The following is a 115,343-nucleotide window of genomic DNA, read 5'->3' as shown; positions in this document are numbered from 1 at the left end:
ATTTAAACTTACCAGCAATTACTGCTGCAATTGCAACTAATACTAACGCTGTACCAACTTCAAAAATTAACGTATCCATCTAGTCAGTCCCCCTATTCGAAAGTAACTCATTAATAATTTTTTTAATTTCTTCTCTCTCACCTGAAACTACAAGCATATCGCCTTCCTCAATTACTGTTTCTGGTCCTGGATTAAATAGCTTTTTCATATTCTTTTTCATAACTGCAATAATCGTTACGCTATATGTTTTTCTTATTTCCAGATCGCCGATTGTTTTTCCGATTGCTGGCGCAGCATTCTCCACTTTAAACCACTCAATCGCCAAACCTTCAAAAACCATTTCAACATTTTCTAATGCTCTCGGCTTATATACCATTCCACCTAATATGGCTGCAATTTGTCTTGCCTCTGAGTCACGTAATGAAATACTTGAGATACTTTCTTCATGGTCTGAATCAAAATGATACATTTCTCTACGCCCGTCATCATGAATAACAATCACCATCTTCTCGTTACCTTTCGTAACGATTTGAAACTTATAACCAATACCCGGAAGTTCACTTTCTCTAATATTCATATTTAGCTCCTCCACAACAATTTTTATTTGAATTTTCTGTTTTTCTGCCTTTTATTCATCCAATCAACTTTAGAAACTCTAACCATTCAGGATACCTGTGATTTGGAAATCTTTTATTGTAATAATAAGTGGCTCCTAAAAAGATACTTAAAGATGTAATGATAAAAAATATATTACTTCTCATTTTCAAACTCTTAAGGCTTACTTTCAATAAAGTTTCTTCTTTCAAATTATCCCCTCTTTCTCGCTTTACATTTAGTTTTTTAAAATGGAAACAATTCTAAAAATATTACGATGTAACATAATCATAACATAAAATAACTTTAAGTAACATAATTTTTAGAAAAATTGATTCTCGTATATTTTTTGCATATAATTTTCTTATTACGGAAAAAAGGAAGTGTATTATATGGTTGATATCTTTAGCAGATTCCTTGAGGTAACGAATAATATTTTATGGTCATATATTCTTATTGCAATGCTAATCGGCTTCGGTCTTTATTTTTCTTTTAAATTAAAATTTGTCCAAATTACTCATTTCGGTGAGATGGTCGGTTTAATTAGTAAAGGATTTAATCGAAAAGAAAAAAAGAAAGATAGCATCTCTCCGTTCCAAGCATTTTGCTTAAGTGCAGCAGCACGTATCGGTATCGGAAATTTAGCTGGTGTAGCATTAGCTATTTCAATGGGTGGACCTGGTGCAGTGTTTTGGATGTGGTTTATCGCCATCCTTGGAGCAGCTACTAGTTTCGTAGAATGTACGCTCGCGCAAATTTATAAAGTAAAAGATGGAAGCAGATTCCGTGGTGGACCCGCATATTACATGGAAAAAGGATTAAACAAACGCTGGATGGGTGTTTGGTTCTCACTTCTTATTACAGTTGCATACGGATTAATTTTCAATTCTGTACAAGCAAATACAGTAACAATTGCATTTGAAAATGCTTTTGGACTAGAGCGAACGATCGTAGGAGCTCTATTAGCTTTATTAGTTGCAGTTATTATTTTCGGTGGCATTAAGAGCATTTCACGTATTACGGAAATGATTGTTCCTCCAATGGCAATCATTTATATTGGTGTGGCTATTTTTGTCGTGATTAACAACTTTACTATGTTACCAAGCATTTTTATGGAAATATTTAATGGTGCATTCGGTTTAGACCAAGCCATCGCTGGTGGTATTGGAGCAGCAATCAAGTACGGAATTCAGCGCGGTCTATTCGCAACAGAAGCAGGTATGGGTAGCTCCCCTAACGCAGCCGCAACATCAGATGTATCTCACCCTGTAAAACAAGGACTTGTTCAAGCATTAGGTGTTTTCGTAGACACATTCTTAGTATGTACATCAACAGCATTTATCGTATTATGTTCTGGACTTTACAAAGGTTCAAATTTAAAAGGTATCGAATTAACACAAAATGCATTAAGTTCACAAATCGGACCGTGGGCAAGCACTTTCTTAGCGATTATTATTTTCCTATTCGCTTTCAGTTCGCTTCTAGGAAACTACTATTATGGTGAAACAAATATCGCATTCATTAAAGAAAGCAAAACATGGTTAATGATTTATCGCGTGGCAGTTGTCGGAATGGTATTCTTCGGATCAATCGCTGCCCTTCAAACAGTTTGGAGCTTAGCTGATTTATTCATGGGACTAATGGTATTCACAAACTTAATTGCCATCTCATTCCTAAGCAAATTCGCCTACGCAGCATTAGTAGACTATATTAAGCAAAAGAAACAAGGAAAAGATCCTGTTTTCGTTGCAAGTTCTATCCCTGGCTTACAAAATACAGAGTGCTGGGATGGACAGGATATAGAAGAAAAACAGAAGGCTGTGTAATAATTAAAAGCGGAGGCGGCTCGTCCAGAATCGCAGGCTATTTGGAGCTCTCGACCTTGAAGCGCTTTTTGCTTCGAGCGAGAGAGCGAAATGCCCGGAGATTCTAGCCGCTGGAGCTGGATATCACTAAAAGTGAAAGCAGCTCGTTTAGAACAACAGCTATATATCAAACAAAATCCCTATTACTTCAACGTAATAGGGATTTTTATTTACAACAGTTCATAATTTGTTCAAATTAATTCCAGCAAAAGGGTTGATTTATACGAATTACTAGATTATAATAATTATAAATTAGTAATTGATATCACATAACAACTCAAAAGGAGATTGATCATAATGAACAAACAAGTAATCGAAGTATTAAACAAACAAGTAGCAGACTGGAGCGTTTTATTCACAAAATTACACAACTTCCATTGGTACGTAAAAGGACCTCAATTCTTCACATTACATGAGAAATTCGAAGAACTTTACACAGAATCAGCTACTCACATCGATGAAATTGCAGAACGTATTTTAGCAATTGGCGGCAAACCAGTAGCAACAATGAAAGAATACTTAGAAATATCTTCTATTCAAGAAGCAGCATACGGAGAAACTGCAGAAGGGATGGTCGAAGCAATCATGAAAGACTACGAAATGATGCTAGTCGAACTGAAAAAAGGCATGGAAATCGCTCAAGACTCTGATGACGAAATGACATCTGACCTACTACTAGGCATCTACACAGAACTAGAAAAACACGCTTGGATGCTACGTGCGTTCTTGAATCAGTAATACTTAAAAGCGGAAGCGGCTCGTTCAGAGTCGCTTTTTTCTATGGAATGGTCGCGCGTATCAGTACATGAAATTTATATCAACGATTTTCCCTATATATCGACGATTCGACATAGGATATCGACTTACCGACAAATCACGACAAGATCTGCGTCCCTCTCCCCTACTTTCATCAATATATTACAATCTCTTTTATGTTAAAATATAGTAACATAGATTCAAAAAAAGCTTTTCCATATTCATCATTTACTACTTAAATGGCGGGAGTGGTTCAGTTGAAAGACTACTTAATTAGAGCATTTTTTGCGTTAATAACAGTTGGGATTGTCTTACTTATAGCTAATATTTTCAACATACGTATCGAGGTGAAAGACTACGCTTTCCTCGTTGTAGTAGCAATTGGTGGCGGCTGGGGTGGCTGGTACTTGTATAAAAAACAAAGTAATCAAAATGATAAAGGCATTCCAAAGTAATACGGAATGCCTTTTTTTATTTCCGCCTATAATAAATAATGAAGTTCAAACCGCTAATACAAACTATCCCAATAAACATATCAAACGACAACGAATCTCCACCTAAATTATACTCATCAACAATAAACCCAGACATAAACAACGTGATCGCCGAAACACCGATACACAATATCGAAATAAACCAAAGAGAAAATTCATTAATTCGCTCTTTCTTCTGTATTGAAACAATTAACATAACAAGAATAGATGCTGCTAAAATACATTTAAAAACCGGCCTTAAAAACACGAATTCTTCCATCTATTTCTCCTTTTTCAAAAACATTACATCTCAACGTTAACATATTTAACCAAATTAAAAACACATGCCTTTTGAAGATAAAGTGACATGTGTTTCCAAAACTCTCTATAAAATTGTATTATGATAACTGCTTCCACTTCGTTCCTAAAACAGGACGCTCGTAATTTTGTATTTCATGAATTAATTTATCGGCTGTCTCAGCTGAAACGATTAACTCTTTATTTGACGGATTCATAAACCCTTCTTCCGCTGCGCGTTCAACCATTTGCAAAATTGGTCCATAAAAATCTTTTATGTTCAATAAACCAACTGGCTTATTATGTATACCAATTTGTGACCAACATACTACTTCAAATAGCTCTTCAAACGTTCCGTATCCCCCCGGCAGTGCGATGAAAGCATCCGAAAGCTCTGCCATTTTCGCTTTACGTTCATGCATCGTTTCTACTTCAATTAATTCTGTTAACCCTGTATGAACGATTTCTCCTCGGAATAGACCGCGCGGCATAACACCTGTTACACGCCCGCCTAAACGAAGTACTTCATTTGCTACTTCTCCCATTAATCCAACGCAAGAACCACCGTATACAAGCTCATAATCGTTCTCAACAAACATTTTCCCTAACGCTATTGCCTGCTCTTTAAATTCTGGTCTCTCCCCTAAGTTGGAACCTGCAAACACACAAATCTTTCTCATCCTTACACCCCGAAACTATATATTGTTATGATACAATGAACATTGTACAACATATTGAGGGGATGAGAAAGAAATGGATATCGTTGCATTTCAAAGATGGGTTGAGGAATTTTACGAAAAACGAAGCTGGTCACAGTATAATGCCTTTATTCGCTTAAATTTCTTAACAGAGGAAGTTGGGGAAGTTTCACGCGTTGTTCGCGCAATCGAAATCGGTCGCGATCGTCCTGATGAAGACGCTAAGACAGAAGAAGAGCTAAAACAAGAACTAAAAGAAGAACTTGGTGATGTACTATCTAATCTTATTATTCTTTCACAAAAATATGATTTAGATTTGCAAGACATTATGGACGCACACGTCACAAAGCTTTCGAAAAGGTTTGAAACATCCAAATGAGAATATTATCAATTGTGATATAATATTCTTGTCACAATACTAAGGGGGATTTTATGTTATCAAAAAAATTGCACGATGCATTAAATGATCAAATGAATTTTGAATTTTACTCTGCCCACGCTTATATGGCAATGGCTGCTTACTGTACAGCCGAAAGCTATGATGGATTCGCTAACTTTTTCCTTGTACAAGCTGAAGAAGAACGTTTCCATGCGATGAAGCTTTACAACTATATTAATGACCGCGGTGAGCGCGCTATTATTACTGGATTTGATAATCCGAATAACGAATATGAATCTGTACTGAACGCTTTTGAAGTAGCACTTGAGCACGAGCGTGAAGTAACGAAACGTATTTACAACCTATCTGATATCGCCTGGGATGAGCGTGAACACGCAACAATTACATTCTTAAAATGGTTCGTCGATGAGCAAGTAGAAGAAGAAGCTTCATTCGATAGCATCATCCAAAAATTAAAACGTATTACAAGCGATTCAAACGCATTATTTATGTTAGATGCTGAATTAGAGAAACGTACATTTACGCCTCCAGCTGAGTAGTATTTCAATCACCTTAATGAATGGATTAAGGTGATTTTTTTATTTCTTCTCTCAGCTGAATAACCCTCGCCACATCTTTCTTATAAAACCTAGAAACCTTTTCAACAAAGTCACTATGAGTAAAAGTCCCATCGCCTTCTTCTACTATGCTCAAATATCCATGTATCAATTTCAAAAACGCTCTAGCATCTTCTCCAGTTAATTGATCAATGTTATCTATAATCTCATCAAACTCCTTTAAAATATCCTGTTCTTCCAACCTAATTCCCCTTCTCTGTATTATTTATCATACCAAAACAAAAAAAGTCGTTTATCCTCTAAGTGAGAGATAAACAACTTTTTTACTATTTATTAAAGCATAACCCCAACGATAACCGCTGATAATATACTTACTAACGTTGCACCGTATACAAGTTTTAATCCGAATGATGATACAACGTTTGCTTGTTTGCCATCGATACTCTTCGTTGCACCTGCGATAATTCCAATTGATGAAAAGTTCGCAAATGATACAAGGAAGATAGATAAAATACCTACTGTACGAGCTGATAAATCACCAGCTACTTTACCAAGGTCAAGCATTGCAACGAATTCGTTCGTTACTAATTTCGTTGCCATAATTTGTCCTGCTGTTAACATCTCTGATGTTGGGATACCCATTACGAATGCTAATGGTGAGAAAATGTATCCTAAAATGCTTTGGAATGTGATTCCGAAAATTGAATCGAACACACCATTAATTGCTGTAATTAATGCTACGAAACCGATTAACATCGCCGCTACTGTTACAGCGATAGAGAAACCAAGCATAATATATTCGCCTAACATTTCAAAGAATGTTTGCTTTTTATCTTCTTGTAATTCTAAAATGTCGTCTTCTTCTTTCACGTCATATGGATTAATAATATGAACGATAATGAATCCACTAAATAAGTTTAATACAAGTGCCGTTACTACATATTTTGGATCAATCATTTTCATATAAGAACCGACAATTGACATCGATACTGTAGACATGGAAGATGCACAAAGTGTGTATAAACGATTTTTCGGTAATTTGCTTAATTGATCTTTTACTGTAATGAATACTTCCCCTTGACCAACAATCGCAGCTGCTACTGCATTATATGATTCTAGTTTTCCTAAACCGTTCACTTTACTTAATAGGAAACCGACTGCACGAATGATAATCGGTAAAATTTTAATATGTTGTAAGATCCCAATTAATACTGCTAAGAAAATAATTGGTAATAATACTGTTAAGAAGAATGGTGCTTGTCCATCATTTGCTAGACCACCAAATACGAAATTAACCCCTGCCTCCGCAAATTTTAAAATAGCGCCAAATCCATCTGCAATCCCTTTTACTAATACAAATCCGACCTTTGTATTTAGTAAGAAATATGCAAGTACCAATTGAATGACAAGCATAAGTGCAATTGGTTTATATTTAATTTTCTTACGATCTGAACTGATAAGGAAACCTAGTACAAATACTACAAGTAAACCGACTAGAAACATTACTATTTTCATATGTGAATCCTCCACTTCTCCCACGAGTTATCGGTCGTATAACGAATGACGTCTGACCATTGATGTTAAAAAAATTTAAAACCCCTAAATACTATTCAACTATTATCTAAAATCAGTAAGCGTTTACATAAATTGCAATTTATAAAAGGTAGCTTCTTCTCTCCTACCATACTTGAAAGTCTGAAATTGATACCACCTACAAATCAAATTGTAAGCGTTATCTAACTGAAATGCAATATAAATTTTAAAAGATTTTTATATGTTAATATATTCCTAATTAATTGGTTTTTCTATGCAAATTTACCATAAAAAAATGGCCCTAGCTATGAGCTAGGACCATCTTTTTTATAACATAACACCAACGATAATCGCTGATAGAATACTTACTAATGTTGCACCGTACACAAGGCGTAAACCGAATGATGATACAACATTTGATTGATTTTCATCGATACCTTTCGTTGCACCTGCGATAATTCCGATTGATGAGAAGTTCGCAAATGATACAAGGAATACAGAAAGAATTCCAACTGTACGAGCTGATAAGTCACCCGCTACTTTTCCAAGATCAAGCATCGCAACAAACTCGTTTGATACTAATTTCGTTGCCATAATTTGTCCCGCTGTTACCATCTCTGCTTGCGGGATACCCATTACGAATGCTAATGGCGAGAAAATGTATCCTAAAATAGCTTGGAATGTAATACCGAAAACTGAATCAAACAAGCTATTGATTGCTGTAATTAATGCTACGAAACCAAGTAACATCGCTGCTACTGTAATCGCGATTGTGAAACCAAGCATAATATATTCACTTAACATTTCAAAGAATGACTGTTTTTTCTTATTTTCTAATTTCAGTGTATCTTCTTCTTCTGTAATATCGTACGGGTTAATAATATGAATAATAATGAAACCACTAAATAAATTTAATACAAGTGCTGTCACTACATATTTTGGTTCGATCATTTTCATGTAAGAACCGACGATTGACATCGATACTGTTGACATAGAAGATGCACATAATGTATATAAACGGTGTTTTGGGATTTTACTTAATTGATCTTTTACTGTAATAAATACTTCTGCTTGCCCAACAATAGCAGCTGCTACTGCGTTATATGATTCTAGTTTTCCTAAACCATTTACTTTACTTAACAAAGTACCAATAGCACGAATAAATATCGGTAAAATTTTAAAGTGCTGCAGAATTCCAATTAAAACGGCAAAGAATACGATTGGCAATAACGCTGTTAAGAAGAATGAAACCTCTCCTTTATTAACAAGACCACCAAATACGAAAACGATTCCAGCTTCCGCATATCCAAGAAGTGCGCCAAATCCATCTGAAATTCCTTTTACTAAAATATAACCAATTTGCGTATTTAATAAGAAATAAGATAATGCTAGCTGAATAATAAGCATAATTGCGATTGGTTTATACTTAATCTTCTTTCGATCGGAGCTTATAAGAAAACCGAGTACAAATACAACGAGTAATCCTACAAGAAACATAACAAACTTCATTAATAAAATCCTCCATTTAACTCTTCATTAACGTTGAACGTCTGACCACTAAAAACAAGAAATAATCCGAACTTTCCATTTCTCCTCCAAAATCTTCAATCGGATAAGAAAAATCATAAAACCTCTTGTTTCAAAGGCATTTTCCATTCTAACATAAATCACAACTCATATCCGCACTTTTCTTTAAAAAATTACATTTTATTAAGAAACATTCATTAATGTTCGTCTTTTACTTCTTACAAAGATTTAGATAAAATAAAAAAATGGGCATCAAGTTTCACTTGATACCCATTTCCTTATACCGCTTTTTCTTTATCTGCTACTTGCTCTTCCCAGCACTCTGTATTTTTCAGGCCTGGAATTGAATTCGCATAGAAGACTGGATCTTTTCCTTGTTTCTTTTGCTTTACATAATCTGATAATGCTGCAAAAGCATACTTAGAAAGGAATACGATTGCAACTAAGTTAATAACAGCCATAATACCCATGAATAGATCAGCTACATCCCAAACGATTTGAATTGTTGCTACAGACCCTAACATAACCATACCAAGTACAGCAATGCGGTACGCTGTTAATAACACTTTACTTCCATTTAAGAATTCAATATTCGTTTCACCATAGTAGTAGTTACCTACTAATGAACTAAATGCAAACAAGAAGATTGCAACTGCTACAAATATAGATGCCCACGGTCCGATATGTTGACTTAATGCTTGTTGCGTTAATTGAATACCATTTAAATCAGCTGCATTATGCACATCTGATAAAAGAATGATAAATGCTGTACAACTACAAATTAATAATGTATCTGTAAATACCCCTAAAGTTTGAATGAAACCTTGTTTAACTGGGTGCGTTACGTTTGCAGTCGCTGCTGCGTTCGGCGCACTACCCATACCTGCTTCATTTGAGAATAATCCGCGTTTTACCCCTAATAAAATCGCAGCACCTAATCCTCCACCTACTACTTCTTTAATTCCGAAAGCATGTAAGAAAATTTCTTTAAATACATACGGAATTGCCGTAATGTTTGTTACAACAACGAATAATGCTACTGCTACATAAATAATCGCCATTACTGGAACAATCATTTCAACCGCGCGTGCAATTCGCTTTACTCCGCCAAAAATAATAACTGCAAGTAAACCAGCCATTACAAGACCTACTAATCTACTATCTGTTTTGAATGCCCCATCAAAAGCAGCTGCTACAGTATTAGATTGTACAGCGTTAAAAATTAATCCGAAACTTACTGTTATTAATACAGAAAAGATAGCTCCAAGCCAGCGCTTATTTAAACCCTTTTCCATATAATACGCTGGACCACCACGGAACGTATTCCCATCTTTCACTTTATAAATTTGCGCTAATGTGCTCTCTACAAATGCAGAAGCACCCCCAATTACCGCGATTAACCACATCCAAAATACTGCTCCTGGTCCACCTGCTGAAATTGCAATAGCTACTCCGGCTAAGTTACCAGTACCTACACGAGAAGCTGTACTCATACAAAAAGCCTGGAATGATGATACACCACTCTTCTCTTTTTGTGCTTTCCTCGTTTTCGAACTCGCCCCATCCCCAAGCAATCGAATCATTTCACCGAAGTAACGAACTTGGACAAATTTCACACGGAATGAAAAGTAAAGTCCTAACCCAATTAACATCGCAATAATGATATATGACCAAAGGACATTATTTATATCCCCAATTACCTTAGCTAAAAAATCCATAATTGCATTGCCCCCTCTTCCTAACAATAAGAAAATTATATTCTAAAAACTCTTAGTAATCAAGAACTTTATGTTAGGTTTTCTGACATCTGTACGTTAACGCAATTAACATTCATGATTTTTTTACGTAAAACTATAACCAATACGCGCATTTATCCAATACTAAATCACTCGCCCTATGCGACCAGTCATACCTTTAAGACAGTACGTTCCCTACAAATAACATGAAAAATGAACAACCAAAAATTATATTAATCATTACCTCTTACTCTTTTCATCATTTACTACAATAAAAAACGAGCACCGAATTCATCTCGATGCTCGCCTTTTCATTATACTGCTTTTTCTTTATCCGTTACCGCTGACTTATCCCAACACTCTGTGTTCGTTAAACCAGGAATAGAATCTGCACGGAAGACTGGATCTTTTCCTTGTTTCTTTTGCCTTACATAGTCTGCCAATGCAGCATACGCAAATCGTCCAAGAAGTGTAATCGCAATTAAGTTCGTGATTACCATTAGTCCCATAAATAAGTCCGCCATATTCCATACAACTTGAAGCGTCGCAACAGAACCGAATAATACCATTCCCACTACCGCAATACGGTAAATTGTTAACCAAGTTTTACTTTGTTTAATGAATTCAATATTCGTTTCACCATAATAGTAGTTTCCTAAAAGTGAACTAAACGCAAATAAGAAAATAATAATCGCTAAGAAGCTACTTGCCCATGGGCCAATTTGTGAACTTAATGCATTTTGTGTTAGTTCAATACCTTCTAAATTCGTTGCTTTATATGCACCAGAACATAGTACGATAAATGCTGTTGATGTACATACTAAAAATGTATCTACTAATACTCCAATCGTTTGAATAAAACCTTGTTTCGCTGGATGCGTTACATCAGCTGTTGCTGCCGCATTCGGCGCACTACCCATACCTGCTTCGTTCGCAAATAATCCGCGCTGAATACCATATTTCATCGCAGCACCAATACCGCCACCTACAGCTGAATCTAAACCGAATGCACCTTTAAAGATTTCCGTAAACACATCTGGTATTAAATAGAAGTTTTTAATGACAACGAAAATCGCTACTGCAATATAAATAAGCGCCATTGGCGGAACAATCATTTCCGACATACGTGCAATACTTTTTACACCACCAAAAATAATAACCGCAACTAATGCAGCTAATACAACCCCAACAATATAACGCTCAATACCAAAAGCATTTTTAAATGCTAATGTTACTGTATTTGCTTGTACTGAGTTAAAAATTAAACCGTAACTAATTGTAATAAGGATAGAGAACCAAATTCCCATCCAACGTTTATTTAAACCTTTTTCCATATAATAAGCAGGGCCACCACGGAAGCCACTGCCATCTTTTGTTTTATAAATTTGGGCAAGCGTACTTTCTACGAAACTTGAAGACGCCCCAATAATCGCAATCACCCACATCCAAAATACTGCTCCAGGTCCTCCCATAGAAATCGCTAACGCTACACCAGCTAAGTTACCAATACCAATACGGGCTGCTGAACTCATACAAAATGCTTGGAAAGAAGATACACTACCTTTTTTACGCGTCTTTCCAGTTAACCCATCACTCATTAAACGAATCATTTCCCCTAAATGAGTAATTTGTACGAATTTCAATTTAATAGAAAAATAAATCCCTAAACCAATTAACATTGCTATAAGAATATATGACCAAAGAATTGTATTTGTTGATGAAACGAATTGTTCCAAAATATTCATACAATTAACCCCTCCTTTTCTCCATAAAACGAATTATATTTAAAAAACATTCAAAAATCAACATTTTTCGACAATTTGCAATTTCCAAATATTAGACAGTCTTGCAGTAAAAATATCTCTATGACTGTTCTCCCTCTAACTGTGCATACTAAAACAAAAAATAATTCACAAACAACCCTATTGACAAAAATAACACCCTGTAACTATAATGATTACATCAGGTTGTAACAAACCTAATTACAACAAATTCATTTACTTTCAGATATACACTTTAACAAAACACTTTGGAGGGATTTATTATGAAAATCGGAATTATCGGAGCAACTGGTAAAGCAGGAAGTCGCATTTTAAAAGAAGCATTAGATCGCGGACATGAAGTAACTGCAATCGTAAGAAACGCTGCAAAAATTACAGAAGAAAATGTAAAAGTTTTAGAGAAAGATGTATTCTCTCTTACATCTAACGACCTACAAGCATTCGATGTAGTTGTAAATGCATTCGGTGCTCCAGCAGGCGAAGAACACCTTCACGTAGATGCAGGAAATGTACTAATTGAAGCTATGAAAGGTACACCTAACACAAAATTACTTGTAGTTGGCGGCGCTGGAAGCTTATTTGTAGACGAAGAGAAAACAACACGTGTATTTGATACACCAGGTTTCCCGAAAGAATACCTTGCAACTGCTCAAAACCAAGGTAAAAACTTAGAAATTTTACAACAAACAAATGACATCACTTGGACATTCATCAGCCCTTCTGCACTATTTGCATTAGGAAAACGCACAGGCTCTTATACAGCTGGTAAAGACAACCTTCTTGTTAACGCAAAAGGTGATAGCTACGTAAGTTACGAAGACTTCGCAGTCGCAGCACTTGATGAAATCGAAAATCCAAAACACGTAAACGAACGCTTCACAGTTGTTTCTGAGGCTGAATAATAAAGAAAAGCTCGTAAAACATAATGTTTTACGAGCTTTTTTATTATCTCACTTGTTCTAAACCATTTGGAGTAATCTTAAAGGAAATCTCTTTAAATTTCTTCGCGTCCCCTTTTCCAAGTAACTCACCAGTTTTATACCAACTTAAACGATCAGATTCTGCATGATACACTTTTATCGTATCTCCATACTGGAATGGTGTACCGTTTACTTGTTCTGCAAAATTCTTTGAAGTTTCTTGCCCTTCTGCTGTTACATGTTTTTTCTCGTTTCCATTTCCATCGTAAATCGTAAGACCTATATATTGTTCATTTACAAAACGATAATGAATCGTATCATTTGTAAATGTTGCATGTAATTTCTTTTCATCATGATTTAGTGTAACAATCGAACGCGTTACATTGGACACACCTTGATATACTATACTATCTCCATATGTAACTTCTACAGGAACTTCTGTCACTTGCCTATTTCCAAAACGATCCTTTGTCTCTACTTTTACTTTTTGTGCACCGATTTTTGTTGTATTTGGTTTCTCTACAAAGCCAATTACTTCTCCATCTTTCACTTCAACAAAGTTTTTTGCATCTAATATTTCACTGTTTGTTCCAATTACTACTTTTTGCGGCAATGCTTTTACTTCTTGCAACATGTCCATTCTCTCAAAACCTTTTTCTGTTACTTTGAAGAATAGTTCTTTTGTTCCTTTTTTCTCACCTTGACCAGTAAGATTATTATTTTGATACCATTTCAAGCGATTTGGTTCTGCATGAAATACTTTCACTACATCTCCATACTCGAACTGCATACCATTTACTTGCTCTGCAAAGTTCTTTGAAGTTTCTTGTCCTTCTGCTGTTACATGTTTTTTCTCTTTTCCTTCTCTATCATATAAAGTAATTCCCATGTAGCGCTCTTTATTAAAATACTGATGAATTTGTCTATTCATATCAGTCGCATGGAATTGTTTCTTTTCATGCTTTAACGTTACAACTGAAGCAATTTTATTGTCGAATCCTACATATGCGATACTATCTCCATATGTTACTTCTAACGGTACTTCTGTCACTTGCTTATTCCCGAAACGATCTTTCGTTTCTACTTTTACTTTTTGTTCTCCGACTTTTGATGTAGTTGGTTTCTCTACAAAGTCAATTACTTCACCGTCTTTTACTTCAACAAAATTTTTGGCATTTAATTTTTCAGTATCTGCCCCGACTACTACCGTTTGTGGTAATGCTGTTACTTCGTGCAAACTACTTTTTAATTCAAACCCTTGTGGAGTGATTTTGAAGAACTTTTCTTTTTTATTCCTATTTTCTGCTAGATTTACTAACTTGTCATTTTGATACCAACTAAAACGCTCTGGTTCCGCATGAAATACTTTCACAATGTCTCCATATTGAAATTCAATCTCTTTCAATTGCTCAGCAATTTTTTTTGAACTTTCTTGCCCCTCTACAGAAATATTTTTCTTTTCATTACCTTCTTTATCGTATACTGTAATCTCTACATATTTTTCGTTTTTAAATCGATGATGGAGTGCATTAACACTGAAATCAACATCAATTTTCTTTTCATTATGAAGAAGTGTTATAACAGAACTCACTTCATCACCAAAACCTTTAACTACCATAGCATCCCCATAACGAGAATTGACTGGAACAGTTATTAAATTCTTATTCCCTTTATTATCTACAATTTCTACTAATACTTTCTGTTTTCCATTCTCTAATTTAGGCCATATAATCTTACCTGTTACTTTTACATCCTCACCTAAATTTTGAACGAGTTTACTTGCTTCTTTCTCATCAAACTCTGTACCCACTACAAGGTTTTGCACCTCACTTGACGGTTCACCGTATGGAATTGCGTACGCTTCAACTTGCTTTTCACGAATATCATTACTATCGGTAGCTTTCCATATTTCTTTTTCTAACTTAGGTAAATTTAATTTTTCTATTTTCTCTCTAGTATCATCATTTGCACTTAATCCCCATTTTTCAAAGAAAGGAACTAAATTTTGTCCTGCCACTTTTGACGTCATGTAAATAAACATCTGCTTTTTCTCTTCATCAGATTTAGGCAGTTCTGTATTATGTAACAAACGATACATTTGGTGCAATTTCGGATAGAATTGATCTCCATAAGCTAAATGCAATTGCCAAAACATAACTAATTTCTCAAATTCATTCATTTTCTCTTGCGCGTCTGTTTGACCTAAATAAGCAAAAGCTGCCTTGTAGCGCTCTTCTTCTTCCAGCCTTGTTTGATGACCAAACTTAGTTTGAACTGCTAAAGAGTAAATATTAACGGTTACCTCTCCCAGGTCTTCCCACTCCCAAGGTGCCTGCTGATGTAAATGCCCAACTTCATGCCAAGGCCCCCATCCATCAGTTTTTAACTCTTTACTGTCTAATACATACTTCATCGCATTCTTAACATAAGAAGTGCGGTAATAGTATGCATTCATCCAATCGCCCTCTTCTGGATATCTATTTTCAACAAATTGAACATAGTGTTTTGGCGCTTTCGCCACTCCTACACTCTCTTCAGATAATCCCGAAATCTTATTTTCTATGCGAATGATTTGATCATGCAGCTTCAATAATTCTGTTGGATCTGTATTTTTCATATAATCTTGTACAGCGTCATAGCTTGATGTGATTAGGCTTCTTTCTCCTCTTAATTCCACTGCATATGGATTCTCATACTTTTTCAGCATTTCATCCCAATCTTTTTTCGTATGCTTTCCTAATATGAATAATGGAAAATGACTTCCACCCTTAGTAACTTCAGCTGTGATATCACCTTGATTGTTCGGGTTATAGAAATACAGTATCCCGCCCACTGGAGATGATATTACATTTTCACCAGGTGTTAAATCAAATTCCTTAGGGTCTTCTTCATCATACGCATGTGTTCCTATAAAAGCTTTAATAGACTTATCACCTTTTATTTTAATTTTCATTTCTTCATTTGGCTTTGCATAAATCCCAGTTGGTTCATTTGCCGCTAGTTCCCAGTCCACCTTTAAACGATCTCGTTCCTCAGTGACATCACCTTTTCCAGGCACATAAAACGTCCTCTGCTCCAAACGACTCTCTTTGCTCTCTTCCAACTTTCCACCTTTAACCTCTTCCAAAGGCGCCGCATATCCTTTTGATGCTTCAAAAGCTACTGGTGATAATAATGTAGATATGCATATACCAGCTACTAATACCCTACTCTTTTTCTTCTTCGACATAATCTGTGTCCCCTGTTCCTTTATTTAGAAAAACCATCCTATATATTTATTTAATGAAAAATCCTATTATTTTTATAAAAATATGTAATAAATAAACGAACACCTCGCGCACCTGTATCTATTACTACCGCATTTCCCTCCATGTATTCGCTTTCTTACATTGTAAAATTTTTATGTAATATGTCCTCCTCACTTCTCTCTATTTGTGATGAGTTCTCTTCGTACATAAAAAGAGAATAGTAAAAGATATCATTTAGTATTGTCATCTATACATGTAAAGTTATAAATAGCAATAAAGTCTTACATTTTCTTCATATATGACCATCTATAGGTAGTTTTTCCAACTGAATTTTACACGCTTTACACTTTGTTTGATAGCCTTTTCAATTAGAATAATGTTACAATTTTGTGAATTTAATCTATTAATCTTAACGTTTGGATTTTATTATATTTCGTTATTTTTAAATAGCTTTTATAACATAAAAAAAGTGCTTTGTTTAGTTAATAATTATTTTAATATAATTTTATATTTCATATATAAAAAGCATTGGTTCATACCAATGCTTTCATCCTTACCTTTTATATTGATTCGGTTTATGCGGTTCGTTTGGAGTATGTGGTTTATTATTATCATGACCATTTCCTTTTTTCCAGCTCACCGATAACTCAGGACTTGTTTTTTCCTCACTACGCTCAAGTAATACGACTGCATTTTGAATTGTCGGTGTACCTTTATGCGCAATGCCTTGTAGTTTCGTTAAATTTCCTATTACTTTAAAGCTGAATCCACCAGCTGGTGTTTGTTTTGGAATTAAAATGCGGAACTTTTCTCCTACATTAAATTCCGTTTTTGCTTCGCCCTTTTCATTTACAAATCTGGCTCCCGCTGGTGCACCTGTTGCTTGCACTTTATACGTTCCACTTTTGGCATTTGTTTCTACTGTATATAAGCCTGTTTCAAAGAAATCATTTTTCAATACTGCTTCTTGTTCTTCTGTAGGAGTTACACTCATCGTAATTTCTTGTAATTCTTCACTAGCATTTGCCTTGGCAACGATATCTTTCGTTACCTTTTCTACATTTTTATTACGGAAGTCTAAATCATTAATATCGATTTGTTTTAATGCATTCCACACTGCAAGCTGCGTTGCATAATGTGCTTCTCTCCAATCTGAAACACCTAATTCTTGCGGGCTCTTTTGTGGATATCCATTCAATAGTACACGGTACACATTAATATCCACTTTCCCCATTTCCGGTAAATCTTGACCGCTTGGAGATTTCAAATCTACATTTAAGCAAAAAGCAATTTTGCCATCTGCCGTTTTAATAAGCTCTGTGCGGATTGGTTTCTTCTTGGACTTACTATAGCTCCAATCCATTTGATACTTTGTATGGTCCATAACTTCTGCGAATGCTTTTTGAAGTGGGAATAACACAAATAAAACACTTAAAAACATAGCTAAAATTTTGAACGATTGCTTTATATTCATGTTTACAGCCCCTTAATAACAAACTTAATACTAAGTAGTATTTATTTAGAAACTATTTTTATGCACAAAAAAAGAGTGCTTTTACACACTCTTTTTTCTCACCTTCATCTTAGAAATCAAAGTTATCAGGATCTGGACCAACACGGTGATTTTGGTTTAACGCATCGATTTTTTCCATGTCCTCTTTCGTTAATTCAAAGTTAAACACATCAGCGTTTGCAATAATACGGTATTCTTTCGTTGATTTTGGAATTGTAATTACTCCATTTTGAAGATCCCAACGTAAAATCACTTGAGCTGTCGTTTTACCGTGTTTCTCTGCAATTGCTTGTAATGTTTCATTATCTAATAATTGACCTTGCATTAATGGTGACCATGCTTCCATTTGAATACCTTGTTCTTTACAGAAAGCTTGTAATTCTTTTTGTGTTAAACGAGGGTGGTATTCTACTTGGTTAATCATTGGTTTAATTTCTGCATCTTTCATTACATCTTGTAAGTGATGGATTTGGAAGTTACTTACGCCAATTGCACGTACGCGCTCTTCTTTATAAAGTGTTTCTAACGCTCTCCACGTATCTTTATATTTCCCTTCTACAGGCCAATGAACAAGATATAAATCTAAATAATCTAGCTCTAATTTTTTTAAGCTTTCTTCATATGCAGCAAGTGTCGTTTCATATCCTTGATCCGAATTCCACACTTTTGAAGTAATGAATAAATCTTCACGAGAAATGCCTGCTTCTTTTATACCTGCACGAATTCCTTCACCTACAGCTTTTTCATTTCCGTAAATTGCAGCTGTATCGATGCTGCGGTATCCTGCTTTAATCGCTGATTTTACAGCTTCTACAAGTTCTGGCCCATCTTCTACTTTAAATACGCCTAAACCGAACCAAGGCATTTCTACACCGTTATGCAATGTTGTTGTACTTTGTAAATTTTTCATTATATTTTCTCTCCTTCTATTTCACTTGATCTCTTTTTTCTAAAGTCATACTCCACGCCGTTAAAATAACAGCACCTACTACCATCACACCGCCTACCCAAGCTGTATGAATTAATCCTAACGAGTTCGTTACAATACCACCTAAATAAGCACCGAGAGCGATTCCAGCGTTAAATGCCGCAATGTTAATCGCGGATGCCACATCAACAGCGCTAGGTACAAATCGTTCAGCCAATATAACGACATACACTTGTAGTCCTGGAACATTCATAAATGCGAATAGTCCCATAAAAATAATTGTGATGAATCCAGCGACTTGAAACGGCGCTGTAAATGTTAAAACAAATAATACAATTGCTTGAATAAAGAACATGTAAAATAACGCTCGAATCGGATTATGATTTGATAATTTCCCGCCAACCATATTCCCAATCGCAATTGCAATTCCGTACACTAACAAAATAATTGTAACGGTACTTGCTTTAAATCCTGTCACTTCTTGTAATAGCGGCGATAAATACGTAAATGTTACGAATGTTCCCCCGTACCCTAATGCAGTAATGATAAATACAAGTAATAGTCTTCCATTCGTAATCAGGTTAAACTGATCGCGAAATGATACAGACGTACCTTTTTTTAAATTAGAAGGAATGAGCATACTGTTAGCGATTAAGGCAACGATTCCAATTGCCACAATTACCATAAACGATGCTCTCCATCCAAATTGCTGACCGATAAATGTTCCAATTGGCACACCTGTAATGGTCGCAACCGTTAAACCAGTAAACATAAATGCAATTGCACTTGCACGTTTATTCTCAGGTACAAGCGCAGCCGCAATTGTCGATCCTATCGACATAAAAACGCCGTGTGCAAACGCAGATACAACCCTTGCGATAAGTAACACAGTAAAGCTTGTTGCCACTGCCGCAATTCCATTACCAATAATGAAAATAATCATAATCCACATTAATAATGTCTTTCGCGACATACTAGCTGTTACTGACGTTAATACCGGGGCACCGAACGCTACTCCTAACGCATATAAAGAAACGGTTAAACCCGCTGTTGTAACAGAAACATGTAAATCCTCTGAAATAGATGGTAATAAACCGACACTAATAAATTCGGTTGTACCAATTCCAAACGCACTAATGGCTAGTGCTAATAAAGCAAACATACTTCTTCGATTCGTCTGCATAGCCGAAGAAGATACTGTATATGAATTCAATTGAACCCCTCCTTAATACGAGAAATCCAATCATAATAGTGTGAAAAAAGGCCTTTTTTCTTCTACAAAAATAACTTTATTGCTCATATATGCTATTATGAATGGCTTCGCTCTTTTTTTGAAGAACGCACTTAAAAGTACGATAGGTACCAAAAAGTAACATAGGCACTTTTTAGTACCGTACTACTCATTTCCCTCTTACGTATGCTATTATGGAACATATTCAACATGATAAAAAGTACGTACTTTAAAGTGCTATAGGTACTTTTTAGTAACATTTAAATGATTTAGCTTCTTTTGTTGGAGAAATGCAATCTAGATTCATCAAAGGAGATTTTTATATGAAGAAATATAACATTCCCGTTGAAGCGACTTTAGAAGTTATCGGCGGAAAATGGAAAGTCGTTATTCTTTGCCACTTAACGAAAGGTACAAAGAGAACGAGTGAATTAAAACGTCTCATGCCTGGTATTACACAAAAAATGTTAACGCAGCAATTACGCGAACTAGAAGACGACGGCGTTATTCAAAGAAAGGTATACAATCAAGTACCACCGAAAGTAGAATATTCCCTTACAGACTACGGTTGGTCTTTAGAATCCATTCTTGATTCCCTTTGTACTTGGGGCGAATGCCATCTTGAAAAAGAAGGTAAGACATCGATGCTAATTGCAGAAAGTGAATAAAAGGAAAAAGGAAAAAACGAACGTGAATTTGTTCGTTTTTTCCTTTTTTTGTTTATATATATGTACATTTCTAACTGGAACAAAATATTTTATACGCTTCCATACCTTGTCAGTACTACGTTATACGCTCAATATCAAATAATTAGGAATCATTTTTATGTTAACATAGGTGTATATAGTATATAATATAGGATATATATTATATACACTTTCCGGTAACGGAGCTTTTCCATTATGCGGACAAGCCATATATCGGACAGTTCATAAATAATAAGTAAGACGTTATGGTTTTAGATTTATGTTTACAGCTTACTTGCTGTCATAAATTTAAAGGCATTTTATTGTGTTTTGTGAAACTTTGTATAAAGTTTCGTAACCGTTTACTATCTTACTTATCAAAAATAAGAGTATTGCTATCGTAAAGGAGAATTGGAGATGCCAGAAACTATGACTCAAACAAAGCCAGAACAAGAAACTGTACAAATTTCTGCTAGCCAAGGACAACTTGATGTACTTGATCAGTTGTTAAAACCTGAGGTACAAGAATCATTAACAACACTAGTAGAACAGCTTCCAAAATTAACTGAGCTTGTTAACATTTTAACTAAGTCTTATGACTTCGCTCAAACTGTTGCTACTGATGAAGTATTAAAAAGCGACACTGTTGGTGCAATCACAGAGCTTGTAGAACCTGTAAAAGATACAGTAAAAAGCATGGCTGCTACTGCAATCGAAGCGAAAGATCGTGCTGACGAAAGCAACGAAGTTATCGGCCTGTTCGGTCTATTGAAATTATTAAAAGACCCACAAGCACAAAAAATGTTCCGATTTGTGAACGCATATCTTCAAATTAGTGCAGAACGTAACAATAAATAAGTTAACTTATAACAACAATTAGTAAAGACGGGGGATATCATACTATGTCAAAACAAATTGTCATCTTAGGCGCTGGTTATGGCGGTCTTCTTGCCGCTTTAAACGTACGTAAATATTACAGCAAATCAGAAGCACAAGTTACAGTGATTAACCAATATCCAACACACCAAATCATCACTGAACTACACCGCCTTGCAGCTGGTAACGTGTCTGAGCAAGCAGTTGCAATGCCACTTACAAAGCTTTTCAAAGGTAAAGATATCGATCTTAAAATCGCAACAGTTGAGTCATTCTCAGTTGATAGCAAAGAAATCAAATTAGCTGGCGGCACTACTTTATCTTACGATGCACTTGTAGTTGCTTTAGGAAGTAAAACTGCTTACTTCGGTATTCCAGGACTAGAAGAAAACAGCATGGTATTAAAATCTGCTGCTGATGCAAACAAAATCTACAAACACGTTGAAGACCGTATTCGTGAATACGCGAAAACGAAAAACGAAGCTGATGCTACAATCGTAATCGGTGGTGGCGGATTAACTGGCGTTGAGCTAGTTGGTGAGCTTGCTGACATTATGCCTAAACTTGCAAAAAGCCACGGCGTAAATCCAAAAGAAGTTAAACTTCTTCTTGTTGAAGCAGGTCCAAAAATCCTTCCAGTATTACCAGACCACTTAATCGAACGTGCAACTACTAGCCTAGAAGCACGCGGCGTTACATTCTTAACTGGTCTTCCTGTAACAAACGTTGCTGGCAATGAAATCGACTTAAAAGACGGTCAAAAACTTGTTGCTAACACATTCGTTTGGACAGGTGGCGTTCAAGGTAACCCACTAATCGGTGAATCAGGTCTTGAAGTAAACCGTGGTCGTGCAACAGTTGATGCATACCTACAATCTACTTCTCACAAAAACGTATTCGTTGCTGGAGACAGCGCTGTTGTCTTCGCTCCAGACGGACGTCCATACCCACCAACTGCACAAATCGCTTGGCAAATGGGTGAGTTAATTGGATACAACTTATACGCAGCACTAGAAGGCAAAGCATTCGAAGAGTTCGCACCTGTAAACTCTGGAACACTTGCTAGTCTAGGACGTAAAGATGCTGTTGCTACAATCGGAGCAAGCAATACTCCACTTAAAGGCTTACCAGCATCATTAATGAAAGAAGCAAGTAACGTTCGTTACTTATCACACATTAAAGGTCTATTCAGCTTAGCTTACTAATCTGAATATAAGCCCGAATCATGCCCTGCATGGTTCGGGCTATTTTTATCCGTAATTTTCTCTAACTTATTTATTCGTCAAAAAAATGATATACCCTTTAAATTTATCTAAATATACTGACTTTTTCGCAATAAAAGCTATCCCGTTTTGGAACAGCTTTTATTGTCACCTTTTGTCGGTAAATCGATATATCGAGAAAATCGCCGATATAATTCGAGTTACGGTCGATATATTCGAAAAATCGCCGATATAATTTTTCCGTCTTGTTTACTATCCTAACTTCACAAGGCTGTAGTTCTTCTTCCCTTTACGAATAATAATAAATCGTCCATCAAATGAATTTTCTACCGTAACATCCGTACCTACATCCGTTACTTTTTCGCCATTCATAGAAATAGCTCCATTATTAATATCTTCGCGTGCTTGTCGTCTAGATGGTTCGATTCCTAAATCAACGAGCCATTCTACGATATTTTTCGTCTCTTTTGAAGACTGAAATGTTGGCATTTCTTTAAAGCCTTGTTCAATTTCATCGGCTGTTAACGATTTAATATCTCCGCTAAATAACGCTTCTGTAATTTTCACAGCTTGTAGCAACGCTTCTTCTCCATGAACAAATTTCGTCATTTCTTCCGCTAATACTTTTTGCGCTTCACGTTTATGAGGCTCTGTTTCTACCTTCACTGCCAACTCATCGATGCGCTCTTTCGTTAAGAACGTAAAGTATTTCAAGTATTTAACGACATCACGGTCATCTGTATTCACCCAGAACTGGTAAAATTCAAACGGTGTTGTTTTTTCAGGATCAAGCCAAACTGCACCACCTGCTGATTTACCAAACTTCGTACCATCTGATTTCAATAATAGTGGAATCGTCAATCCGAATACCTTCGCTTCGTGCCCTTCTAACTTACGAATTAAATCTAAACCACTCGTAATATTTCCCCATTGGTCACTACCGCCAATTTGTAGTTGAACATCTTCTTTCGTGTATAAATGATGGAAGTCCATCGCTTGTAAGATTTGGTACGTAAATTCTGTGAAAGAAATTCCTGTATCTAAACGACTTGCTACGATATCTTTTGCTAACATACTATTAATGCTAAAGTTTTTCCCGTAATCACGTAAAAACTCAATAATATTTATTTCATGTGTCCAATCGTAGTTATTTACCATCTTTACTTCACTATTTCCGCCAAAATCAAATAGCTTTTTCATTTGCGCTGTTAACGCATCCACATTATGTTGAACTACTTCTAACGTTTGAAGTTGGCGTTCTGATTGACGTCCACTCGGATCACCAATGGTTCCTGTTGCTCCGCCAATTAAAATAACCGGATGATGGCCAGCTAACTGAAATCTTTTCATCATCATAAACGGAATCAAATGTCCGATATGCATACTATCACCAGTCGGATCAACTCCGCAGTATAGCGAAATCTTTTTCTCTTCTACTAGCTTACGTAAACCTTCTTCGTCAGTCTGTTGATTAATGGCGCCGCGCCATTCTAATTCATCAATAATGTTCATCTTTTGTCATCCCCTTTATTTTTTAAAAACAAAAAATCCCTATGTCTATGACATAGGGACGATGATTCACCGTGTTACCACCCAGTTTGTATAAATAGCATAGCTACTCATACCACTCTCAGCAATAATATCGATTGCCAATCCGCTTAGCATTACCTAAGATACTCCAGAGTGTAATTCACAAGTTTGTTTGTGCTAGGTTCCAGCATCCCCTAGCTCTCTCGTTAACAGTGACAAACTGCTACTGGGCTCTTTCAACGTATGTTATTTGTTAAATTATTAGCCATTATATTGAATTGCAAACAAATTGTCAACAATACCCAAATGTTATTTTAAAATAATTCGCAGTTTCATACGTATATGTTATTCTTTATCTTCTCCAATAATCCTTACTTCACGCTCTAACTTCACGCCAAATTTCTCTTCAACTGTTTTTTGTACGAAGTGAATTAAATCGATATAATCTTGTGCTGTTCCGTTATCAACATTCACCATAAATCCAGCGTGTTTTAGAGAAACTTCCACTCCACCAATTCGCTTACCTTGTAGTCCTGATTCTTGAATCAATTTACCAGCAAAGTTATTAGGTGGGCGTTTAAATACACTACCACATGAAGGATATTCTAGAGGCTGTTTTGACTCACGTTTAAACGTTAAATCATCCATTTTTGCTTTAATTTCTTCATATACACCTTCTTCAAGTTCAAATCTCGCTTCAAGAATAATGTAATGATTGTTCGCAAATACACTCTTACGATATCCAAATTCAAATGCTTCTTTCGTCAAAGTACGTAGCTCTCCATCACCTGTCATTACGACAGCTTCTGTTAATACATACGAAATTTCACCGCCGTATGCACCCGCATTCATATATAATGCTCCGCCGACTGAACCTGGAATACCACAAGCAAACTCAAGCCCCGTTAAGTTATGTTCTAGTGCAATACGTGATACGTCAATAATTGCTGCACCGCACTGTGCTACAATCGTCGTTCCTGTTACAGTAACACCTGTAATATGAATTAAACTTACTGTAATCCCGCGAATTCCACCATCTTTAATAATAACATTCGATCCATTTCCTAAAAACGTAACTGGAATATTATATTTGTTCGCATATTTAATAACTTCTTGAATTTCGTCATAATTTGTCGGTGCAACAAAAACATCTGCTTTTCCGCCAACTTTAATATGCGTATGATTCTTTAACATTTCATCTTGTTTCACATGACCTTCAGGCAATACCGTACTTAAATATTCATAAACCTCTTGCATATTCATTTTACGATTCCTCTATTTCTATATTCTTTTTATCCCGTTATACGGGCCCATAATATCCCCACATACATGAAATGAACCTAAAGTGGTGGATACAGTGTACCCAAAATCAATTCGAGACACCTATTAACCTCTTAATTTATAAGAGGTGCCACTCATATTAAAATATATATTGCATAATAAAGCAACCCAAATGAGCTACTAAACTTGACATGTCATCAGAAAGACAACAATTTGTAAAATATATTACTTTTTCAAAACACTACCCTTCAGTATCTTACTATACCACACGAAAATAAAGTGGTATTTTTTTGTAATTTTTACTTTATTTTCATCAATAAAAAAGATGCTTTTACCTATGTAAAAACATCCTTTTCATTACTTATTTTAAATTACTTTTCGTTCTCTTCTTTTTCTTTATCAAACCATAACAGTTCATCGTTATCCACTTCACCATTATAATTGATTAAGATTTCTTCTCCTGCTTTTATATCTTTATAAGCATAGAAGTTAAATGTATGATTCTCAAAGACAATATCATACGTCGCATTCGGTGTATATGAATGATTGAATAACATGCCGTATCCTAAAAGGATTGCCGTATGATTAATCCCATACTCAAATGCGTAATCAGCAAGTAATGTTTTCTCAATGTGTTCATGCTGTTCATTCGGATAAGAGATAACTGGCGCTGCGTGTATCAACTCACCTTTTTTAATATCACGAGTTGCAAATACACCTCTATTAAATTCTCCATCACTAAGTTCAGAAGTCTTAACTTCGATCATATACGTCACCTATTTAATTCTTTCTTTGAAGTATTTTAATTCCGCTATTAGCTGAATTTCATCTTCTTAAGCTTGGCAGAAAACGAGCAGAAAAGCAATTAAAATCCGAGCAAGTCTTCGTTTAAATGAAAAAAGGGCACAAACGTTGCGCCCTTTTTAAGTGATATTACTTTTCTAAAATATCTTCTAACAATTTCACTTGCTCGCTAACAGTATGTAATGTCTTCACAGATGTATCATTTCGATGTTTTTCTTCTTCCACACTTGCTAACACTTCTTCTGTAGCCGCAGAAGTTTGCTGGATTACATTGGAAGCATGTGTAACATCCTTTACGATATTCGTCGTTTTAACTTGGAAACTTTCTTGATGACCAACGATTTCTCTCATTACATCATTAATTTCATCAATAAATTTCCCTAAATCCGTTACATTTGTTAAAACACTTACTAGCATTTCATTACATTCTTCTTGTACTCTTTCTGATTTCTCTACTTGCACTTCTACCTTACTTGCTTGATTACTAAAATCCTTCAAAATCCCTTGAATTCTTCCCGCAGAACGATTCGATTCCTCAGCAAGCTTTAATACTTCATTCGCTACAATAGCAAATCCTTTTCCATGCTCACCCGCTCTTGCAGCTTCAATATTTGCATTTAAAGCTAGCAAACTCGTCTGACTTGAAATATTCGTTATTACATCTACAATTTCATTAATTTGTTTCGATTGCATCATTAAATCTCTAAATATAATTCCTGATTGTGAAACAACATCATTTAAACTTCTCATATTGGCTTCAAAATTTCGTAAAGTATGTACACTACCTTTTGAAATTTCTAAGCTTTCATCAACACGAATCGATGCATTTCTTACTTGTGAAATGATTTGTTCAATATTTCCCTCCATATCGTTCAATACTTCTACCGAACGATGCATCATCTCTGATTGTGATTGCGTGCCAACTGCTACCTCTTCAAAAGCAAAATTGATTTCACTCATTGACTCCATCGATGTATTCATATTTTGTCTTAAATAATTGAAATTACGATCTAGTTTCACAACCGTTTCCTCAATAAGCCTTTGCGTTTCTTCTAACTCCTGAGCTTTTCTCATTACTTCTTGCTTCTCATCACTTAAACGAGCCAGTAAGTTAGAACCAATTTTCGTGACGCCCCACATAGCGATTGTCACGATCGCTAACAAGCTTGCGAAGTTTGCAGCTTCAGATGCTGCTGTATAAGCAAAAAATTGCTCGGACCAATAACTACAAAGAATAAATGTGATTACAACTGCCACTCCGCCGAGAATTACAACGAGACGTTCACTTAAATAAATAAGTGAAACGGCTAGTGTAAAATAGACCATTTGAAATACAGCTGGGCTTTCATTAAAAGCTTGTACCATAATGAAAGACATCGTAAGTAACATAAACGTCATGATATATTTATACATCGCTTCCATGCTTTCTATAAAAGTAAGAAGCGTTCCAAATACAACGACAGAAATACCACAAACCCAAAACGCGATTGCTCTCTCTGTAAAAATATATCCGTAATACCCAATCGCGATGATTCCAAGGAAGAAACTACAAATTGTAATAAACAGCAATAAATGATTTTTCTGTGATTCTTTCTCAAGGTTAGAAAAACAAGTTTTCTTTAACCATTCCATATATAGTCCCACCTTCTGCACTTAATTACTTCAGCTTAAATACCGCACTCACTGGGTTATGATCACTATTTTCAAACTTTAAATCTTTTCCTTGCACATTTACAATCTCAACATTCGGTGAAACGATAAAGCCATCAATAATCGTGACGAAGTTTTCACCTTCTACATACTTCTTCACATCGTCTCTCACCGTCATAACAGATGAGTCTACAGCCCACTTAAAGCCACCATCAGTAAAGTCCTTCGGTAACTCTACCAACCATTCAGGACGCTCTTTCACAAACTTCGGATCACTTAATTGAACGTTAGAAAGTAATTGATTCCAATCTCCGCCCATTATTACGTAATCACCATTTTTATAATGCTTGTTCATATATTCTTTTAAAAACTCTACTTGCTGTTTTCTAATTTTCCCGCCTTCATCATACGCAGACAAATGTAAATTTACGAGTCTAACAAACTTCCCATTACTAACAGGAATTTTATGCTCAACAATCGCTCGATCTAAATCAAACAAACGCTTCGGCCAAGGCTCCATTCCAGGAAGTTGGAACCTCTCCGCTGTTTGAACTTTATATTTAGAAAATGTACTTAATCCAGCCTCCGCATATCCCATTGGACTTGTAATTGGGACAGGGACCCATTTTGTATCATAGTTCTTTCCGAACGATGAAGCATAATCAGGTAATCCATTTTTCAAAAATTCATGCCCATTTACATCAAAAGATCGCATTGATTTTATATCGACTTCTTGTAATAACGCAAAATCACTATTCTCATTTTGTAAAAACGAAAGCATATTCTTTAAGTTAACTTCCGTTTGCTCTTTACTACTTGAACCAGACCCCTTTCCTCCATCCATAAAGAAGTCTTGGTCCTTATCTAATCCGGCATATCCAATATTAAATGTTGTAACTTTAAATTCATTTCCTGTCGCTAATACGCGCTCTTTATTATTTTCCACCTTCAAACTTACAACATCAGCAGGCTGTTCTTTAGTAAGTGTCATATACCCTAAAAAACCACCTACAACTCCTACCCCTACTAAAATACATATAAGTACTATTTTTAATAACTTCTTCAAATAAACGCCCCTTTTCTAAAACACATAACTTAATTATCTTTATTTTCAGTTAACTAAAACTGAATGACAGACATAACAAATATTTTATCATATCAAAAACCTTATATCACTATATTTAGTTTATAAACAATAACTCTTGCTCTTACATTATCAAAAATACAAAATCCCCTAACTCCTTCACTGGAAATCAAGCGCAATGTTTAGTACACTATATGTAATAATTATAGGCGATGGAGTTCGCCATAAACGCTGCTTAGCTAATGACTCCTACCAGTATCACTACTGGTAGGAGTCTATTTTTTTGAGCAAGCTATTTAAAGAGGTGAGAAAATTGATTTATATTATCGTTGGCATTGCTGGCATATTAGGGGCCCTTTCTCGTTATTATTTAGGTCTTACGATTCATGAATTTTGGCATCATACATTTCCACTAGCTACATTACTCATTAACTTAGTTGGCTGCTTCTTATTAGCATGGCTGACTACGTATATCGCTCAGCGAAACATCTTGCCTGCAGAAATTATCACAGGCATCGGGACTGGATTCATCGGTTCCTTTACGACATTTTCAACATTTAGTGTAGAGACTATTCAATTGATCAATCATTCTGAATGGAGCATAGCCTTCTTATATGTATCATGCAGCATACTTGGTGGTCTCATTATGTCTGGTCTTGGCTATACATTAGGCGATTTCTTAATTAAGAAACATCTTACGGAAGGTGATCATTTATGATGGAAGCTTTATTAGTAGCAACAGGAGGATTTTTCGGTGCGATTACACGATTTGCAATTAGCAATTGGTTTAAAAAAAGAACTAAAACTTCCTTTCCAATCGCTACATTTCTCATTAATATAACAGGAGCGTTTTTACTCGGATATATAATTGGCAACGGAGTCACTACAGGTTGGCAATTATTGTTAGGCACTGGATTTATGGGGGCCTTCACGACGTTTTCAACATTTAAGCTAGAGTCCATTCAGCTCTTCAATCGTAAAAACCTTAGCATACTATTTCTATATTTAAGTGCTACTTATATCATTGGTATCCTCTTTGCATTCCTTGGAATGCAGCTAGGCGGAATATAAAAAAAGCGACTCTTATCAGTCGCTTTCTTTTTATAAGAAGTAAGTCCCGCCATATGGAATGGAAAGTAACCCCGCTGGATGCACATCATAATGCACACTTTGCATTGGAAGTTGTGAGTATGGCATATACTGTCCTTGCATCATTTGTGCCAAATATGCTTGTTGCTGCATTTGAATCACTTGATTCACAGCATGAATGGTTCCCTGTGCCCCAGCCAAAGTAATAGCTGCTCCTACTTGTCTTCCATTATAAAAATGATGGTTCATCATGATTCATCTCACTTATTCTTTTTCTTCCATATGGTATGTTTCTATCTCATAGTGAGTGTTTTGTCCCTATCTATTGCCCTTTTTCAGCTTTGAAGTAATAAATCCAAATAATAATACACCAATACCACTAAAGAACAATACATAACTTATTGGTACTAGGAAAAAGAAAGGTTCTTCAAGGAATCCATTCGCTCCTACTTTACTGTTTGAAGCATGTATAGCTAAAGTAATAATCGCTAAAATCATGAAAGAAATAGCTACTACATATTTGTTTTTCATCTTGTACTCTCCTTTAATTTTCATTGATCTTATTACCATCATAATAAGCCCGGAGGTATCACAAGTCAATAATTATTTATTGTTTTTCGATAAATGATTTCTGTTTATATTACAAAAAAGCTATAGACACAATATTATCTATAGCTTTTTCAATCGGTTATTTCGTTCCAAAGTATGCCTTTTGGAACATACACATCCTTATTGCATTATGATAGTTACCATCCACGAAAAACTCATCTAACAGTTCACCTTCCACCATAAATCCAACCTTTTTATAAACATGTACAGCTTTTTCATTCTCTTTATCAACAACTAAATAGAGTTTATGCATATTTAATACAGAAAAAGCGTAATCCATCGCTAAACGCGTCGCTTCCGCTGCATAACCATATCCTTGATAGTTCGGATCAATAATAATTTGGAATTCCGTTCTACGGTGAATATAATCGATTTCCACTAACTCAACTAATCCAACCATTTCATTGTCCTTTTCAACGATAAATCGGCGTTCGCTTTGATCATGTATATGTTTATCGTATAAGTCTTGCAGCTCTACAAATGCCTCATACGGCTCTTCAAACCAATACGACATAATATGTGCATTATTATTCAATTCGTGTACAAACTTTAAATCTTCTCGCTCTAATGGACGCAATTTCAATTCCTGACTCATTTCTATAACCTCCAAATAAAAGAAACCTCTTCACTTAATTTCTCAATTTTTTTCAATTTCAAACGCCCTATTTACATTGTAAACTTTCAAGTAACTTGAAGGTCAAGATTTAATCAGCCCGATCCCCACCTAACTTCTTTGCTTTCGCTGCATTTTGAGGTGGGGGTCTTACTGCCCATTAAAGCGGGATAAAAAAGTAGTGCAAACCTTTGTCTGCACTACTACTCTTTTCTCAAATCCCTCATATTAGATATGTATAAAGCGATAACTAAAATAAGAATTGCTCCTGCGTATAATAACGTCTCCATCGGTTCCTCATGAGACACAATAATTAATCGAATTAACGCCGTGATTCCAATATAAATAAAATAACGTAACGGAAAATGGTAGTTCGACTTAAAATACTTAATAATCAATGCGATGAACTCGAAGTATAAGAAATAGACGATAATACTTTCAACCAATTTATACGACGTATATTCCTTTGTTGAAAATATGTATTGAATAAATGTGATAGTCTCGTTAATTAAAAAGATAGATAAGACAATGGATAATATAATTAACGCTATATTCAATATCCACTGTAAAACGCTAGCTATGTAATGATCGATATTAAACTTCATTTCACACTCTCCTTCACGTAAATACTTATTTATTATAGCAAAATTATAATTGGAGGTGGGTTAAATCATATTTTCGCCCTTTGTTGGTGCCGGTGTGTGGGATGTTCATTGTTTTGAGGAGTCTTTTAACCGCAGAACTAGATTGCATATTAAGAAAGTCCCTCAATTTGCTATTGGTAGTTATTGTTCCAAACAGAAGTGTGTAGTCTTGTAAAGCACGTAAATGAGCATTTTTAGACGTACTATTACAGTTTGAGCAACGCCAGCCCTGTTTTTCTTTTAACATTGCCATTGTAAAACATTCCTCACACTGCACGCCCTTTAGTAATTCCTCTTTTTTTAATTTATATTGTACAAAAATATTTTGTCGTTGCGGAATGTGCTCATTCATAATCTGATTTATAAGTCCATCTACATTACCAATTATATCTTCTTTATATTGATTTTCCATTTGTTTGATTCTATTAGGTAAATTTGCACCGTGGATAATTTTATTAGGAAGCATTTCATCTGAAGTTTTAATAATTGTACGAGGAGAACTAATTACAATGAGAGATTCAATCGGAATATTATATAAACCATGCAAACTCAGCCATTTTCTCAGCTGCACCTCTTGCCGTTTCACTTGTAAAAGCGGATCTGGAAAACCCTCTTCTGAAGCACCATCTACGATTCGAATGAGTTGATTAAACTTTGCATCAAAAATTAACGTACCAATGATATTTTTTATTTCAAGAAAAAGAAGAAAACATGAAGAAATTATGAGGGCATCAATTTGGAAATAATGTTTCTGATCAAACAATCTAATGTCATGTAAAATGCTATATTTTGTTTCAGATAGAAAACTAAGCGGATATTCAATTGCCTGCTCTCCTTTATAGCCAGCCATAAATTTCGCTAAATTTTCAGCCACCACGTTCCTTTTTGGATGATGAGCAGGCAATCTTCTAAGTAAAGCTTCTAATTGGAGCAAATGTACGGGCATTTTCCGTTCTTTCACAATCATCTTTATCCCCTCCAAAATATATCAGCGATTTTTCAAATATATCAGCGCAACTCCAATTATATCGGCGATTTTCGAAATATATCAGCGCAACTCAATTTATATCAGCGATTTTCATAATATATCGACTTACCGACAAAAAACGACACAACAAACACTCATAAACAGTATATCACCACATCTAAAATCGCACTGTAAGCATAATGTTACTCCTCCCTTTTGATTACGACATTTTAAAAACGAGAGAATCACATTCACCTTATGTAAAATAACTTTTTTATAAATGCAATCGCAAAAAAGCTGCTGCCTACAAAATATAGACAGCAGCTACAGTATACATTTTATAACTAATAAACAGCGATCGGCCCATAAGGACCATCAATAATCTCTATTTTTGTTTCAAAAATATCTGTCAAAAGTGTTGGGTCCATAACCTCTTCTACTGTTCCAAAAGCAGCAATTTGTCCATCTTTCATAGCACAAATTTTGTCAGAGTATTTTGCTGCAAAATTTATGTCATGCATAACAGTCAAAATTGTTCTTCCAAATTCATTAGCTGCACGTCTCAAATGCTCCATCATTTGAACAGAACGAGCAACATCAAGGTTGTTCAAAGGTTCGTCCAAAAGTACATATTCCGTCTCTTGGCACAATACCATCGCTACATATGCCCTTTGTCTTTGACCACCAGAAAGCTCATCTAAATATCTATTCTCTAAATTCGTTAAATCTAGGAAGTCGATATATTTAGAAATAATAACTTCATCCTCTTTAGTTAATCTTCCCTTTGAATAAGGAAAGCGTCCAAATCCAACTAATTGTCTAACAGTAAGCCTCGTTACAAAATGATTTTCTTGTCGCAATATAGTCAAAACTTTTGCTAAGTCTTTTGATTTGGATTCAGAAACATCCATATTTGCTACTTGGATTTGACCTTCATCCATATCTAAAAGTCTTCCTATCATCAAAAGTGTCGTAGACTTTCCAGCACCATTTGGTCCAATTAAAGAAGTAAAGCCCGCTTTTGGTATTTCAATATCCAAAGGTCCTATTTTTACCTTATCAGTATAGAACTTTTTAACATTATCGATTTTTATCATAAAGCCCTCTTCCTTAAAACTATAGTTAAGAATATAATTCCACCAAATAATTCAATAATAACTGAAACTACACCTTGAGCATTGAATACATGATACATTAAAAAGTATGCGCTCGTCATTATTAAAAATCCGATTGCAAAAGCCATTGGGAAAATATATCTATGATCATAAGTTGCCGCCGCCTGATAACTCAAAGTTGCTACTAAAAACCCATAGAAAGTAAGTGGCCCAATTAAAGCTGTTGAAATAGACATTAAAATAGCTACTAATACAAGCGTATAAATTACACTAGGTTGATATTTAACTCCAAAGGAAGTAGCAACATCCTTTCCTAGTGATAACACATTTAAATTCTTAGAATGAGCAAAAATTAATACTGCTACAATTATAATCATCGGAATGACAATAGGAAAATATGCAGGATCTGCATGATTAACAGAGCCAAATAATTTTGCTTGTAAAAGATCAAACTCTGAAGGCGCAAGTAACTTTCTCATGAAAGTTGACATAGAATTTAGTCCAGCACCAATAATAATCCCGACTAAAAGCATAAGTTGTAAATTCCCGTATTTACCAGAAAGTAGCCATCCATAAAGTATCAAACTCATGAGGACCATAACAAAAATTTGAAATAAAAATGGACCAATCCCAGTAAAATTGATCAATGCACTAGCACCAAAGAAGAATATTGTACTCGTGTGAATTGCTGAATAAAGTGATTCGAAACCTAAAAGCGAAGGCGTAATAATTTTATTATTCGTAATGGATTGGAAAGCAACTGTCGACAAGCTATGGCAAACAGCTGCAATAATCATTGCAACAATAGCTACAATCCTTCTCTTAACAACTGGGATAAAAGAAGGTGAATCTATCGGAACTGGATTGTTATACACTAACAGTCCATATGAAGAAAGGAGGCCTAAAGCAATCAATGTTATCAGTACAATCCAATAACGTCTTGCTTCCTTCTTAGAACGAAAAGCGCTAGCTGATCTACTTTCATTATGAAGGCTAGAATCGACTTCGACATTTTCTTTATTTCTATAATCTAATGTGATCATCGTGGCCTCCTTGGTTTTCTTTTTCTCAATAAAATAGTAATAAACACGACTGCTCCCACTGATGCAAGTATTAAAGAAACAGGTAATTCAAAAGGCTTTATAATTGTTCGAGAAATGATATCACAGGCAGTTATTGTACCCATTCCGATCAGACACACCCAAGGTAAATTACTTCTAAGATCATCACCTCTAAACATGGAAACAATATTTGGAACAATTAACCCTAAGAAAGGTAAATTTCCAATAACAGCTGCAACAATCCCAACGGCAAAAGAAATAAGAGCTGTTCCAAAAAGAACAATTCGGTTGTAATTAACGCCAAGGCTTGTTGCGACATCTTCTCCTAGTCCAGCTAAAGTCAATCTATTCGCATACATAAAAATAAGCAAAGTAACGATAACAATCAGCCATAAATATTCGTATCTTCCGACCTGAATGTTAGCAAATGAACCTACAAACCAAGTTTCAATACTTTGCGTCATTTGAAAAAGGAGTCCCAAAAAAGTAGACACTGCAGAAATAACTGCTCCAAGCATCAATCCAATAATCGGGACAATTAAAGACGAACGAAGCTTAACTCTTCTTAAAAATAGAAAGAAAATCATAGTTCCTATAAAAGAAAAAATGATTGCACCAGTCATTCTTTGAACTAAAGTCGGGGCAGGGAATAGTAAATACACAAAAAGCAGGCCTAAGCCTGACCATTCAATAGTTCCCGTTGTAGTAGGTTCAACAAAACGATTTTGTGTAATAAGTTGCATGACAAGCCCTGCCATCGCCATTGCAGCTCCAGTAAGCATTAATGCAACTGTTCTCGGAACACGAGTGATGAAAAACATCTCCATTCCATCCTCTTGTCCACGTATATCATAAACGCCAGTAAACAGTGATATAATCCCTAAAATTAGAACAACTATAATCGCTATTATAAAAGATTTTGTCCATAATTTATTGTGATTATAAAACTGGGGTTGAGAAATATTCTCAACCCTAGAAATTATATTTTTTGACACTGCTTCGTACCCCTTTACACTACTTAGCTAAAGTTTTTGCGATATTTCCAAATAACTCTATATAAGTCTGAATTGATTCATTTGTGTAAGTATCTGCTGGTGCATAAATAACTTGTTTTTTAGAAACAGCAGTTGTGTTTTGAAGAGCTGGTGATTTAGAAATAACATCCTGAGCAGGAGCTGACTTAGCTGCATCAGATGTTGCAGCATCACGATCTAATACGAACAGCCAATCAGGATTTGTTTGTGCAATAGCTTCAACAGAAACGTCGTCACCTTTATGACCTGCAGTAGAATTAGAAACTTCTAATGCTGGAGTCCAACCGAAAATTTCATACATTGGTCCCCAAACACGACCAGAATGTGGAGCAGCAAAACCAATATTACCACCAGTAACGATAACACTCATAACTTTATCTTTTCCGTTATAAGCAGATTTTGCATTTTCAATAGATTTATCAAAATCAGCTACTAATTTTTTAGCTTCTTTCTCTTTATCAAAGATTTTTCCTAAAGTAACTGTAGAATCTTTAAGTCCTTTTACTAAGTTTTCTCCAGGCTTAGTAGCCTTCTCAGAAACATCAACATTAAGATCAATAACTGCTGCATTTGGTACTAATTTTTTGATTTCTTCGTAATGGCTAGCAAATCTTTGACCAACGATTACAAGGTCAGGGTTTGCAGCTGCGATAATTTCAAGATTTGGTTCGCGGTGATTCCCGATATTTTGAACTTTTTCATCCTTTTTATATGCTGAATCAGCAGGCATGACATCCTTTGGAGCAGCCGCTAATTTAATTCCCCAATCAGCTAAAGTTTCAAACGTTCTATTATCTAAAGCAACTACATTCTTTGGATTTACAGGAACTGTAACTTTTCCATGCGCATCAGTGATTTCTACTGTTTTTGGCTTATCACTACCATTATCTTTAGTAGCCTTCGAAGTTTCTTTACCTGGATTTGAGCAAGCTACTAACATTAAAGTGAAAATTGCTAGAATACTTACTAATTTTAAAAGCATAGTTTTTTTCATACGTATACTCCTTATTATGTAATTTATTTCGAAAATGATGACTTCCAAAGATTGAATTAGATAATAACTGCTATTCACCTAAATCAATATTGATAATCATTTTCATTTGAATATCCTGTAAATAAGTATAGTCATTAATTATGTGAAAATCTTGTGAATGGTGTGAGTTAATAAAATTAAACATAACTTAGATATAATCTCAACTAATGCGCAACAAATTCATCCCCCACACGTACTAACCAGTAGATTAGCACCTTATAAACTGTGATTTCTACTGTAAAAAAAATGACCATTAATAGCTAATTTTTCATATTTCACATAAACTATTTTATCATTCAATCATTGAATAGCCTCTGCCATGTATCGTTTGAATATATCTGTCTTTCTTCTCACACTTTAACTTTTTTCTTACATATCCAATATATAAGTCTACTACATTTGGATTTACTACTACGTTATATCCCCAAACCTGATTCAAAAGCATTTCACGGCTCAATATTGTGTTTTTATTCTTGATTAAAAATACAAGTAAGTCGTACTCGCGTTTCGTAAGCGAGAGATTTTTACCGCCTTTTTTCACAATATTGCTAGATACATCAACAAGGAGATCTTTAAACTGAACAAAATTCGGCTCATTTTGCTGAGTATAATCACTTCGCCTTAAAATAGCTTGAACTCTTGCTACTAATTCTTCTTTCGCAAATGGTTTTCTTATATAATCATCCGCTCCTGCTTGTAACCCTGCTACGCAATCCTTGCTAGAAATATTGTCGGTCACAATAATGATCGGTGTCATTTTAACAAGTCGTATTTGCCTGCAAATTTCTGGTCCAGATATGCTTAATGAATCCCAATCTAATATGATAATATCCCAATCTTGTTCATATACTATATTTAAACCTTCGTTTTCATTGTGAAGTTTTAAAATGAAATGGCCTTCTTCCGTTAAACCGCTTACGATTTTCTTTGATAAAGACCTTTCATTTTTAATTACTAACACCTGCCTCACCGATGGTTCACCTCTACTTCAATATAACTTGGTTAGATAAAAAATTATCTCCAAAAATAATTTAAGATTTATAAGTATTAAACTCCTAAAAAAAGTCATTATAACAGCTTATTAGGAGAACTCTATATAATCTTACAATAGGTATAGATAGAAACACAAAACATATTAAGATTTGAATAAAATGATTTTATTAATAGAAACTCACCAATTGGGCTTTTACGATCAGCTATAGTATATATCTGCTTATCATCCATAACCATTTCTTTATTTTCTGTTTCAGGGGTACTGCCCATCGCTATCAAGCTAAGCCCATACAACGCTAATTATAGTAGAGGTTGTTTCTTTTTTTAAAAGCTACGTGTAGGAAATAGTTGTAATACGTTAGACACAGAAACAGACATAAAAAACGCCATCCTTTCCTTTGATTCTTACCGTAAACTAAATAGGTGATATCTGTAACGAGTGTTTTCCCTAGGGTGTTTTGTTTAAATTCCCTATTTAATCAATTCGGTACTATTTGATGTTCTTTTGTAGATTTTAGCATCCTTTATAAGGATTCGCTTTGCGAACCGGACAGACAATCTCGTATTTCTTCATAAAATTTGAATTTCTCTTTCTGTAAATAGCTTTTTTGTCACTTTCAACATTCTCCGATCCAAATTTTCCTTTTATTATACAAAAAACACCCTATAGAATAGACTTTTTTCAATTGTCTATTCTATAGGGTACATTTTAAAATGGATGTCTTCTTTTTTTGTAATAGGAAAGTATTTCTTTACGTTACCAAATAAATCTAATAAAAATTACTTTATTATTATATAATGAATTAATAGTTATATTCAATCAATAAGACTTATTTATAACTTGCTGATCCATCAGTCATAGATACCCAGATACCTAATCTATCTTTCAAACTATCACCAGTATGCATTCTTAAGTAAATTGTTTTAGCTGACATATTTTTATAGTTTGTATATTTAAAGTATAAGCTTGATTTTGCTGTAATCTTCTGTGAACGATTTTCAGTCTTACGACTAATTGCAAGTTTATCATCACTGAATGTACCAGCTATAGTATGTATATTTTTACCATATACTTTATCGATGTAATTGTTTCCATTATGAGTGTTTAAATATACTCTAGCACTATACGACGCATTACTAAGCGCATTTTTACCTGTAACTTTAATTGTTTTGAAACTTCCAGAACTATAAGGAGTAGCAGCTTCTTCATCATTTTCAATATCTAATTCAACAATGTTATATGAACCGTCAGGGTAACGATTAACTTTTTTCGGGTTTTCCGCAGTAGCTGCAAATGGATTATTAACCATTTCTAATTCAGTATAATTAAATAATACTGCTTCACCTGATGTTTTCTCTGAATCCAGAGGCTCATCATTTTGTAATTTCGTAATTACGCTTGAAATATCAGATTCCGAAGCACCATCTTGTCTCATTTTTTCTGCAATTTCATTATAATCTCCAAACGTTTTTTCATCGGCTGAGGCTGCCTTTCCTCCAATAAATAGTGTGAAAACAAAAAGAATACTAAATAATGATTTTTTCATTTTGTAAATTCTCCTCTATTGATTTCTTTTCTAAAATAATTTAGAATGTTGTAAATATTGAATGATATCTTAAAAAAGGGAGTTTTTGTAAATGTTTGAGTTTACGCTATATGGAACACCAATTCTTATTTCTTTTTTAGCAGGATTTTTAACATATAAATTGTTTAACAAATTATATGTTGGTCTAACAATTTCTATCGTAATAGCATACGGTATGTCTTTTATGTTTTCAGAGCAAAAAGTATTTTTTACTGGAATCATAGGAACCTTACTTTACTTTGCGACAGCGACCTTACTGGAAAAAAAGAAATAAAATTAATGACTCGTTTTTGCCAAAGATAGTTTCATTGTCTTTGGCAATATTTTTTTGTATAGCAAACTCACAAAAATCTTTCATCAATCCTCCTTTTCCCTATACCACATTAATTTGTTGCTCTTCAAAATTAGATTCAATGTATGAAATCTGATCTTATGTAAGTACTTCAAATTTGTAAGCTATGTTACATAGCATGCTCATTTAGGTGGAGATTGTAGATACAGTCGTTTAGACGCATGTTACATATCCAGTTTTTGTACCTAATTCTCTCATGACATTTCTTAAGTTTAAAAAATAAAATATAAAATACCAATCAATATCTAATTTTGTTTTTATTTCCCAAAATAGGGGCTCTATGTATAAGTCTAAAGATAGATTGATTAAAAAACAAGGCTAGTTATCTATACAACTGTTTGTTATAATTCTAATAAGAAATATATTATATTACACCTAGTGTACATTTCAGAAAAAACATAAATTATTAAAATTATTCCATGTAGACTAAATGTTTTAGTCTGTGCTTATTGCTGGATTTTTAGGTCTAGCATCCCAAAAATGAAAAAAACAAGCGGAATTTTCATAAATAACTGTAAAAAAGTAAAATTCTCGTTATGGGGGTGTCTTAAAATCTTAGGAGGCAATTACAATGAATAATGGACGTTATCAGTGTGGCTGGCAAAAAATAATGGAATTATATGGATAAGGCGGGCAGCGTGTTATAGATTCACTAAAAGATATTGCTCCTGATCTCGGTAAATATGTTGTTGAATTCGCTTTTGATGATATCTATCCTCGAGAAGGATTAGACCTCAAACAACGTCAATTGGTTACAATCGCATTATTAACTACACAGGGTGGCTGTGAACCACAACTTAATGTCCATATTAATGCGGCACTTAATGATATTGTTTTCTCCATCTCTTTTTCGTTTTAGGAGAGATTTTGTTTTGATAGCTTGATAGGGATGGGGTACTGCCTCATCCCTATCAACTTAAGTATTTTATAAAAGCACAAAACAAAAAGAACCATCCCCCCGCCAACCTGGCAAAGTTATGGTTCATATCATACATGTAAATTAAAGAACAATTTGGCCATGTAATTAATCAATTAATGACCAAATCAAGATCAATTCCCATAAATATCTCTAAATCTTATATACTTATTTAATTATAAATTGTCTTAAAGCAATATATTTAACCATAATTTGGCCAAAAATTAAAAGTCATATCCAAGTTCTTTCCTTACTTCTGTTCTATATCTCCTAAAAAAATGTTCCTTAAACACAACACTTTTCGGATAATAATTTACTACTGTGGTATCCGTAGGAATAATACCTTCATTATGTAAATGTATCATAAAATCCTTTATATTTCTTTTTTCACGCTCTATCCTTTCCTTGCTTTTTTGTTTCACATATTCTAAATGATTATTTATAATCTTTTGACATAGATCCGGGAAATGTCTGCGGGCTACTTTATAACTAATTCCAAATTTCTTTAAAGCCGTTTTTATTCCCCATTTGTACATACTTTCATCTTCGATAATATCCCCTATTCTCTTCTCTAAATTCCTTATTTCTTGTAGTTTCTTTTTCTTAAGAAATTCTCTATATTTCTCATCTATCAATTTTTTTAAATCTGGAAACTGCTTCGATAATATCGAATGATGAAAACCATATAAATCCGCAACTTGACTAAACGACATTATATTCCTAGTTTTATCAAAATTATCCAAATACAGAACTAAAATATGTTCCATCTTATCTTTATCCTGTTTTTCAAATTTTTTATAAGTTTTACTTCTTTTCTTTTTCTGCAAGTATGGAGAAATTGCTTTTAAATCAATATCATTCAAAAACAAGGTATCTATAGACACTTCTAAAATGGTACACATTTTGGTCCAAAATTCAATTGGTGGAATATGAATTCCATAAAACCACGTTGTCATTCTTTTCCTATCATAATTTAATTGCTTCGAAAAATTCGTAAAAGATACATCCTTATTTTCATTCAATAATCTTGTGAAAAAATAATTTATTTTTTCTTTCAAGGGTACTATCGTTAAAAAAGAACCACTTTTTATTAAATCAAGATATGTTCCAACAATATTTTTATCAGATTCATGTATGTGTTTGAAATTATAGTATTGATAATATTCCATATTTCCTAGATTACTATTACAATACGGACAATACCCTAAACGAATGTAAGTAGTAAAGTAAGGTATTCGCTTTTTACAACACGGACATTCTTCTTGCAAATATAAGTTATGAATATTGCAAATTTTAACATCCTTTAAATTCCAGATTAGTGGTTCATAAACTATAGAGCCCTTTAATTCCCACCCACTAAAACAAATTGGGCACCATCTTTTATATCCATTTATCAAAGTTGATTTATTTAAAATTGCTGACCAATTCATTAGGGTTAACTGGTTTAAATCACTTTTATTTGTCAGTTCTTCTAATATATTTACATACCTTTGAGCTACCTTACCAATTCCATTAATATATTTTCCTTCCTCGGTCTTGAAAGAATTCCGTTTACTAGTCTCCATAATACAAGGATAGATTGTTCCAAGCATCAAATTAGTTAGTGATATATTATGAGCATGGGCTAAACGACTAATATAACTAGTTAAACATTCTACATAAGCTGTACCTTTTTCCATAGGTTCCAATCCATAAAGTTGACTTCTTTTTGAATACAAGTCCAAATCATGTCTATCTTCAACTATAATAATATCAAAACTATTCTTCATCCTTATTTCCACCTACTTGATCCCTATTCGGTTTTCTAATCCCTACACCTTTTTTCTTTGAATGTTTGTTTTTCCTTATATCTGTGTTATCAATACCTAATTTCTTCCTTACGTCTAGTATCTTTTCTGATGTTTCTATAAAACAGATTTCTCCTTGTGCCACTTCATCTACAAGCTTAGAAATTTTATTTATTGATAATGCTGTATTTCTCAAATGATTCATTTCTAACACATCATCATTATTCTCCAAAGCTAATTTTAATGCTCTACTTAACCAATCTTTTAATATTCCTACACATCCTATAGTTCTCTCATATATGAAATCCCAATACTCTAATAAATTAGGTGATTTTTCTATAGGCAAACATTCTAGAAGTCCTCGAATAATACCCAAATAATTAATAAAGTCTTCTTTATTAGATAGATCATATCTAGGAAAGTGGATATCTAAAGTCCTTCGTGCCAATTGACCATTTAGGTTAACAAAGTTTTTTAATTCATATGTACCCACTAATAACTGAGGAACCTTAGTCAAATTTGATAATGATTTAAGCGAATCTAATTGGTCTAAATACTTCCTTGCTGATGGGACCTTAATAAAATGTTGTGCCTCATCAATTATAAATACTTTAGGTTTACGATAATAAAAAGCATTTTCTAATGATCTACGTAATTCTGGAGAAGTTAAATAATGAGCTTCCCTTGCTCTAGGTTTCCTCTTTGATTCAATTTTATCTTCATAAATAATTTTCTTATCAATTAATGGTTCCTCCATAGAGCTTAGTACTCGTACGTAAAAGTCCTTCCAATTAAAAACACCACTATCAGGAGAGATAAGTTCTACAGACACAAATGGAAGAATAGATTTATCTTTTTCTAATTCAACCATCATTTCATTTAGAATTTCTTTCTTTAATTCATATATAAGTGTTGATTTTCCAACACCGGATGGTCCTAACACCATAATAATCTCATTTCCAGAAGGCTGTTCTATCAATGATTTAAGCTCGGACATTATTTGCTTCATTTTTGGATGAATAATTTTTACACGTTCGAATTTTTTCATCTTCCCTTCCATAGTAGTTTCTTCTTTTATTATAGAAGTCTCTTTAATCAATACCCTTACCTCTCTTTCACAGATTGATTAGCTTTCTATAATCTTGAAACTTGGAATATCCTCTATGTCTATCTCCCTAAATTTGGATAAAGATTTTTGAACCTCCATGTCATCTGCCGATAAAACTTCCCCAAACGTACCACGGGATTTTTGATTTTCTTGTTCAATAATAGCTTGTTTTATTACCTTTTCATGACTTTCAATTGTTGGTATAAACGTTGCTATTTGTTTAAGAGATATTCTTCCTTTAATACCTAATTTATATCTAATCTCTTCGGTAATTATTTGTAATTGTTTATGTGTTTTTCCCTCTAGAAGATAATAATATTCTGATATGCATTTAACCCATTTCTTATTAACATATGCATATAAAATTCCAACATTAAAAGGATCGTATTTTAAATCCACATTAGTTTTTTCAATTTTCGGATTTTTAAACCCCTCATTCCAGTACCAAACATTATTAAATACAACACCCTTACCAGGCTGCACTAAGCCTTTTCCTCTAGGTGTAGATGGCAAAGTTGATAAAATGAAGTTTTGATCATATGAAATCAAATTCATCTCCCTCTTTCCTCCTATTGCAATTCCTATATCAAATTGATTTTTAGGTGTCGTCCCTAGACCAGCATGTATTGTATTTTCATAATAGTCAATCCATTCATAGAATAAAGCATTTAACTTTTCTAATGTCCAAATTGCAGAGTTTTTTGGATTTGTACTCTTTGTAACAACTCTTACCTCTTTTGTTAATTGGGTATTCCCTTGTAAATTATGTATAAATAAGGAATTGGTTACTCCAAATAAACGCTCTATAACACTTCCAAATCTAGCCTTAGCTGGAGGTCTTTCCTTCTTATTAATGTTGTATTGCGCACATAATACATCAAAATATAAACTATGAAATTCTTTACCCCCATCAACTACCAAATTGTTTGGAAGCCTTCCGTTCCTTCTTACACACTCTCGTAAAACCATCATAATTGACCGATAACTAGGGGAATCAAAAGTTATGTAATGAGCTAGAATTTTTCTACAATACGCATCTATTAGTAAAGTAAGATATGGTCTACGAGTCACTTTTTCTTTCCCATGCATTAAAACTAATTCTATATCTAATTCTGTATGATCAATATGTGCGATTTCAAACGGTCTATCACCATGTTTAGGGGTATATCCTTCTAGATACCAAAACTCTTTTGAATATGCAGCTCTTTTACCTTTTCTGCTTTTTACTACTTCATAACTTGAATAGCCATTAACATACTTTGTAAAAGTTACATAACTAGGAATACTAAGCCCTTTCTTTCTACATTCCTCTATCAATAAACCATAGACAGCTTTTACACTCAATTGCTTAATATTGTGATAATACTTTTCTATAACTTCTTTCATTAAATCTTGAACAACCGTATCAATTTTCGGCATCCTATTTCCTCTTTGTTGTTTCTTTGGTAGCAAACCTAAAAAACCATTTCCATATAATCTTTCAGACTCTTCAAATGCCTTTTTCCATCTTCGTATAGTTCTATTACTATATTGGTTATTCCCACCTTCTTCACTATGCTCTTTCAGTAATTTATATCGACCATAGGCCTCCTCAAGTGCCTTTGGTGAAACGCCTTCTAACAGGGTTTGTCTATATTCTTGTTGTTCATCTATGTTATTATTCTGATTTAGAAACCGAATAGCCCCTTCCTCATCAAGAGTTTTAAAATTTTTTTGAGAAATATTTACTAAATTATCTTTTTCATCTACCAATGATATAATGTTATTCCCTACATGTATAACATTATAGATTTTTCCATCCCATACTAATTTAGTACCCTGTTGAAGGAGATTAGGAGCTACTGTATATGCTTCTTCTCTATCTGTATTTTCAGCAAAATTCATTTCATATATTTGGGACAATTTTTGATTTAAGAATAATGGAGCTTGATGATGCTCAGTTAAAACATACTTATTTAAATCAAAATAGACATATTTTCGAGCAATTATGGAGTAAATATCATCTATAGTTAAAGTATAGTAAGATTCTAAAACTTCCTCGATTGTAATACCATACTTAGAGCTGACAATATCTCGCATTAACCTTATTTTCTGTTCATCTAATTCTATCCATTCTGATGCAGTTATATAATCCTCAAGCACTTGAATATTTCTAGAAAAATTCCAATTAATCTCTTTAGAACTCCTTAAATAAAACTTCAAACCAAAACGTTCCGCAAATTTTTCCCCTGGTGGGCACCTCCAATTTCCCTCCAAATCTCGCATATACCGATTTGGAGATTGTTGACTTAATTTTAAAAGTTCTTCTTCCGTTTTCCATTCTTCCCATCCAGCTTCATTTTCCCTTATAACAAAAAAATCTGGAGTAGAATTAACAGTCACCTTACGATTATTCTTAGACATGTATTCTAAAAAAATTGGATTAGGTTGATCATAGTATTCTAAAACTGACAGATCATATTCCATCTTATATATTGCATTCAATTCAATTCGATGACTTTCATATTGAATAGTCACCCCCATCTTCCTACTAGGATAACGTCCTGGTACATTCCCACGACCACTTTTTACTTTTCTACTTGGAGGAGACATCCTGATCTGATTAATTAAATCTTGTGCTAAATCAGACATTCCATTATCCTTACACCATTTAATAAACTCAGTCTCTTGTAACATAAATTCACTCCTTTCAAATATTAAATTGTTTTTCTAATTCTAAACGAACTTGATAGAAGTACTCTTTCAACTGGCGATTTTTAAAAAGAAACGGTAATTTTAACTCCTGCTCTAATAATTTTCTAGTAGGAAAAACATCTTGTAAAAAGTAGTTATAACAGACTTCTTGTATCTGCTCTTTTAAATTGGACATATAAAGAGATCTTTTTTCAGCTTGTATTTGATGATTACGTTCTGAGATTTTCTTACACTCCTCCGGAAAATTAGTATAAAGAAACTTTGTGCTACATTTTAAATCTATAGCAATATCAATTATTGTCTTCACATCATCTTGTTCCTTACTTATTTCATTCAAATAAGTAATAATTTTTTCATTACTTAATGTGCATCTATCTCTTTTTTCTGTTTTTTCATTGATATCATTAACTAATACATCAGGTGTTATCTTGATTTTTTCACACTCTTTATACAATGTTTGTATTGGAATATTGAAAATATAAGCAATATCTAGAATCTTATTTAGCGGTGGGATAGTGCTTTTATTTAGCCATCCCCATGCTGTTGTTTTAGGCACACCTATATAAGTCGCAAATTGCTTCACATTTCCATTAAAGCCGCTTTGAAGAATTAAAAACAAATTTTTATATAATGTATGAATACTAAAGCTATTTTCTCTAAATAAAATTTCTACATTTCGGGAAGTATAATAATCTTTGTGGTCTGTAAATTGAAGAGTATTAAGTGAATTAAAAAGGTGCGATTGGCAATACGGACATATACCAATTCTGCTCTTTCTATGCAAGAATGGAATTACCTTATTACAAGTAGGACATGTTTCTTCTAAATAAATTTTATGATTTATACATACATTATAAGTCGTAAGAGACCAAATTAATGGGTAATACAACAATCCCTTCTCCATTAGTTCATTCAAACATTTAGGACACCAAGCTAAACTTTTTCTTATTAAATTTCTAACAATGAACACTTCTTTAAATTTTGAAAGAGTCAACTTCTCTAATTTTTTTATACTTGTAAGATATTCCAAAGTAGTTATCATATCTTCGGCATTCTTTCCAATACCATTAATTGTCCTAGCCCCATCATAAAAACGATTTCCCCCTCTCTCGATACTATTTAACAAATACTGTTTCTCCAATATTGGTGCTATTTCGTAAGCTAATAAATCTCCTAAATGAACAGCATGCACTTCCGCTAATCTAATAAGATAGCTCAATAAAGATTCTACAAATGGAGTATTTATTCCTTTAGGACATAGACCGTATAACCGACTTCTTGTTAAGTCTTGAAACAATCAATCACTCCTCTATCAAAAAATACTAATTTTAAGAATATTTTATCATAAGCTACTAAAAATCATAATCCCACGATTAAAAAAGAAAAAGCACTCGTCAGAGTGCTTCTCTTTAATTCAACTTCTTATCCTTAATATTTTATATGTTACTCTTTAAATTACATCTCTAACTGGTAATTTACTAATTTTCCATTATGACATTGTATACTCTCAATTAATCCATAGTCTCGATCTTTGCTACCATCAAAATTAGCTAATAGTTTTTTATCCATTTCAAAGTGAAAATTAAATTCCGTTTCTACTCGTTTCTTCAGTGTATATTTAGCTACCACATTTTTTTCTTTATCATATATCTTTAATATTCCATAACAATCTTTTTCATTTATTGTATGATATATCTCCTCTTTTAATTTATTAGTGACTATACATGTGTAGGATTCTCCAACCTCTGTTTTATCCATTTGATTTGCTAAATTCCCAAAACAAGTTAGAATTCCCTTTCTATCTTCACTTTGATATAACTTTATCACAAATCGAAAATTAGAAACTGTTATAGGTAAAGTAAATGTTACCTCATGTTCAACAATGCTGGAAGCAGGGTTTTTATAAACCTCCAAAATTGGAAAATTTAAAGAGAAAAATTCCATAATATCAGCTTTATTCCCAACTAAATAATCTACGTCACAAATTTTATCTATTTGAGGTAAATATCCTTTTCCTAAAGGATCCTTATTCATCCTAATTAACTTTAATGCAATGGAAATTAACATTAATGATAGACACACTATAACAAAGAAAGCCCCACTACCAATCTTCAAAAAGTTACCTATAGATAATTTAAATCCCTCTGAATAATTAAAGCCTCTATAAAACTTTAGTGTTGTTCCCCAAACCAATATAGAAAAAAAGGTAATAATTAAATATACGTAATACAGCACACTTAAAAAATGATCTTTTGACAAATTATTCTCATAGTTAATTAATGTATTTCTTAAATCTCCTTTATTTAAGGAGTATGGCTTTAAAATTCTTTTTAAACTTTTAGAAGCTGTCACTAGTTTATTTTCAAAAGTAAACGCAATAAATAAAGCTGAGAAGGATACTAATGACATTATGCCTGTAAATAACCAACTCAATAAATTTGTAAGATCTTTATAATCATTATAACTCTTATCATTATAAGCATTACCTAAATCTAAGAAAAATACTAAAACAAATGGGATTAAGAAAAAAATCCACATCTTCCATTCCTTAAACAATATCACTAAGGCTTTCAATAACATTATAAACAACCTCTTCTTTTACTACATCAGGAAATGATACTACAGATTCACTATCCAAATAAAAATATGTTTTCCATTCATTAAAATAATAAGTAAAACTAGTTACTTCTCCATTTATAAGATGCTCTCTCAACTCTTCAGAACCTATATCATTGATTTTTATTTTCTTCACTTGTGTATTTTCATAATCATCGAAAGAAATTGGTTTTTTTTGTAACAAATAAATGTTTACTAAATCAAATCCCCAACTATCTTCATTAATAAATTTATCCCTACATATATCAAACAAATTTATTTTTTCCAAATGCATCGATATTTTTTTTTCTAATTTACTTATGACAAACCCTATTTGACTCTCTGAACTTCCGAAGCAACAAAGAATTTTTCTTTGTACAAAATATAACAGAAAAACACTTTTAGGTTCCCGCGAGATTATTTTATCTTGAACCTTAATAGGGTCTAACCATTTGTATGAAATTTTTATAATTTGATCATTCATGTAAGAAATATCATATTTATCGTAAGTAATTCTTTTTGGAGTAATAGAATGTAATTTATCTATTTGAAAGTCACTATTTACCCTATATAATATACAATCTTTTTCCATTAAAAACATTCTATCACTCCTCTATTTTTTATTATTCAACTATCGCTATTTCTTCATCTTCAGAAAGCTCTTGTTCCTTTTCTTCTTCATCATAACCAATATACTTTTTAATTTTTAATATATCTTCATTAGAATCATCATAACCCACTGAATCTAAAATAATTTTGTTTTCTTCATAAAAACTATAAAGCATCTCTAGATTATTTTCATCATCTAAATCCCATTTTTCTAGATTTCCAGCAATAGATTTAATGATTTTTAATGAGCTATTTTGAATTACTTCATTAATTAGTTTATCCCCGTTTATAAACTTTTCATAAATTTGTTTCAATAAATCTGAAGTTCCTTGAACATTTTTTAGACCAGTACTACATAATTCTATATACTCTGACTGAATAATGTCTATAACTTGTTGTTTAAATATATCATCATCACTATCAATTACAACAATTTTTAATATATCTTCTTCTTTTCCTTTTAAAGAAAATAGAGTTGTAAAATCTACATCATTATATGTCATGTCAACTTTAAATGATAAAATATCGCTCCCTAAAGTGATATACTGACATGCTAGCTGAGAAGATAATAAATTCCGACCGTTTATAGTGATATTACGTATACCATCTGTTGTGTGTTTTTTATTTTTTGTATTAAATTTTATTTCTTTGAAGCGTGAAAAAATTCCTTTTTCATGTAAACGAGTGAAAATGAAATCTAATAGAACTGCTGTTTTAAAGCTTGCGCTTCCAATTTGGTTTATTTGATTTATACTTTCTCTAATTCTATAACTTTGAATAGGCCATTTTAGTACAAATCCCAAATAATCTTTAATTACATTTTGTACCTCGTTATTTCCAGAGAAAATTGTTAATACCTTTGCAGTTTTATCTAGGCTAATTTTTATTCTATAAACTGCAGATAGGGTATCTAAACATCGCTCTCCTCTCCTCCAATAATCAGAATACTCTTTCAACCTAACAGTTAATTTCAACATTGAATCCCCATTTTCAATGTCCTCAATCGATATTAAATACTTATCTTGAAAAGGCATATTATGTACACCTGCAATTGAAATCCCTGACTCGGCTTCAGTTAAAAAATTTAAGTGATTAACTTTATATGTATAAGCTGGTAACCCAATTGATTTAGTCATTACTGCCATCTCAACAAAGTCTTCTACTTCATCAGGTTCAATTAGAGTTGTTAGGGATAAAAATTCCTCTCTAATTTCATTTTTTTTATAATTCTTTTTTTCAGGCTCCCAACCTGGACGCTTTAAGGTGATTATATTAGCAACATGTTCCTTTGGTATCTTATTAAACACTCTTTCTAAAATCCCACTAATATTCATACCAACTTTTCCTCCCAATGTATTGTAATTTAATAATCTAAAATCATTACAATACTTTAAATAATTTTATAAGCCTCACTATCCATTGTACCAAAAACACCCAATTATTTCCCCGATGAAATTCGTCTGGTATACAATTTCACAATAAATTCTTTTGGAGCACTCTATATTCCTTATAGTTAGATAGGTATTCAAAAAGCTACTTCCTCTTACCTTATGATATAAAACCACCCATGCGTTCAAATTAAATAAATTTCATTTATTAATAATTCGCACTAAATATCTAATACTTTAGTTTTGCTAAGAAAATATATATTTTAAATTCAGTTATTTTCTTTTATCATCATGGGCCAATAATAATAAAATAAAGACAAACCCTAACGTTTGAACTGGAACGACAACCTTAGTGTGTATCAAAATCCAAACACTCCCTAATACCATTAAAAGAGCTACTAAAAGCACTAAAATTCTTGTATATAAAATATAATTCAATATACTATTCCGAAACAATAAAGACATAAGCATAAAAAGAAGTAAAAACAATGCGAAGACATTGGTTAAGTGGCCTTCTTTAATTAAAAATAAAATATAAGTAAAAAATGAAGAAATAACCAGTTTTATATTATAGGAAAATGCTTCAAAAATTTCATTTCCCATTTCTTCAGAATTAGTGTCGAAAAATGGTTTCAACATATCTTTGAATTCACCATCAAAATTTATGCTCGCCTTAATTTCTGGAAAAGAACCTACTATTATTGGAATAAAAATTAAATATATTACTAGTATTAAATGCGTGCAAACTAAAAGTGGTTTTCTTACAAATTCACGATTAACAACCAAGTATCTATACACATGAACATAATGTATTAGCATACAGATAAAGAATATAATTAATAGATTCATCTTTAGTTTACTAAAAAGCGGGAGTGAAAGAGCTAAACAGGTTGAAATGATTAATAATACTATCCAAAAGTTATTTTTTTGATCCCTTTTAATCACTTCAGCTTGATTCGTAAAGTATTGTTTAACACTCATTCGGTTATCATTATAACTTCCAATATATATATTTTGATTCTCAGAAGATTTCCTTAAAGAAAATATTAACAGTACCATATCAATCGTGAATCCTATTATTGTCAATACACTTGCTGTATCTCCTAACATAATTTTTATAATCCCCTTTTTTATTTTTTAGTTTAAACAAACCCAATAGCTAGTATCTACACATACAATAAATTAATCCATTATCATCACCATTTCCCACTCTTTATTAATATATCTTCACCCTAAATTTAGGAAATGGAAGGTGTTAGTATCATCAATACAACCCCTTCTAACCCACTTAACATAATTTGCTTTAACAGCATATTTTCCTTTAATTTTATTTCGCATGAGTTCCTTGCTAACATCCAACTTGAAGGAAATTTTATCCTTCAAGTTGATGAGCTCATATTTCAAATATCCACTATCAACTCTTTCAATATCATTTGATTATTATTTTTTATCCAACATCCGTTTTAATCTTAATTAATTATTTAAAACATCTATTACATAATGTAAAAGGACACTATATAGAACAGTATTTATCCGAACTAAAACGTCCATTTCACTTTATTTCCCCTTAAAATATCTAAACATAGTTATATTTCTATTAATTTAGTACAAAACTTCTCCTTAATATTCACTATGTATTACCATATTTTTCAAAACCAAATAATATAGCACTAGCATCAAATCATAGTATGTTTAACATTCCTATAAATTCCTTACTTTTAAGGGTAGTATTTTCTATATACTTAATACCCTCAAAATATAGAACACCGTCTATATATTCTAATTTTACTGCCTGCTTCCGTTGATCCCAGTTAGTTAATTTACATAACTGATTATCTTTAAATTCATAAATGTACACATTACCTCCATCAATAATTGATTCATATACATCACCAATAATAAGAGCAATTAAGGACTCACTAATCCAAACAGCATCTTTGGGTATATATTTTTCATCTATCGGACCTATAAGCTCCTGTTTTTTTCCTGTGTATAAATCCACTAAATATAAACTACACATTGTTTCCCATTCAAAAGGAGCTAAAAAAATAGCTTTTAATCCCTTAGGGGATATTTTAGGTTTTGAAGAAATACAGTTAGCTAAAGTTTTTCGTGCCCCATATTCTGTAACTAATTCAATTTGATTATCTGAATGTCTATACCTTAATTGATACATCTCTTCTCCTTCTTTATTTTCTATCATTAATTTCTATTTATCACTAATTATATTGTAATAAATTGGTACTTACAAATTGATATTGCCTTTAATTTATAGATTATAGTATAAATTATTGAACCATTATATTATAAATTAATATTTTAATATGTTACAAAAATGAATTTACCATAAATTCAAAAAATTACCATTATAAATTAATAAACTCAATTTATTTACATTGGTTTTATTTTCCCATTTTTATGAAATGTCCATTAGCATATTTTCCCGGAGAATTGGCAAGGAAACCTTAATTCAATCATGCAATTATGCATAATGTTTACAAATATAAATTTAGTAAATAATAAATATGGTAAAATAATGAGTGTGGATACACCCTCTAAAGCAGATTCTATCGAACAGCATAATATATTAATCATTTTAGAGGATATAGCGTCACTCTAATACCAATCACAATTTTCTTATATTTTATGCGCTAACGATTTATTGTATATAGATGATTCTATTTTATAGGATGTGTTTACACATATAATAAGGGGATAATACGTTAAATTTATATGAAATGAACGTAGTTCAAGTTGGGGGAAGGCATCTGAAAGGTGTCTTTTTTCTTACATTATCCCAATTTTTGATACATTTAAATTCAAATTTTTCTTGAGGGATTTTTGCAAAGTCAAAAAAGGATATCATGCAATTGTTGTACTACGCATCGATAAATAGTGATTTCAATATAAATTTTCTAATGTAGCGATTCATGAGTTCTACTCTCTTCGTTGGCGAATCAAAATCTTTTTTAAAGCGTGGAAATCATTTTTTCAGATTCATCACAATTTAAATATAAAAAAGGAACGGTTAGAGTGTCATATCTACGAGAAATTAATTATGATCTTATTATATTTTGCGGTGATATTCTAGATGCGACAATTACTACTCGTTAAAAAACAAAAAATTGACTGAACAAAAAGCAATATATATGATTTACATTTACCTTTCATTACCATATAAACAAATACAGGAGCAATCAAAAAATTAACAACATTCTTCGTTTATTTCGCCTGCTTGATAAAATGGATAGAAGTCGTATCGATATCGGAAGAAAATGATATTTGATACCTTAGGTATTGCATACGTACAACATTTATCAAAATAATATAGTTTTAAAAAACTTAGCCCGTAAGGTTCATTTGGTATGTCATTTTTCCATATATATCTTTTTCTCGAATTGTTACAATTTAACTTTTAATATATTATGTTTCCGTTAGCTTTATGGCGATGTTATCGTACTTTTTTTATTCTCTCTAAGATTTCGAAATACGCCCATAACCACATTTATTCATGATAATTAAATTTAATTTTTTCTTTTTGGGATAGGCTTGTTTTCTTAAATTGATAAATGTGTTGTGGGAACCTATGACAAAAGAAAAAGCAGCTAGTAGAAACTAACTGCTTTTTGCAAAAAAATCCAATGCAAAGGTACCTAAGAAAATAATTATCCACTTTTTTTCAACTATCTGATTTAATACAATTAATAAACTTATAATCTGCAAATCAAATTAAGATACTTGATATTAGCCAAATCATCCAGAAAAGAATTAAGCATTCAATTAAAATCCAAAATACTTTTTTTTCTGTTTTTTTAAATTCTTTTATTAAGGAAAAAATAGCACTAATTGCTACAAGGATGAAAAGAATGATTCGTATCATATCTGGCATTTTACCCACTCCCAGTGTTTGATTAGGTTCATTATATATTAATTTAAATATAATGAGAATTCCCCAATAAAAACTAAATGACATTTTAACAAAAGAACACGTTCCAGAGGTTATTGATTTTCTAAAAGAATTAAAAAAATCCAATGAAGACATTACATGATTAAATTCACAATAGCAAGGCAACAATACATCCCAGATTGTTGCCTTGCTGTAAGAGGAATCAAGAAATTCAGTTCTGTTAAAAAGCTTTAACAACTAGGCTAAACTTCTGCAAAATTGGGTGAGGAGAATCCTAAATGGGATGTTTTAAAGAAAAATAATGTAAAAAAGATATTATTTTGGCAGCTGCCCTTCCTGTACTATTGTCGCTTTTCTTTAAGCTTTCTTGATACCTCTGAAATGTTGAAGGAGCGTAGTATTTCAGTTCATTTTACAACTACCCTGCGCTAAATCCATAAATATAATCACCTAATCTATCAAATTTGAAAGAGGAAAAATTAAAGCTTAAAACTATCTTGACACTTGGGATGCAACCTATATAAAAATTAAAAAAGAATGGCGTTACCTATACCGTACAATTGATAGAGAAGGGTACACATTGGATTATTTAACTTCGTAAAAATGGGATCATGAGGCTACATATATCTTTATGAAAAGGCTAGTAAAAATATCTAGAGAACAAATGTTCCTAACAACAGATAAACTACCAATATTACTTTTTGCATTCAAAAAATTAAAAGAACACATCATTTATAAACATACAACACATTGTACAATCAAGCATTTGAATAATTTTATAGAACCAAACCATAGACATGTCAAAGGCCACTTTACCAAATCTACAGGATTTCAAGGTCTTCACTACCCTTCGCGTACCTTGAAAGAAATCGAAACATTTCATGCTATATATAAACGAAAACGCAGTTTACAACCAAACTGCGTTTTCATTTACAATGAATTATTTCAATCACCAAAAATTGCATAACATTTAAATATAATTTAACGAATTCCCCAACCACTAATTAGCTTTGCAACAGAGCTATTTCTAAAAAGATATTTTCCAATTCTTCTCTAAAAGGTCACCCTAAGGAGAAAGAACAAATCCACATACAAACGAAATACTCAAAATAAAAATTATAGATATTCATATACTAAATTCACTTCTATTTTTCCACTATCATCAATGCCTGTTATTACTCTATTCATATTGTTTGCACTACTAATTAGATATAAAATCTAATTTTTTTAATACAAAGTTCCATATTGATTCTTCTCCTACTACTATAGATGCTTTACCTGTCATACCTATATATACTTGTTGCAACTCTTTTGAATCTATGTTTGCTTCTAATTCATACACATAGTCTTTCATTTCCTTATCAAAAATAGGATATGATGATTTGTATGTTATTTTCCCTACTTGCTTAGTGGAATTTTTTAATCTAAAGGAGTAATTTACCGTATCTCCTTCTTTAATACCGGCTATTTCTTGAGGATGTATTAATATTTTTATCTTTTTTTTGGCTTCTTTTGGAATAATAGAGACCACTTCTTGTCCATACTCAATCAAATCTCCATTGTTAAATATTTTATGTAATTGTACGATACCGTCTTGGGGAGCTTTTAAAGTTATTTTTTTATTTTGATGGTTCATTTCTCCTTCTTCACCTTGTTTCTCTATAACTTGCATTAAAGCTTCTCCCTTCTTCACCTTATCCCCCGTATGAACGAACATTTCATCTACGATACCTATACTTTGCGCTCGAACTATACCTATATCTGATTCCCCCTGTACAATTGCCGTTCCTTTACTAACTATCTCCATTCTACCTAAATATATCCAAATTAAAACTCCTAAAAAAAACAATAAAAGAAAGCCAAGCAACCAAGTAATAAAGCGAGGCGGCTTCTTCTCTAACAACTCTATGCTATCCGTTAACTCTTTAAAGGAATAAATTTTGTTCATGTTGATTTCCCCACATTTTATATGATTATTTTTCTATATACCTATATGCTCTACATGCACAGTTTGATTCTTCCAAAGACGATAATATTCAGATTTCCGGAATAATAATTCTTCATGTGAGCCTTGCTCTAAAATGTTTCCTTTTTCCATTACAAAAATCTTATTAGCATGCTTTATTGTACTTAATCTATGTGCAATCATAATAATTGTTATACCTTGCTTTCCCAATTCTTTTAACATATCTGTAATACGCTTCTCAGTCGATGAATCTAAATTACTTGTTGCTTCATCCAAAATTAAAATATCTGGTTTCTTTAAAAGCGCTCTTGCAATAGCTAACCGTTGTCTTTGTCCACCTGACAAATTCGATGCATTTTCCTCTAAAAAAGTTTCATAACGTAATGGCAAATCACTAATAAATTCATGAGCAGCAGCTTGTTTACAAGCTTGTATTACTTCCTTCAATGTAACTTCACTTTCTAGGCCAAATTTTAAATTGTCAAAAATAGAAGCACTAAAGAAAAATGATTCTTGAGAAACATATGCAATTCGGTTTCTTAAGGCACTTCGATTAATTTCCTTAATATGATAATCGTCATAATAGATATTACCTTCTTGTGGTTCATAATAGTTCATTAAAAGTTTTGAAATCGTAGTTTTCCCTGATCCACTTTCTCCAACAAAGGCAATTTGATCTCCTGGCTCGATAGAAAAACTTATATTGTTTAAAACATTTTTACGTGTGCCGTATCGGAAAGAAACATTAGAACATTCTATCTGTCCAGACAATCTCTTAGGGGATACTTTATTGTATTCCTTATCACCTTTTTCTGCTTCTAATTCTAAAATTTCATTTAATCTTTCCCCAGCAACTAATGCAGATTGCATTGTAGGTTGTATTCCAATTAAATTCTCAATAGGATTTAAAAAATAAGCCAGAAGTGCATTATATGTAATTAACTCACCAATTGTCATATTACCATGTAAAACCTGTATAGCTCCGACCCAAAGAATAACGGTTCCTCCAATTAATTCAATGCCTAATTTAAGAGAGCCTTGTAAATTCGATAATACACCTCTCTTAAATACATGTCGCATTAAATTAATAAAACGACCTTCTGTTTGGAAAAAAACCTCTTTTTCTGCATTATAAGACTTTACGGTAGCAATCCCATTCAATGATTCCACTAAATACGATGTTAATTTTGCATTACTTTCCATTTCTTCTCTATTAATATTTTGATATGGTTTATGAAATAGAAAGATAATCAATACATAAAAAGGAACAAGTAACAATGTCACTCCAAACAGAATCGGACTATGTGAATATAATAAAATTGCTCCTAACATGACCATTACAGTATCAATCATCAATGTAACAGTTATTGTAGACAATGCTTCACGTATTTTGCTGGCATCCATAAATCTAGAAATAATTTCCCCAACTTTTCTTGTTTCAAAAAAATTCATAGGTAGCCCTACTACATGACGATAATATCCAAGCATCAATTGAATATCGATTCGTCTGCTTAAATATAAAATTAAATGTGTCCTAAAATAAGAAAGCAATATTTTAAAAATATAGAGCACAATAACCCCAATAGATACAAAATGTAGCGTCTGTAACAACTGATCCGTAACAATATCATCAATTAAAAATTTAAAATAGAAAGCACCAGCAAAACCAAATATATTAAAAAATATTGATGCAATAAACATTGGCAATAATAAGTTGACCTGTGGTTTTAATAATGCCATAAACTGTGAAATTGTTCCTTGAGTCATATTCTCCTTTTTAAAGTCTTGTCTAGGCATCATTAATACCAAAATATTTGTCCAAATCTTACAAAAATCTTCAAATGTATAACTTACAAGACCTTTTCCTGGATCAGCCACATAAATTTTATTTTTCTTTACTTTATAAATGACTACATAATGTAATAATCCGTCATTCATCACTACATGTGCAATGGCTGGTAGCGGAATTTCTTTCAACGCATCTGAATCAGTAGCCCTGACACCTTTTACTTCAAATTTCAATTTCTCCCCAGCTTCTAATAACCCCTGTATATTTGTACCATTTAAATCTGTCCCAGCTATCTCACGAATTTTTGAAATAGATATAGAAAGTCCATAATATTTGGATATCATCGCTAAACATGCAGGGCCACAATCCTGTAAATCATTTTGCGCTATAAATTTTAATTTTCCTCTCAATTTTTTTCCTTCTTTCTTAAGTAATAATTTAAATCTTTCAAACTAAAAAAGAATCTACTTTTCAGTATATTAACATTTTAAATTAAATTAACGATAAATAACAGTATATTAAAAGAATAATTTCTTTTGAGATAATTCAAAAAAGTTATAGACAGATACATATAATATTGTATAATATTGTATATGGTAATAAATAATATATTATCATATATAACATTTGCGATTGGAGCGATTATAATGAAACTAGACACAACAAAATTAGAAGCATTAAACACAAAAGAGGTTACAGAAATTGAAGGTGGCGGAGCTGGAAAATGGATTTTCAGAGCTGGCGTGTGGTTCTTCACTGAATACCCAAAATCTGGAGGTCCAGAAATTGAAGCAAGCTATAAGTATGGACAACCTGGACGTAGAATGTAATTAAAAGTTTTTATATAAAAAATCCCTATTAAAAATTTAATAGGGATTTTTTATAATTTTAATAAAGCTCTTAAGGTAGATTTTCCTTTCTTAAGAGATACTTGTAACAAGTAAAAAAGATACTAGTTTCATGAAAAATTAATTTCAGGTTGATGGTGTTGCAAAACTAAAATAAATATGCAATGTTATGAATTAGAAAAACTAGCTGAACATGCAATAGATAGCGATTTTGACCATACCAGCGTGGCTGTTCCAGCCCTTTATCTTTGAGTTTACTAAACTGTTGTTCAATTTTCCCACGTTCTTTCATCAATTGTTTGCCAAGGATGGTTTGTATAAAATGAGATAATACACGGCGATGTGTACTCTTATTTTGTTCACCATTCCTCGGATTGATTGGATTCATGGCAAAGACGTTACATGTTCGCGCAATTTCATAAATGCGTTGACTATCATAAGCAGCATCTGCAACGGAAAATAACACATTTTGGTCTTGTATATCCTGAAGCAATACAGGAGCCATTTTGCTATCATGGACGTTCGCTGTTGTAAACGCGTAAGACAACACAACACCTTCTGGTGTTGAACAAACATGAGCCTTATATCCTTTATACCAACCATAACGGGTAGATTTTCCCCATTTCGCTTGTGAATCATATAAACTACTCCGTAAGGCAGTACTATCGATTAATACACAAGGAATCAGCTCTAAATTTAGTTCCTGAAGAACCTTTTCATGAATGATTGGAATACCCTTTTCACGAAACCAAGTACCTACACGTGAAAAAGTAGAAACGTGAGGAACGAAATATAAACCACAAGATACACGGAATGAAGGATATTGATGCAAGAAACGTGTTAATTTGCGTAAAGAGTCAATTTGAAATACAGTTTTCAAGAAAAAACATTTCAGTAAAGCTTTTCTACAGATTGGTGGGCGACCTGTCACAGGCGGAACGCCTCCAATAGTTAAACTGTCTACGTATGCAAATAAAATCTGTAAAATGGATTGATTCTCATCAAATTTGGTTATCATACTAGTAAATCCGTCCTTTCTGGGGATAGTTTGGCTTACTATCATTCTTCCAGGAAAACGGATTTTTTTATGCATTCATTTTTGGATATTTATGAGTTTTGCAACAACCTCCAGGTTATCACAATTAAAATGTTTATAAATATATCTTTATATTTATAAACTACTTATTTACTTTCAAAAAGGTTTATTTCTCATTATAGCCTTTTAGCATGTTTCTTTCGAAGCGATTGGGATATAAATCATTTATCATTGCATATGGACTTCCATTCCAGTAGTTCTTTAGTGGCGTCCACAATTTTTGCTTTATTAACCATTTTTGACTATAAACACTTAATAATTGTTCCACTGTCAATTTTTCTTTTTCTTCAATAGTCCACCTTAGTGCTTCTAAACCTCTTTGTTTAGTCCAAAAACGAGCTGGCGTTACCTTGAATTCCCATTCTTTAAAACGATTGGGATATAAATCATTTATCATTGCATATGGACTATTATTCCAGAATATTTGACATGCTGACGCTAAATTATTTTCATTTAACCATCTTATATTATAAGATTCCAACAATTCTTCAATAGACAAACTTTCTTTTTCCTCGATAGTCCATTTTAATACTTCTAATGCTTTTTCTTTAGTCCAGAATTTATTAGGTGTCATTGTTAATTCCCATTCTTTAAAACGATTGGGATATAAATCATTTATCATCGCATATGGACTTCCATTCCAATACATCATTAAAGGTGCAGCAAGTTTATTTTTTTCTATCCATTTTTTATTATAAATTTTTAATAAATCTTCATCCGATAATTGTTCCTGTTGTTCAATAATCCATCTTAATATTTCTAATGCCTTTTCTTTATTCCAAAAGTTTAAAGGTGTCATTCCAAATTCCCACTCTTTAAAACGATTCGGGTATACATCATCTATCATTTTATATGGGCTATTATTATACCTATGTTTAAGTAGACCTCGTAATCTATATTTTACAATCAATGGAGTATTCCATTTTCGCTTGATGTCTTCTTCTTCCCATTTTAAAATTATTTCAATTAAATATCGAGTCACTCTTCGAGCTAATTCATTATCTTTGTCTTCTTTCCATGTATTTGCAGGGAACCTACTTTTTTTTCCATCTAATATTTCTTGATAGATATCCTCTATAGCAACTGCTTGTATCAACAATTTCTGCCCCCCTAAAAAATATTATGATGTTCATTTCTTAAATGATTCCAATAACTTACGAATAGTGTTAATTATAATAATATCATATAAAATGAAATTATTTAGTATTTTATATAATGTCAAATAATTATTCCAGTAAATATTTATTTTAAATTTCTAATTCTTCAGTTATACTAAAATAGTATAATTTTATCTGAGTATATAAAAGGAGCCTAGAATTATGGAAAAACTAGAAACAAAAGATATTTTTCAGACTATTCCGCAAAAGGGTTTTTTTGGACATCCTAAAGGATTACTCACTTTATTCTTCACAGAATTTTGGGAGAGATTCTCTTATTATGGTATGAGAGCCATATTACTTTACTATATGTATTATTCAATTTCACAAGGTGGTCTAGGAATTGATCATGCAACTGCAGCATCAATTATGGCCATTTATGGATCTCTAGTTTACATGTCCGGTATTATTGGGGGCTGGATTTCCGATCGTCTATTGGGATCAAGTAGAACTGTTTTTTGGGGTGGGGTTTTAATTATGATTGGCCACCTTATTTTATCACTACCTGGTAGTATAAGTACTTTATTTATTTCTATGGTATTTCTAGTACTGGGGACAGGGCTATTAAAACCGAACGTATCTAGTATTGTTGGGAACCTATATAGTGAAACAGATACACGCCGAGACTCCGGATTCAGTATTTTCTATATGGGAATTAACTTAGGTGCATTTTTATCTCCTTTTATCGTTGGTACACTAGGTCAACAGTACAATTTCCATCTTGGTTTTGGGGTTGCTGCTATCGGTATGATGGTAGGATTACTCTTCTTTGTACTGACAAGAAAGAAAAATCTTGGCTTAGCCGGTGCTCAAATACCCAACCCTTTAACAGTAAGCGAACGAAAAACTGTACTTAAGCAATTTAGTATCGGTATTATAGTTATAGCCTTAGTGTGTTTTGCAACTATACCAACAGGGATCTTAACTATTAACCGATTTACTTTATTAGTAAGTATTTTAGGAATAATCATTCCTTCTTGTTATTTTATTTTTATGTACCGTAGTCCCAAAACTACAAAAATTGAAAAGTCACGTCTTATTGCATATATACCATTATTTATTGCTGCTACAATGTTCTGGGCTATTCAAGAACAAGGAGCTATAATTTTAGCTACATATGCTGATCAACGTACTCAGTTACAATTTGCAGGATTTAATCTACAATCTTCATGGTTCCAATCATTAAATCCTATTTACATCGTTTTATTAGCACCTGTTTTTGCTTGGTTGTGGGTAAAACTTAATTCGCGTCAACCCAGTACAGCAAATAAGTTTGCTATAGGATTATTGTTTGCTGGTTTATCATTCTTAGTTATGATTATTCCAGCTTATGTTCATGGCACCCAATCTTTAGTAAGTCCTATCTGGTTAGTAATTAGCTTCCTTTTAGTAGTAATTGGAGAACTTTGTTTATCACCCGTAGGATTATCAATAACAACAAAATTAGCACCAGCTGCTTTCTCTGCTCAAACAATGAGTTTATGGTTTTTAACTAGTGCAGCTGCACAAGCTATAAATGCACAAATCGTTCGGTTGTATACCCCAGAGACAGAAATTATTTATTTCGGTGTAATTGGTGGCCTTTCAATACTACTAAGCGTGATTTTATATTTTATGGCACCAAAAATTCAAGAATTAATGAAAGGTATAAAATAGAACACCGGATTTTCATATCTCCCACTAATCTTCAAAAATTCTTTAAGATTTTACAAATGCACTAGTAGTAATTACTAGTGCATTTTCTCATTAATTGACCTATAAAAGATATCCATTTATTTTTTATTATCAATTGTTTAATTAAAATAATGATTTGGAACAAGCATTATTGGTTTAATCATTTTACATCCAAATGTTTTAATTAAATAAAATAAACGTGTAGACTAATGGCTAAACTTCATCAATCAAATAAAATCCCTAACAAATACTATATCTTTTTATCAAAAATTCAATAACACATTGAATTTCTCTCTTATCTGCAGTTTAATTTTTGGCATGATATAAAAGTATCATAATACCACTACAAAGTTATATATCTTGTTCTTCTCCATTAACTTTTATCTTCCATATGTATTACCAATCTATTAAAGATTGCTTATTAGACATTGCTTCAAACCGTAGCCTTGCTTATTATTTAAAGTTTTCCCGATACGATTTGACCATATCATAAAAATGGTTTTCGCCAATTATTGTATTAACAAAATTCCATCATACAACACTGCACAGTTGATGGTACCTCCTTTAATCCTTTGAAAAACATATAGTTTATAGAGATCTAATTTACTTGGCTTTCTCTCTACTTTCTTTTTTGATGATAATTCCTTTTGGTTAGACATATTCCCGAATAAAATTAGAATAAAACTCCATTCATTCAGATATTGCTATAATTGCCTAGACCTTTTGATGAACTGACTAACTATCTCCACAATTTCTTCAATCCATCATTTATATTATCTGATATTCACAAAAAAATTCAGTTTTCTTTTCTTTCCATACATAATCATTTTATGTCCTCACCAACATTAATTTCAGCCCTAAATCTAATTATATTTTATTATTTTCAAATAACTATTGAAAATTAATCTTTCTCTTTAACACTATTTCCAATTAGAATATAGTTATTTTTCAGTAAATAAAAATTAGATAAACGGATAAGAATATTCTAAAAAAACTAGACAAAATGAAAAAATTGTATATAATAGTATTTGTATATAAGATTTGGAATATACAAATACATTTTATAATAGGAGGAATTTTTTATGAAATTAAATACAGCAAAGTTAGAAGCTTTAAGTCAAAAAGAAATCGAAAAAACTGAAGGTGGCGCTCCTTATTATATTTACGTAGCTGGAAAATGGTTTTTAAAAAACTATCCAACATCTGGTGGACCAGAAATCGAAATGAGCTACAAATATGGACAACCTGGCCGTAGAATGTAGTAACAAATCCTACTAAGAATTTATCAACAATATATCTCTATATCTTTATAACTTGTAGAAAAGAAAGGGGTATTAAAATGAAAAAAACCACATGTATTGAATTAACTTCTAAAGAACTATTAAATATTAATGGTGGGAAAACTATTGCAACAAACGCAACATACTATCCTAATAAATGGGCGAAATCAGTCGGAAAATGGATAGCATCAAAAATTAAATAGCGTGTTATATAATTTCCAAATAAACCTTAAAGTTCTATAAAATGCAACCTTTATAAAGAACATTCAAAAAAATCTATGCTACATTAAGAAGATGATTTCTGTACTCAACAGGAGTCATCTTCTTTAAATTCCATTGGTATTTATATTTATTATAGTATTTTACTTAATTCTTAACTTCGATTTTCGGCTATGCTAAGGATTCACATGACTTATGTATACTTTATCTTTGAAGTAACCCCAAAAATGATTCTGATGGGACATTACCCCCAACAATTTTCTCCTTCTTGACATGTATTGACTTAATCCATATTTCTTGACCAACTTTTAATATGTAGAACTTGTATAGTGAGCTCCTTGTTCAAAATGAATAAACGTTCCTTTAGCTAATTTTATTCGTCTATTTTTTTAGTTTTACAAGGGGTACAGTAACATCACCATCAAGCTAAGAAAATTGTACTTACAAAAATACGTATAAATTCATCTCCTGTTATTAAATCAAAAATTGCATACGAAATAGCCCTAACGGGCTACAACTTTTTTAAAGTGTATTCATCTTATTTTTCTATATACTGCTCGTAGTAATACCTAAGGTATCAAATACAGCTTTCTTCCGATAACTATTTTATTTTCGTCCATTTTATCAAGCAGGCAAATAAATGAAGAGAATAGAATTCATGAAAAAATTCTTTTGAAACATATTCCGATAGAATATTTGTAATATATACATTGATATCTTGTAATTTTTTGTTGAGTCACTAAAAATCAAGTTTTTCTTTTGTCTTTGTAAAATCAAGTTTTCCTACGTTGCGCTTCTTGATTAGGAATAAATCTATAAATCACAGTTTTTACGGAAAGCTAATAATCACCCCCAACATAAGAGCTCCTTTTTGTTGGATTGCACTCTAGATCTATCAAACTAAAATAACCTAAATCTCGTATACAGAGGTCCTATAAAGCAACGGTATGTTGAACTACCTTTCCATAATTCATATCATTTTCTTTCGCAGGGCTAAATGTAACATGTAAAAATTGACCACTCGATCAATAATATTATAATTGTATTTTCACTCCAAAAGCCTTCCCGTTTCCACCTGAACCAGGGGAAACTGCTGTTAGTTGAGCTGAAACTTAAAATGTAGTGACATCTAAAATTCTAATCCACCAAAAATATCTTGGAAAAGAAGAGGGGAGTGACATAGTAGCTAATAATTATTTTTTTGTAATAGGTGTGGGAAGCATGAACGTAAAAATTCCAATGCTTTTGCGTTTAATCACCGCATAGCCTTGTCAGAAAATAACCAGCAATATCTTAGCCCATTCCAATACATAAAGCAGCTAAGTAAAAAAGGGTTTAAAAATCCAAAAAATATTTACAGTTCATAATAAAGAATATAAGGCGGAGAATGAGAAGTTGAAAACGAGAGAACTTCTTACTTCAAAACCAAGGGAATCCTTTTATAGATTTCCCGAGTATATGGACAAAAGAGAACTTCTTCGTTATACACAATATCTGATAAAAAATTAAAAATTCGATGTTTTTGTATTCATAGATAATAAAACAAAGCATAAATTGTCCTAATATAATTTAAACCATAAGTTGTCCAAAACGGACAACTTATGGTTTAAATTACAAAACAAAATAAAAAAACCACCAAATATGTATTGGTGGAGACGGTGGGAGTCGAACCCACGTCCAAAAATATCGGCACTTAAGCTTCTACGAGTGTAGTCGATATATTAGCATTTCGCAAACTCTTCAGCCTATCGACAGGCTTCCAAGTTGCTAGTCTGGTTGTTCTCTTCCTTTGTCCTCAGACGGCGAACTCCGGCGTAGTCCACTTAGTTTGAGTCCCTTACCCTACCACATGGACGATGGAGGGAGGAACCTTTAGTGCAATTAAGCAGCTAAAGAAAGATTGTTTTGTTTGCCAATTATAGGCTTTGACGTTTTAACGAGGCCGATCCCCTCGACTCGCAACCTAAGCTCGAACTATCCCTGTCGAATCCGTAACGTCCCCATGATAAAAATGGAGCATACGAAGAAAATTTCGTGATAGCTACTAAGAGCTGTTTTTCAATGTGCAACAATCTTACATAAGTTATTATAACATACGCGCGCCGTTTTACAAATGTAAATATCTGTATTACATCTTTTGACGATCACGGAACGCGCGTGCAATTTCACGTTTTGCTTCTTTCTCTTTTAAATCGTGACGCTTATCATATTGTTTCTTACCTTTTGCTAAACCAAGTGCCATTTTCGCAAATCCATTTTTCAAATAGATTTTAAGTGGAACTAATGCATATCCTGTTTCTTTTGCAGCTCCTGCTAATTTATCAATTTCTTTTTTATGCAGAAGTAACTTTCTCGTGCGAAGCGGATCATGGTTGAAACGATTCCCTTGTTCGTACGTACTAATATGCATATTATGAACCCATACTTCACCATTATGTACACGAGCAAATGCATCTTTCAAGTTCACGCGTCCAGCGCGAATCGACTTAATTTCCGTTCCTTGAAGGACAAGCCCTGCTTCGTATGTTTCTTCGATGAAATAATCATGAAAAGCTTTTTTATTTTGTGCAATAACCTTACCTGAACCTTTTGGCATATAACGTCCCTCCTCTATTTTTACTATTGTAACAAATGTGAACAAAAAGCGAAAGTGGCTCGCTCTCAAGCCACCAAGAAAAAAGAAAAAGCCTCGCTTTTCATCAAAGCGAAGCCATCCTTTTCTTACTTACGCTTTTTCTTTTTCTTCTTAAATCCTGGTACGTTTTCGAAGAATGCTTTTTTCTTCTTGCCGTTACCATCTTTTTTCCCTGGTTGACTAGCGGACGCGGATGCAGATCCTCTTCCTTTACCTTTGCCACCACGGTCAAATTTTCTACCTGTGCCACGTTCTCCGCCGCGCTCATTACTGCGTTCGCTACGTCCGCCGCGTTTCTTTCTGCCTGTTCTTGGCTGTTCGATCACGACTGGACGATCTTTGAACTTACGACGAGGCGTACCTTTCATGCCAACGATTTCAAAGTCGATTGCACGCTCGTCTTTATTTACGTTAATAACGCGAATTGTAATTTCGTCACCGATGCGGAATACGTTACCTGTACGTTCTCCAATCATTGCGAAATGCTGCTCATCATAACGGTAGTAATCATCCGTTAAGTAGCTAACGTGTACAAGACCTTCAATTGTATTTGGAAGCTCTACGAATAAACCGAAGTTTGTTACAGAGCTAATCATACCGTCATACTCTTCGCCGATCTTATCAACCATATACTCTGCTTTTTTCATTTCGTCTGTTTCACGTTCTGCTTCAACAGCACGGCGTTCCATATTAGAAGAATGATCTGCAATCTCAGGTAATTTTTCACGCCATTTTGCTTGCGTTTCATTATCGACTTTACCATTAATGATATATTCACGAATCAATCTGTGAACAATCGTATCTGGGTAACGACGAATTGGTGATGTGAAATGCGTGTAGAACTCAGTTGATAGACCAAAATGTCCTAAGCTTTCTGCATCGTAACGTGCTTGCTTCATAGAACGAAGCATTACTGTCGAAATAACTACTTCTTCTGGTTGCCCTTGAACCATTTCAAGAATTTGTTGCAGCGCACGAGGATGTACTTCATTCGCACGTCCTTTTACCGCATATCCGAAGTTCGTTACAAACTCGAAGAAACGCTCTAGCTTATCTTCTTTCGGATCTTCATGGACACGATACATAAATGGTACGTTCATCCAGTGGAAATGCTCTGCTACTGTTTCGTTCGCAACAAGCATAAATTCTTCAATTAACTTCTCTGATACAGAACGATCACGCATAACAACGTCTGTCGGTTTTCCTTCTTCATCTACTAATACTTTTGCTTCTTTAAAGTCAAAGTCGATTGCACCGCGACGCATACGTTTTTCACGTAAAATTTGTGCTAATTGCCCCATCTCTTTAAACATCGGTACAAGTGGCTCATAGCGCTTAATTAATTCTTCGTCCTCATCTTCTAAAATGCTTCTTACGTCAGCATACGTCATACGCTCTGTCGTTTTAATTACACTTTGGAAAATCTCGTGTTTTACAACGTCACCTAAGTTGTTGATTTCCATTTCACAAGATAATGTCAGACGATCTACTTTCGGATTTAATGAACAAATACCGTTAGATAGACGGTGCGGAATCATCGGAATTACACGGTCAACAAGATATATACTCGTCGCTCTCTCCGCTGCTTCTACATCAATTGGAGAACCTTCTTGGACGTAATGACTTACATCCGCAATATGAACGCCAAGTTTATAGTTACCGTTCTCGAGCTTCGTTACTGTAACAGCGTCATCTAAATCTTTCGCGTCTGCACCGTCAATCGTTACGATCATTTGGTCACGCAGGTCACGGCGATCTTTTAAATCTTCTTCTGAAATCGTTTCTGGTACACTGTTTGCATGTTCCATCACTTCTTCAGGGAACGCTAAAGGCAAGTGATGTTTATGAATGACAGATAAAATATCTACTCCTGGATCATTTTTATGACCTAGAATTTGAATAACTTCACCTTCCGCACTTAAACGATTCTCTGGGTAGCTCGTAATTTTCACAACTACTTTATGACCTTCTACAGCGCCCATTGATGCGCTTTTCAATACGAAAATGTCACTTGTCCAGCGCTTATTGTCAGGTATAACAAATCCAAAGTTTTTGGACTCTGTATATGTACCAACTAGTTCTTTCGTTCCGCGTTCTAAAATGCGTACAATGGAACCTTCTTGACGCGAACCACTCGATTGAGAACTAAGGCGGGCTAATACTGTATCACCATGAAGCGCACCGTTTAATTCTGTAGGCGGAATGAAAAGATCATCGTCTCCTGTTTTCTTCTCGTCTGGTACAACAAACGCAAAGCCACGTGCATGTCCAATTAACTTACCACGTACTAAATTCATTTTTTCAGGAAGACCGTAACGGTTGCTACGAGTACGAATAACAAGTCCCTTCTCTTCCATCGTTACAAGCGCCTTTACAAAATCTTTAAAGCCCTCAGAACCTTCAATCCCAAACGCCTCTTCTAACTCTTGTATCGTTAGCGGTTTATACGCTTCTTCTCTCATAAATAATAACAACTTATCAATATGTTCTTGTATGATTTCTTCCAAGCAAAAATACCTCCTTTAAACCCTTATATTATTTAGTGTATCCGAAAGATGGGGGATGTATAAAGCGAAACTTCAATCATCTCCCAATGATTTTTTTACAGCTTCCATAAAAAATTCCCTTATGAAAAAAAGAGGCAACTAGATCTTACCAATCTAGTTGCTCCAAGAAGTTATATACATCCTCATGTAGCTCGTCACGCTGTTTATCAAGTGTAATGACATGCGTAGAGTCTTCATACCATTTAATGTCTTTTAACGTTGATTCTACACCGTTATAAATAATGTTCGCACTATCTGTATTAATCATTTCATCATGACGCGCTTGTACAACAAATGTTGGGGCATAAATCATGTCCACATTGTTACGTACGTCAGCAATTAATTGTTGTAATGCTTTTAATGTATTCATCGGTGTCTTTTGGAATTCCAACATTTCTTGTTCGATTTGCTCTGGTGATTTTTGCTCACGCTTTTTATATTCGCGGGCATATGCCAATATACCTTGGTACATCGTTTCTTCACTCTTAATATACATCGGTGCACACATTGGTACTACACCTAAAACCGGTACTGTATAACCTAATTTTAGAGAAAATACGCCGCCAAGTGACAATCCAACGACAGCAATTTTCTCAAAACCTTTATCTTTTAAAAGCTGATATGCCTCCGTTACGTCTTGCCACCAATCTTCAGGACCTGTATGAACAAGCTCTTCTGGTGGTACACCGTGCCCTTTATAAATTGGGGCATGACAAGTGTAGCCTTTCTTTTCTAAGAAACGCCCTAACATACGTACATCAGCTGAGTTTCCTGTGAATCCATGTAATAATAAAACAGCGCGGTCTCCACCCTCAAATGTAAATGGTTTCGGAGATGCTAATTTCATCATGTACTTCTCCTCTTTCTCTTCTGTAATCTAGTCGTATTCTTTCTATATCTAGTGTACCATATTTATATTTCTATAATCTAATTAGAAACATCTTTCAAATGACAAAACAAAAAAAGAAGAACCATTAGTACATCTTACTAACGCTTCTTCTTTCAATTCTATAAGTTTAAGTACGTAACACCAATTGTTAATGCGAAGAACAATACAGCTAAAACAATTGTAATACGGTTTAATACCGCTTCAATTCCACGTGCTTTTTGCTTACCAAATAATTGCTCTGCACCGCCTGAAATTGCACCTGAAAGGCCTGAGCTATTACTAGACTGCATAAGTACCATAACAATCATTAAAATCGATACAATAATAAGTAAAACGGATAATAACGTATGCACTTGGCGTACCTCCTACAAAGATTCAGTTATTGTAACTGTAGCATAAATTCTATAGAAAAGCGAGAGCTATAAGGTTGCTCCCGCTTTTCTTCTATTACATGAACATCATTGCAAATAGCGGCCCGAGCAAACATGTTAAAATCGCTGTTAATGTCATTGTTACCGATCCAATAACACCTTCATGTTCATTATTTTTCATCGCTCTCATCACGCCCATAATATGAGAAGCACATCCAAATCCGATACCTTTACCAACTGAGTTTGTAACGCGGCTCCATTTTAATAAAAGCGGGCCGGTAATCGTTCCAGTAATACCTGCAATAACAACGAAGGCTGCTGTTAATGACGGCACACCACCAACTTGCTCTGAAACACTCATCGCAACTGGCATTGTCACTGATTTTGGTAAAGAAGATAAAATTAAGCTTTTATCTGTTCCCATAAGTGACGCAATAGCAAAGTCACTTGCAATGGCAACTGTTGTACCTACTAGTACCCCGCCGGCAATCGGTACAACATATTTTTGAAGAACGTGGCGTTGTTTATAAAGAGGAATTGCAAATGCTACAACACCGGGTCCGAGCAGTTTTGCAATCCAGCCGCCACCACTTTCCATATAATGTTGATACGGTATATCAAGCATAATAAATAAGAAAGCCATTAATCCTGTTGCTACAAGCATTGGAATGGTGAATGGTGTTGGAAATAATTTGTAGATTTTTTTAGATAATTGGTATAATAGCACCGTAAAAATAACCCAACCGATTCCGATCAATATTTGGCTCATCGCGACTCTCTTTCCTTTCTATTCGCAAGATATTGTCCTGTATGTCCTGCGACAATAATAATTAAAAATGTACTCGCTACAATTGTAATGAAAAGAGAAATTCCTTTACTCATAAAAAAAGCACCGTAATTCATTAGGCCAAGTGTTGGCGGAATTAATAAAAACGGCATAATAGCAACGAGTGTTTCTGCTCCTAAATCGAACCATTTCACTGGAAGAACTTTTAGGCTAAGTAAAACAAGTAAGAGGAACATTCCAATCAAACTTCCTGGAATCGGAATATTTAACATTTCTTGTACCCAAGTTCCAACCATATAAAAAACGTAAAGAGCAGCAATTTGGACAAGAATCTTTGTAAATTTCATGTTCATCATCCCTCTTGTTTATACGATCTTCTGTTAATATCTTTATCATAGTATAAATTGTAAAAAGCTGCAATTTATCAACTTGACAGCAAAAAACGCCTATGTTATACGCTTACAACCTTGATATGACTACATTTCTAAAAGAAAATTAAGTCAAAAACCTTGACCTAATATAAGAAGTTTTTATTTTCTGAATTTTAAAGGTTGTTATTTCAATAAAATAATCTTTTTATCCTTACGCTTACATATATATAAAGTGAAACTTTAATCAGTGGGGGTTCTTTATCCCCCACTGATTATTGCTGTATTTCGAGGTGGGGGTCTTACTGCCCATTAAAGTGGGATAAACAAGATAGGTGGTGAACATATGCCCAAAAAAGTTCTCATTTTTTGTGATCCTGGGATTGATGATACGATGGCTCTCCTCTTAGCATTCTTTATTGATGAAATAGAAATCATCGGCATTGTTGCTGATTACGGCAATGTTCCAAAAGAGATGGCCGTACAAAATGCTCATTTTCTTAAGAATGAAACAATGAATAGAAATATTAAGATATTTGGTGGGTCAGAGCGTCCACTTACTGGTGCCCCACCTGCTTTTTTTACCGATGTACATGGGAAACAAGGGCTCGGGCCAATTATTCCAAAAGGGAATGTAACTAACGGGGAAATGGAGAATTTTTTCGAAGTTATTCCTCTTATTGAACAGTATAAAGATGAAGTAATCATTGTAAGTTTAGGAAGACTTACCTCCCTCGCAATTTTATTCATCGTATGTAAACAGTTAATGAAGCAAATTAAATCTTACTACATAATGGGCGGTGCCTTTTTACACCCGGGTAATGTTACCCCTATTTCTGAAGCAAACTTTTATGGTGATCCTGCTGCCGCTAATATAGTCCTTCAATCCTCACCTAACATGTACATCTATCCATTAAACGTCACCCAATATTCCATCATTACACCAGAAATGGCTGAATATATTGAAGCAAAAGGAAAAGCCCCACTCGTCAAACCTTTATTCGATCATTATTACTATAGTTATTATAAAAATGCTCTACCACATTTAAAGGGTAGCCCCTTCCATGACACAATGCCAATACTCGCTTTACTTGATAACTCTATGTTTACGTATCACAAATCACCTATCGTTATCATGACCGAATCTTATGCACAAGGGGCAAGCATTGGGGAATTCCGCTCTTTAGAAGAATCTAAACCATTTATTGATCGGCCGATTCATCAAATCGCAATTGATTTTGATTATAACCGCTTCTTTAAACATTTCATGTCACTTATGACGGGGGAAGAATTTTAACAAAAAAAAACAGACCGTGATTTCTCACGGTCTGTCGTTATTTTCTACAATTATCGTTTGATGTTGTAGAAAGATTTGATACCATCGTAAACAGCGATTTCGCCTAGTTCGTCTTCGATGCGTAATAATTGGTTGTACTTAGCAATACGGTCAGTACGGCTCATAGAACCAGTTTTGATTTGGCCAGCGTTAGTTGCAACTGCGATGTCAGCGATTGTAGCATCTTCAGTTTCACCAGAACGGTGAGATACAACTGCTGTGTAACCAGCACGTTTAGCCATTTCGATAGCTTCGAAAGTCTCAGTTAAAGTACCGATTTGGTTAACTTTAATTAAGATTGAGTTAGAGATACCTTTTTCGATACCTTCAGCAAGTTTTTGAGTGTTAGTTACGAATAAGTCGTCACCAACTAATTGTACTTTGCTTCCAAGACGCTCAGTTAATAATTTGTGACCATCCCAGTCGTTTTCGTCTAAACCATCTTCGATAGAGATGATTGGGAAGTCTTTGCAAAGCTCTTCGTAGAAATCAACCATTTCTGCAGAAGTTAAGCCAGTACGGCCTTCGCCTGCAAGGTCATATTTACCAGTTTCTTTGTTGTAGAACTCAGAAGAAGCAACGTCCATTCCTAAGAATACGTTCTCGCCAGCTTTGTAACCAGCTTTTTCGATAGCTTCGATGATTACTTCTAATGCTTCACGGTTAGAACCAAGGTTTGGAGCGAATCCACCTTCGTCACCTACTGCAGTGTTAAGACCTTTGTCATGTAATACAGCTTTAAGTGCATGGAATACTTCAGCACCCATACGGATTGATTCTTTGAATGTTGGAGCACCAACTGGTAAGATCATGAACTCTTGGAAGTCAACGTTGTTATCAGCGTGAGAACCACCGTTGATGATGTTCATCATTGGAGTTGGTAATTGTTTTGCATTGAATCCACCAAGGTAACGGTATAATGGAAGACCTACGAAGTCAGCTGCTGCGTGAGCTACTGCCATAGATACACCAAGGATAGCGTTAGCGCCTAGTTTACCTTTGTTTGGAGTGCCATCTAATTCGATCATAGCACGGTCGATACCAGCTTGGTCAGTTACGTCGAAACCAACGATTTCTGGAGCGATAATTTCGTTAACGTTGTTTACTGCGTTAACAACGCCTTTACCAAGGTAACGAGATTTGTCACCGTCACGTAATTCTACTGCTTCGTGTTCACCAGTAGATGCACCACTTGGTACGATAGCGCGTCCGAAAGCGCCGCTTTCTGTGTAAACTTCTACTTCTACAGTTGGGTTACCACGAGAGTCAAGGACTTCGCGAGCATAAACATCAATAATTGTTGACATAATAAATTCTCTCCTTTTTATATAAGCAAATTATTTAATAATTGTTTTACCTGTCATTTCTTTCGGTTGCTCAACACCAAGAAGTGTAAGCATTGTTGGAGCGATATCACCTAAGATACCACCTTCACGTAATTCTACGTCATTCTTCGTAACGATGAAAGGAACCGGGTTAGTTGTATGAGCTGTCATTGGCTCTCCGTCAGAAGTTAATTCTTCGTCAGCATTACCATGGTCAGCAGTAATAAGTGCTACACCATCTTTTGCAAGAATCGCTTCTACAACTTTTCCTAAACATTCGTCAGTTGCTTCTACTGCTTTAATTGTTGGTTCCATCATCCCAGAATGGCCAACCATATCACAGTTCGCAAAGTTAAGAATGATAACATCATGTTTATCATTTTCGATTTCATTTACTAAAGCGTCCGTTACTTCGTAAATGCTCATTTCAGGTTTCAAGTCATACGTTGCAACCTTCGGTGAGTTAATTAAGATACGCTCTTCTCCTGGGAATTCAGCCTCACGACCACCGCTAAAGAAGAATGTAACGTGCGGATACTTTTCAGTTTCCGCGATGCGAAGTTGCTTTAATCCCGCTTGCGCAACAACTTCACCTAAAGTGTTATCAAGGTTCATTGGCTTGAATGCCACGTAACCATCTACTGTTTCACTAAAGTGTGTCATACATACGAATTCTGGAATGTGAGGTACTTTTTCACCACGATCGAACTCACGGAAGTCTTCGTTTGTAAATACACGAGCAATTTGAATTGCACGGTCTGGACGGAAGTTATAGAAGATAACTGCATCATCATCATTGATTGTTGCAACTGGCGTGTTATCTTCGTTAACAATTACAGACGGCAATACGAATTCATCGTAGATACCATTTGCATAAGAGTCTTCTACACACTCTTCTGCTGATTTATAAGTAGGGCCTTCACCATTCACCATAGCACGGTAACATTTTTCTACGCGATCCCAACGCTTGTCACGGTCCATGGAGTAATAACGACCAGAGATAGTCGCGAATTGTCCTACTCCTGTTTCTTTAATTACTTCATTTGTCGCATCAATATAGCTTTGTGCTGTTTTTGGTCCAACATCGCGGCCATCTAAGAATGCATGAATGTATACTTTCTCAACGCCTTCTTTAGCTGCTAAGCGAAGAAGAGCAAACATGTGGTTCATGTGACTGTGCACACCACCGTCAGAAAGTAAACCGAATAAATGAAGTGCAGTACCTTTTTCTTTTACGCTTTTAATTGCACTTTGGAACGTTTCGTTCTTGTCGAACTCACCTTCACGAATTGCAACGTTTACGCGTGTTAAGCTTTGATATACAATGCGGCCAGCACCGATATTTAAGTGACCAACCTCAGAGTTACCCATTTGACCTTCTGGAAGACCTACTGCCTCACCACAAGCTGTAAGCGTTGTGTGAGGGAATTTGTTCCAGTAACCATCAAAATTAGGTTTCTTAGCTTGTGCTACAGCATTCCCGTAAGTTTCTTCACGAAGTCCGAAACCGTCAAGAATAATTAGAGCTGTTGGCTTTCTCATTTTACCGCCTCCAGAAGACCTAAGAACGAAGCAGGCTCTAAGCTAGCACCGCCAACTAAAGCGCCGTCGATGTCAGATTGTGCCATGTACTCTTTAATGTTTTCTGGTTTTACGCTACCGCCGTATTGAATACGAACAGCTTCTGCAGCAGCTGGAGAAACAGCCTCTGCAACAACTTTACGGATGTGCGCACATACTTCGTTTGCGTCTGCAGAAGAAGAAGATTTACCTGTACCGATAGCCCAGATTGGCTCATAAGCGATAACAGTTGCTTTAACTTGCTCTTCAGTTAAACCTGCAAGTGCTTTTGTCACTTGACCTGCTACTAGATCAAATGTTTTTCCGCTTTCGCGCTCTTCTAAAGTCTCACCACAACATACGATTGGTGTTAAACCATGTTCAAATGCTGCGATAGTCTTTTTGTTTACTGACTCATCTGTTTCAGCAAACATTTCACGACGCTCAGAGTGGCCAAGTACTACGTAGCCTACTTTTAAGTCGCTAAGTGCTACTGGGCTAATTTCGCCAGTGAATGCACCATTTTTTTCGAAGTGCATGTTTTGTGCACCTACTTGTAAATCAGTTCCTTCAGTCGCTGCTACAAGGCGCTCTAAGAATAGAGCTGGAGAGCAAACTACTGCATCAACAGCTGAAGCTGCTGGGATTTGACCTTTAACTTCCTCTACGAAGCTAACTGCTTCAGATAGAGTTTTATTCATTTTCCAGTTACCTGCGATAATTGGTTTACGCATGCTTTGCACCGTCCTTTTTCTTTGGCTGCTACTTATTTGTCGTTAAGACAAACTACACCTGGAAGCTCTTTACCTTCCATGAATTCTAATGACGCACCGCCGCCAGTAGAAATGTGGCTCATTTTATCAGCCATACCGAATTTTTCAACAGCTGCTGCAGAGTCACCACCGCCGATAACAGAGTATGTACCTTCTGCATCTGCTAATGCTTGTCCTACTGCTTTTGTACCTTCTGCGAATGGAGTCATTTCGAATACACCCATTGGTCCATTCCATACAACAAGCTTAGAGTTTTTAATTACATCTGCATAAATTTCACGTGTTTTAGGACCGATGTCCACGCCTTCCCAGTTAGAAGGGATAGAATCGATATTAACGATTTTAGTTGTTGCAGTTTCAGAGAATTCCTCAGTGATTACAACATCAACTGGCATGTAGAAGTTTACGCCTTTTTCTTTTGCAAGTTGCATAAATTCTTTAGCTAGTTCAATCTTGTCGTCTTCACATAGAGATAGACCAATTTCATGACCTAAAGCTTTAACGAATGTGTAAGCAAGTCCGCCACCGATGATTAAGTTATCTACTTTGTCTAATAGATGACGAATTACACCGATTTTATCTTTTACTTTCGCACCACCGATGATAGCTGTGAATGGACGATCTGGGTTAGAAAGTGCTTTTCCAAGAACATCTAACTCTTTTTCCATTAGTAAACCAGATACTGCTGGTAGGTAGTCCGCGATACCTGCTGTAGAAGCGTGAGCACGGTGAGCTGCACCGAATGCATCGTTTACGAAGATGTCAGCAAGAGCTGCAAATTCTTTCGCAAGTTCTGCATCGTTCTTTTCTTCGCCCGCATAGAAACGTACGTTTTCAAGAACTAATACGTCGCCTTCGTTCATTGCTGCAACCATTTCTTGTACAGCTGGTCCGAATGCTTCGTCTGCTTTTTTAACGTCTTTACCAAGAAGCTCGCCTAAACGTGCTGCTACTGGAGTTAAACGCATTTCTTCTACTACTTGACCTTTTGGACGGCCTAAGTGGCTTGCTAAAATAACTTTCGCACCTTGCTCTACTAAATATTGAATTGTAGGAAGAGCTGCACGGATACGAGTTTCATCTGTAATTTTGCCTTCTTTCATAGGTACGTTGAAGTCAACGCGGCAAAATACACGCTTACCTTTTAAATCTACGTCACGAATTGATTTTTTGTTCATTGGATTTCCCTCCGACTACTAGTTAGGATTGACAAAACCCACTCAAAAGCTTAACACATTTGCTTTTAAAACGAAAGAAGAGAGAGAGGGAACAAACCCTCTCCCTCGTTTTGTCATTGATAACTTATATAATTAAGAATTAAAGACCTTTTGAAGTCATGTAAGCTGCTAGGTCTACTACGCGGTTAGAGTAACCAGTTTCGTTATCGTACCAAGAAAGTACTTTAACCATGTTACCTTCCATTACCATTGTAGATAATGCATCGATTGTAGAAGAAGCTGTACATCCGTTATAGTCGATAGATACTAATGGCTCTTCGCTGTATCCAAGGATACCTTTTAATTCGCCTTCAGCTGCTGCTTTGAATGCTGCATTTACTTCTTCAACTGTTACTTCTTTGTCAAGTTCAACAACTAGGTCAACTAGAGAAACGTTAGCAGTTGGAACACGTACAGCGCCACCGTTTAATTTACCTTTAAGTTCTGGTAATACTAATGCTACTGCTTTAGCTGCACCAGTAGATGTTGGGATCATGTTTTCAGCTGCTGCACGAGCACGACGTAAATCTTTGTGTGGTAAGTCTAAGATTTGTTGGTCGTTAGTGTAAGAGTGAATTGTTGTCATCATTCCGCGTTTTACGCCGAATTTTTCGTTTAATACTTTAGCAAATGGAGCTAAGCAGTTTGTAGTACAAGAAGCGTTAGATACTACGTTGTGGCTAGCTGCATCGTATTGTTCGTGGTTAACACCCATAACTACAGTGATATCTTCGTCAGAAGCTGGAGCTGAGATGATAACTTTTTTAACTGATCCACCTAAGTGTTTTTCAGCGTCTGCTTTTTTAGTGAAACGACCAGTAGATTCTACTACGATTTCTACTCCGTAGTCGCTCCATGGTAATTGTGCTGGGTCACGCTCAGCGATAACTTTGATTTCTTTACCGTTAACAACGATGCTGCTTTCGTTAGCAGATACTTCTGCGTTTAAAGTTCCGTGAACTGTGTCATATTTTAAAAGGTGAGCTAAAGTTTTAGCATCTGTTAAGTCGTTGATTGCTACTACTTCTACCTCTGGGTTGTTAAGTGCTGCGCGGAATACGTTACGTCCGATACGTCCAAATCCATTAATACCAATTTTAGTCATTTGAATTTCCTCCTTGGGGGATTATATTAAAGGGTAATACCCTTTGTTAATTGTTTTGCTGCACCTTCATCTGTAATTAGAATTGAAGTGTGCCCTTGTTTAATTACAGCCTGTATTGCCTTTGCCTTTGAAGAACCTCCAGCGACTGCAACAACGTGAGATACATTTTGTAAATCCTCTAGTTGCATACCAACTGTTCTTACTTTATGAACAACATTTCCTTGTTCATTAAAGTAGTAACCGAAAGCTTCGCCAACTGCTTCGCTTGCCTGAATCTTTAACCAATCTGCTTCTGAAGTATTTCTGCGACGTGCCATTGTTAACGCATCACCTATTCCATGAATGACGATATTGGAAGATCGAATCAACTCAAGAACTTCTTTCACGGAAGGCTCTGTCACAATAGACGCATATGCTTCGCTGCTAACATGGTCTGGAACATACAATAAGCGATAATTACTCATCGTATTTTGCGCCATCTTGGCACAAATAGTATTGGCTTCTAACTCGACGCCTTCTCCAATTCCACCACGTGCTGGGACAAATAGCATATGTAAATCTTTGCAATCAAGCTGCATCATGTCCGCAACAGCAGCTAGCGTAGTTCCTCCAGCCACAGCAACGATATTATTCGCTGTCAGACGGTCTTTTATACAAGTCACACAAGCACGGCCCATCTCCAGTTTGACCCAAGGCGATTCATCACTATCACCAGGGACAACGAAAACTTCATCCAAGTCTAATGTTTCCTTAAGTTGCTTTTCTAAAACCTTTAACCCGGAAATTTCTTTCATAAAGTCTTCCAAAGCAAGAACTAAAGCTGTTCCTTCTTCTGTCAAAGTCATTCCAGAAGAAGCGACGTGAACTAAGTTTTGTTCTTTCAAAACTTGAACTTCACTTCGCAATACTCGTTCTGTCATACCGAGACTTGCTGATAAATTTCTTCTTCCAATTGGCTGCATAAGCCTAATGTATTGAAGAATTTGCATTCTCGTTTGCATAACAGGTAGCAGATCAGGTAATAATTTTTTTGTGTTCTGAATCCATGAGCGCATATCTTTTCTCCTCACTACATCGGTTCATTTTCCCTCGTGGTCACTTTACGTCCCATAGTGACATTTTGTGTCCCACATAGGTTAAAAAAATAATCCCTGCTACGTGTATTATTGTAACAGGAGATAGAAACTTATTCAACTCTTAACTGCATTCTTTATATAGTTTATTATGACACCTTTGTGAATGTTACCATATTCTACTTGTTTTCCGTCTATTTCTACAACCGGAATCATTAGGTGATATTTTTCTAAAAGGTCATTATCTTCATATATATCTATTTCCTCAATTTGAAAAGAATATTCACATTGTACTTCCTGTAAAACTTGCTTCGCCTTCACGCAAAGGCCACAATCATTTTTTGTATACAGTACAACTTTCATCTTCTTCACCTATCCGATCGTTTTTCGTAATGACGACGCTGGGATGTGCATTTGCTCCCTATACTTCGCCACTGTTCTTCGAGAAATAACGATTTCATGCTCTTCTTCTAACAATTTTGAAATCTTTTGGTCTGAAAGTGGCTTTTTCTTATTCTCCGCCTCAACAAGCGTTTGAATAAATTGTTTTACACGCTTTGTAGAAACCGCTTCATCTTCAGTAGTCGAAACGGCATTACTAAAGAACGATTTCATCTCAAATAAACCGTGTGGTGTTTGCACATATTTATTTCGCGTTGCCCGACTAATTGTCGATTCATGGACGCTTAACTCTTCTGCTACTTCTTTTAAAGCAAGTGGCTTTAAATACTCCGGACCTTTCCAGAAGAAATCACGTTGTTTTTCCATAATAATGGTCATCACTTGCAAAAGCGTTTGTTTTCTCTGTTTCAAACTACGCATAATCCACTGTACATGCTGATACTTTTCTGAAACGTAAGATGCTACTTCACTTTCACTATTATTAAGAAGCGCACTATATTCAGAATGAATTTCAATTCTCGGCATATTTCTCTCATTCATTTGTAAAACGAGACGATCACCATCTTTTTTCACCGCCATATCAGGCACAATATAAAGTGGTTTATCAGAAGAAAACGCAAGACCTGGTTTTGGTTGTAATGACGTTATACAGTTCACCGCCGATTGCAATTCCTCATTACTACACTTCAGCAATTGAACGAGCTTTCGCCAATCTTTCTTTACGAAATAAGCGAAATGGTCTTCTACAACCTCTTCTGCTAATCCATTCCGCCTTTGTAAGCGCTTCAATTGTAAGGTTAGACATTCCTGAATATTACGCGCCCCTACCCCTGCTGGCTCAAGTGATTGGACAAGCTCTACAGAGCGGTCAACTACATGTAGCGGTGCGGAAAGGAGATTTGCTAACTCCTCGTTCGTTTCTTGTAAATACCCATTTCCATCCATGTTCATAATAATGAAAGAAGCTACTTTTCGCTCTTCTTCCTCTATTTTATAATACTGTATTTGATTTAATAAATGTTGCTGAATCGTTGTAGAATCCACACTGTAGATTTCCATCTGATTCTCGACTTGTTTGCTGGTACTTTTACTGTTGTTAGAGCTCTTTTTCTTCTCCCTCTCAAAACCACCTAACTCAATAAGGGGATTCTCTAACGATTGCTCATACAAAAACTCCGATAATTCTTGTACATTATACTGGAGCATTGTAATCGCTTGCCTTAACTCTTGTGTCATTGCCAAACGTAAGCTTTGTTCTTGTAAAAGACTTGCCTTCAAACTAATCTCCCCCTTGTTTCTATTGTACAATAAGTTTGGTAAAAGGAGAATGCTATCACAGACACCCATTCCAAAATATTATTAATTTATATGTATTAATGAGATTTACAACTTAAAACCGAAATTTGAATAATATTGAAAGAAAATAATAACGGAATTTAATTATAACTAAGTACTAATAGTAAATCTTATTATCAGATATAACAAGAGGGAAATAAAAAAAGTCCTAACCTACAAAACGTAAGTTAGGACTTTTTGACGCGCCCAGAGGGATTCGAACCCCCGGCAGACGTGGTACCGGAAACCACCGCTCTATCCGACTGAGCTATGGGCGCATGATTATAAAATACACTTCATTTTCTCTTCATAATAATAGCAATAAAAACCATTTAAATCAATAAAAACTCTTTGATTGCACTTTATATATACACTATTTTTCACATAAAAAAGCCCCCTAATTTCTATATTTAGGAGGCAATTCTTAACGGTCTTATTTATCTAGTTTCTCTTTAATCTCTTTTGGAATTTCATTAGGCTGTACTTCTTGATATGTTTCAATATATTCACCTTTTGTTTTAACCTTTACATACGCTCCCTCTCTAAGTCCACGAGGTGCATAAAACTTAACATCTCTCTCTTCACCTGAAGTATAATAACCCATTAGTTTATAATCCCCAGCTACCTCTCCAATTTTGGATAGTCGGCCAGATTCTTTCGCTTTTACATATACAAAGTCCTCTTTCACAAGCGGATTGTATCTATCTGTTATCTCATTATGAGAAACACTTGCCACACCAATAACTAATATAAAAACTCCAATTAAACCCAATAATAATTTCTTCATTTTTCTCTCCTTAAAATATGCTTTTAACTTATTTTACCTTCTTTATTCTAGGAGAAAAAAGTTTTTGTCACTATCGCTTTTCCTTACATGTTCATTACAAAATTGTAATGCTCAGATGCTTCATCCCTAAAATTCCCAATCATAAATTCACTCCAACTCACAAATTATAATCTTTGAATTGATATTCCAAAGGGGGCTTCATTCAATGACTGTAATTACGAAATTAAAGCAAACTGTTTCTGGATTAAAAAGTGCACAAGCTAGCTTAGAGGGATTCGCTCTTGATACGGATAACCAACAAGCTAAGCAACTTTTCCAAACAGCTGCGCAGCAAACACAAACAATTATCGATTCTTTAAACCCACGTGTTGAAGAAGTCCAACAAGAAGAACCACAATACTCACAGCAATAACGAATCAGTCTTGCTGTGAAATAGAAAAAGGGTGATATGCAGTCATCCTTTTTCTATCACATTACATATTGCAATAGAAATGGAATGATGATTATGCGAAAGATCGGACTCATTACCGCGTTATTTATACTTCTATTTAGTTCTTTTACCGGTTGTGATCACAGCCCCTTAGATAAAAAGGTAAAAAAAGAAGAAGCAAAACGAACAGAGAAAGAGAAAGGTCCCAAATTAACAAAGACGAGTACGGAATCCTTTAATCAATCTATATCACAGGGAGCGAAGAAAAGAGCTCTCGCTATGGATGAAATTATAAAGAGCGCAGCTGTGAATTCAAATTTAGATCTCTACATAGCAGTTAAGCCTGAGCATCATGAACGATTTGGGTTAAAACCTTTACGCAAGAAACTTCAAAAGCAACTAAGTGACGAATATCCCACTTTCGATGTTCGTGTTAGCACCGATAAAAAAATCTTTATGTTACTCGAAAAGCTTGAAAACAGAATCAAGAAAAAAGAAATATCTAAAGATGAAATCAAAAAACAGTTAAAACTTATCGGATCAGAAATGGAATCTAACACTTAACGCTTTCGAATAGAAAAGGAAGGATTTAAATGTCTAGTAAAGATAAAAACTTAACCCCTGTACAACAGGAATATAAAAAATTCGAGCAAGAACGCGAACCGAAGCGTCCTGTCTTAAAAAACTGTATAAAAGCCTTTTTCGTTGGTGGTTTCATTTGCCTAATTGGGCAACTCATTTCTACTTTTTATATTACGTATTTCGATTTCACTGAACGCTCAGCAGGGAATCCAACAGTAGCAACTCTTATTTTCATCTCGATGTTACTAACTGGATTCGGTGTATATGATCGTCTCGGTCAATTTGCAGGTGCTGGAACAGCTGTACCTGTCACTGGATTTGGTAACTCTGTTATCGCAGCATGCATCGAACACCGAACAGAGGGATTTGTCCTTGGTGTTGGAGCTAACATGTTTAAATTAGCCGGCTCCGTTATTTTATTTGGTGTATTTTCAGCTTTCGTCATCGCACTTATTAAAACGATTCTCGTTCAATGGGGAGGGCTATAAATGTTACAAGGACACCGAACGTGGGTATTTGAAAACAAACCAGTTATTATTTCGACAGGAGTCGTCGGCGGGCCGTTTGAAGCAAAAGGAAAAATCCCAGAAGACTTCGATATCCTTCATGAAGATTTATGGCTCGGACAAGATTCCTATGAAAAAGCACATAAAATTTTATTCGAAGAAGCTTGTAGCCGCGCCACTGAAAAAGCAGAACTTCGTAAAGATGATATCCAATTTGTACTCGCAGGAGATTTAATTAATCAAATTACCCCTACAAGCTTTGCTTGCCGTACACTGGGCACTCCTTATCTCGGATTATTCGGCGCTTGTTCTACTTCTATGGAAGGTTTAGCACTTGGGGCGAGTATCGTAAATGCAAAAGGCGCAAAATATTTATTAACCGGGGCATCAAGCCATAACACCGCTGTAGAAAAACAGTTCCGCTACCCTACCGAATATGGTGGACAAAAGCCACCTACCGCACAGTGGACAGTAACTGGAGCAGGAGCCGCTATTTTAAGCGATACTGGACATGGCCCTAGGGTAACATCCGCAACAATCGGAAAAGTGGTTGATATGGGATTAACAGATCCGTTTAATATGGGAGGCGCAATGGCTCCAGCCGCCGTCGATACAATTGAAGCTCACTTACGCGAACGTCAAATTGACGCCTCTTACTACGATTTAATCGTAACCGGTGACCTCGGGCATGTAGGACGTGAAATTGCTTATGACTTACTACATAAACACGGAACGAAAGTAACGAGCGAACAGTTTCAAGATTGCGGGCTACTCATTTATAGAGAAGGGCAACCTGTCATAGCTGGGGCTAGCGGACCAGGATGTTCCGCAACAGTCGTGTACGGTCATTTATTAAACCGAATGAAAAGAGGAGAGTTCAAAAAAATACTTGTCGTTGCGACAGGCGCTTTACTATCTCCACTTACATTCCAACAAGAAGAAACGATTCCGTGCATCGCTCACGCCGTTTCAATTGAATTCGGAGGTGCAACGCAATGATTTTTTTCTGGGCTTTCGTCATTGGCGGACTCATATGTGTAATCGGCCAACTTATGTTTGATGTCGGCAAGCTAACGCCCGCTCATACAATGGCAACACTCGTTGTTGCTGGAGCTATATTAGATGGATTCAATTTGTATGAACCATTAATTGACTTCGCTGGAGCTGGGGCAACCGTACCTATTACAAGCTTTGGTAATGCCCTCGTTCACGGCGCAATGGAGGAAGCCGCAAAACATGGCATCGTTGGCGTTATTACCGGCATGTTTAAAGTAACAAGCGCCGGTGTATCCGCAGCTATTATTTTCGGCTTCATCGGAGCATTGCTATTCAAACCGAAAGGATAAGGTGTTCGTATGACAGTTATCGCTAGCGTCAAAACCTGCCTTGCTAGTGTAAGGGGCGCTCAAGCAAGTTTAAGCTCCCTTTCACTACATTCACAGGACGCAGAATCAAAACGTGTATTTCATGAATGTATGTTAGAAATGGACAGCATCATCGCTGATTTACAAAATAGAGTTTCAGTATTAGAACGTGAAGAACCTCAATATAAAGGGTTTTAAGTAGACTGGAGGAAATGACTATGTCTCACCTGCCGGAATGGACACTTGTCATTCTTCGCTCTGTATTCATATTAATTATTTTATTCGCTATTACGAAATGGTTAGGGAAAAGACAAATCTCTCAGCTCTCCTTTTTTGAATACATAGCCGGAATGACAATCGGTGACATCGCTGCCCAAGTATCTACAGGGCTCGATTCAAAATTTTTTCACGGCGTCTTTGCGATACTCATTTTCGCTGTGGTACCTTTTTTAACAGGAATCCTTTCTTTAAAGAACAAAACAGCTCGGGACTTCTTTGAAGGGAAATCTACCGTATTAATAAAAGATGGAAAGATACTCGAAGATAATTTAAAGAAAGAAAAATATACAAGTGACGAATTACTGGAACTTCTCCGTGGAAAAGATGCTTTCAGCATAGCTGATGTTGAATTTGCTGTATTAGAACCGAGCGGAGAATTAAATGTATTATTAAAGAAAGATCGCCAACCACTCACAGCAAAAGACATCGGTTTAAAAGTGCCGAACGAAAAAGAACCACAAACTGTTATTATGGATGGCAATGTCTTAGATGAACCGCTATCCGCAAGTGGACATAACCGCGCTTGGCTACATGCTGAACTAGAAAAGCTCGGTGTTGTTATCGAAAATGTCTTTCTCGGTCAAGTTGATTCATACGGACAACTGACTATCGACATTTATAATGACAAACTACAAATGCCTTCTCCTCAAAACAAACCTTTATTATTAGCATCATTAAAAAAATGTCATGCTGATCTCGAACTATTTTCCCTAGAAACAAAGTCGAAATCAGCGAGCGAAATGTATAGTAAAAACGCGAAACAAATCGAAAAGATTTTAAATAAAGTAACCTATCTTTTAAAAGAATAGATATCGAAAGAACGCTTCAGTCAAAAGGCGTTCTTTTCTTTTTTTCTACAGTTTTTATAACGTTTAAATTTATGTAATTCGGTTATGATGTTGAAGATACATAAGCAGGGAATTTCAAAAACATAGCGAATATTTCATGGTACAACTACATATTTTTTTGATTTAAAGTGGTTTCGTTTGACCTTTATTGACCATAATTGTATTATAAGACTAAGAAAGCTTTATAAGGAGGAAATAACAGATGAATTTAATTCCTACAGTAATTGAACAAACAAATCGTGGAGAACGCGCTTACGATATTTACTCTCGACTATTAAAAGACCGCATCATTATGCTTGGTAGCGCAATTGATGACAACGTAGCTAACTCAATCGTTTCCCAGCTTTTATTCTTGGAATCTCAAGATCCAGACAAAGATATTCACCTATACATCAATAGTCCAGGTGGTTCTATCACAGCAGGTATGGCAATTTACGATACAATGCAGTTTATTAAACCGCAAGTATCAACAATCTGTATCGGTATGGCTGCATCTATGGGTGCATTCTTACTTGCAGCAGGTGAAAAAGGAAAACGTTATGCACTGCCAAACAGTGAAGTAATGATTCACCAACCACTTGGTGGTGCACAAGGTCAAGCGACTGAAATCGAAATCGCTGCTAAACGTATCCTATTCTTACGTGAAAAACTAAACCAAATTCTTGCTGACCGCACAGGTCAACCACTTGAAGTACTACAACGCGACACAGACCGCGACAACTTCATGACAGCAGAAAAAGCTTTAGAATACGGTTTAATCGATAAGATCTTTACAAATCGTTAATAACTAAAAGCGGAAGCGGCTCGTTCAGAATCGCAGGGTGTTGGAGCTTTTACATCCGAGGCGCTTTTTGCCTCGAATGTAAAAGCGAAACAACCGGAGATTCTAGCCGCTGGAGCTGGATAGATTAAAAGCAGAAGCGCCCTATAACAGGGCGCTTTTTTTATATGCTGTTCTCCGCCCGCATACCCCACCTAGTATCAACCGAAATATATCGGCGATTTTTCAAATATATCGACCGTAACTCCAATTATATCGGCGATTATTTTAATATATCGACGTTTCGACACAACTTATCGACTTACCGACAATTCTCGACAAGTACGCACCCCCCACATACCCCCACCAACAAGCCCCAAACAACAAAAAAGCTATCGCACATGCGCGATAGCTTCTTATTGTACATATGCAGCTAACGCCTCTAAAGCCTCTTCTGCATCTGAACCTTCTGTTGTAATTGTTATCATGCTACCAGTTCCAATTGCTAAGCTCATAATCCCCATTATGCTCTTTGCATTTACTGTCTTCCCATCTTTTTCGATGAAAATATCTGCATGAAAGCGATTGGCCTCTTGTACAAACAACGCAGCCGGACGTGCTTGTAAACCGTTTTTTAATGAAACCTGAACTCTTTTTTGAACCACAGCTCCATTTCCCCTTTAACCTCTTATTTTTTTGCTACCGTTTCCCCCGCGCGTAATTTCTCTGCAATATCATCGATTTTACGCAAACGATGATTAATACCCGATTTACTAATTTTCCCCCCGGATACCATCTCACCTAACTCTTTCAATGTTACATCTTGATAATCTCTTCGTAGTTGCGCAATTTCTCGTAGTTTATCCGGCAATATATCAAGACCAACCGTCTCATCAATATAACGGATATTTTCAATCTGCCTTAGCGCTGCACCAATTGTTTTATTTAAATTAGCTGTTTCGCAGTTCACTAAGCGATTTACAGAATTACGCATATCACGTACGATTCGAATGTCTTCAAATCTTAAAAGTGCATTATGAGCACCTATAATATTTAAAAACTCTGTAATCTTTTCTGCTTCTTTCAAATACGTAATGTACCCTTTTCTTCTTTCCAACGTCTTACTATTTAAATCAAATCCGTTCATCAGTTCACATATAGCATCATTATGTTCCTTATATAACGAAAAGATCTCTAAATGATAAGATGATGTTTCTGGGTTATTTACTGAACCACCTGCTAAAAATGCACCGCGTAAATACGATCGTTTACAACATTTCTTCTCAATTAATTCTTGTGATATATTTCGAATAAATGAAAAGTCGTCTCGAACGATATGAAGATCAGCTAATATTTCGCGCGACTTCTCAACAAGCCTTACGATATATACATTGTTTTTCTTCAATCGCATTTTTTTACGAACAAGTAATTCTACCGTCACGTCATATCCTTTTTTCAAAAGCGTATAAATCCTTCTTGCAATTGCCGCATTTTCCGTTTGAATATCGATTGATAGACGACGATTTGAAAAAGAAAGCGATCCGTTCATGCGAAGTAACGCTGATAATTCTGCTTTCTCACAGCATTCCTTCATCTCCAAATTCGTCAACTCTTTCTTTGTTTCTGATGCAAATGACACAGTCAACACCTCCTTATACGATTATTGTGGAACAAAAATCTTGTCCTATATGAAATGAGGAGCGTTACCTCAAACGAGGCAACGCACATCTACAACAGTGAATATAAAATAGAAGCTAGTTTTAATGTATCGTGTCTTACAACACGGTCATCATACTTCGCTAATTGATCTTGAATCACATTAATATTGTTTTCAGTAAAACGCTCTTCATCTACTACAACTGGCACCGACATTTCTTCCTCATATAACTGACGTAATTCACAAGGAATATCACGGTTATTTACAATTGCAGTATCGATAAATGGTTCACCTAAATGATCATGTAACGCCTGCACATGGTCAAACGCAGTATATCCCATCGTTTCACCAGCTTGCGTCATAACATTACACACATATACCTTCTTCGCTTTTGCAGCAAGAACAGCGTCCCCAATTTTGTTAACAACTAAATTCGGTAATATACTCGTATACAAACTTCCTGGACCGAAAACAAGTAAATCAGCTCGTTTAATTTCAGTCAACGTTTCATGTAACGGCTCTACATCTTCTGGAGTTAAAAAGACACGGTTAATTTTCTTTCCGAAATAAGGAATCTTTGATTCACCTGTTACAATTTCTCCGTCTTCTAGTTCCGCATGTAGTACCGCACTTTGATTCGCTGCTGGTAATACACGTCCTCTAACATTTAAAACTTTACTCGTTTCTGTAATAGCATGGAAGAAGTCTCCTGTAATCGAGGTCATACCTGCCAATAATAAATTTCCTAACGCATGACCTTTCAGCCCATCTCCCGTTGTGAAACGATGCTGAAATAAAGCTTCCACCAGTGGCTCTACATCTGATAACGCAACAAGTACGTTACGAATGTCACCTGGGGGTGGAATTTCTAGCTCATCACGTAATCTACCTGAACTGCCACCATCATCAGCGATTGTAACAACTGCTGTAATATCAACCGGATATTGTTTTAATCCTCGTAATAAAACAGAAAGTCCCGTTCCGCCTCCCATGATAACAATTTTAGGTTTTCTCTCTTTTTTCATCCCTTAATGACCCTTTCTCTTCTCCACATCACGATGAGATACATGAACGCTATACTCTGGTTTCAGATGTTTCCCAAGGTATTCTGTAAGCGTAACAGAACGATGCTGTCCACCTGTACATCCAATTGCAATTACAAGTTGACTCTTGCCTTCTCTTTTATAATGAGGCAGCATGAAAGTGATAAGATCAGTCAATTTCTCTAAAAACTTATGCGTCTCATTAAATTTCAGCACATACGATGAAACTTCTTCATCTAGTCCTGTTAATGGCTTCATATGTGGAATGTAATATGGATTTGGTAAAAAACGAACATCAAATACTAAATCTGCATCAATTGGAATACCGTACTTAAATCCAAATGACATAACATTTACACGAAATGCTTGCTCAGTTTCAGTTGAAAATAGGTGAACAATTTTTTCACGTAATTCTTTCGGTTTTAAATCCGATGTATCAAGCACAATATTCGCGCGTGCCTTCATATCTGTTAATAAATTACGCTCTGCTTCGATTCCCTTTAACGGCAGACCAGTTGGTGCAAGTGGATGCGAGCGTCTCGTTTCCTTATAACGAGTTACAAGCGTGCTATCTTTCGCATCTAAGAATAAAATATGAGGAATAATCCATGTACGTTCTGATAAATCATCAAGCGCTTCCCATAAATGTTCGAAAAACTCTCGGCCACGTAAATCAATACCAAGTGCTACTTTATTCATTTTTCCTTTTGAATCCGCCATAAGCTCAATAAACTTCGGCAATAACATCGGTGGTAAATTATCCACACAGAAATATCCTAAATCTTCAAAACTTTGTAAAGCTACTGTCTTTCCAGCTCCAGACATTCCTGTAATAATTACCATTTTTATATCATTATTCTCTGTCATCGTATCCTCTCCTTGACGGTTTAACTCGGATCTAATCGATATGAAAGCAACTCAAAATCTGGGGTATATACAAATGTACCGTAGATTATGCCATTTCCTTTAATTAAATAATCAATAATGTGATAATCTCCTGGTGCCATTGCTAAATCATCAATTTTATCAAATGTATGCCAACCAATGATGCCTTCTTCGCTCTCTAGTTTGTTTTCTCCTGCAAAATCTGTCGCTAAAAAGGAGAACATCATCCATTCAGAAACAACTTTATCACCTTCTTGGATGACAAAGGTGAAGACCCCCTTTAAAGCTGGGTTCTTTAAATAAATACCTGTTTCTTCACGATACTCGCGAACAACGGAATCTCTTACAGTCTCACCACGCTCCATTTTCCCGCCTGGTGCAACCCACCAATTCCGGCGAGGTTTTTGGAGTAAGAGTACTTCATTATCTCTAATTAACACACAGTTTGTCACTCTTTGCATGTTTCTTCACCTCAGCTACTTGCAGTAAATTTCTCACTGCATACTCATTTCATTATACTATCAAAAACAGTTTGCTACAACGAAGGAGCCAGTCCCCCTTTCGCTAAGCACTGCTACTCAACAATTTTAAAAAAGCTTTTTATAACAAGCAATGTAAATGCCTGGACTTTCCGTGAATAGCATGAAAAATCCCCTTAACGACTTTTATCGCCAAGGGGACTCCAGCCCTTACTTCTTACCGAAATAAGTAACAATCGCAAATCCTAAAATAAAGGTAATAATTGAACTTATAATTGAAAATCCTCCAGTTGGAATACCAGGGAACACAATTACAATCGAACCGATAACTAGTCCAATAATTGCCGCAAATGTCATACTTTTATATCGATCTAATAAGAAGCTAATTCCTTTACTACTTACAACGAATCCTACCATAACGCCAGCACCAATAACTGCGATTAAAGGTAAGTTGAGTGTAGTTAAAGCATTAATTGCTGTCGGATACACACCAATAATTAATAAAATAAACGATCCGCTAATTCCAGGAAGCAACATAGCCATACTAGCCATCCATCCTGCGAAAAATAAACCAATTGCATTTAAAATTGTTAACGTTGTAATTGGGTCTGCTGTCTTATCTGGTTTAAAGAAAGCTGTAATCGCAACAAGAATTGCTGCAACTATTAATAAAACAATGTGCTTACCTTTAAACGATGACTTTGCATCAGCTTCTCTCATTAACATCGGTAATATACTAATAATTAAACCGAGGAAGAAAAATTGAGTCGGTTCATAATGATTTGCAAGTAAATATTTAATAACGTGACTTAACGTTAAAAACGCTGCTGCCACACCAGCTGCAAGTGGAATTAAAAATCCTAAATGTTTTTTCCATTCACGACTAAAGAATCCGCTAATTGCCGCAAGCAATTGTTCATAAATCCCTAACACAACAGCGATTGTACCGCCGCTCACACCAGGAATTAAATCACTAACGCCCATACAAAATCCACGATATATATTACGCCATTCCATACTGAATAAATTCCTCATTTCTTATAGTGATTTTTTCCGTAAAGTCCAGTATATCAATAAGAAAGCTTATAATCCCAATATTTTTTGACAAAACTTTGACATTTTCACACAAAAAAAGAAGAAAGCTCCTATCGGTAGCTTTCTTCTCAAAAGGTATATTATCCCTTATTTTTCTGATACAGTTTTTAGTTCTTCTAATAATTCTTCTACGTAATGTTGTGCACTTTGTGCTGCAATACTACCATCACCTGTTGCAGTTACAATTTGACGTAGCATTTTTTCACGAACATCACCTGCTGCGAAAATACCAGGAACTTTCGTTTCCATACGCTCGTTTGTTTCAAGGTAACCATTTTCATTTGTAATACCTAGTTCAACAAATGGTTTTGATAGTGGTAACATACCGATGTATACGAATACGCCGTCAGTTTTGACTTCTTTCTCTTCTCCACTGTTTACATCTACAAGTGTTACACTTCCTACTTTACCATTTGCTTCGTTAATTTCTTTTATCGTGTGGTTCCAAATGAAGTCTACTTTTTCGTTTTGGAAAGCACGATCTTGTAAAATTTTCTGTGCACGAAGCGTGTCACGGCGGTGAACGATCGTTACTTTTGATGCGAAGCGTGTTAAGAACACACCCTCTTCAACAGCAGAATCTCCGCCGCCAATAACTACAAGTTCTTTACCTTTAAAGAATGCGCCATCACATACCGCACAATATGATACACCGCGGCCGCCAAGTTCTGTTTCACCTGGTACACCAATTTTTTTATACTCTGCACCACTTGCAACGATAATTGCACGTGCTTTATATTCTTTTTTGCCAGCAATAATTGTTTTGTATTCTTTACCATCGATGACTTCTTTCACATCACCGTATGCATATTCAGCACCAAATTTCTTCGCATGCTCGAACATTTTATTTGATAAGTCTGGTCCTAAAATAGACTCATAACCTGGGTAGTTTTCTACATCTTCTGTATTTGCCATTTGTCCGCCTGGAATACCACGCTCAAGCATTAATGTGCTTAAATTCGCACGAGATGTATATACTGCAGCTGTCATACCAGCTGGTCCTGCACCAATAATAATGACATCATAAATTTTTTCTTCCGACACACTATTCACTCCTATCCATTCCTACACAATTAAGTTACCCTCATTATACTGTTCGCATCATTTTTTTCCCAATGATTTGCTTATCTATGTGTGCGTACGCTTAACAGCTTGCACATACTTTCGAACAGTCGCTACAGATACATTATACACATCTCCGAGCTCCGACTGTGTCATCTTATTTCCTTGTTCACTGCGTACGATATATTCAACCGCAGCTGACCAGCCGTATACATTTGTAAAAACTGCCCCAGATGTATATAAACGTATGAACGTACAAAACCAAAATTGTAAACACTCTTCGATTAATTCATCATCTTTTTTCGTATAATTGTATAAAGCATCCGCGATTCGCGCGCACTGTTCAAATTGCTGTAAATCAGCTGGAATACTCTTATGGCTATTCAGTAAAAAGAAATACTTTGCAAGTTGCGATACGATCGGAACACCATTCTTCGCCTGCGTTACATCAAAGAAGAATCCAACCTTCTCTGGCGTTGATAATTCATTCATTAAATATAAAGCTAGCATTTGTTCCTCTAGCGTCGCACTTTGCTGAAATGATTTTCGTAATTCTTCAAATAACACGTTTTGTCCTTCATCCACTAAATTCAATGCATTCCACGGTTCTTTTCCCTTTTTATCAGGGTGCAATTCTACAACATGTTGCCACATTTTTTCAGCTACTTGCTGATCTTTTACCATATACGCAGAATATGCAAACCAATAATAAAAACTAACGTCTCCCTCGTATCCTTGACGCTTTAATAATTTGAACCATTTATATGCAGGCTCGAAATGACCAATTGTTGCAAGTGTCGTCCCAAGTTTCAAACGATGTTCAAACGAAATCGGATATACCGAAACTAACTGAGCAGCTAACGCCTCTACTTGTTTATGCTCTCCAATTGAATATAGAAAAATAAGTGTATTACAAAGCGCATGTATATTACCAGGATTTTTCTCTAAAATCATTTCCGTTAATTTCAGCGCCTTATCTACATTACCAGATTGAAAATGCGCAATCGCTAAATTATTATGCCCCGACCAAAATTCCGGATAATCTTTCGTAACAATTTCTAATGTAGCAATTGCTTCTTCCAATTGTCCGTTACGAATATAACGATTGGCTTCTTCCTGCATAACAATTAAATCATCTTCATCCTCAATCTCTTCCGCACCCATCGCTTCTTCTTCCATAATTTCAAGTAATTCTAATGTATCTTCAACAAATTCCTTCTCTTCTGCAACTTCTAAATAGCGATCCGCATACTTCTTCGCCTGCTGAAATAGCCCCATATATGCATAATTATTTGCAATAAAATAATAACACTGTTCAAGTTCTGGATTAGATCTAACAAGCTTAAAGAAGGTTTGATTTGACTCTTGATATTCACCAGCCTCAGATAATACTGTTGCTAATTGACATAAAATAAACGGCTCCTTCTCACTTTGTGCCGCTCTTCGAAAATATTTAATTGCATCTTGCAATTTTTGTCCTTTGTAAGCCCTCATCCCTTTTTTATAAAAGAAGTCCGCTAATTGATTAAAAGAGATAACTTGTCCGTTCTCCTTATATATTCTTTGATTTTTCCCCATATATCCTCCAGTTTTTTGTTTTCTTCGTTCACACATTCTTCTATCTATAAGTATAAACGATTCCGTAAAAAACAAAACAGTATATTATACTCAATTATTTCCTTTTTATTCATTAAAAAAGAAGAGAAATGTTACATTTTTAGCATCAACCTTCTCTAGCATCCATTTCTTCTTTTGTATAAATAACACGCATTGGATTTCCACCTACGAAAGCACCACTTGGTACATCTTTATGAACGAGTGTGCCAGCTGAAACAATCGCACCATCTCCAATTTTCACACCTGGTAATATAGTCGTATTCGCTCCAATCATCACTTCATTTCCTATAACGATCTCTCCAAGTCGATATTCTCGAATTAAATATTCATGTGCTAAAAGCGTTGTATTATAGCCTATAATCGAATTTTCTCCCACAGCTATCTTTTCCGGGAACATAATGTCTGGCATTACCATAAGCGCAAACGATGTTTTCTTTCCTACTTTCATCCGCAAAAATGTGCGGTATAACCAATTCTTGACCGATAAAAAAGGTGTATAACGTGCAATTTGGATAATCATAAAGTTTTTCATTACCTTCCAAAAAGACACTGTTTTATACACATTCCATAATGAATTCTCTCCTGAAACAGGATAGCGCGTTGTCCGTCGCACTTCACTCGCTCCTCTACTTATCTTTACGAACGATTCATGTCGGACAAAATCGGCAATAAATCACTCATTTTATCTAGCATAAAATCTGGCTTGTAAGCCTCTAAATACGCTCTACCTTTCAACGTCCATGAAACCGCAGCTGTTTTCGTACCCGCATTTTGTCCGCCAACAATATCATGATGATTATCCCCAACCATCAATGCTTCTTCCGGTTTCGCATCTAATAACTGAAGCGCTTTTTGAAGTGGCTCTGGATGTGGTTTCACATGCTCGACATCATCAATTGTCACAACAACATCAAAGAACTCATCAAGCTTTGAAAACTTTAATCCCATTTCAACGGTTTGTCTCGCTTTCGTTGTAACAATACCAACCTTATAGCCTTGCTTCTTCAACTCTTGAACTGTTTCATATACAGTTTCATATTCTTCTACTAATTCATCATGATGATCATGGTTAAATTGACGATAGCTTGTAATTAACTCTTCAACCTTACTTTCATCAATCTTGCTGAAAGTATCATGTAAAGATGGACCGATAAATGGCAATACATCTTCACGCTTATATTGATTTGGATAATATGTATGTAAAGTATGTAAAAAAGAAGAAATAATAAGTTCATTTGTATTAATTAACGTTCCATCTAAATCAAATAACACTGTATTTATTTTCATTGCCTTAGTCCTTTCTCTTTCCTGAATATGAAAGAAGCAGCATCTTATAATAAGATGCTACTTTTCTCTAATTTTCTAAATATCTTTTATCAGCTTGCCCCATTTTTCGTCTCACAATAATGAAAATAACAGAAATAACAACAAGTCCAATTGACATTACTTGTGCAATACGAAGTGGTCCTAGCATTAAACTATCTGTACGTAACCCTTCTACGAAGAATCGTCCTATTGAATACCAAATTAAATATGTGAAGAATAATTCTCCGCGGCGTAAATTCACTTTTCGTAATGCAAGTAATAGAATTACCCCTGCAAAATTCCATAATGATTCATATAAAAACGTCGGGTGATAGTAAACACCATCAATATACATTTGATTAATAATGAAATCCGGTAAATGAAGGCCTTCTAAAAACTGTCTCGTTACTTCATCACCATGTGCCTCTTGGTTCATAAAGTTCCCCCATCGGCCAATTGCTTGTCCTAGTAAAATACTTGGCGCAGCAATATCCGCCAACTTCCAGAATGAAACTCCGCGGCGTTTCGCAAAAAGAATCCCTGTAATAACAGCCCCGATTAAGCCACCATGAATCGCCAAGCCACCTTGACGAATATTAATAATTTGACTCGGGTTTTGCGCGTAATATTCCCATTCAAAAATAACATAGTACATTCTCGCAAATAGAATAGCGATCGGTACTGCAATTAATACAAGGTCAACAAATGTATCTTTTGGAATACCTAGCCTTTCTCCTTCGCGAGTTGCTAGCCAAAGACCTAATAGCACACCTGTACCGATAATAATCCCGTACCAATAAACAGGAAACGGTCCAAGTTGGATAGCTACGCGGTCAAGCTGTGGTACAGAACCTAACAGCATATGTATGACCTCCCTCTCCAATGTTTACTCCTGATTTCCTAACTCAATCGCACTCATTAATCGTTCTGAGAACTGCTGTGCTGCATTGACTCCCATACGTTTTAAACGGAAGTTCATCGCTGCCACTTCAATAATAACAGCTAAGTTTCGACCAGGACGAACTGGAAGTGTAATCTTCGTAAGTTCTGTATCAATAATCTTCATCTTCTCTTCATCAAGACCTAAGCGATCATAATTTTTCTTTTGATCCCAAATTTCAAGATTAATAACAAGTGTAATACGCTTATAATTTCGCACTGCCCCTGCACCGAATAACGTCATAACGTTAATAATGCCTAGACCACGAATTTCTAATAAATGCTCAATTAAATCTGGCGAGCTTCCAACTAACATGTCTTCATCTTCTTGGCGAATTTCTACACTATCATCCGCAACAAGGCGATGACCACGTTTTACAAGCTCAAGAGCTGTCTCACTTTTACCGACACCACTTTGTCCTGTAATTAAAACGCCAACGCCGTAAATATCTACTAACACACCATGAACAGCTGTTGTTGGTGCTAACTTACCTTCTAAATAATTTGTTAAACGACTTGATAATCTCGTTGTCGTTTGAGAAGAACGTAATAAAGGCATGCCCGATTCACGCGATGCTTGCAGCAACTCATCTGGTACATCTTGATTACGAGTTACAATAATACATGGCGTCTCCTCAGTACAAAGCGCTTTCATTCTCTCTTGTTTTTGCTCTGACGTTAACGTGTCAAAGAACGTCAGCTCCGTCTTTCCAAGAAGCTGCACGCGATCAGCTGGATAATATGTAAAAAATCCTGCCATTTCAATACCAGGTCGTGATAAATCACTTGTATCAATCGGACGATGAATTCCTTCTTCACCACTTATTAACTCCAATTGAAATTGTTCAATTAAATCTTTTGTCCTTACTTTCGGCATATGTATAAACCTCCACTCCGCTGCGGGTTCAGTCTCATTTGATGTAAAATTCCATTCTACCGGATATTGTACCATTTTTTTCTGGAAACAAGAAATACGGTTTCTAATAAATAGAAAAAAACATTTCATACATATCATGAAATGTTTTTCTTTTTGTCATTTTCTCTTTTTTTCATATAAAGGTTCCACAATTGCCTTCTCAATAATCATATTAAAAATTGAAATACAAATTGCCGCAACAATCGCTACACCGAAACCTGATATATTAAATGCGTCTCCTAATAATGAATCTGCTATCTTTAACGTAATTGCATTAATAACAATTAAGAAGAAACCGAAAGTTACAACAGTAATTGGTAGCGTAATTAAAATTAAAAACGGTTTTACGAACACATTTAAAACAGCCAAAATAATACTCGCAATAATTGCAGTTTGTATATTTGCTACGTAAAACGCGTCTGGTGCAATCCCTTTTAAAAGTCCCGATACAGCGATTAACACAACACTATTTACAAGAAGTGATACAATCCATCTCATTTTCTTACACATCCTTTTAAACATATATCTTTCATCATACGCTAATCAATAATAAACGCAAGCACGATACAAACACTTATATCAATTTATTCGATTCTTCATGCTTGTATACCTACTAACACTTCTTTGCGAAATAAGGCCCACACCATCTATGCTCATGCGTTTTCACAAAGGTCCAAGTGAAATCTTTATCTATAATGTAAATATCGCCTTTATACATATCATCTGTTTCACGTAATATATCATCCATACTTAATACACTTGCATCTTTTATTAATAGTACATCATTACAGTGTTGATAGAAGATGTAGCACTCCTTTTTCACTTCATTATGAAACGCGTTTTCTGCTTCTTTCCCCTCTACACACTTCTTTTTCTCATAATTAAATATGTGCCAAAGATACCCACATGCATACTTATCTCCGTAAAGGAAAATGTCTTCTTTTTCCTCATCACTTACATGATTTGCAAAGTTATCCTCCCAGCGCTTCCGAAAATATACACCCCACTTTTGAAACTCTCTTACCTTCATATTTTTCTTTCTTAAAACATCTAAAAACCCCATCTTCTCTCCCTATGAACGAAAAACCGAGTGTCATTCCCACTCGGTTTTTCGTAATACCCTTATTGAGATAGCTCTACTTCTTTTATTCTCTCTTTCATTCTTGCTTTATCACGATTTAAAATCTCTTTTAAATACTTACCTGTATACGAGCGCTCTTCTTTCACTACTTGCTCTGGCGTTCCGGAAGCAACGATTTGTCCACCTTTGTCTCCGCCCTCTGGTCCAAGGTCAACGATATAATCCGCTGTTTTAATTACATCTAAATTATGTTCAATTACAAGTACCGTCTCACCGCTCTCAACAAGACGTTGCAACACTTCTAGCAGACGTGCAATATCATGCGCATGTAAACCAGTCGTTGGCTCATCTAAAATGTATAATGTACGACCTGTAGAACGACGGTGTAATTCAGAAGCTAATTTCACACGCTGTGCTTCACCACCAGATAACGTCGTTGCTGGTTGCCCTAATTTCATATAACCAAGTCCAACATCTACAAGCGTTTGAAGTTTACGCTTAATTTTTGGGATATTAGCGAAGAACTCTACCCCATCTTCAATCGTCATCCCTAACACTTCAGAAATGTTCTTATCTTTATATTTCACTTCTAACGTTTCACGGTTGTAACGTTTACCATGACAAACTTCACACGGCACGTATACGTCTGGTAAGAAGTGCATTTCAATTTTTATAATTCCATCACCACGGCATGCTTCACAACGTCCACCTTTTACGTTAAAGCTGAAACGTCCTTTTTGATATCCACGCACTTTCGCTTCATTCGTTTGGGCAAACACATCACGAATATCATCGAATACACCTGTATAAGTCGCTGGGTTAGAACGTGGTGTACGTCCAATTGGCGATTGATCAATATCGATTACTTTATCTAAATGCTCAAGACCTTTAATCTCTTTATGAGTACCTGGCTTCGCTTTCGCTTTATATAACTTTTGCGCTAACGATTTATATAGTACTTCATTAATCATCGTACTTTTACCAGAACCAGATACACCCGTTACCGCTACAAACGTACCAAGCGGGAATGACATTTTCGCGTTCTTTAAGTTATTCTCCTTTGCACCGACAATTTCCACTTTTCGTCCGTCACCTTTACGTCTTTCAAGTGGAACTGGAATAAACTCTTTACCGCTTAAATACTTCCCTGTTAGCGAATTCTCATCTTGCATCACTTCAGCTGGTGTACCTGCTGATACGACTTGTCCACCGTGAATACCTGCGCCAGGCCCGATATCAAGTAAATAATCAGCTGCCATCATCGTATCTTCATCATGCTCAACAACAATTAACGTATTACCTAAATCACGCATTTCTTGCAATGTACGAATAAGACGATCGTTATCGCGCTGATGCAAACCGATAGAAGGCTCATCAAGAATGTAAAGTACGCCAGTAAGACGAGAACCAATTTGCGTTGCTAAACGAATACGTTGCGCCTCACCACCTGATAAAGTTCCTGCGGCACGACTTAACGTTAAATAATCTAAACCGACGTTCACTAAGAACCCAACGCGCTCCTGAATTTCTCTTAAAATTAAATGAGCAATTTTTTGTTGTTTCTCTGTTAGCTCCACACTTGAGAAGAATTCCTGTACTTCTTGAACAGAATATTTCGTTACATCAGCAATCGTTTTTCCACCAACGAAAACAGCTAAACTCTCAGGTTTTAAACGTCCACCTTTACACTTCGGACAAGCTTGTTCTGCCATATACTTTTCCATTTGCTCACGAATGTAATCAGAACTCGTTTCGCGATAACGACGTTCAATATTTGGAATAACACCTTCAAATAAAATCTCATTTTCCTTTACTTGACCAAATTCATTTACATAGCGGAAATAAACTTTCTCTTCACCGCTTCCGTACAACACTTTATCAAATAAATCTTTCGGTATATCTTTCACAGGCACATCCATATCAACGCCGTAGTGATTACATACAGATTGTAAAAGCTGTGGGTAATATTGTGAACTTGTCGGTTCCCAAGGCGCAATCGCATGTTCATTTAATGATAAATCCCAGTTCGGAATAACAAGTTCTAAATCTACCTCTAGCTTTGAGCCAAGTCCATCACAAGAAGGACATGCACCGAACGGACTATTGAATGAGAACATACGCGGCTCTAATTCTCCGATTGAAAAACCACAATGCGGACAAGCATGATGCTCACTAAATAGAAGTTCCTCTTCTCCCATAACATCGATTAACACTCGTCCCCCGCCAAGCTTTAATGCACTTTCAAGTGAATCCGCAAGACGGCTTGCGATTCCTTCTTTTACAACAATACGATCTATTACAACTTCAATGGAATGCTTCTTATTTTTATCTAACGCAATATCTTCAGACACATCAAGCATTTCACCATCAACACGTACACGAACATATCCTTGCTTCTTAATGTCTTCAAGTACTTTCACATGTGCACCTTTACGGCCAGAAACGATAGGAGCTAACACTTGTAATTTCGTACGTTCAGGATATTCAAGGACGCGGTCTACCATCTGCTCTACTGTTTGTGATGTAATTTCAATGCCATGATTCGGACAAATTGGCGTACCAATTCGCGCAAATAATAAACGTAAATAATCATAAATCTCCGTTACTGTTCCAACTGTTGAACGTGGATTACGACTCGTCGTTTTTTGATCGATTGAAATTGCTGGTGACAATCCTTCAATCGTATCTACATCCGGTTTATCCATTTGCCCTAAAAACTGGCGTGCATACGCAGATAACGATTCTACGTATCTGCGCTGCCCTTCTGCATAAATCGTATCAAATGCTAATGATGATTTCCCCGAACCAGACAATCCCGTTACAACGACAAGCTGATTTCTCGGAATGGTTACATCAATATTTTTTAAGTTATGTGCTCTAGCACCTTTTACAACGATAAAATCCTTGCTCTTACTCACTCTTTTCACCCTTCCGCTTTTAATTCTAATAGTAAATCTCTTAATTCAGCTGCACGCTCGAAGTCTAACGCTTTTGCTGCTTCTTTCATTTCTGCTTCCATCTTCGCAATTGTCTTTTCACGCTCTTTTTTCGTCATCTTCTTAGCTGGCGTTGCTTCATACGTTTCTGTTTCTTCAGCAGCTGTCGTTGCACGAATTACATCACGCACACCTTTTTGAATCGTTTTCGGCGTAATACCATGCTCTTCATTGTAAGCTTCTTGTATACTACGACGACGCTTCGTTTCTTCAATCGCAATTTCCATCGATCTCGTTATGCGATCTGCGTACATAATAACGCGGCCGTTTTCATTACGTGCTGCACGACCGATTGTTTGAATTAATGAACGTTCTGAACGCAAGAATCCTTCCTTATCAGCATCTAAAATAGCTACAAGTGATACTTCTGGAATATCTAACCCTTCTCGTAATAAGTTAATACCGACAAGAACATCAAACTTACCAAGACGAAGATCCCGAATAATTTCAATACGTTCTAATGTTTTCACTTCAGAATGCAGGTAATTCACCTTAATCCCTACATCTTTTAAGTAGTCTGTTAAATCCTCTGACATCTTCTTCGTTAAAGTTGTAATTAATACACGTTCATTTTTTGCAATGCGATCTTGAATCTCTCCTAATAAATCGTCAATCTGCCCTTCAATTGGTCGTATATCAATTGGCGGATCTAAAAGCCCTGTTGGACGAATAATTTGTTCTATTACTTCTGGCGACTGCTCTAATTCGTACGGTCCCGGTGTTGCTGAAACGTAAATAACTTGATTCGTTTTCTCTTCAAACTCATCAAATGTGAGCGGTCTATTATCTAAAGCTGATGGCAGACGGAATCCATGATCCACAAGTACTTGCTTACGCGCTTGGTCCCCGTTATACATCGCTCTTACTTGCGGCACTGATACGTGCGACTCATCCATAACGATTAAGAAATCTTTCGGGAAATAGTCTAATAACGTATACGGCGTTGCCCCCGCTGGACGGAGTGTTAAATGACGGGAATAGTTTTCAATACCTGAACAAAAGCCCATCTCGCGCATCATTTCTAAATCATAACGTGTGCGCTGCTCTATACGCTGCGCTTCTAACAACTTGCCGTTATCATTTAATTCCTTTAAACGCTCTTCTAGTTCTTTTTCGATATTTTCAATAGCGACCTTCATTTTTTCTTCACGTGTAACGAAGTGAGATGCTGGGAAAATTGCTACATGATCACGTTCTGCTAATACTTCCCCTGTTAACGCATTTACTTCGCGAATACGATCAATTTCATCACCGAAAAACTCAATTCGGATACAATGCTCGTCAAGTGATGCCGGGAAGATTTCAACTACATCTCCGCGCACACGGAATGTACCGCGCTTGAAATCAATATCATTACGTCCATACTGCACATCAACAAGTTCACGAAGCAATTGATTGCGATCCTTCTCCATACCAACTCGAAGTGAAACAACTAACTCGCGGTATTCTTCTGGAGAACCTAAACCATATATGCACGAAACACTCGCAACGATAATTACATCATCCCGTTCAAATAATGCAGACGTTGCCGAGTGACGCAATTTATCAATTTCATCATTAATCTGTGCGTCTTTTTCAATAAACGTATCTGTTTGCGGCACATACGCTTCTGGTTGATAATAATCGTAATAACTAACAAAATATTCAACTGCATTATTTGGGAAAAAGTCCTTCAACTCACTATATAACTGTCCTGCTAACGTTTTATTATGAGCCATGACAAGTGTTGGCTTTTGCACTTCTTTAATGACATTTGAAATCGTAAATGTCTTACCCGTTCCTGTCGCTCCAAGCAACACTTGCTTTTTCTTTCCGCTATTAATTCCCTCTACAAGCTTCTCTATAGCTACCGGCTGATCACCTTGCGGGGAATACGCTGAGACAATTTCAAATTGACGTTCCAAGAAAATCCGACCTCCTCATAAAAATCTGTATTATTATTTTACCACGAATGCCTATAAAAAACCTAAAAAAACGAACAGATATTCGGTAAAGTTTTCGACAATATATAGAAAAAGGAAGGAGAGTACACTTCCTTCCTTATCAAATCTTCTTCCGCATGAACAAACAGTAAGCACCACACTGATTAAGATTCCACTTCATTTAAAATCAGCTCTTTTTCCTACTGTCATCCTCTCCTATACAAAACTATTGGCATACTAAAAAGCTACTTTCCCCTAAGAAAGTAGCTTCTTGTTCCCTTTCTCCTTCTTCGGAAAAAGAACATATGAAAATGAAATAACTGCATCCACTAAAAGTATAATCGCCCAAACTTGGCTAACCCGACTCGCTGCTTTATTTAAAACAATTCCCGTTTCTAACCAATTATGCCATTGTTCAACCGGGGCAAGACCGTACAGAAAGAAAAAGAAAATATGCACAACAACAAACAAACTAAGGTGCAATACCCAATTTTTTATTTCTTGCTTCGCATAAGCCATACCTGTTAATTCTACCTGTTCTTCTATAATAGGCGCCGGCTCATTCCGCCATTTCGCAACTAGCTTTTGCGCAAATATATCAAGCTTCTTCAAATCCTTTTTCCCGTAAAAGACTGCATACAATAAAATGATTACAGTAATGATTTGAAAGTTAGAGAACTTTCCTGTTTGATAGTAATCCACTACTCCTAAAATTAAAATAAACACTTCATTTATAAGTAGTACAATCCCCATAATAAAACTCGCCTTTTTCAAACGAAATCCGTAACGGAGTAAAAAGAAACCGATAGCCGATAACCAAAATACAATCTCTGCCCCAATTAAAAAATACCAACGATATTCTGCGAGCATACTCATTTATCCTTCTCCTTTTCATCATAAATACGACAAGCTTCATCCATATATAATAAAAGTTCTTCTTCGATTGGATACATGCTCATTTTCTGTGAATCTTCTTTCGATTTTCTAACTTCCCATAACTTATCTAAAAACGCTTCGTCACCATTAGCCATTTCTAAACACTTCTGCATTAATCTCTTCGTTGCCCCTTGTACCTCATCATTTGCAGCTTCTTTACCATCTTTCATAAAAGTGCGAAATTGCTTTAATAAATCTACCCACTCTAAAACATTCGGATCTTCTTCACTCATATTCGGCAAATTCTGAAGCAATTTTTGTTCTTCCTTTGAAAACACTTCATTTTGGAATATTTCACGTATACGAGGAGACTGTTTCGAAAGCTGAATTAATTCAAACATAACTTTCCAATCGAGCTCTCCCTCTACATCTACCGAATAAACAACCGCTTGTAAAACACGCTCCATTCGATTAAATTTCTTTTGTTCTTCCTGTACAAATCGAAGTTGTTTTTCAAGAGAATTCTTTAAATCCAACTCACCTTTTACTAACATATTCGCAGTTTCTTTTAACGAAAATCCCATTTCCTTTAAAAATAAAATTTGTTGCAAACGAATAACGTCCGCTTCACTATATAACCGATGTCCACCCTCTGTTTTACCACTCGGCTTTAATAAATCTATTTGATCATAATAACGTAATGTGCGTACTGTTATCCCTGTTTCTTTCGTCAATTGTTGAATTGAAATCACTATCATCACCTCTTCTCCTTCATTATAAAAGATGACGTTACGTAACTTTCAAGTGTTTTGTAAAAAAAATACAAAAGGCTGTTTATACGCTTCGTATAAACAGCCTTTACGAAAATAACCCCTTTTGCACAGCACGACCACAAAATAAAATAAGTGCTCCGACAACAACGCTCGTTGCTGTTTTATGATAATGAGCTGAAACTAATAAATAATACGATAAACCTACAGTACCAAGCATAATACAAATACTCGGCACTGGATTATGAGAGAAGTTCTGCATTCCCCAAAACAAAGCAAAAATAGCTGTAGCGACACATAATACCGGTAATCCCATCCCAGTTCCCCTTTTTCTATCTATTCCTTGTTGCTAACACGCTCGTCGATGCCATACTTATTACTAGACCAAAAATAGCAATATATAATAACTCATTTACATGTACTACTGGCCTGTCTAAATACTTATTTACACAAAGATACATAATGAATAAGAAAACGAAGCTTGTCATAACTCCAGCGTAAATATTTCTTCCACCTTCACTCCAAAATATTTGGCGATTTTTAAGGATAACTCTAGACTCGGATTGTAATGATGGTTTTCAATCGCCACGATTGTCTGCCGTGTCACCTGCATCGCCTTTGCCATTTCAACTTGCGTTATATGATGTTGCTTTCTTAATTCTTTAATTTTATTTTTTACACCCATAGGCTCCACCTTCTAAAGTAAAGATATCTTTACTTTAATTATAAATATTTTCCAACTACAAGTAAAGATATCTTTACAAATTTTAGAAAAACGTCTCATTAAACATCTACTCTAACAAAGTACAAAAGTAATTCAATTTATATCAGCGATTTTTCAAATATATCAGCGCAACTGAAATTATATCGGCGATTTCCCAAATATATCAGCGCAACTCCATTTATATCAGCGATTTTTCGAATATATCGACTTACCGACAAATACCGACATTCGTAGCAAAATAAGCATAAGAAAAAGCTGCCCCAAAATATACCTTCGGGAACAGCTCTCTCCTTTACTACATAAATCCTAACGCATATACAAGAACATATCCAAGCACCGATAAGCAAACCGAGCCAATTAGCCCTGCCACGAATGCTTTGCTTCCTAACTTACGGAACGTTTTAAACTCTACATTTAAACCAAGCCCCGCCATCGCCATTGCGATAAGCATATAAGCGATGACTACAATATATCCCGCAACAACTTCTGGAATAATCCCGAGCGAATGCACTGCACTCATCGCTAAAAATCCGAAAATGAACCACGGAATTGGAAGGTCGCGCCATGATCTTTTTTCTTTGCTTCCCTCACTCTTACCAAACCATAATCCAATTAAAATCGCTACTGGTACAAGCATTGCAACGCGCGTTAACTTCACGATAACTGCGATGTCTACAGCCGCGCTTCCTCCTGGCGCCGCAGCTGCGATGACATGAGCGATTTCATGCAGCGTGGCCCCTGAGAATACACCGTAACCGTATGGAGATAGGCCAAGTACTGGATATAATAACGTATAAATAAGCGTAAATATCGTACCTAAAATTGCAATGATTGCAGCCCCAACTGCCGTTTCATCATCTTTTGCTTTCACTTGCGGCGCAATTGCCACGACCGCTGCCGCACCGCAAATTGCTGTCCCGCATGCTGTTAAAATCCCAAGTTTCTTTTCTACCTTAAATACTTTCGTTAGTCCATATACAACGAAAATCGTAAATGTAATAACAACCGCAGCGATAACCAATACTTTCGGTCCCGCCTTCGCAATATCAACAAGATTTAATCGCATTCCAAGTAAGATAATCCCAAAGCGCAGCAACTTCTTACTCGCAAAGTTCGTCCCTGCAATCGCATCATGAGGAACTCCAATTGCCGCACGCCAAACCATCCCAATTAGAATAGCAATTACTAATTGTCCCATAATATTTAAAAATGGAAGCTCCGCTAAATATTTCGCCACAATTGCGATTAATAATGTAATCCCAATCCCTTGCGAAAATCCAAAACGCTTCTTCTTTTGTATAACAAGTGTTTGTTCCACTTTGAACCACTCCAATAATCGTATTGGAACATGCATGTTCTTTCTACTTACATTATAAGAGAGTTTCTATAATAAGTTTAATACCAATACCAAATCTCTATCATCAGAAATACTTATGATAAGATGATAGAAAAAGAAAGGAGCAGATGATATGAACGTAGACATTTTAAAAATTTTTGTTACGGTTGTTGAACAGAAACACTTCTCTCGTGCAGCAGAATTATTAAACCTTTCACAGCCTGGCGTAAGTATGCACATTCGCAACTTAGAAAACGAATTTGGGACTACACTCATTCAACGATCCCCGAAGCACGTTCAAGTGACCGAGGCCGGAAACATATTATATATACACGCAAAGCAAATGCTCTCTCTTTACGAAGATGCTAAACAAGAAATTAACGAGCTACATAACGTTGTAACAGGAACGCTTCGCATCGGTGCTAGTTTTACAATTGGCGAATACTTACTCCCGAAAATATTAGCTAATTATGCCAATGAAAATCCACGCGTCGAAGTCCATACTTTTATCTCAAATACAGAAGACGTCTTGCAAAGTCTTCGATCTAATCAAATTGATATCGGCTTAGTGGAAGGGCAAGTCGTATACGCCGACGTTGACGTTGAAACATTTATGCAAGATGAAATGAAACTCGTCGTCCCGCCAAATCATCCACTGCTCGACACAAAGGAAGTGAATGAAAGGACACTCCAAGATCAAGTGTGGGTATTAAGAGAAAGTGGTTCCGGAACACGTGCTTATAGCGATCGCTTTATTCATCAACACCATTTAAAAATGAAACGATTCTTTACCTTTAGTAGTATCCAAAGCGTAAAGGAAGCTGTCGCTGCCGGGCTTGGCATCGCTATACTTTCTGATTGGACTGTACGGAAAGAGCTACTGGCAAAAGAACTATTCCACGTCGAAATTCCAAATGAACAACTCATCCGTCCATTCTCCATCGTGCGCGGCAAATATTTTATTCCGTCTAAAGCTATTCAAGTGTTTTTAAATCATGTAGATTACTTTGCGAAAAAACAGAGTTGACCTTCACATTAGTGTGAAGGTTTACAATACATGTAAAAGGAGTGAAACGCATTGCGAATCGGGGAGTTATCAAAAGAAACTGGCGTTAGCGAAAGATCACTAAGACATTACGAAGAAAAGGGATTACTCCCTTCGAAGCGCCTCGCAAATGGCTATCGTGATTTTGACGAAAGTGCCATCGAAAAAGTGGAGCTTATTCAAATGTACTTACAAATTGGCTTAAATTTAGAAGAGACGGCAAGGATGCTGCGCTGCCTTGAAATTGAACCGCACTTATACGACAATCCGTGCAGCAGCATCCTTACGCTTTATGAAGATAAACTTAATGAAGTAACAAAGCAAATTTCATTGCTTTCCAATATTCAAACGAATTTGCAAAAACACGTTTCACTCCTAAAAAAAGCAAAAGAAAAGGAATGATTACATGTTTGTTATACACGGCAGTTCAAGACAAAATGGAAATACGGAAGCTTTAACACATATGATGATTGCTGGAATTGAAACAGAACAAATTTATTTACGTGATCACACAGTTTATCCTATTACAGATCAGCGTCATGATGCAGGAGGATTCCAACCTGTAGATGATGACTACGAGCAGTTAACGAAGCGCATGTTAGAGCACAACACAATTATCTTTGCTACACCATTATATTGGTACGGGATGAGTGGTCATATGAAAAACTTCATCGATCGCTGGTCACAAAGCTTGCGTGATACATCCCTTCATTTCAAAGAAAAAATGAAAGGCAAAAAAATGTACGTTGTTATCGTTGGCGGCGATAATCCGAAACTAAAAGCATTACCGCTTATCTCCCAGTTCCAATACATCTTTGATTTTGTTGGTTCATCATTTGAAGGTTATATTATTGGGGATGCGAATGGATTAAATGAAATTCAAAATGATGCTGAGGCGCTAGCGAAAGCACAAATTTATAATAACGAATTCAAAAATCACAAGCTGAAATAAGTTTGACAAACTATTTAGACTTAGCAACACAAGAAGAATTAGAAAGCATGTTACAAGAATATCCTGGCACTATACTTTTTATTAGCCATGACCGTGCCTTTATTCGCTCTGTGGCAGACCATATTCTACAAGTAGACGAGAGTGAACCTAGAGTATTCCACGGTAATTACGAGCAATACACCAAGAGAACAACCGAGGATTCTGTAAACGTTACCGAACAAGAATTGTTACGATTACAAACAAAATTAACAGAAATCATCGGCCGAATTTCCATACCAAATCATCACGATGACATTAAATCTCTCGAACAAGAATACGAAACATTATTAATTGAAATCCGGAAATGTAAAGGAGCACTCTAATGTCTTCCCTATATATCGACGGGACCTTCCGCATTTCCCAAGAAATATTGAATCTTCGACATAGCATACAAAAAGCCGTGCATCAGCACGGCTTTTTACTTCAGATACGGACAGCAGTCCCGCTGACCGCAACCATTAGCATCCCTTCGCGAACCACTTCATAATCCACGTCGATACCAACAATTGCATTCGCATTTTTTTGTCTTGCGAAAGTTTTCATTTCTTCCATTGCGATGTCGCGCGCTTCTTTTAATTTACTTTCATAAGCGCCAGCACGACCACCGACAACGTCACGGACAGAGGCGAAGAGGTCACGAACGATATTCGCACCCATAATCGCTTCTCCATTGACGATATCGATATACTCAATAATTTCTTTTCCTTGAATTGTAGACGTTGTTGTTACAATCATACTTTATTACCTCCCATATGAGATTTTTACGTACTTATAGTGCACTAATTCAGCACAAATTATATTTACGAACTAAACTGCGCTTCGTATAACCTACTGTATCCCCCGCCTTGCTCAATTAATTCATCATGTGAACCTTGTTCTGCAATCCCATCTTTATTTACAACGACGATGCGATCTGCATTTTTAATCGTTGCAAGTCTGTGAGCGATAACTAACGTTGTACGACCGACAGATAGTTCAGCAAGTGATTTTTGAATCGCAAGTTCCGTCTCTGTGTCTAATGCGGAAGTCGCTTCATCTAATATTAAAATTGGCGGGTTTTTCAAGAACATACGAGCAATTGCTAGACGTTGTTTCTGTCCGCCTGAAAGTTTCACACCGCGCTCACCAATAACGGTATCTAAACCGTCTCGTTGTGAGTAAATTAAGTCTTCTAATTGCGCACTTTTTACTGCCTGCCAAATTTCAGCTTCTGACGCCTTTAAATTTCCGTAAGCAATATTTTCACGAATCGTTCCAGAGAATAGGAACACGTCTTGCTGCACAATTCCAATTTGCTTACGAAGTGAAGATAACGTCATGTCTTTCGTATCAATACCATCAATTTGAATGGATCCAGATGATTGCTCATAAAAACGTGGTAATAAGCTACATAACGTCGTTTTTCCAGCTCCAGATGGTCCAACAAAAGCAACTGTTTCACCTGCATGTATTTTCAAACTAATATCATTTAAAATCGGTTCTTTATTTTCATATCCGAACGTAATGTTGTTATATTGAATATCGCCATGTACATGTTCCACTTCCATTGCATCTTTAGAGTCTACAATATCAGGCTCTGTTTCAAGAAGCTCTACATACCTTTTAAAACCGGCAATCCCTTTCGGATAGCTTTCGATTACCGCATTAATTTTTTCAATTGGACGGAAGAAAATATTCGTTAATAGAACGAATCCGATAAATCCACCGTACGTTAATTCTCCTTGCAGAACAAACCATGTACCGCATATTAAGACGAAGAGCGTTACGAGACGCATAAGCATATAACTAATTGACGAATTTAGCGCCATAATTTTATACGCCATTAATTTCGTTGTACGGAAACGAGCGTTGTTCACAGCAAATTGCTCTTTCTCAAACTTTTCATTCCCGAATGCTTGTACAACGCGAATACCACCAACGTTATTCTCAATACATGCATTGAAATCAGCAACGTCTGAGAATAAACGTCTAAATGTACCTGTCATTTTTTTATTGAAGTACAGCGCTAACCATAATAAGAATGGAATAACGAAGAATGTTAATAGCGCTAACTTCCAGTTGATCATCATCATAAATGAGAATGCCCCAACTAAAGTCATTACAGCGATAAATAAATCTTCTGGCCCATGGTGAGCAATTTCCCCAATTTCCATTAAATCGTTCGTAAGACGTGAAATTAAATGACCTGTTTTATTATTGTCAAAAAATCTGAATGATAGCTTTTGAATATGATCAAATAATTTCTGCCTCATATCTGTTTCAATGTTAACACCAAGCATATGTCCCCAATATGTAACGACATATTGTAAGCCTGCATTCAACATATACACTGCAAGTAAACCGAAACAAGCCCATAAAATAAGCGTCCAGTTTTGCCCTGGCAATAACTTATCAATAAATTGATTTACGATAAGCGGGAAGCCAAGTTCTAGTAATCCTGCGACGACTGCACAAGAAAAGTCGAGTATAAATAAACCTTTATACGGTTTATAGTAAGAAAAAAATTTACGTAGCATATCTTCCCTCCATTTTCTAAAATTAAAAAGACTCTCTAAATGATAACCATTATCAAATAATTATTCAAGTGATTCGACTATGAAACTAAAATGAGGTTTGCGATAGTTGTCGTTTTTTGCCGGAAAGTCGATATATTTGAATAATCGCTGATATAATTTCAGTTGCGCTGATATATTTCAATAATCGCCGATATATCTCAAGTTGCGCTGATATATTCCGATAATCGCCGATATAAATTTCATGTACTATAACTACCGCCCATCTTACACAAAAAAGGCATCACCACAAGGTGATACCTTTTCTTCTATTACATCGCTTCCGAATCCCATTCATGCTCCTGCTGAACAAACACAATACCTAATTCGTGATGTCCACCAGCGTATAATGCCGTTTGAGCAAGGCGAAGTTCTCCATTTGTATCTAATACTTCTAACTTACAAAATGCTCCTGTCGTCTTCGTTTGAAGTGCATCATAAAATTCCTCAGCACTTCTTGGAATGACTCCATTTACTTTCGTAATCATTTCTCCAGGCAGTAAATTCAGCTCTGCTCCAATTGTATTTGGAATTGTATCTAGTACAACGAGTCCATCATTACGTGCAGCGAAGTATGCTGGTCTTGTTTCATCCGCAATTTTCTCTTGCATGGAAATTGTAAAACGTCCAAGCATTGCAACGCCCATTGCAATAATGGCAAGTACGTGCCACCAATAACTTGCGATTCCTAAAACAAGCACAAGTCCTGCTAATCCGTACACACGTCTTCCTGTAAATAATAAAGCTTCCGTCGGCTCATAACTTCTAATCCTTCTCATAAATCCAATTAAAAATGGAACGAGGAATAGAGAATATGTATGTGAACCGATTGACACGACAGGCCACCATGAAATAAACTGCGTTACTGCTTCACCTGGTACAAGAATAAAAATAGGAACGATCCATAAACGCTTTGATTCGTGTAAACCAATCTTTAGTCCACGCTTCCCCTTCCTAATCTTCGGCGTCGAATATCCTACTGCATTTTTAGAAATCAACAAGCCCTCTACAACGAGCATGATGCCTAGCAAAATAGCAAGGGATACGATTGTATTCTCTTCACCTTCTCCAAGCTGTAAGAAAGAAACTGGTAGCTTAGAAGATAATAGAACACATACAATCGCGACACTAAACGTATAAGCTGCTGATAAATATCGATACATAGCAGTTAATCCAAATAGTAACGTCCAAAGTAAAATGGCCCATAAGCTCGCCTTAGAAACAACAAGTCCGAGCCCAATCGTAATGATAGATACGATTAATCCGTATTTAACTCCCGCCAATAAAGATGTTCGAAGTTCAAACCAAATATCATAAACTTTAAAAGAAAAATCTTTTCGTTCTCGTAACATACGTAAGTATCCAACGAAGATACTACTTATTAAAAATACATAGACAGCAGGGTGTAAGAAAAAACGTCCAACTGCCCGCATTATTTCAAAAATCCATGCCTC

The 115,343-nt window shown here is 35.2% G+C and carries 112 protein-coding genes, 1 tRNA gene, 1 other RNA gene, 4 pseudogenes, 1 riboswitch and 1 other annotated feature (2 of these 120 only partly in view); of the genes and pseudogenes, 32 read left to right on the top strand and 86 right to left on the bottom strand.

Annotated elements, in window-relative coordinates; all coding sequences use genetic code 11:
* Together RTP99_RS13845 and RTP99_RS13840 are read right to left on the bottom strand one after the other, a co-directional pair.
* Positions 1-79 carry the 5' portion of a cation:proton antiporter gene (locus RTP99_RS13845; RefSeq protein WP_000380215.1) on the bottom strand. The gene continues 1,121 nt to the left of window position 1, outside the view, so 79 of the gene's 1,200 nt are visible here — the first part of the coding sequence; its start codon is at positions 77-79; its stop codon lies beyond the left edge, outside the window.
* A complete protein-coding gene (locus RTP99_RS13840) occupies positions 80-577 on the bottom strand; it encodes a cation:proton antiporter regulatory subunit (protein WP_001026069.1) in 498 nt (165 codons plus the stop codon).
* Between the two features lie 409 nt (positions 578-986).
* Here RTP99_RS13840 and RTP99_RS13835 point away from each other — a divergent pair, with 409 nt between their 5' ends.
* The 3 genes from RTP99_RS13835 (at position 987) to RTP99_RS13825 (ending at position 3,670) form a co-directional block, all read left to right on the top strand.
* Positions 987-2,420: an alanine/glycine:cation symporter family protein gene (locus RTP99_RS13835; RefSeq protein ID WP_000227573.1), complete on the top strand. Its 1,434-nt coding sequence runs from the start codon at positions 987-989 to the stop codon at positions 2,418-2,420.
* 336 nt (positions 2,421-2,756) lie between these two features.
* Positions 2,757-3,197, top strand: a complete 441-nt coding sequence (locus tag RTP99_RS13830) for a Dps family protein (RefSeq protein WP_001041889.1) — start codon at positions 2,757-2,759, stop codon at positions 3,195-3,197.
* Positions 3,198-3,472: 275 nt separating this feature from the next.
* Complete coding sequence (locus RTP99_RS13825; protein ID WP_000656322.1) at positions 3,473-3,670, top strand: hypothetical protein; 198 nt, start codon at positions 3,473-3,475, stop codon at positions 3,668-3,670.
* A gap of 16 nt (positions 3,671-3,686) precedes the next feature.
* On the opposite strand, the gene RTP99_RS13820 is transcribed toward RTP99_RS13825, so the two are convergent.
* Together RTP99_RS13820 and RTP99_RS13815 are read right to left on the bottom strand one after the other, a co-directional pair.
* Positions 3,687-3,968, bottom strand: coding sequence for a hypothetical protein (locus RTP99_RS13820; RefSeq protein WP_000390890.1), 282 nt, complete (start codon positions 3,966-3,968; stop codon positions 3,687-3,689).
* Positions 3,969-4,086: 118 nt separating this feature from the next.
* Positions 4,087-4,665: an LOG family protein gene (locus RTP99_RS13815; RefSeq protein ID WP_001225729.1), complete on the bottom strand. Its 579-nt coding sequence runs from the start codon at positions 4,663-4,665 to the stop codon at positions 4,087-4,089.
* Positions 4,666-4,738: 73 nt separating this feature from the next.
* Between RTP99_RS13815 and RTP99_RS13810 the strand changes: the two genes are divergently transcribed.
* Together RTP99_RS13810 and RTP99_RS13805 are read left to right on the top strand one after the other, a co-directional pair.
* The gene (locus RTP99_RS13810) at positions 4,739-5,062 is read left to right on the top strand and encodes a MazG nucleotide pyrophosphohydrolase domain-containing protein (RefSeq protein WP_000355748.1); all 324 of its coding nucleotides are present in this window, start codon (positions 4,739-4,741) and stop codon (positions 5,060-5,062) included.
* Positions 5,063-5,115: 53 nt separating this feature from the next.
* Entirely contained in the window at positions 5,116-5,622 is a 507-nt protein-coding gene (locus RTP99_RS13805; protein ID WP_000949392.1) for a ferritin, read from the top strand.
* A gap of 25 nt (positions 5,623-5,647) precedes the next feature.
* Here the strand turns inward: RTP99_RS13805 and RTP99_RS13800 are convergent, their stop codons facing one another.
* The 5 genes from RTP99_RS13800 to RTP99_RS13780 form a co-directional block, all read right to left on the bottom strand.
* Entirely contained in the window at positions 5,648-5,881 is a 234-nt protein-coding gene (locus RTP99_RS13800) for a hypothetical protein (protein WP_000392429.1), read from the bottom strand.
* Between the two features lie 92 nt (positions 5,882-5,973).
* Positions 5,974-7,155, bottom strand: a complete 1,182-nt coding sequence (locus tag RTP99_RS13795) for a NupC/NupG family nucleoside CNT transporter (RefSeq protein WP_000706846.1) — start codon at positions 7,153-7,155, stop codon at positions 5,974-5,976.
* A gap of 345 nt (positions 7,156-7,500) precedes the next feature.
* Positions 7,501-8,682: a NupC/NupG family nucleoside CNT transporter gene (locus RTP99_RS13790; protein WP_000673860.1), complete on the bottom strand. Its 1,182-nt coding sequence runs from the start codon at positions 8,680-8,682 to the stop codon at positions 7,501-7,503.
* A 296-nt stretch (positions 8,683-8,978) separates the two neighbouring features.
* Positions 8,979-10,418: an alanine/glycine:cation symporter family protein gene (locus RTP99_RS13785; protein ID WP_000346387.1), complete on the bottom strand. Its 1,440-nt coding sequence runs from the start codon at positions 10,416-10,418 to the stop codon at positions 8,979-8,981.
* A gap of 332 nt (positions 10,419-10,750) precedes the next feature.
* On the bottom strand, positions 10,751-12,181 hold the full coding sequence (locus tag RTP99_RS13780) for an alanine/glycine:cation symporter family protein (protein ID WP_001022937.1): 1,431 nt from the start codon (positions 12,179-12,181) through the stop codon (positions 10,751-10,753).
* 299 nt (positions 12,182-12,480) lie between these two features.
* Between RTP99_RS13780 and RTP99_RS13775 the strand changes: the two genes are divergently transcribed.
* Positions 12,481-13,119, top strand: coding sequence for an NAD(P)-dependent oxidoreductase (locus RTP99_RS13775; protein WP_000689899.1), 639 nt, complete (start codon positions 12,481-12,483; stop codon positions 13,117-13,119).
* 43 nt (positions 13,120-13,162) lie between these two features.
* Here RTP99_RS13775 and RTP99_RS13770 read toward each other — a convergent pair whose 3' ends face one another.
* The 4 genes from RTP99_RS13770 to RTP99_RS13755 form a co-directional block, all read right to left on the bottom strand.
* On the bottom strand, positions 13,163-16,366 hold the full coding sequence (locus RTP99_RS13770) for a putative mucin/carbohydrate-binding domain-containing protein (RefSeq protein WP_000038272.1): 3,204 nt from the start codon (positions 16,364-16,366) through the stop codon (positions 13,163-13,165).
* A 572-nt stretch (positions 16,367-16,938) separates the two neighbouring features.
* Positions 16,939-17,859, bottom strand: a complete 921-nt coding sequence (locus RTP99_RS13765; protein ID WP_001022516.1) for a thioester domain-containing protein — start codon at positions 17,857-17,859, stop codon at positions 16,939-16,941.
* 109 nt (positions 17,860-17,968) lie between these two features.
* Positions 17,969-18,808 (bottom strand): aldo/keto reductase, encoded by an 840-nt coding sequence (locus RTP99_RS13760; RefSeq protein WP_000793577.1) that lies wholly within the window; start codon positions 18,806-18,808, stop codon positions 17,969-17,971.
* Between the two features lie 16 nt (positions 18,809-18,824).
* The gene (locus tag RTP99_RS13755; protein ID WP_011040823.1) at positions 18,825-20,009 is read right to left on the bottom strand and encodes an MFS transporter; all 1,185 of its coding nucleotides are present in this window, start codon (positions 20,007-20,009) and stop codon (positions 18,825-18,827) included.
* 371 nt (positions 20,010-20,380) lie between these two features.
* Between RTP99_RS13755 and RTP99_RS13750 the strand changes: the two genes are divergently transcribed.
* The 3 genes from RTP99_RS13750 (at position 20,381) to RTP99_RS13740 (ending at position 22,824) form a co-directional block, all read left to right on the top strand.
* The gene (locus RTP99_RS13750; protein ID WP_000760472.1) at positions 20,381-20,725 is read left to right on the top strand and encodes a winged helix-turn-helix transcriptional regulator; all 345 of its coding nucleotides are present in this window, start codon (positions 20,381-20,383) and stop codon (positions 20,723-20,725) included.
* A 435-nt stretch (positions 20,726-21,160) separates the two neighbouring features.
* Positions 21,161-21,601 carry a DUF1641 domain-containing protein gene (locus RTP99_RS13745; protein ID WP_001115309.1) on the top strand — a complete coding sequence of 147 codons (441 nt, stop codon included), beginning with the start codon at positions 21,161-21,163 and terminating at the stop codon, positions 21,599-21,601.
* A 44-nt stretch (positions 21,602-21,645) separates the two neighbouring features.
* Positions 21,646-22,824, top strand: coding sequence for an NAD(P)/FAD-dependent oxidoreductase (locus tag RTP99_RS13740; protein ID WP_000043204.1), 1,179 nt, complete (start codon positions 21,646-21,648; stop codon positions 22,822-22,824).
* Between the two features lie 270 nt (positions 22,825-23,094).
* Here the strand turns inward: RTP99_RS13740 and tyrS are convergent, their stop codons facing one another.
* The 5 genes from tyrS to RTP99_RS13715 form a co-directional block, all read right to left on the bottom strand.
* Positions 23,095-24,354: a tyrosine--tRNA ligase gene (gene tyrS / locus RTP99_RS13735; protein WP_001021077.1), complete on the bottom strand. Its 1,260-nt coding sequence runs from the start codon at positions 24,352-24,354 to the stop codon at positions 23,095-23,097.
* Between the two features lie 51 nt (positions 24,355-24,405).
* Positions 24,406-24,621 (bottom strand) — a binding site (T-box leader).
* 96 nt (positions 24,622-24,717) lie between these two features.
* Complete coding sequence (gene murB / locus RTP99_RS13730) at positions 24,718-25,635, bottom strand: UDP-N-acetylmuramate dehydrogenase (protein ID WP_001057092.1); 918 nt, start codon at positions 25,633-25,635, stop codon at positions 24,718-24,720.
* A 389-nt stretch (positions 25,636-26,024) separates the two neighbouring features.
* Positions 26,025-26,420, bottom strand: coding sequence for an SET domain-containing protein (locus RTP99_RS13725; RefSeq protein ID WP_000573649.1), 396 nt, complete (start codon positions 26,418-26,420; stop codon positions 26,025-26,027).
* A gap of 166 nt (positions 26,421-26,586) precedes the next feature.
* The gene (locus RTP99_RS13720; protein WP_000455051.1) at positions 26,587-28,089 is read right to left on the bottom strand and encodes a DUF4077 domain-containing protein; all 1,503 of its coding nucleotides are present in this window, start codon (positions 28,087-28,089) and stop codon (positions 26,587-26,589) included.
* A 25-nt stretch (positions 28,090-28,114) separates the two neighbouring features.
* Entirely contained in the window at positions 28,115-29,173 is a 1,059-nt protein-coding gene (locus RTP99_RS13715) for an endonuclease/exonuclease/phosphatase family protein (protein ID WP_000734866.1), read from the bottom strand.
* Positions 29,174-29,390: 217 nt separating this feature from the next.
* Positions 29,391-29,450: riboswitch (Fluoride riboswitch) on the top strand.
* 54 nt (positions 29,451-29,504) lie between these two features.
* On the opposite strand from RTP99_RS13715, the gene crcB (RTP99_RS13710) reads away from it, so the two are divergent.
* Together crcB (RTP99_RS13710) and crcB (RTP99_RS13705) are read left to right on the top strand one after the other, a co-directional pair.
* Positions 29,505-29,909, top strand: coding sequence for a fluoride efflux transporter CrcB (gene crcB / locus RTP99_RS13710; RefSeq protein ID WP_000639328.1), 405 nt, complete (start codon positions 29,505-29,507; stop codon positions 29,907-29,909).
* On the top strand, positions 29,906-30,262 hold the full coding sequence (gene crcB, locus RTP99_RS13705; protein ID WP_000969613.1) for a fluoride efflux transporter CrcB: 357 nt from the start codon (positions 29,906-29,908) through the stop codon (positions 30,260-30,262). The genes crcB (RTP99_RS13710) and crcB (RTP99_RS13705) overlap by 4 nt, the downstream gene beginning before the upstream one ends.
* 30 nt (positions 30,263-30,292) lie before the next feature.
* On the opposite strand, the gene RTP99_RS13700 is transcribed toward crcB (RTP99_RS13705), so the two are convergent.
* The 12 genes and pseudogenes from RTP99_RS13700 to RTP99_RS13645 form a co-directional block, all read right to left on the bottom strand.
* On the bottom strand, positions 30,293-30,532 hold the full coding sequence (locus RTP99_RS13700; protein ID WP_000980933.1) for a DUF3947 family protein: 240 nt from the start codon (positions 30,530-30,532) through the stop codon (positions 30,293-30,295).
* 66 nt (positions 30,533-30,598) lie between these two features.
* Positions 30,599-30,835 (bottom strand): DUF3955 domain-containing protein, encoded by a 237-nt coding sequence (locus RTP99_RS13695; RefSeq protein ID WP_113712794.1) that lies wholly within the window; start codon positions 30,833-30,835, stop codon positions 30,599-30,601.
* Between the two features lie 133 nt (positions 30,836-30,968).
* Complete coding sequence (gene speG, locus RTP99_RS13690) at positions 30,969-31,484, bottom strand: spermidine N1-acetyltransferase (RefSeq protein WP_000076827.1); 516 nt, start codon at positions 31,482-31,484, stop codon at positions 30,969-30,971.
* 221 nt (positions 31,485-31,705) lie between these two features.
* Positions 31,706-32,107 carry a phosphate-starvation-inducible protein PsiE gene (psiE, locus tag RTP99_RS13685; protein WP_000671177.1) on the bottom strand — a complete coding sequence of 134 codons (402 nt, stop codon included), beginning with the start codon at positions 32,105-32,107 and terminating at the stop codon, positions 31,706-31,708.
* 43 nt (positions 32,108-32,150) lie between these two features.
* Positions 32,151-33,113: a nuclease-related domain-containing protein gene (locus tag RTP99_RS13680; protein ID WP_000635732.1), complete on the bottom strand. Its 963-nt coding sequence runs from the start codon at positions 33,111-33,113 to the stop codon at positions 32,151-32,153.
* A 344-nt stretch (positions 33,114-33,457) separates the two neighbouring features.
* Positions 33,458-34,210, bottom strand: a complete 753-nt coding sequence (locus RTP99_RS13675) for an iron ABC transporter ATP-binding protein (protein WP_000590065.1) — start codon at positions 34,208-34,210, stop codon at positions 33,458-33,460.
* Entirely contained in the window at positions 34,207-35,271 is a 1,065-nt protein-coding gene (locus RTP99_RS13670; RefSeq protein WP_000631131.1) for an iron chelate uptake ABC transporter family permease subunit, read from the bottom strand. Before RTP99_RS13670 ends, RTP99_RS13675 begins: the two co-directional genes overlap by 4 nt.
* On the bottom strand, positions 35,268-36,284 hold the full coding sequence (locus tag RTP99_RS13665; protein WP_000041834.1) for an ABC transporter permease: 1,017 nt from the start codon (positions 36,282-36,284) through the stop codon (positions 35,268-35,270). Before RTP99_RS13665 ends, RTP99_RS13670 begins: the two co-directional genes overlap by 4 nt.
* A 19-nt stretch (positions 36,285-36,303) precedes the next feature.
* Positions 36,304-37,317, bottom strand: a complete 1,014-nt coding sequence (locus RTP99_RS13660; RefSeq protein ID WP_000753460.1) for a siderophore ABC transporter substrate-binding protein — start codon at positions 37,315-37,317, stop codon at positions 36,304-36,306.
* A gap of 331 nt (positions 37,318-37,648) precedes the next feature.
* A complete protein-coding gene (locus RTP99_RS13655) occupies positions 37,649-38,326 on the bottom strand; it encodes a response regulator transcription factor (RefSeq protein ID WP_001250263.1) in 678 nt (225 codons plus the stop codon).
* Between the two features lie 418 nt (positions 38,327-38,744).
* A pseudogene (locus RTP99_RS13650) lies at positions 38,745-38,941 on the bottom strand (IS3 family transposase); the annotation flags it as partial.
* A gap of 238 nt (positions 38,942-39,179) precedes the next feature.
* Positions 39,180-39,896, bottom strand: a complete 717-nt coding sequence (locus RTP99_RS13645; RefSeq protein ID WP_000749037.1) for a DUF5626 family protein — start codon at positions 39,894-39,896, stop codon at positions 39,180-39,182.
* A 91-nt stretch (positions 39,897-39,987) separates the two neighbouring features.
* Between RTP99_RS13645 and RTP99_RS13640 the strand changes: the two genes are divergently transcribed.
* Together RTP99_RS13640 and RTP99_RS13635 are read left to right on the top strand one after the other, a co-directional pair.
* Entirely contained in the window at positions 39,988-40,209 is a 222-nt protein-coding gene (locus RTP99_RS13640; RefSeq protein ID WP_000461430.1) for a hypothetical protein, read from the top strand.
* A gap of 721 nt (positions 40,210-40,930) precedes the next feature.
* A pseudogene (locus tag RTP99_RS13635) lies at positions 40,931-41,113 on the top strand (carboxymuconolactone decarboxylase family protein); the annotation flags it as partial.
* Positions 41,114-41,427: 314 nt separating this feature from the next.
* Here the strand turns inward: RTP99_RS13635 and RTP99_RS13630 are convergent.
* The 9 genes from RTP99_RS13630 to RTP99_RS13590 all read right to left on the bottom strand — a co-directional run bounded on the left by RTP99_RS13630 (position 41,428) and on the right by RTP99_RS13590 (position 53,560).
* A complete protein-coding gene (locus tag RTP99_RS13630; protein ID WP_000797843.1) occupies positions 41,428-42,972 on the bottom strand; it encodes a TniQ family protein in 1,545 nt (514 codons plus the stop codon).
* Positions 42,962-44,089 carry a TniB family NTP-binding protein gene (locus tag RTP99_RS13625; protein WP_000588996.1) on the bottom strand — a complete coding sequence of 376 codons (1,128 nt, stop codon included), beginning with the start codon at positions 44,087-44,089 and terminating at the stop codon, positions 42,962-42,964. The genes RTP99_RS13630 and RTP99_RS13625 overlap by 11 nt, the downstream gene beginning before the upstream one ends.
* 27 nt (positions 44,090-44,116) lie before the next feature.
* Positions 44,117-46,774, bottom strand: coding sequence for a DDE-type integrase/transposase/recombinase (locus tag RTP99_RS13620; RefSeq protein ID WP_000938795.1), 2,658 nt, complete (start codon positions 46,772-46,774; stop codon positions 44,117-44,119).
* Positions 46,775-46,787: 13 nt separating this feature from the next.
* Positions 46,788-48,089 (bottom strand): TniQ family protein, encoded by a 1,302-nt coding sequence (locus RTP99_RS13615; protein WP_000484935.1) that lies wholly within the window; start codon positions 48,087-48,089, stop codon positions 46,788-46,790.
* A gap of 158 nt (positions 48,090-48,247) precedes the next feature.
* Complete coding sequence (locus tag RTP99_RS13610) at positions 48,248-49,372, bottom strand: hypothetical protein (protein WP_000924691.1); 1,125 nt, start codon at positions 49,370-49,372, stop codon at positions 48,248-48,250.
* The gene (locus tag RTP99_RS13605; protein ID WP_000479525.1) at positions 49,341-49,988 is read right to left on the bottom strand and encodes a hypothetical protein; all 648 of its coding nucleotides are present in this window, start codon (positions 49,986-49,988) and stop codon (positions 49,341-49,343) included. Before RTP99_RS13605 ends, RTP99_RS13610 begins: the two co-directional genes overlap by 32 nt.
* Positions 49,989-50,010: 22 nt before the next feature.
* Positions 50,011-51,330, bottom strand: coding sequence for a hypothetical protein (locus RTP99_RS13600; RefSeq protein WP_001026986.1), 1,320 nt, complete (start codon positions 51,328-51,330; stop codon positions 50,011-50,013).
* A 327-nt stretch (positions 51,331-51,657) separates the two neighbouring features.
* On the bottom strand, positions 51,658-52,494 hold the full coding sequence (locus RTP99_RS13595; protein ID WP_000900171.1) for a hypothetical protein: 837 nt from the start codon (positions 52,492-52,494) through the stop codon (positions 51,658-51,660).
* 571 nt (positions 52,495-53,065) lie between these two features.
* On the bottom strand, positions 53,066-53,560 hold the full coding sequence (locus RTP99_RS13590) for a hypothetical protein (RefSeq protein WP_000284465.1): 495 nt from the start codon (positions 53,558-53,560) through the stop codon (positions 53,066-53,068).
* 750 nt (positions 53,561-54,310) lie between these two features.
* Here RTP99_RS13590 and RTP99_RS27860 point away from each other — a divergent pair.
* Positions 54,311-54,475: a transposase gene (locus RTP99_RS27860; protein ID WP_080335331.1), complete on the top strand. Its 165-nt coding sequence runs from the start codon at positions 54,311-54,313 to the stop codon at positions 54,473-54,475.
* A 633-nt stretch (positions 54,476-55,108) separates the two neighbouring features.
* Here the strand turns inward: RTP99_RS27860 and RTP99_RS13585 are convergent.
* Complete coding sequence (locus RTP99_RS13585) at positions 55,109-55,273, bottom strand: hypothetical protein (RefSeq protein ID WP_001113126.1); 165 nt, start codon at positions 55,271-55,273, stop codon at positions 55,109-55,111.
* Positions 55,274-55,603: 330 nt separating this feature from the next.
* Here RTP99_RS13585 and RTP99_RS13580 point away from each other — a divergent pair.
* A pseudogene (locus tag RTP99_RS13580) lies at positions 55,604-56,258 on the top strand (IS6 family transposase).
* Positions 56,259-56,492: 234 nt separating this feature from the next.
* Here the strand turns inward: RTP99_RS13580 and RTP99_RS13575 are convergent.
* On the bottom strand, positions 56,493-57,239 hold the full coding sequence (locus tag RTP99_RS13575) for an HlyD family efflux transporter periplasmic adaptor subunit (protein WP_001034071.1): 747 nt from the start codon (positions 57,237-57,239) through the stop codon (positions 56,493-56,495).
* A 33-nt stretch (positions 57,240-57,272) separates the two neighbouring features.
* Positions 57,273-59,456: a peptidase domain-containing ABC transporter gene (locus RTP99_RS13570; RefSeq protein WP_003291015.1), complete on the bottom strand. Its 2,184-nt coding sequence runs from the start codon at positions 59,454-59,456 to the stop codon at positions 57,273-57,275.
* A 237-nt stretch (positions 59,457-59,693) separates the two neighbouring features.
* Here RTP99_RS13570 and RTP99_RS13565 point away from each other — a divergent pair, with 237 nt between their 5' ends.
* Positions 59,694-59,876 carry a hypothetical protein gene (locus RTP99_RS13565; RefSeq protein ID WP_000762778.1) on the top strand — a complete coding sequence of 61 codons (183 nt, stop codon included), beginning with the start codon at positions 59,694-59,696 and terminating at the stop codon, positions 59,874-59,876.
* Between the two features lie 166 nt (positions 59,877-60,042).
* On the opposite strand, the gene RTP99_RS13560 is transcribed toward RTP99_RS13565, so the two are convergent.
* Positions 60,043-60,912: an ISNCY family transposase gene (locus RTP99_RS13560; RefSeq protein WP_001996263.1), complete on the bottom strand. Its 870-nt coding sequence runs from the start codon at positions 60,910-60,912 to the stop codon at positions 60,043-60,045.
* 184 nt (positions 60,913-61,096) lie between these two features.
* Entirely contained in the window at positions 61,097-62,089 is a 993-nt protein-coding gene (locus tag RTP99_RS13555; RefSeq protein WP_000907090.1) for a DUF4046 domain-containing protein, read from the bottom strand.
* Positions 62,090-62,309: 220 nt separating this feature from the next.
* Between RTP99_RS13555 and RTP99_RS13550 the strand changes: the two genes are divergently transcribed.
* The 3 genes from RTP99_RS13550 (at position 62,310) to RTP99_RS13540 (ending at position 65,304) form a co-directional block, all read left to right on the top strand.
* Entirely contained in the window at positions 62,310-63,803 is a 1,494-nt protein-coding gene (locus RTP99_RS13550; RefSeq protein ID WP_000412934.1) for a peptide MFS transporter, read from the top strand.
* Positions 63,804-64,903: 1,100 nt separating this feature from the next.
* On the top strand, positions 64,904-65,083 hold the full coding sequence (locus RTP99_RS13545) for a hypothetical protein (protein ID WP_000774089.1): 180 nt from the start codon (positions 64,904-64,906) through the stop codon (positions 65,081-65,083).
* A 77-nt stretch (positions 65,084-65,160) separates the two neighbouring features.
* Positions 65,161-65,304, top strand: a complete 144-nt coding sequence (locus tag RTP99_RS13540) for a hypothetical protein (protein WP_000753821.1) — start codon at positions 65,161-65,163, stop codon at positions 65,302-65,304.
* A gap of 1,663 nt (positions 65,305-66,967) precedes the next feature.
* Here RTP99_RS13540 and ssrA read toward each other — a convergent pair.
* The 7 genes from ssrA to RTP99_RS13505 form a co-directional block, all read right to left on the bottom strand.
* Positions 66,968-67,322, bottom strand: a transfer-messenger RNA (tmRNA) gene (gene ssrA, locus RTP99_RS13535).
* Between the two features lie 126 nt (positions 67,323-67,448).
* Positions 67,449-67,916, bottom strand: a complete 468-nt coding sequence (gene smpB / locus RTP99_RS13530) for an SsrA-binding protein (protein ID WP_001123901.1) — start codon at positions 67,914-67,916, stop codon at positions 67,449-67,451.
* A gap of 125 nt (positions 67,917-68,041) precedes the next feature.
* The gene (gene rnr, locus RTP99_RS13525; RefSeq protein WP_000391099.1) at positions 68,042-70,462 is read right to left on the bottom strand and encodes a ribonuclease R; all 2,421 of its coding nucleotides are present in this window, start codon (positions 70,460-70,462) and stop codon (positions 68,042-68,044) included.
* A 145-nt stretch (positions 70,463-70,607) separates the two neighbouring features.
* Positions 70,608-71,348: a carboxylesterase gene (estA, locus tag RTP99_RS13520; RefSeq protein WP_000761976.1), complete on the bottom strand. Its 741-nt coding sequence runs from the start codon at positions 71,346-71,348 to the stop codon at positions 70,608-70,610.
* A 161-nt stretch (positions 71,349-71,509) separates the two neighbouring features.
* On the bottom strand, positions 71,510-71,743 hold the full coding sequence (gene secG, locus RTP99_RS13515) for a preprotein translocase subunit SecG (RefSeq protein ID WP_000557262.1): 234 nt from the start codon (positions 71,741-71,743) through the stop codon (positions 71,510-71,512).
* Between the two features lie 94 nt (positions 71,744-71,837).
* Positions 71,838-72,530 (bottom strand): LrgB family protein, encoded by a 693-nt coding sequence (locus tag RTP99_RS13510; RefSeq protein WP_000078293.1) that lies wholly within the window; start codon positions 72,528-72,530, stop codon positions 71,838-71,840.
* Positions 72,527-72,895 (bottom strand): CidA/LrgA family holin-like protein, encoded by a 369-nt coding sequence (locus RTP99_RS13505; protein WP_000673220.1) that lies wholly within the window; start codon positions 72,893-72,895, stop codon positions 72,527-72,529. The genes RTP99_RS13510 and RTP99_RS13505 overlap by 4 nt, the downstream gene beginning before the upstream one ends.
* A 367-nt stretch (positions 72,896-73,262) precedes the next feature.
* Here RTP99_RS13505 and RTP99_RS13500 point away from each other — a divergent pair, with 367 nt between their 5' ends.
* Entirely contained in the window at positions 73,263-74,213 is a 951-nt protein-coding gene (locus tag RTP99_RS13500; RefSeq protein ID WP_001125025.1) for a nucleoside hydrolase, read from the top strand.
* A 50-nt stretch (positions 74,214-74,263) separates the two neighbouring features.
* On the opposite strand, the gene eno is transcribed toward RTP99_RS13500, so the two are convergent.
* The 10 genes from eno to RTP99_RS13450 all read right to left on the bottom strand — a co-directional run bounded on the left by eno (position 74,264) and on the right by RTP99_RS13450 (position 83,829).
* The gene (gene eno / locus RTP99_RS13495; RefSeq protein ID WP_000103957.1) at positions 74,264-75,559 is read right to left on the bottom strand and encodes a phosphopyruvate hydratase; all 1,296 of its coding nucleotides are present in this window, start codon (positions 75,557-75,559) and stop codon (positions 74,264-74,266) included.
* Positions 75,560-75,589: 30 nt separating this feature from the next.
* Positions 75,590-77,119 (bottom strand): 2,3-bisphosphoglycerate-independent phosphoglycerate mutase, encoded by a 1,530-nt coding sequence (gene gpmI, locus RTP99_RS13490; protein WP_001231150.1) that lies wholly within the window; start codon positions 77,117-77,119, stop codon positions 75,590-75,592.
* The gene (gene tpiA, locus RTP99_RS13485) at positions 77,116-77,871 is read right to left on the bottom strand and encodes a triose-phosphate isomerase (RefSeq protein ID WP_001231036.1); all 756 of its coding nucleotides are present in this window, start codon (positions 77,869-77,871) and stop codon (positions 77,116-77,118) included. The genes gpmI and tpiA overlap by 4 nt, the downstream gene beginning before the upstream one ends.
* Before the next feature lie 32 nt (positions 77,872-77,903).
* On the bottom strand, positions 77,904-79,088 hold the full coding sequence (locus RTP99_RS13480; RefSeq protein ID WP_001036347.1) for a phosphoglycerate kinase: 1,185 nt from the start codon (positions 79,086-79,088) through the stop codon (positions 77,904-77,906).
* A gap of 139 nt (positions 79,089-79,227) precedes the next feature.
* Positions 79,228-80,232, bottom strand: coding sequence for a type I glyceraldehyde-3-phosphate dehydrogenase (gene gap / locus RTP99_RS13475; RefSeq protein ID WP_000161231.1), 1,005 nt, complete (start codon positions 80,230-80,232; stop codon positions 79,228-79,230).
* 26 nt (positions 80,233-80,258) lie between these two features.
* Positions 80,259-81,287, bottom strand: a complete 1,029-nt coding sequence (gene cggR, locus RTP99_RS13470) for a gapA transcriptional regulator CggR (RefSeq protein WP_001258187.1) — start codon at positions 81,285-81,287, stop codon at positions 80,259-80,261.
* A 135-nt stretch (positions 81,288-81,422) separates the two neighbouring features.
* Positions 81,423-81,668 (bottom strand): glutaredoxin family protein, encoded by a 246-nt coding sequence (locus tag RTP99_RS13465; RefSeq protein ID WP_000869738.1) that lies wholly within the window; start codon positions 81,666-81,668, stop codon positions 81,423-81,425.
* Positions 81,669-81,677: 9 nt separating this feature from the next.
* Positions 81,678-82,985 (bottom strand): RNA polymerase factor sigma-54, encoded by a 1,308-nt coding sequence (rpoN, locus tag RTP99_RS13460; protein WP_312365908.1) that lies wholly within the window; start codon positions 82,983-82,985, stop codon positions 81,678-81,680.
* A 259-nt stretch (positions 82,986-83,244) separates the two neighbouring features.
* A tRNA-Arg gene (locus RTP99_RS13455) sits at positions 83,245-83,320 on the bottom strand.
* A 155-nt stretch (positions 83,321-83,475) separates the two neighbouring features.
* The gene (locus RTP99_RS13450) at positions 83,476-83,829 is read right to left on the bottom strand and encodes a YxeA family protein (RefSeq protein WP_000734942.1); all 354 of its coding nucleotides are present in this window, start codon (positions 83,827-83,829) and stop codon (positions 83,476-83,478) included.
* 205 nt (positions 83,830-84,034) lie between these two features.
* Between RTP99_RS13450 and RTP99_RS13445 the strand changes: the two genes are divergently transcribed.
* From RTP99_RS13445 to clpP, 8 genes are all read left to right on the top strand, one after another.
* On the top strand, positions 84,035-84,241 hold the full coding sequence (locus RTP99_RS13445) for a DUF1657 domain-containing protein (RefSeq protein ID WP_000216166.1): 207 nt from the start codon (positions 84,035-84,037) through the stop codon (positions 84,239-84,241).
* 93 nt (positions 84,242-84,334) lie between these two features.
* A complete protein-coding gene (locus RTP99_RS13440) occupies positions 84,335-84,823 on the top strand; it encodes a YhcN/YlaJ family sporulation lipoprotein (RefSeq protein ID WP_001226063.1) in 489 nt (162 codons plus the stop codon).
* Positions 84,824-84,852: 29 nt separating this feature from the next.
* Positions 84,853-85,329: a stage V sporulation protein AC gene (gene spoVAC, locus RTP99_RS13435; RefSeq protein ID WP_000095406.1), complete on the top strand. Its 477-nt coding sequence runs from the start codon at positions 84,853-84,855 to the stop codon at positions 85,327-85,329.
* On the top strand, positions 85,330-86,346 hold the full coding sequence (spoVAD, locus tag RTP99_RS13430; RefSeq protein ID WP_000938952.1) for a stage V sporulation protein AD: 1,017 nt from the start codon (positions 85,330-85,332) through the stop codon (positions 86,344-86,346).
* Positions 86,343-86,693, top strand: coding sequence for a stage V sporulation protein AE (spoVAE, locus tag RTP99_RS13425; protein WP_000575919.1), 351 nt, complete (start codon positions 86,343-86,345; stop codon positions 86,691-86,693). Before spoVAD ends, spoVAE begins: the two co-directional genes overlap by 4 nt.
* Positions 86,694-86,702: 9 nt before the next feature.
* Complete coding sequence (locus tag RTP99_RS13420; RefSeq protein ID WP_000215900.1) at positions 86,703-86,909, top strand: DUF1657 domain-containing protein; 207 nt, start codon at positions 86,703-86,705, stop codon at positions 86,907-86,909.
* Positions 86,910-86,929: 20 nt separating this feature from the next.
* Positions 86,930-87,799, top strand: coding sequence for a DUF421 domain-containing protein (locus RTP99_RS13415; protein WP_000018908.1), 870 nt, complete (start codon positions 86,930-86,932; stop codon positions 87,797-87,799).
* A 241-nt stretch (positions 87,800-88,040) separates the two neighbouring features.
* Entirely contained in the window at positions 88,041-88,622 is a 582-nt protein-coding gene (clpP, locus tag RTP99_RS13410) for an ATP-dependent Clp endopeptidase proteolytic subunit ClpP (protein ID WP_001049154.1), read from the top strand.
* Between the two features lie 392 nt (positions 88,623-89,014).
* Here clpP and RTP99_RS13405 read toward each other — a convergent pair whose 3' ends face one another.
* The 22 genes and pseudogenes from RTP99_RS13405 to RTP99_RS13300 all read right to left on the bottom strand — a co-directional run bounded on the left by RTP99_RS13405 (position 89,015) and on the right by RTP99_RS13300 (position 109,283).
* Complete coding sequence (locus RTP99_RS13405; protein ID WP_000250307.1) at positions 89,015-89,263, bottom strand: HPr family phosphocarrier protein; 249 nt, start codon at positions 89,261-89,263, stop codon at positions 89,015-89,017.
* Positions 89,264-89,286: 23 nt separating this feature from the next.
* Positions 89,287-90,237 (bottom strand): DNA-binding protein WhiA, encoded by a 951-nt coding sequence (gene whiA, locus RTP99_RS13400; RefSeq protein ID WP_000006561.1) that lies wholly within the window; start codon positions 90,235-90,237, stop codon positions 89,287-89,289.
* An 89-nt stretch (positions 90,238-90,326) separates the two neighbouring features.
* Positions 90,327-91,280 carry a gluconeogenesis factor YvcK family protein gene (locus RTP99_RS13395; protein WP_000712176.1) on the bottom strand — a complete coding sequence of 318 codons (954 nt, stop codon included), beginning with the start codon at positions 91,278-91,280 and terminating at the stop codon, positions 90,327-90,329.
* Between the two features lie 3 nt (positions 91,281-91,283).
* Positions 91,284-92,165: an RNase adapter RapZ gene (rapZ, locus tag RTP99_RS13390; protein ID WP_000138457.1), complete on the bottom strand. Its 882-nt coding sequence runs from the start codon at positions 92,163-92,165 to the stop codon at positions 91,284-91,286.
* Between the two features lie 20 nt (positions 92,166-92,185).
* Positions 92,186-92,644, bottom strand: coding sequence for an NUDIX hydrolase (locus tag RTP99_RS13385; protein ID WP_001190080.1), 459 nt, complete (start codon positions 92,642-92,644; stop codon positions 92,186-92,188).
* A 228-nt stretch (positions 92,645-92,872) separates the two neighbouring features.
* Positions 92,873-93,679: a DUF368 domain-containing protein gene (locus tag RTP99_RS13380; protein WP_000455203.1), complete on the bottom strand. Its 807-nt coding sequence runs from the start codon at positions 93,677-93,679 to the stop codon at positions 92,873-92,875.
* A 165-nt stretch (positions 93,680-93,844) separates the two neighbouring features.
* Positions 93,845-94,801: a thioredoxin-disulfide reductase gene (gene trxB, locus RTP99_RS13375; RefSeq protein WP_001288072.1), complete on the bottom strand. Its 957-nt coding sequence runs from the start codon at positions 94,799-94,801 to the stop codon at positions 93,845-93,847.
* A gap of 84 nt (positions 94,802-94,885) precedes the next feature.
* Positions 94,886-96,397: a tetratricopeptide repeat protein gene (locus RTP99_RS13370; protein ID WP_000517734.1), complete on the bottom strand. Its 1,512-nt coding sequence runs from the start codon at positions 96,395-96,397 to the stop codon at positions 94,886-94,888.
* A 145-nt stretch (positions 96,398-96,542) separates the two neighbouring features.
* Positions 96,543-97,049, bottom strand: a complete 507-nt coding sequence (locus RTP99_RS13365; protein WP_001255078.1) for an acyltransferase — start codon at positions 97,047-97,049, stop codon at positions 96,543-96,545.
* Positions 97,050-97,072: 23 nt separating this feature from the next.
* On the bottom strand, positions 97,073-97,723 hold the full coding sequence (gene ppaX / locus RTP99_RS13360) for a pyrophosphatase PpaX (RefSeq protein WP_000700954.1): 651 nt from the start codon (positions 97,721-97,723) through the stop codon (positions 97,073-97,075).
* Positions 97,724-97,790: 67 nt separating this feature from the next.
* On the bottom strand, positions 97,791-98,603 hold the full coding sequence (gene lgt, locus RTP99_RS13355; protein ID WP_000924231.1) for a prolipoprotein diacylglyceryl transferase: 813 nt from the start codon (positions 98,601-98,603) through the stop codon (positions 97,791-97,793).
* Positions 98,604-98,627: 24 nt separating this feature from the next.
* Positions 98,628-99,557, bottom strand: coding sequence for an HPr(Ser) kinase/phosphatase (gene hprK, locus RTP99_RS13350; RefSeq protein ID WP_001127250.1), 930 nt, complete (start codon positions 99,555-99,557; stop codon positions 98,628-98,630).
* 156 nt (positions 99,558-99,713) lie between these two features.
* Positions 99,714-100,094: a phage holin family protein gene (locus tag RTP99_RS13345; RefSeq protein ID WP_001267308.1), complete on the bottom strand. Its 381-nt coding sequence runs from the start codon at positions 100,092-100,094 to the stop codon at positions 99,714-99,716.
* Between the two features lie 115 nt (positions 100,095-100,209).
* Entirely contained in the window at positions 100,210-100,659 is a 450-nt protein-coding gene (locus RTP99_RS13340; RefSeq protein ID WP_000505997.1) for a DUF4275 family protein, read from the bottom strand.
* Between the two features lie 59 nt (positions 100,660-100,718).
* The gene (uvrA, locus tag RTP99_RS13335; RefSeq protein WP_000045567.1) at positions 100,719-103,595 is read right to left on the bottom strand and encodes an excinuclease ABC subunit UvrA; all 2,877 of its coding nucleotides are present in this window, start codon (positions 103,593-103,595) and stop codon (positions 100,719-100,721) included.
* A gap of 5 nt (positions 103,596-103,600) precedes the next feature.
* Positions 103,601-105,577 carry an excinuclease ABC subunit B gene (uvrB, locus tag RTP99_RS13330; protein ID WP_000441061.1) on the bottom strand — a complete coding sequence of 659 codons (1,977 nt, stop codon included), beginning with the start codon at positions 105,575-105,577 and terminating at the stop codon, positions 103,601-103,603.
* Positions 105,578-105,850: 273 nt separating this feature from the next.
* Complete coding sequence (locus RTP99_RS13325; RefSeq protein WP_000062168.1) at positions 105,851-106,471, bottom strand: hypothetical protein; 621 nt, start codon at positions 106,469-106,471, stop codon at positions 105,851-105,853.
* Entirely contained in the window at positions 106,468-107,229 is a 762-nt protein-coding gene (locus RTP99_RS13320; protein ID WP_000635519.1) for a MerR family transcriptional regulator, read from the bottom strand. The genes RTP99_RS13325 and RTP99_RS13320 overlap by 4 nt, the downstream gene beginning before the upstream one ends.
* Positions 107,230-107,329: 100 nt before the next feature.
* On the bottom strand, positions 107,330-107,557 hold the full coding sequence (locus tag RTP99_RS13315; RefSeq protein WP_000524120.1) for a hypothetical protein: 228 nt from the start codon (positions 107,555-107,557) through the stop codon (positions 107,330-107,332).
* A 16-nt stretch (positions 107,558-107,573) separates the two neighbouring features.
* Positions 107,574-107,738 (bottom strand): annotated as a pseudogene (locus RTP99_RS13310) (ATPase); the annotation flags it as partial.
* Positions 107,726-107,926, bottom strand: coding sequence for a helix-turn-helix transcriptional regulator (locus RTP99_RS13305; RefSeq protein ID WP_000538360.1), 201 nt, complete (start codon positions 107,924-107,926; stop codon positions 107,726-107,728). The pseudogene RTP99_RS13310 and the gene RTP99_RS13305, both read right to left, overlap by 13 nt.
* A 334-nt stretch (positions 107,927-108,260) precedes the next feature.
* On the bottom strand, positions 108,261-109,283 hold the full coding sequence (locus RTP99_RS13300) for a YeiH family protein (protein ID WP_000438447.1): 1,023 nt from the start codon (positions 109,281-109,283) through the stop codon (positions 108,261-108,263).
* 151 nt (positions 109,284-109,434) lie between these two features.
* Between RTP99_RS13300 and RTP99_RS13295 the strand changes: the two genes are divergently transcribed.
* The 4 genes from RTP99_RS13295 to RTP99_RS13280 are packed head-to-tail and all read left to right on the top strand — an operon-like array spanning position 109,435 to position 111,660.
* Positions 109,435-110,328, top strand: a complete 894-nt coding sequence (locus RTP99_RS13295; RefSeq protein ID WP_001100003.1) for a LysR family transcriptional regulator — start codon at positions 109,435-109,437, stop codon at positions 110,326-110,328.
* Between the two features lie 51 nt (positions 110,329-110,379).
* Positions 110,380-110,748 carry a MerR family transcriptional regulator gene (locus RTP99_RS13290; RefSeq protein ID WP_001219200.1) on the top strand — a complete coding sequence of 123 codons (369 nt, stop codon included), beginning with the start codon at positions 110,380-110,382 and terminating at the stop codon, positions 110,746-110,748.
* 4 nt (positions 110,749-110,752) lie between these two features.
* On the top strand, positions 110,753-111,298 hold the full coding sequence (locus RTP99_RS13285) for a flavodoxin family protein (protein WP_000497596.1): 546 nt from the start codon (positions 110,753-110,755) through the stop codon (positions 111,296-111,298).
* Positions 111,299-111,300: 2 nt separating this feature from the next.
* Complete coding sequence (locus RTP99_RS13280; protein WP_011040835.1) at positions 111,301-111,660, top strand: macrolide transporter; 360 nt, start codon at positions 111,301-111,303, stop codon at positions 111,658-111,660.
* 100 nt (positions 111,661-111,760) lie between these two features.
* Here RTP99_RS13280 and RTP99_RS13275 read toward each other — a convergent pair whose 3' ends face one another.
* The 3 genes from RTP99_RS13275 to RTP99_RS13265 form a co-directional block, all read right to left on the bottom strand.
* Positions 111,761-112,072, bottom strand: coding sequence for a heavy metal-binding domain-containing protein (locus RTP99_RS13275; RefSeq protein WP_000637523.1), 312 nt, complete (start codon positions 112,070-112,072; stop codon positions 111,761-111,763).
* Positions 112,073-112,137: 65 nt separating this feature from the next.
* On the bottom strand, positions 112,138-113,853 hold the full coding sequence (locus RTP99_RS13270) for an ABC transporter ATP-binding protein (protein ID WP_000944616.1): 1,716 nt from the start codon (positions 113,851-113,853) through the stop codon (positions 112,138-112,140).
* Between the two features lie 308 nt (positions 113,854-114,161).
* Positions 114,162-115,343 carry the 3' portion of a PDZ domain-containing protein gene (locus tag RTP99_RS13265; protein WP_041184482.1) on the bottom strand. The gene runs 21 nt beyond the window's last position, so 1,182 of the gene's 1,203 nt are visible here — the last part of the coding sequence; the start codon falls outside the window, past its right edge — the gene reads right to left on this strand; the stop codon is at positions 114,162-114,164.

Origin of the sequence: Bacillus sp. (in: firmicutes) (genome assembly GCF_031983925.1) — a bacterium.
GTDB lineage: Bacteria > Bacillota > Bacilli > Bacillales > Bacillaceae_G > Bacillus_A > Bacillus_A pacificus.
This window is presented reverse-complemented; position numbering and strand designations above follow the sequence as displayed.

Coding starts and splice junctions, on each gene's coding strand:
- eno (WP_000103957.1), bottom strand. CDS start 75,559: ATGTCAACAATTATTGATGTTTATGCTCGCGAAGTCCTTGACTCTCGT.
- RTP99_RS13740 (WP_000043204.1), top strand. CDS start 21,646: ATGTCAAAACAAATTGTCATCTTAGGCGCTGGTTATGGCGGTCTTCTT.
- RTP99_RS13725 (WP_000573649.1), bottom strand. CDS start 26,420: ATGATCGAAGTTAAGACTTCTGAACTTAGTGATGGAGAATTTAATAGA.
- RTP99_RS13505 (WP_000673220.1), bottom strand. CDS start 72,895: ATGAAATTTACAAAGATTCTTGTCCAAATTGCTGCTCTTTACGTTTTT.
- RTP99_RS13620 (WP_000938795.1), bottom strand. CDS start 46,774: ATGTTACAAGAGACTGAGTTTATTAAATGGTGTAAGGATAATGGAATG.
- RTP99_RS13775 (WP_000689899.1), top strand. CDS start 12,481: ATGAAAATCGGAATTATCGGAGCAACTGGTAAAGCAGGAAGTCGCATT.
- gap (WP_000161231.1), bottom strand. CDS start 80,232: ATGACTAAAATTGGTATTAATGGATTTGGACGTATCGGACGTAACGTA.
- RTP99_RS13605 (WP_000479525.1), bottom strand. CDS start 49,988: ATGTTTTTAATGGAAAAAGATTGTATATTATATAGGGTAAATAGTGAC.
- RTP99_RS13325 (WP_000062168.1), bottom strand. CDS start 106,471: ATGAGTATGCTCGCAGAATATCGTTGGTATTTTTTAATTGGGGCAGAG.
- RTP99_RS13275 (WP_000637523.1), bottom strand. CDS start 112,072: ATGATTGTAACAACAACGTCTACAATTCAAGGAAAAGAAATTATTGAG.
- gpmI (WP_001231150.1), bottom strand. CDS start 77,119: ATGAGAAAGCCAACAGCTCTAATTATTCTTGACGGTTTCGGACTTCGT.
- RTP99_RS13645 (WP_000749037.1), bottom strand. CDS start 39,896: ATGAAAAAATCATTATTTAGTATTCTTTTTGTTTTCACACTATTTATT.
- clpP (WP_001049154.1), top strand. CDS start 88,041: ATGAATTTAATTCCTACAGTAATTGAACAAACAAATCGTGGAGAACGC.
- RTP99_RS13830 (WP_001041889.1), top strand. CDS start 2,757: ATGAACAAACAAGTAATCGAAGTATTAAACAAACAAGTAGCAGACTGG.
- cggR (WP_001258187.1), bottom strand. CDS start 81,287: ATGCGCTCATGGATTCAGAACACAAAAAAATTATTACCTGATCTGCTA.
- tpiA (WP_001231036.1), bottom strand. CDS start 77,871: ATGCGTAAACCAATTATCGCAGGTAACTGGAAAATGAATAAAACTCTA.
- RTP99_RS13450 (WP_000734942.1), bottom strand. CDS start 83,829: ATGAAGAAATTATTATTGGGTTTAATTGGAGTTTTTATATTAGTTATT.
- RTP99_RS13340 (WP_000505997.1), bottom strand. CDS start 100,659: ATGGGGTTTTTAGATGTTTTAAGAAAGAAAAATATGAAGGTAAGAGAG.
- spoVAC (WP_000095406.1), top strand. CDS start 84,853: ATGTCTAGTAAAGATAAAAACTTAACCCCTGTACAACAGGAATATAAA.
- murB (WP_001057092.1), bottom strand. CDS start 25,635: ATGAATATGCAAGAGGTTTATGAATATTTAAGTACGGTATTGCCTGAA.
- RTP99_RS13575 (WP_001034071.1), bottom strand. CDS start 57,239: ATGAACAAAATTTATTCCTTTAAAGAGTTAACGGATAGCATAGAGTTG.
- spoVAD (WP_000938952.1), top strand. CDS start 85,330: ATGTTACAAGGACACCGAACGTGGGTATTTGAAAACAAACCAGTTATT.
- RTP99_RS13510 (WP_000078293.1), bottom strand. CDS start 72,530: ATGAGCCAAATATTGATCGGAATCGGTTGGGTTATTTTTACGGTGCTA.
- RTP99_RS13600 (WP_001026986.1), bottom strand. CDS start 51,330: ATGAATATTAGTGGGATTTTAGAAAGAGTGTTTAATAAGATACCAAAG.
- RTP99_RS13745 (WP_001115309.1), top strand. CDS start 21,161: ATGCCAGAAACTATGACTCAAACAAAGCCAGAACAAGAAACTGTACAA.
- RTP99_RS13595 (WP_000900171.1), bottom strand. CDS start 52,494: ATGTTAGGAGATACAGCAAGTGTATTGACAATAATAGGATTCACGATT.
- psiE (WP_000671177.1), bottom strand. CDS start 32,107: ATGAAGTTTAATATCGATCATTACATAGCTAGCGTTTTACAGTGGATA.
- RTP99_RS13480 (WP_001036347.1), bottom strand. CDS start 79,088: ATGAACAAAAAATCAATTCGTGACGTAGATTTAAAAGGTAAGCGTGTA.
- RTP99_RS13420 (WP_000215900.1), top strand. CDS start 86,703: ATGACAGTTATCGCTAGCGTCAAAACCTGCCTTGCTAGTGTAAGGGGC.
- RTP99_RS13760 (WP_000793577.1), bottom strand. CDS start 18,808: ATGAAAAATTTACAAAGTACAACAACATTGCATAACGGTGTAGAAATG.
- RTP99_RS13370 (WP_000517734.1), bottom strand. CDS start 96,397: ATGGGGAAAAATCAAAGAATATATAAGGAGAACGGACAAGTTATCTCT.
- hprK (WP_001127250.1), bottom strand. CDS start 99,557: ATGCCGAAAGTAAGGACAAAAGATTTAATTGAACAATTTCAATTGGAG.
- RTP99_RS13305 (WP_000538360.1), bottom strand. CDS start 107,926: ATGGGTGTAAAAAATAAAATTAAAGAATTAAGAAAGCAACATCATATA.
- ppaX (WP_000700954.1), bottom strand. CDS start 97,723: ATGAAAATAAATACAGTGTTATTTGATTTAGATGGAACGTTAATTAAT.
- RTP99_RS13315 (WP_000524120.1), bottom strand. CDS start 107,557: ATGGGATTACCGGTATTATGTGTCGCTACAGCTATTTTTGCTTTGTTT.
- RTP99_RS13500 (WP_001125025.1), top strand. CDS start 73,263: ATGCCCAAAAAAGTTCTCATTTTTTGTGATCCTGGGATTGATGATACG.
- estA (WP_000761976.1), bottom strand. CDS start 71,348: ATGAAATTAGCATCTCCGAAACCATTTACATTTGAGGGTGGAGACCGC.
- RTP99_RS13815 (WP_001225729.1), bottom strand. CDS start 4,665: ATGAGAAAGATTTGTGTGTTTGCAGGTTCCAACTTAGGGGAGAGACCA.
- RTP99_RS13385 (WP_001190080.1), bottom strand. CDS start 92,644: ATGCAAAGAGTGACAAACTGTGTGTTAATTAGAGATAATGAAGTACTC.
- RTP99_RS13810 (WP_000355748.1), top strand. CDS start 4,739: ATGGATATCGTTGCATTTCAAAGATGGGTTGAGGAATTTTACGAAAAA.
- RTP99_RS13790 (WP_000673860.1), bottom strand. CDS start 8,682: ATGAAGTTTGTTATGTTTCTTGTAGGATTACTCGTTGTATTTGTACTC.
- RTP99_RS13755 (WP_011040823.1), bottom strand. CDS start 20,009: ATGCAGACGAATCGAAGAAGTATGTTTGCTTTATTAGCACTAGCCATT.
- RTP99_RS13700 (WP_000980933.1), bottom strand. CDS start 30,532: ATGATGAACCATCATTTTTATAATGGAAGACAAGTAGGAGCAGCTATT.
- RTP99_RS13320 (WP_000635519.1), bottom strand. CDS start 107,229: ATGATAGTGATTTCAATTCAACAATTGACGAAAGAAACAGGGATAACA.
- RTP99_RS13590 (WP_000284465.1), bottom strand. CDS start 53,560: ATGTATCAATTAAGGTATAGACATTCAGATAATCAAATTGAATTAGTT.
- RTP99_RS13285 (WP_000497596.1), top strand. CDS start 110,753: ATGTTTGTTATACACGGCAGTTCAAGACAAAATGGAAATACGGAAGCT.
- RTP99_RS13545 (WP_000774089.1), top strand. CDS start 64,904: ATGAAATTAAATACAGCAAAGTTAGAAGCTTTAAGTCAAAAAGAAATC.
- RTP99_RS13720 (WP_000455051.1), bottom strand. CDS start 28,089: ATGGAATGGTTAAAGAAAACTTGTTTTTCTAACCTTGAGAAAGAATCA.
- RTP99_RS13750 (WP_000760472.1), top strand. CDS start 20,381: ATGAAGAAATATAACATTCCCGTTGAAGCGACTTTAGAAGTTATCGGC.
- speG (WP_000076827.1), bottom strand. CDS start 31,484: ATGAGTCAGGAATTGAAATTGCGTCCATTAGAGCGAGAAGATTTAAAG.
- RTP99_RS13270 (WP_000944616.1), bottom strand. CDS start 113,853: ATGCTACGTAAATTTTTTTCTTACTATAAACCGTATAAAGGTTTATTT.
- RTP99_RS13765 (WP_001022516.1), bottom strand. CDS start 17,859: ATGAATATAAAGCAATCGTTCAAAATTTTAGCTATGTTTTTAAGTGTT.
- RTP99_RS13820 (WP_000390890.1), bottom strand. CDS start 3,968: ATGGAAGAATTCGTGTTTTTAAGGCCGGTTTTTAAATGTATTTTAGCA.
- RTP99_RS13780 (WP_001022937.1), bottom strand. CDS start 12,181: ATGAATATTTTGGAACAATTCGTTTCATCAACAAATACAATTCTTTGG.
- RTP99_RS13395 (WP_000712176.1), bottom strand. CDS start 91,280: ATGAAAAAAGAGAGAAAACCTAAAATTGTTATCATGGGAGGCGGAACG.
- RTP99_RS13550 (WP_000412934.1), top strand. CDS start 62,310: ATGGAAAAACTAGAAACAAAAGATATTTTTCAGACTATTCCGCAAAAG.
- RTP99_RS13465 (WP_000869738.1), bottom strand. CDS start 81,668: ATGAAAGTTGTACTGTATACAAAAAATGATTGTGGCCTTTGCGTGAAG.
- spoVAE (WP_000575919.1), top strand. CDS start 86,343: ATGATTTTTTTCTGGGCTTTCGTCATTGGCGGACTCATATGTGTAATC.
- RTP99_RS13640 (WP_000461430.1), top strand. CDS start 39,988: ATGTTTGAGTTTACGCTATATGGAACACCAATTCTTATTTCTTTTTTA.
- RTP99_RS13660 (WP_000753460.1), bottom strand. CDS start 37,317: ATGAAAAAAACTATGCTTTTAAAATTAGTAAGTATTCTAGCAATTTTC.
- RTP99_RS13795 (WP_000706846.1), bottom strand. CDS start 7,155: ATGAAAATAGTAATGTTTCTAGTCGGTTTACTTGTAGTATTTGTACTA.
- RTP99_RS13695 (WP_113712794.1), bottom strand. CDS start 30,835: ATGAAAATTAAAGGAGAGTACAAGATGAAAAACAAATATGTAGTAGCT.
- RTP99_RS13295 (WP_001100003.1), top strand. CDS start 109,435: ATGAACGTAGACATTTTAAAAATTTTTGTTACGGTTGTTGAACAGAAA.
- RTP99_RS13560 (WP_001996263.1), bottom strand. CDS start 60,912: ATGATAACCAAATTTGATGAGAATCAATCCATTTTACAGATTTTATTT.
- RTP99_RS13380 (WP_000455203.1), bottom strand. CDS start 93,679: ATGGAATGGCGTAATATATATCGTGGATTTTGTATGGGCGTTAGTGAT.
- RTP99_RS13415 (WP_000018908.1), top strand. CDS start 86,930: ATGTCTCACCTGCCGGAATGGACACTTGTCATTCTTCGCTCTGTATTC.
- RTP99_RS13805 (WP_000949392.1), top strand. CDS start 5,116: ATGTTATCAAAAAAATTGCACGATGCATTAAATGATCAAATGAATTTT.
- rapZ (WP_000138457.1), bottom strand. CDS start 92,165: ATGACAGAGAATAATGATATAAAAATGGTAATTATTACAGGAATGTCT.
- RTP99_RS13840 (WP_001026069.1), bottom strand. CDS start 577: ATGAATATTAGAGAAAGTGAACTTCCGGGTATTGGTTATAAGTTTCAA.
- lgt (WP_000924231.1), bottom strand. CDS start 98,603: ATGCTGTTAGGTTCTGTACCACAGCTTGACCGCGTAGCTATCCAACTT.
- RTP99_RS13540 (WP_000753821.1), top strand. CDS start 65,161: ATGAAAAAAACCACATGTATTGAATTAACTTCTAAAGAACTATTAAAT.
- RTP99_RS13770 (WP_000038272.1), bottom strand. CDS start 16,366: ATGTCGAAGAAGAAAAAGAGTAGGGTATTAGTAGCTGGTATATGCATA.
- RTP99_RS13345 (WP_001267308.1), bottom strand. CDS start 100,094: ATGAGATGGATTGTATCACTTCTTGTAAATAGTGTTGTGTTAATCGCT.
- RTP99_RS13785 (WP_000346387.1), bottom strand. CDS start 10,418: ATGGATTTTTTAGCTAAGGTAATTGGGGATATAAATAATGTCCTTTGG.
- RTP99_RS13585 (WP_001113126.1), bottom strand. CDS start 55,273: ATGCCAGATATGATACGAATCATTCTTTTCATCCTTGTAGCAATTAGT.
- RTP99_RS13675 (WP_000590065.1), bottom strand. CDS start 34,210: ATGATAAAAATCGATAATGTTAAAAAGTTCTATACTGATAAGGTAAAA.
- crcB (WP_000969613.1), top strand. CDS start 29,906: ATGATGGAAGCTTTATTAGTAGCAACAGGAGGATTTTTCGGTGCGATT.
- RTP99_RS13835 (WP_000227573.1), top strand. CDS start 987: ATGGTTGATATCTTTAGCAGATTCCTTGAGGTAACGAATAATATTTTA.
- tyrS (WP_001021077.1), bottom strand. CDS start 24,354: ATGAACATTATTGATGAATTAGAATGGCGCGGCGCCATTAATCAACAG.
- RTP99_RS13610 (WP_000924691.1), bottom strand. CDS start 49,372: ATGTTATTGAAAGCCTTAGTGATATTGTTTAAGGAATGGAAGATGTGG.
- RTP99_RS13440 (WP_001226063.1), top strand. CDS start 84,335: ATGCGAAAGATCGGACTCATTACCGCGTTATTTATACTTCTATTTAGT.
- smpB (WP_001123901.1), bottom strand. CDS start 67,916: ATGCCAAAAGGTTCAGGTAAGGTTATTGCACAAAATAAAAAAGCTTTT.
- RTP99_RS13670 (WP_000631131.1), bottom strand. CDS start 35,271: ATGATCACATTAGATTATAGAAATAAAGAAAATGTCGAAGTCGATTCT.
- RTP99_RS13680 (WP_000635732.1), bottom strand. CDS start 33,113: ATGATTGTGAAAGAACGGAAAATGCCCGTACATTTGCTCCAATTAGAA.
- RTP99_RS13565 (WP_000762778.1), top strand. CDS start 59,694: ATGAAACTAGACACAACAAAATTAGAAGCATTAAACACAAAAGAGGTT.
- RTP99_RS13630 (WP_000797843.1), bottom strand. CDS start 42,972: ATGAAGAATAGTTTTGATATTATTATAGTTGAAGATAGACATGATTTG.
- RTP99_RS13445 (WP_000216166.1), top strand. CDS start 84,035: ATGACTGTAATTACGAAATTAAAGCAAACTGTTTCTGGATTAAAAAGT.